This is a genomic window from Janthinobacterium silvisoli, from assembly GCF_014200725.1.
GTDB lineage: Bacteria > Pseudomonadota > Gammaproteobacteria > Burkholderiales > Burkholderiaceae_D > Janthinobacterium.
In genome coordinates, this window is sequence record NZ_JACHCL010000002.1 from 284,728 (window position 1) to 400,070 (window position 115,343).

Here is a 115,343-nt window from a genome sequence, read left to right on the forward strand (position 1 = left end):
GGGCCTTCCGTTTCGCAGCGCTCACGCGCCGTGGAGATCGCTTGCATCAAGCCAGGCACGCCGGCGGCATACTTGTCATTCAATGCCCGCAAGCGGGCGCGGAAATCCGGGTCGATCAAGGTAGCCATGGCAATCCTCGCAAGCGATGTCGATATAGGTATGATTACTTGGTGCCGAAGATACGGTCGCCCGCATCGCCCAGACCAGGCACGATGTACGCGTGGTCGTCCAGGTGCGAATCGAGTGCAGCCGTAAACATCTTGACGTTCGGATGCGCCTTCTGGAACACGGTCACGCCTTCCGGTGCGGCGACCAGCGACAGGAAAACGATTTGTTCGTCGCTCACACCGCGTTTTTTCAGTACGTCGACCGCATACACGGCCGAGTTGCCGGTCGCCACCATCGGGTCGCACAGGATAAAGGTACGCTCATTGAGATCCGGCAGGCGCACCAGGTATTCCACTGGCAAATGGGTGGCAGGGTCGCGGTAGACGCCAATATGGCCCACGCGGGCCGATGGCAGCAAGTTCAGCAAGCCATCGCTCATGCCGATACCGGCGCGCAGGATGGGCACGACGACCAATTTCTTGCCAGCAATAACGGGGGCATCGATAGTCATCAGGGGGGTCTTGATTTCACGGGTGGTCAGCGGCAGGTCGCGTGTGATCTCATAGCCCATCAGCAGGGTGATTTCTTTCAACAGCTCGCGGAAGGTGCGCGTCGACGTGTCGTGCTCGCGCATATGGCTCAGCTTGTGCTGGATCAGCGGATGGTCGGTGATGAAAAGATTGGGGAAGCGCGGATCTTGTTTCATATTGTTTTTTCTCTTTGTTACGGGCGCGGCGGGATATCTGCACCGCAAGTGCGCCAGACGTCGATAAAATAATGGATTGCAGCATTATCCCAGTCCACCGCATGCCTGTGGCCGGAATTTTCAAAATAATTGCATGCCAGATTGGCGTTAACATCAATATTCGCGCAAGGCCCGCGCCAGTATGGCGGCGCAATCTATGCCTTCAGGCAAGCGTCCATACGCCCCGCCCGGCGCCTGCACCAGCCTTGATAACACGAACGCCTGGGCGACATAGGGCGGCGCATGGCGCAGCAGCAAAGCGGCCTGCACGGCCAGCACGATGCGTTCGGCCAGCCGCCGCGCGCCGAATTCATCGGATTGCGGGCCCTCCAGGTCGGCCAGCAGATGATTCCGATATGCAACAAAAGCGGCATCACCCTCGCCTGCCAGCGCCAGTTCGGCCTGCAATGCGTCGCGCGCGGCGGGCGACTTGCCAAACGCGCGCAATACGTCCAGGCACATCACATTGCCCGAACCTTCCCAGATCGAATTGACGGGCAGTTCACGGTACAAGCGGGCCAGCGGCGCGTCTTCCACGTAGCCGGTGCCGCCCAGCACTTCCATCGCTTCCGCCCCAAAGCCGGGACCGCGCTTGCAGATCCAGTATTTGCCGGCCGGCGTCAGCACCCGCGCCAGCACGGCTTGCTGTTCATCATCCTTTTCATCGAAGCAGCGCGCCAGGCGCAAGGCGAACGCGGTGGCCGCTTCCGATTCCAGCGCCAGGTCGGCCAGCACGTTCTGCATCAGCGACTGCTCCACCAGCGGCTTGCCGAACACGGCCCGCTGGCGCGCGTGGTGCAGCGCCTGCGTCAAGGCGGCGCGCATGATGCCCGTGCTGCCCAGCACGCAATCGAGGCGCGTGTGGCTGGCCATTTCCAGGATGGTCGGGATGCCCCTGCCCTGCGCACCCACCAGCCAGCCATACGCCCCCGTAAATTCCACTTCCGACGAGGCGTTCGACCGGTTGCCCAGTTTATCTTTCAGGCGCTGCACACGGATCTGGTTGCGGCTGCCATCGGGCAGGAAGCGGGGCACGAAAAAGCACGACAGGCCGGCACTGCTGCCGCTGTCCGTTTGCGCCAGGATCAAATGGGCGTCGCTTTGCGGCACCGAAAAAAACCATTTATGGCCGACGATGCGCCAGACGTGTTCGGCCTGCTCGCCAAACAGCGCCTGCGCCTCAGGCAAGGGCACGGGCTCGGCGTGTGTCGTATTGCTGCGCACATCGGAGCCGCCCTGTTTTTCCGTCATGCCCATGCCGATCAGTGCGCCCCGTTTCTGCTCCACCGGCAGGGAACGGGGATCGTACTCGCGCGAGAGGATCTTTGGCAGCCAGCGCGCGGCGATCTGCGGCAAATGCGTGGCCAGGCGCAGCGCCGGCACCGACGCATACGTCATCGTCACCGGACATTGCGTGCCGTTTTCCACCTGCCCCACTAATAGATAGGTCGCCGCGCGCGCCACCTGGGCGCCCGGCCCCGGCACGGCCCACGGCGCGCTATGGGCGCCGGCGCCGATCAGGATCGCCATCAACTCATGCCAGGCAGGGTGGAACAGCACTTCATCGATGCGCCGTCCCGCGCGGTCGAACTGCTGCAATTGCGGCGTGTGGATATTGGCCAGCCGCGCCAGCGCCAGGGTGTCGGCGCACCCCAGCTTTTCGCCCAGGGCCGTCAATTCCGGCAGCGCCGCACCACCGCCCTCGCGCAAGACCGCCTCGATCAGGGCCGGGTCGCAGGCAAACAGATTCACGTTCTCGAAGGGCGTGGCCTGGTTGAAAACTTCATGCGTGTCGTAAGCATTCATGGCGGGTCTCCGGTGCGGTTTGCTATCATGGCGCCCTTGCCAGGGTGGGCAGAGGGCAAAAAACCGTCTGCCAGCCAGACTAGCGCAAAGACCAGGCCAGGGCAAGCGGCTTGCCGTGCCGCCCGTCGCATCCGGTTTTTCAGGAAAAGAAAGTCATATTTATGAAATCGACCCGTGCAACCTGAAGGAATGTTGCTTTATTTCATGTAATCAGGGTCTTTTCAATGATACATTTCGTCTGGATCACCCAACATTTGATAGGGCAAGCAGACGGCAAGCTGCAATAAAGATGGTGTGAATTTCCTGGCCAGCCCGCCCAATGCAGGGTGGCCAATACTGAACGATAAGGTAAAAGCCAGCACGATGTTTTCCAGTACCCCATCCGCCGCCCACCGCGAGGCTCGCCCTGAGTTGGATAACCTCATGGAAGAGGCAGGCGACATCGTGTTCCGGCTCGATGCGGACGGCGTGATCCTGTTTGCCAGCCGCCGCGCAGCCACGTTGTTCGGAGCGCCGGCCGGCCTGGCCGGCCAGGCATTACTGCCGTTGGCCACGGAAGCGTCGCGCGCAGCACTGCAAGCCGCCCTGGAAGACGCCCTGGAAGAACCAGGCCGCCTGGAAGTGCGCCTGCAGACGCCAGACCAGGAAATCTGGTTCGAATTGCGCCTGTCTTCGTATGTCAGCCAGGCCGGCATCGCCGAACTGCTGGTGGTCGGGCGCGATACGTCGGCCCAGCACAACACGGAAGAACGCCTGCGCCACATGGCCACGCACGACGCGCTGACGGGCTTGCCGAACCGCTTGCTGCTGTCGGACCGCATCCGCATGGTGATCGCCCAGGCTGCGCGCTCGGGCCAGGGCTTCTCGGTGGCCACCATCGGCCTCGATGGTTTTAAAAAGGTCAACGATGGCCTGGGCCACCCGGTCGGCGACGCCGTGCTGCGCCTGGCCGCCGCGCGCCTGCGCAAGACCCTGCGCGACAGCGATACCCTGGCTCGCGTGGGCGGCGACGAATTTGTTGCGGTCCTGCCTGGAAGCGCTACCGACGCGCAGATCAAGCTGGTCACGGGGCGTCTGCTGGCCACCTTGCAGGCGCCGTTCGAAGTCGATGGCCACACCATCTATGTCGGCGCCTCGGTCGGCGTATCGATTTACCCGCTGCATGCGGAAGACGAAGTGCGCCTGGTTGCCCTTGCCGACGCGGCCATGTCGCGCGCCAAGGAAACCGGCAAGGCCCGCTGCCTGGTCTACAGCCCACGCTTGAATAGCCCGTCCGAACACGACATTTCGCTGGAAGCGGCCATGTTCCAGGCCGTGCGCGAAGGCGAATTCCTACTGTACTACCAGCCCATCGTCGATGCGCATACGCGCCAGATCCAGGGTTTCGAGACCTTGATGCGCTGGAAGCACCCTACCCTGGGCCTGGTGCCACCCGTGCGCTTCATTCCGATCGCCGAAGCAAACGGCTTGATCAACCTGCTGGGCGCCTGGGCGCTGAAGGCAGCCTGCGTGCAGCTCAAGCAATTCCAGGAAGTGGCGCAGCGGGCGCTGTATATTTCAGTCAATATCAGTCCGCGCCAGTTCCGCAACGACAAATTCCTCGACGTGCTCGATGACGCCATCACGTTTTCAGGTTTGTCCGGAGACCACCTGGTGCTGGAGATCACGGAAGGCACCTTGATGATCGATCCCGTGCATGCTGAAACCATCCTCGGTAAAATGACGGAACGCCGTGCCCGCATCGCCATCGACGATTTCGGCACCGGCTATTCATCGCTGGCCTATCTCAAGCGCTTCCCTATTTCCGTGCTGAAGATAGACCGCACCTTTATCAAGGATTTACCGGAGTCCAGCAAGGACGCGGCGATCTGCAATACCATCCTCGACCTGGCCAAGCACTTGAATCTATCGGTGGTGGCAGAGGGCGTGGAAACCGAGGAACAGATGCATTTCATGGAATCACGCGGCTGCCACTATATACAAGGCTACCTGACAGGCAAACCGATGCCGGCCCATGCCGCACTGGCGGCACTGAGCGAAAAAACCTATGCGGCGCTGGTCTCCGTGCCGTCAGACTATGAACTGCGCGGAGGCGTGTCATGAATCCAGGCCACTACACGGCGCCGACGCAACTCGGCAAGAACACCCTGGAACTGCTATGGGCGCGCACGCGCCAGCAAGGCGACATGCCCGGCTTCGCCAAGGCCATCAGCGCCATCCTGGGCGCCATGCGCGGCGAGGATGACCACGAATTCGACATGACGCAAACGGTGCTGTCGGACCCTGTCCTGACGCACAAGGTGCTACGCCTGGCCAACAGCGGCATGTATTCGGCCTTCGGCCAGCGCGTCAACACGGTCTCGAAAGCCGTACTGGTGCTGGGCATCGACGCCATCGGCCACCTGGCGCTGGGCCTGAAACTGATCGAAGAACTGTCGCAAGCCACGCCAGACTCGGTCAGCGCCCACGTCGAAATGGAAAAGGCCGTGCTGGCCGGCATGGTGGCGCAGCAGGTGGCCACCAGCGCCGGCAGCCTGCAAGCCGAACAGGCCGTAGTCTGCTCCATGCTGCACACCCTGGGCCGCATGATGGTGACGTTTTACATGACCGATTTCTGGGCCCGCATGCAGGCGCATGCAGGCCCCGGCAATGAAGCGGCGGCCGCACGTGAAATCCTCGGCCTGTCGCTGCCCGAAGTGGGTTACGCCACGGCCGCCCACTGGGGCTTGCCGCAGCATTTGATCAGCGGCATGCGTCCGCTGGAGGCGGTCGCGTCAGACACGCCAGCCACCGGCGCCGACTGGATGGCGGGCCTGTCCACCATGGCCGCACGCTGCGCCGATTCGCTGTGGCATGACGATGCCGCCGGTGCAGAACAGGTGCATGCGCTGATCGAGAATTATTCGGGCATGCTGGGCATCGAAGTGGGCGACCTGGGTGAGGCGGTGGAAAAAGCCAAGGCGATGGCCGCCGCCGACCTGTCGATCGCCCCGCTGTCGAAACCGGCCGAGCGACGCGCACAGCAGCTGGCGTCGACGCGTTTGCGGGCCGAAGGCAACCGCATCCTGATCAGCGGTCTGGCCGACCTGCGCGGCGCCATCGGCAGCGCCACGCCGGGACAGATGGTGTCGATGGCGCTCGAAACGCTGCACCAGGGCTTTGACTTTTCGCGCTCGGTGGCCTTCGTGCGCAACCACAAGGATCATTTGTATTCAGCCCGCATCAGCATGGGCGAAGGCATGGCCGGCCTGCAGGATTTGATGGTGTTTGGCGACGCGTATGAACCGAACGTGTTTCATGCGGCCCTCAATAGCGACCGCGTGATCTTCATCGACAATGCGCGCGACCCCAAATTTGCCGCCAAGCTGCCGCAATGGTGGAAGTCCACCCTGTCGGAAGCGCGCAGCTTCGTGGTGCTTCCCCTCTCGGCCAACGGCCATCCGACAGGATTTTTATATGGCGACTGGGACGACAGCTTCCCGGCTATCCAGCTGAACCAGACGGAATTCAACCTGATCAACGATATCCGGGCCTTGCTGGTGCAGTCGGTGGAGATGCGCCATCAACTGGAGCTAGTCGCCAATAAAGTGGCGTAGGTCGGATTAGCGCGGCTTGACCGCGCGTAATCCGACGAACTTACATTACTTCAGCTTCGGCGTATTCACCGTTACATCACCGCACTGCGCGCGGTGCATCAGTGCGTGGTCGATCAGCACCAGGGCCAGCATGGCTTCGGCGATCGGCGTGGCGCGGATGCCGACACACGGGTCGTGGCGGCCGAAGGTTTCCACCATCACGGGATTACCCTCTTTATCGATCGAACGGCGCGGCGTGCGGATCGACGAGGTGGGCTTGATGGCGATCGACACGCTGATATCTTGCCCGGTAGAAATACCTCCCAGCACGCCACCGGCGTTGTTGCCGATAAAACCGTCCGGCGTCAGTTCATCGCCATGTTCCGAGCCCTTTTGCGCCACGGAATCAAAACCGGCGCCGATTTCCACACCCTTGACGGCGTTGATGCCCATCATGGCGTAGGCGATATCAGCGTCCAGCTTGTCATAGATGGGCTGGCCCAGGCCGACCGGCACGTTTTGCGCAATTACGTCAATGCGGGCGCCGATGGAATCGCCGTCGCGGCGCAGCTGGTCCATCGCCGCTTCCATGCGCGCGATCAGGCCGGCGTCGCTACTGGCTGCAAAGAAAGGATTGGCGTGTACATGCTCCCAGGATTCAAACGGCACGGGAATATCGCCCAGCTGGCTCATGCAGCCCTTGAAAGTCGTGCCGTACTGCTGCAGCAGCCATTTCTTGGCGATCGCCGCCGCGCCCACCACGGGCGCCGTCAGGCGCGCCGACGAGCGGCCGCCGCCGCGCGGATCGCGTACGCCATATTTATGCCAATAGGTATAGTCTGCATGACCGGGGCGGAAGCTTTCCGCGATATTGCCGTAATCCTTGCTGCGCTGGTCTTCATTACGGATCAGCAGCGCGATCGGCGTACCGGTCGTCACGCCCTGGTATACACCCGACAGTATCTCGACCGTATCGGATTCCTGGCGCTGCGTCACATGGCGTGAAGTACCCGGTTTGCGGCGGTCCAGTTCAGGCTGGATATCGGCTTCCGACAAGACCAGGCCCGGTGGGCAGCCGTCGATCACGCAGCCGATGGCCGGGCCATGCGATTCGCCGAAAGTGGTAACAGTAAACAGCTTGCCAAATGAATTGCCGGACATAATAGGAAAAAAGAAGACTGGAAAACCCAATTCTACCAGCCCGCAAGGTGCGCCAGACCGCTATCCCCATATTCTCTACAGCATGTTGCAGGCAAATTGAAGAATCATTGCCTTAAAAATATCGAAATTCCGCTATCACAGTTGTATTTATGCCAGCGCAAAAATATTGCCCCACGGCATAGATTTAAAAAAGCATAGTGCTTATTAAATCGCTATATACTTGAATGAGAGCGTATAACAACATCCCCGACATGCGGCTTTTATCGGGGCATGCAGCAAAGGTGCATCAAAAATGGCCAGAGAAGGTTCTGAATTTTTTTTGATTTTTGATATGCGCCGAGAGCACATCAGAAATGTCCAGGCCAAGGCGGTGCAACAACGCCATGGACATTTCTGACGCACTCGCAAAAAATATCAAGTCATCCTGGAGAGCTACTACATGCCTGAACCGATCATGCCCCTTGATGCCAACAAGGACGATCACGACGACCTGGTATTCCTCGATGAGCAAGCAGCGCCGCCACCGGCACCCGCACTGCGCAGCGTCTGGCGAGTGATGATCATCGACGACGATGAAGACGTCCACTCCACCACCACTTTTGCCCTCGGCAACCTGGAAATGCAGCACCGCCCGCTGGAGTTCGTGCACGCCTATTCGGCGGCGCAGGCGCGCGAACAGCTCAAGCACGAAACCGATATCGCCGTCATTCTGCTCGACGTGGTGATGGAACAGGATGACGCGGGCCTGCACCTGGTGCGCTACATCCGCGAAACCCTGAAAATGACCGATGTGCGCATCATCCTGCGCACCGGCCAGCCCGGTTATGCGCCGGAAATCGACGCCATCCGCGATTTTGACATCAACGACTACAAGACCAAGTCCGAACTGACGCGCATCAAGCTGTTTACCACCGTCACGGCGGCCATCCGCTCGTATGAGCAGATACGGGCGATCAGCAGCAGCCGGCGCGGCCTGGACCAGATCGTCCACGCCAGCACGCAGTTGATGGCGCTGCACGGCGTGCAGAATTTCTCGGCTGGCGCGCTGGCGCAGATCGCCGACTTGCTGGGCATCCGCGCCGACGGCGTGCTGTGCGTGCAGGATATGCTCGACGATGGCAGCAAGCAGCTGGTCGTCTGCGCCTGCGCCGGCATCTTTTCCAGTCTGCCGCACAGCGCCTTGTGCAAGATCGACAATGCCCGCGTGGCGCACGCCATCGAGCAAACGCTGGTCCAGCGGCGCAATGTGTACGCCCACGATTACGTCACCTTGTACTTTGCCGGAAAATCGAGCCGCGATGCAGCCGCCTTCTTGCTGCTGCCGCGGCCCCTCACCGCCATCGATGAAAGCCTGCTCGAAGTATTTTGCAGCAACGTGGCAGTGGGACTCGACAACGTCGAACTGGTCACGCACCTGCATAACGCGGCCTTCTACGACCAACTATCGAAGCTGCCGAACCGCACGCGCCTGGTGGAAATCCTCGACGCGGCGCTGGCCGGCCCAGCGCGCGACGAAGCCACCCTGTCGCTGGTCGACCTCGACCACTTTGCCGAAACAAACGACGCGCTGGGCCATCAATTTGGCGACTTGCTGCTGCTCGCCGTGGCAGGCCGGCTGCAAACCCAGCTGGGCGGACAACTGACGGTGGCGCGCCTGGGCGGCGATATCTTCAGCGTGCTGGGCGACTCGTCGCAGGTAAACCCGGCCAATATCCTGGCGTTGTTCCAGACGCCGTTCAGCATCGATGGCCAGGACGTGCAGGTATCGGCCACCCTGGGCCTGGTACGCCTGGGCGAGCATGCGGGCACGGGCGCCGATGCCTTGAAAGATGCCGATATCGCGCTGAAGCGTGCCAAGAGCCAGCAGCGCGCCGGCCATTTTTATTTTTCGCGCAGCATGGGCATCGAAATCCGCGAGCGCGTGCGCATGATGCATGCACTGCGCACCGCCTTCAGCCAGAGCCAGCTGTTTGTGGTCTACCAGCCGCAGATCGACCTGTCCACCCGTCGCGCCGTGGGCGCCGAAGCGCTGCTGCGCTGGCAAACGCCGGATGGCAAGTTCATCTCGCCCGACCGCTTCATTCCGATTGCCGAATATTCGGGCATGATCATCGAAATGGGCGAATGGGTGCTGCGCACGGCATGCCGTGAACTGGTGCGGCTGCGCGCCGAGGGCCACCGCAATTTCGTCATGTCGGTCAATGTGTCGCAAGTGCAGTTCCGCCACCCGCTGTTCCTGGAAATGCTGCGCCTGGCGCTGGAGGAAACCCAGGCGCCGCCCGAATTCATCGAGCTGGAAATCACCGAATCGATGGCCATGGAAGAACCCGACCTGCTGATCAAGATGCTGTGGCAAATCAAGCAGACGGGCGTGAGCATCGCCATCGACGATTTCGGCACCGGCTTTTCATCTCTGTCCTATCTGCAGCGCCTGCAGGTGGACCGCCTGAAGATCGACCGCGCCTTCGTCACTGAAATCACCGGTTCGGCGCGCGGCAGCAGCATCGCTGAAATGGTCATCCAGCTGGGCCGCAACCTGGGCCTGGCCGTGATCGCCGAAGGGGTGGAAGATGAGCGGCAGGCGCAAATCCTGCAGGCGCTGGGCTGCCCCATGGCCCAGGGTTTCCTGTTCGCCCGCCCGATGACGGCCAGCGCGCTGGGCAAATGGCTGACGGAAGAAGCGCTGCAGGGCGCGGCCTGAATCGCTGCAACACGCGCCGATACGGGCAGAGGATGGCTTATGAAAATGCAAGTCATTAGTGTCTATAAACACTACCATAAACAGCATCACAGACGATGCAATCCATATACAATAATGGTGAAATCCAAAATATCCATTATTTAAATTCATGTGAACTGAAACAGCAATACCAGTTTGCCAGTTTGGGCGCCCGGCTCCCTTGCACACCCAAAAGCAAGCATCGAAACCAACGATATCCTGCCTATGACGGCAAATCGTGGCAAATGGCCACGACATGGAATACTTGCAATCTTTTATCGACGTGGCGCGCCAGACCGGTCAAGCGTCCGCCCTCTCTTGACGGAATAGCATCATGGAACAAGAATACACACGCGAAAAACTGGCCTGGCCTGGTGGCAATAACAAGGTGCTGCTGCACTCGTGCTGCGCACCGTGCTCGGGCGAAGTAATGGAAGCCATGGTGGCGTCGGGCATCGACTTCACGATCTTCTTTTATAACCCGAATATTCATCCGTTCAAGGAATATGAGCTGCGCAAGGAAGAAAATATCCGCTTTGCCGAAAAGTTCAATATCCCGTTCATCGATGCCGATTACGACCGCGACAACTGGTTTGCGCGCGCCAAGGGCATGGAAAACGATCCGGAACGGGGCCGCCGCTGCACCATGTGCTTCGACATGCGCTTCGAACGCACGGCCCTGTATGCCCATGAACACGGTTTTCCCGTAATTACCAGTTCATTGGGTATTTCCCGTTGGAAAGATATGAAGCAGATCAATGGCAGCGGCGTGCGCGCGGCCAGCCACTACCCCGGCATGCTGTACTGGGAATATAACTGGCGCAAAGGCGGCGGCTCGGCCCGCATGATCGAAATCAGCAAGCGTGAGAATTTTTACCAGCAAGAGTATTGCGGCTGCGTCTATTCGCTGCGCGACACGAATGAACACCGCGTGGCCATGGGCCGCGAGCGCATCCACCTGGGCGTCAAGTTTTATGGCACGGTCGAGGTGACAGAACAAGTAACAGAAACAGTCACGGAAACGCCGGAAGAAAAATAAAAGTGACCAGCGTGCAAAAAAGCCAGCATCAATGCTGGCTTTTTGTCATCTGGGGCAATCGTAAAGTTCAGTCCGCTGTTTCAGCCGGCCAGTCGCGGATATACGCCTTGAGCATCTGGTTTTCAAAGCTTTGCGCTTCCAGCACGGCGCGTGCCACGTCGTAAAACGAGATCACGCCCAGCAGGGTCTTGGCGTTCATGACGGGCAGGTAGCGCGCATGCTTTTCCAGCATGATGCGGCGCACTTCGTTCACTTCCGTGTCTGGCGTGACGGTAATCGGGTGGTCATCCATGTGCTTGCGCACGGTGCCGCTACCGAGCTGGCCCGCGTTTTCGTGCAGCGCCACCAGCACTTCGCGGAAGGTCAGCATGCCGACCAGGTCGCCAAATTCCATGACCACCAGCGAACCGATGTCTTTTTCAGCCATGGTATTGGCCGCGTCAAGCAAGGGATGGTCAGGCGTGACCGTGTAAAGAATGTTGCCCTTGACTTGGAGAATTTCAGATACTTTCATGATGGCCTTCCTGTCCGCGTGAGTGGTATTTTAGTTATTTTAAGCCCTTACACCGACTGTAGCCTATGCCCATCAAAAAATCCAGCCTTGCGCGCAATCAAATCAAGGGATTCCTTACCTAAGCGCGGCGGCGGAACCAGCCAGCAATCGATAATCTTTCGCGCGCCGTGGGCAACACTTCATGCAACATCTCGCCCGACAAAAACAGCGCCATCCTGCCCGCTTCAGGCAAGATATCGATGCAAGACTCGCCTTCCGGATGCAAGCGCAGCGCCCCGCCATGTTCGGGCAGCCAGTCGGCATTGAGGTAGATCACGACGGACACAGTGCGCTTGTCGTCGTCGCGGAAACGATCCAGATGCGCCCGGTAAAAAGCGCCCGGCGCATACAGGGCGAAATGGCTTTCGTATTCATCCAGCCCCAGGAACAGTTCGCGGTTCAGTTGCTGGCGCAGCGCTTCCATGCTGGCCAGATAGCGGTCGACGGCCCCGGACCTGCCCGCTTCCAGCCATTGGATATGGTCGCCACGTATGTCGGGTTGCAGCAGCGGCGCATGGCCGCTGCCCACGCCGGCGCCCTTCATCTGGCCGCTGCGCATGGCTGACAGAGATTCCGCCGCCAGTTGCGCAGTCAAACCGGCAGGCAGAAAATGGTCTTGCATGCACCAGCCGGCATGGCGCAAGCCCTCGGCAGGCGACAGTGCGGGCACGGCAAATGCGCCGTCGAACGATATTGCGGGCATAAGATCTTTCCTGGTGGAAGTGCATGAGTGCGTCTACAGCCCAGGATTTCATGGAATGCCGCTGGCCACCTCGCGGCGCACGCGCGCGGACGATGACTCAGCCTGAATATCGCTGACATGCCATCGTATCACCGCCACAGCATCCCGCCGTAAACATTTTTCAGCGTTTGAAAAAACGCGCCCATGCGCCCTGCACGCCAGCCCTGTTACTCCGCCGCAAATCCGGGTACGATCTGGCCACTATAATAATTGGCGGAGACACCATGAGCGGTCCGAAATACCCCGGTTTTGACACCTTGTCGCTGCATGCAGGCGCCGCGCCCGATCCGGCTACCGGTGCGCGCGCCACACCCATCCATTTCACGTCCTCGTTTGCCTTCAAAAGCTCGGACCATGCCGCCTCGCTATTTAATATGGAGCGGGCCGGCCATGTGTACAGCCGCATTTCCAACCCCACCAACGCGGTGCTGGAAGAACGCATCGCCGCGCTGGAAGGCGGCGTGGCTGGCATCGCCACGGCCAGCGGCCAGGCGGCCATGCATCTGGGACTCTCCACCATCGCCGGCGCCGGTTCCCATATCGTTGCCTCACGGGCCCTGTATGGCGGTTCGCACAATCTACTGGCTTACACATTAAAACGCTTCGGCATCGAGACGACCTTTGTCGACCCGCGCGATGCGGACGCCTGGTCCAGCGCCATCCGCCCCAATACCAAGGTGCTGTTCGCCGAAACGCTGGGCAATCCTGGCCTCGATGTGCTCAATATCCCGCAAATCGCCGCCATCGCCCACGAACACTTTTTGCCGCTGATGGTGGACGCCACTTTCACCACGCCCTATCTGCTGCGCCCCTTCGAACATGGCGCCGACCTGGTATTCCACTCGGCGACGAAATTCTTGTGCGGCCACGGCACGGCCATCGGCGGCTTGCTGGTCGATGGCGGCACCTTTGACTGGCAAGCGGCCTACGACAGGACGGGGCGCTACGCCGAACTGTGCGAACCATACGACGGTTTTCACGGCATGGTGTTTGCCGAGGAATCCACGGTGGCGCCGTTTGCCCTGCGTGCGCGGCGTGAAGGCTTGCGCGATTTCGGCGCCGTCATGAGCCCGCACAATGCCTTCGCTGTCTTGCAGGGCATCGAAACCCTGGGCTTGCGCATGGACCGCCACGTGGCCAATACGCGCAAGATCGTGCAATGGCTGCTGTCGCATCCGGCCGTGGAATCGGTGTCGTATCCCGAGCTGGACTCGCATCCCGACCATGCCCTGGCCAAGACCCTGCTGCCCAAGGGCGCAGGCGCCGTCTTCACCTTCAACCTGCGCGGCGACCGCGCGGCGGGCCAGCGCTTTGTCGACAGCCTGAAGATTTTCTCGCACCTGGCCAATGTGGGCGACGCCAAGTCGCTGGTGATCCACCCTGCCTCCACCACGCATTTCAGGGTGCCCAACGATCAACTGGCACTGGCCGGCATCAGACAAGGCACCATGCGCTTGTCGGTGGGACTGGAAGACGCGGACGACCTGATCGAGGACCTGGCCCATGGCTTGAAACAATCGCAGAAAGGCGCCTGAGATGTTATTCACCGTAGACAACAACAGCGCCTATTGCTACACCGGCGGCAAAACCTTCCATCCAGCCCAGCCGACGGCCGTGTTTATCCACGGCGCGCAAAACGACCATTCCGTCTGGGCCTTGCAAACCCGCTATTTCGCCCATCACGGCTGGAATGTGCTGGCAGTGGACTTGCCGGGCCATGGACGCAGCCAGGGCGAAGCGAAAACCAGCGTAGAAGCACTGGCGCACTGGCTGCTGGCCGTGCTGGACGCGGCCGGCGTGGAGCAAGCCATGCTGGCCGGCCACAGCATGGGTTCCTTGATCGCGCTGGAAGCGGCTTTCCAGGCGCCGCAGCGCGTCAGCCATCTGGCGCTGCTGGGCTCCACCTACCCGATGAAAGTGTCGCCAGCGCTGCTGGAAACGGCACGTAATGATGAGCAGGCCGCCATCGACATGGTCAATATCTGGTCGCACTCGTCGATCGCACAAAAGCCGTCATTTCCCGGCCCCGGCTTTTACGCCATGGGCGGCGCGCGGCGCCTCAAGCAGCGTATCTCTGCCATCAATCCGCAGCAAGTCTTTTACACGGATTTTTACGCCTGCAACGCTTACGCGAATGGCGAACTGGCCGCCGCTGCCGTACGCTGTCCCACCCTGTTTATCTTTGGCGCACGCGACATGATGACGCCGCCGAAATCGACCAAGCTGCTGACATCGACCATCGCACACGGCAAGCTGGTGATGGTCGACAGCGGCCATGAATTGATGGCTGAACAACCCGACGCCGTACTTGATGCATTATTTTCTTTTGCCACATCCTGACTTTGATTCGTACCGATGATACCAACCGCAGCCTTGTTCAGCACCGACACCCTTCCCGGCCACCCCGCTTTTGACACGCAAGCCATCACCGGCCTGGCCGAATGGCGCCACCATATACCGATGCTGTTCAAGCTGCTGGCCGGCAGCAGCACACAAGCCATCGCCTGGCCCATCTATGGCGATGGTGTAGAGACAGAGTGCGTACTGGCCGCGCCCATGGCCCAGGCGCAAGCGAGCTGGCAAGCACTATGCGCCTTGATGGAGTTGCCCAAATCACCCGCCATCAGCGACTTGCTGGCGGGCGGCCAGTCCTGGCTGGTGCTCGATGGCGTACAACTGATCAACCACGATATCGGCACCGCTGAATATGCTGGCGCGCTGCAAGCGCTGCGCGAGGAAGCACAGCAGCTGCACGCAGCCCTGCTGCGCGGCGACCGCCAGGTGCTGGCGCCCCTACTACGGATGCCAGAACTTGGCTACTGGTCGGCCAGCGCCAGCGCGCAGCTGATGGAAATCGAGGAAAGTGACGTAGACGAACTGCCCTTCCTGCAAGACCAAGGGCTGGAAGGGCTGGAATGGGTGGAAGATGCGCTGTGCTATGCGGTCAAGGGCCCCGATGGACAGCATGGCCTGGTCACGCCCTACGGCCGCTGGATCGCCCCGCTGTCGCTGGGCGCCACCGGACTCGATACCTATCACGCCGGCGATGGCTGGATCACCTTTGCCTTCGGCGAAGCACATGGCGTGATGGATTTGAACGGCGTCATCGTCTTTCCGCCTGCTCCTGGCGCCCTGTATGTGATCAGCCCCCACTTGCTGCAGCGGGTGCTGCCCGATGGCGCCAGCTCCCTGCTGCGCCTGCCCGATGGCGCGCTGCTGCTCGATGGCGTGGACAATTTCTGCCAGCGCGACGATGGACTTCTCGACTTCGAACGCCAAAGCAACGATGAAGATGAGCGCAATGTCTGCGGCGTGATGGACGTCAACGGCGCTGTGCTGCTGCCGCCGCAATTTTTCTCCGTGCAGAATTTCGGCACCAAGAAAAAGCTCGCCATCGTCAGCCAGCGCATCGATGGCCGTTTCCTGTTTGGCCTGGCCAATCTCAAAGGCGAACTGGTGGCGCCCTGCCAGTACAGCGAAATCGATTGCGCCACGACCTCGTCGCCACCGAAAGTGCGCAAGAATCTGATTTACGCCACCGATGCGCAAGGGCTGGCCTGCATGCTGAGCCTCGATGGCAAACAGGTGTTCACACCCCAGTACCCGCCCGCGCACCACCTGCGCGGGGTGGTAGTGCAAGACGATTTTTTATATGTGATCAAAGATGGTTGGGCCTGGAGCATGGATTTCACGGGCGCCTTGCTGCAGCAGCACGGTACCGTGGAAGCGTTCAAGGCGGACATCACGGCCCAGCTCAGCGCAGCCATGGGCTTAAGTCGGCAAAAGGCCGCGCCGAAAAACAGCTACACGCCGACCCAGATCCTGCAGCAGGCCGGCCGCGAACAATTGTTTGCCATGGCCGCCCTGCTGCTGCAAGGCGACAGGGAATTGGCGCAGCGCTGCGTTGATATCACGCTGGAAGAGCTGGCGGAAGACGACCCGCACGAAGAATATGAAGGTGCGACGATTGAGGCCGCCTGCTTCTTCCTGCTCTGGTCCACGGCCGCCCATGTACTGGGCCACGGCACTACCCTGGACTGGAAAGCGATCGATGAAGTAGCCCGCATCGGCCAGCATATCGATTTACCAGCCCTGCACGATTTCCAATGGGTAGACCGGGAAGATGGCGACAACATGGACGCCGGTCTGGCTGCCATCGCCCGCCACCTGGCGCCCCACGGCTTGAGGCTGGTGAATATGCACGGCGGCGAAGATACGTATTATCTGGGTGTCGTGCGTGGGCAGGACGCGGCGGCGTTCAGCAAGGTAGCGCTACAGGCTGCCTTGCGGCCCGTGCTGCTATGAGTTTGACCACCCGGCAGTGGCCGCATTTCATGACAAGGTAACCATGCAAGCGAAAAAATTTATCGATGATGTCGTCGCCTCCAATGCGTCGTTGCTGGCCTTGTATGCACAGGGACGGCAGGGGCAAACCCGGCTGGGCGCCATGCTCGATGGACTGGAACTGGCCGATGGCCAGCGTGCGCAAGTGCTGGCAATGATCAAGCTGGCAATCGATGAATGCACTTATCAGCTGGTATGCGGTATCGAAGGCAGCGCCTCGCTCGGTGACAGCCAGCAGGATTACACGCTGCTAGACGAAGATGGCAACACGCTGACGGGCAGCCTCGATAGCCTGCTTTACGACCGGCTCAACCCCTGATTCGCCATCACGAACAGCGCACTTCCCCAAAATGCTGGGCCAGGGTCATGCCCAGGCCTTCTTCCACCGCGCCCTCCACTTGCGCCGCCAGCGCTGCCGCGTCTTCGGCCGCCTTCAGGTCGCGCTCATTGGTGGAACCGGCCGGGTAACCGGAGTTGACGCGCATGCCGCCAAACACGAACAGGCGGTAGACGTCGGCCAGGGTAATCCGGTTGACGTTGCCCAGCAAGACCCAGTGATCAGCATTGCTGGCCACGCGCTTGCCCCACTGTACCCGCACGGGGCCTTCCACATTGACCCGGCCCACCCAGCCTTGCACCACCATCTTGTCGAGCAGGTTTTCCATTTCCTCGAAGCCCAAACGCGTGCTGCGGCGGATTTCGGACGCGCCCACCAGCGCCGTATCGGCGCAGTGGCAAGCCACGTGCAGCACTTTCAGCACGGCCACGGCATCGACAAATTCGCTGCCGGGCGCCGCCTCATACCACCAGCGCTCGTATTTCACGACCGGCAAGGCGGCTACCAGCAAGGCGCCCACCAGCGTGATCATCCAGCTCAGGTAAATCCACACCAGAAACAGGGGTAACGCGGCAAGCGCGCCATAGATGCGCGAATAGCTTGGAAACTCCTGGATGAATTCACCGAAACCGCGCTTGGCCACCTCGAAGGCCAGTGCGGCCAGCAAACCGCCCCAGGCCGCGTCGCGCCAATCGACGTCGCGGTTAGGGACAGAGATATACAGCAAGGTGAAGGCCAGCATGGTCAGGCCGATCGATACCAAGGTATAAAACACGGCCCCCAGGAAAGGCACGGCGCCCACCAGGCCGCTGGTGGCGATGAAGACACGCGAGGTGACCGTCAGCGACACGCCCACCAGCAGCGGGCCCACCGTCACGATGGCCCAGTAGACCAGCAAACGCTTGCTCCAGCGGCGCTCCTGCTTGACCCGCCAGATACGGTTGAAGACGCGCTCGATCAGGCCCATCATCGTCACCGACGTAAAAATCAGCGCACCCGCACCGATGGCCGACAGCCGCGTGGCCTTCGAGGCAAAGGTGGTCAGGTAATCGAGAATGGTGTTCGAAATCCCCTTTGGCATCACGCTTTGCACGAAATAATCTTCCAGCGCATGGCGGAAGGTATTAAACAGGGGGAACGTGGTGAAGATCGCCAGCGCCAGGGTCAGCAGCGGCACCAGCGCAAACACGGTGGCAAAGGTGAGGCTGCCCGCCACTTGCGGCAGGCTTTCCTCGCGCACGCGGCGGCGCGCAAACTGCACCAGTTCGCGTGTTTCGGACCAGCTCATGCCGCGCACGACGTCGATCCCGACGCTGGCGGTACGGAACAGGTAAACGAAGAAGGGCTGTATATATTTGGAAAACATGTATCAAATCAGAATAGCGCCATGACAGCAGTCGTATCAGGCTGTAAAGCGCCCTATAATACCAATGATGAAGCCAACCAATCTGATTATTCTCGTATTGTTTTATTCACGCCATGGCGCCACGCGCCAGCTGGCCGAACTGATCGCCCAGGGGGTGGAAAGCGTGCCCGGTTGCGATGCGCGCCTGCGCACCGTGTCCGCTGTCTCCAGCGTGGCTGAAGCGACCGCCCCGCAAGTGCCGCCCGATGGTGCGCCCTACGTGGAACTGGACGACCTGCAGGAATGCGCGGGCCTGGCCCTGGGTTCGCCCACGCGCTTCGGCAATATGGCGGCCTCCATGAAGTACTTCTGGGATGGCACGGCCAGCGACTGGCTGGCCGGCAGCCTGGCCGGCAAGCCAGCCTGCGTGTTCACCTCCACCGGCAGCCTGCACGGCGGCCAGGAATCGACCCTGCTGTCGATGATGATCCCGCTCTTCCACCATGGCATGCTGGTCATGGGCCTGCCCTACACGAACCCGGAACTGATGACCACGTCCACCGGCGGCTCGCCTTACGGCGCCACCCACTGGTCGGGAATCGATGGCGACAAGGCCATCAGCGACGATGAAAAACGCCTGGCCCTGGCCCTGGGACGCCGCCTGGCCGAAAACGCCGTCAAGCTGGCAGGCGCCTGATGCACGGCGCCCTGCACAAGTATTTTCACTGGGGCGCCATCGCCAGCCTGGCCGCGCTGATCGTCTGGTGCCTGTTGTGGGAAATGCTGGTGGCGCCCTTGCATCCGGGCGGCTCCTGGGTCGCGCTGAAAGCCGTGCCACTATTGATCCCCCTGTATGGCGTGATCAAGCGCGACGTCTATACCCTGCAATGGTCGTCGATGGTGATCCTGCTGTATTTCACGGAAGGCGTAGTGCGCGGCTATAGTGACACGCAAGCCCATTCGGCGCTCATGGCCTGGGGCGAAGCGGCCATCGTCTGCGTGTATTTTTTCTGCGCCGTTCTGTATCTGCGTCCGTATAAACAGGCCGCCAAGCGCATGGCCAAGGAACTGCTAGCGAAAGTGAATCCCACGAAATGAGCGATCAAACCCCTTTTTTGGACACCTGCCGCGAGCTGCTGGGCGACAGCTATGTGCTGACGGACGCCGCCGGCATGGCGCCGTTCCTGACCGACTGGCGCGACCGTTTTACGGGCAAGGCGCTGGCCGTGCTGCGCCCCGCTTCCACCGAACAGGTGGCCGCCGTGCTGCGGACCTGCACGCAGTGGTCCATCCCCGTGGTGCCGCAAGGCGGCAATACGGGCCTGGTGCTGGGCAGTATTCCGGACGCCGCCGGCACGGCCGTGGTGCTGTCACTGGCGCGCCTGAATCGCATCCGCGCACTCGACCCCGTCAACCGCACCATCACCGTCGACGCGGGCTGCATCCTGCAAACCATCCAGGAAGCGGCCAGCGCCGCCAACTGCCTGTTCCCGCTGTCGCTGGCGGCCGAAGGCAGTTGCACCATCGGTGGCAACCTGGCCACCAATGCGGGCGGCACGGCCGTGCTGCGTTACGGGAATACGCGCGAACTGTGCCTGGGCCTGGAAGTGGTCACGCCGCAGGGCGAAATCTGGAGCGGCTTGCGCGGACTGCGCAAGGATAATACGGGCTACGATTTGCGCGACCTGTATATCGGCGCCGAGGGCACTTTGGGCGTGATCACGGGCGCCGTGATGAAGCTGTATCCGCAGCCGAAAGCCTGCATCACGGCGCTGGCCGCAATGCAGACGCCTGCGCATGCGCTGCGCCTGTTAAGCCTGATGCAAGACCATTGCGGCGCCAGCCTGACCGGCTTTGAGCTGATGTCGCGCTACTGCCTGCAACTGGTGGCCGAGCAGTTCCCCCAGTTACCGCGCCCGTTTTCTACTCCTTACGGCCAGTATGTCTTGCTCGAATTGTCGAGCAGCCAGTCCGAGGCGCACGCCGTGGAACTGCTGGAAGCGAGCATAGGCGCAGCCTTGGAAGAGGAATTGATCGAAGACGCCGTCGTCGCCAGTTCAGTGGCCCAATCGGAAGGCTTGTGGCAGTTGCGCGAACATATACCGCTGGCGCAGGCGCAGGCGGGCAAGAACATCAAGCACGATATCTCGCTGCCGATTTCCTGCATCGCCGACTTCATCGCCGTCACCGACGTGGCGCTGGAAACAGCGTTCCACGGCTGCCAGCTGGTGTGCTTCGGCCACCTGGGCGATGGCAACCTGCATTACAACGTGGCGCCGCCAGCGGGCATGACAGACACGGATTTCCTGGCCAACCAGGACGCCATCAACCGCATCGTGCATGACCAGGTCGATGGCTTTGGCGGTTCGATTTCGGCCGAACACGGCATCGGCGCGCTGAAAAAGGATGACTTGGCGCGCTATAAATCGCCGCTGGAATTGCAGCTGATGCGCGCCATCAAGCAGGCGCTGGACCCGCAAGGCATCATGAATCCGGGGAAGATATTATGAAACCATCCATCTTGCTGAGCGTCGTCGCTTTGCTGGCCGCAGGTTCTGCCAGCGCGCAAACCGTTTACAAATGCGTGAAGGATGGCCAGACCAGCTATAGCGAAACACCGTGCGCAGCCGGCCAGCTGCAAATCCTCGCCGTGCCCGAGCCACCGCCCGCCGTCGACAAGGGCGCCGCCACACGCCAGGACCGTGTCGCCAGCCAGCTGGAATTCGTGCGCAAGCAGCAGGAACAGCGCGAAGACGCGGCGCGCGCGCGGGGCAGCAATCAGCTGGAAGCGCGCGAAAAACACTGCGCCCAGCTGCGCCTGGACCAGAAATGGGCAGCCGAAGACGCGGCCGCCGCCAATGATAAAACCCGCGATGCGGCGCAAGTGCGGGCGCACCGTGCCGCTGAAAAACTGGCTGCGGCATGCCCGAATTGAAGCAGTCCCAGATCAACATCCCTGCATCGCAGCGGCTGCTGGCGCGCTGGCTGCTGCTCGGCGAATGGCGCTCCCACCCCGTGCGCGCGCTGGTCGCCATTTTGGCGATCGCCATCGGCGTGGCGCTGGGTTTTGCCATCCATCTGATCAACGCGGCCGCCTTCAATGAATTTTCCACGGCCGTCAAAAGCCTGTCCGGCCAGGCGGACGTACAGGTAGCCGGCCGTGAAGCGCTGTTTGACGAAGCCATCTACCCGTGGCTGGCACAGCGCGACGGCGTGGCCGTGGCTTCGCCCATACTGGAATTGCAGGCAGGCGTGGTGGGCGCAAGCAATCCCGGCGCCCTGCATATCCTGGCGCTCGACGTGTTCCGCGCCGGTTTCATTTCGCCCGACCTGATCGGTGCGCCGGCCGATGGCCAGGTGTTCGACACCCTGGCCGACGACGCCATCTTCCCGTCACCAGCCGCCCTGCAATGGCTGGACGTAGCCCAGGGCGGCACCCTGGCCCTGCAATCGGGCACCGGCAAAGTCACGCTGCGCGTGGCCGGCTCGCTGCAGCGCGCGCGGGCTGGCCAGCGCATCGCCGTGATGGACCTCGGCGCGGCCCAATGGCGTTTTAACAAACTGGGCAAGCTGTCGCGCGTGGATTTAAAGTTGCGTAATGGCGTCAACCGCGACGCCTTTGAAGCAGCGCTGGCGCGCGATTTGGAACACGATTATCCGGGGCGCTTCCGCGTGGGCCAGCCCAATGATGAAAACCAGAATAGCCGCAACAATAACCTGAGCCGTGCCTACCGGGTCAACCTGACGGTGCTGGCCCTGGTCGCCCTGTTTACGGGCGCTTTTCTGGTCTTTTCCACGCAGGCGCTGTCCGTGATCCGCCGCCGCAGCCAGTTCGCACTGCTGCGCGTGCTGGGCATGGAACGGGGCCAGCTGCTGCGCCAGGTACTGCTCGAAGGGACCAGCCTGGGCGTGGTGGGCGCAGCAGCCGGTATCGCCGGTGGTTATGCGCTGGCGGCCCTGGCCCTGCGTTTTTTTGGCGGCGACCTGGGCGCCGGCTACTTCGCCGGCGTACAGCCGCAAGTGCAATTTACGCCCGTCGCCGCCGGCGTGTATTTCGCGCTGGGCCTGGGGGTGGCCTTGCTGGGCTGCGCCGCGCCCGCATTGGAAGCAGCGCGCGCCGCTCCCGCCATCGCCCTGAAGTCGGGCAGCGAAGAAGCGGTGACGACGCGTTTGGCCAAGACCTGGCCAGCGCTGGCTTGTTTGCTACTTGCCGGTGTGCTCACGCGGCTGCCGCCTGTGCTGGAACTGCCGCTGTTCGGCTACCTGTCAATCGCCCTGCTCTTGATCGGCGCCATCGCCTTGATGCCGCAACTGGCGGCCATCGTCTTTCGCACCGTGCACCGGGTCTGGCTGCGCACGGCCATCAGCGCACGCTCGCCCGTACTGAGCCTGACTTTTGCACGCCTGGCCAACGCCTCGGGCCAGGCTGGCATCGCGCTCGGCGGCGTATTGTCCAGCTTTAGCCTGATGGTGGCGATGGCCATCATGGTGTCAAGTTTCCGCATTTCGGTCGATGACTGGCTGCTGCAAATCCTTCCGGCCGACCTGTATGCGCGCACCTCGGCCAGCGGCAGCACTGCGGGCCTGAACCCGCGCGAGCAGGCATCCATCACTTCCCTGCCTGGCGTGGCCAAGGCGGAATTCCTGCGTACCCGCTCGCTCTCCCTCGCCGCTGACCGGCCCAACGTGGTACTGCTGGCGCGCCCGATCAACCTGCAGGAACCGGGCAAGAGCATGGTGCTGGTCGGCGACTCGCTGGCGGTGCCAATGGGCAGCCGGCCCGTATGGCTGTCCGAAGCGGCGGCCGACCTGTATCGCCGCAAGCCCGGCGAAACCATCTCGCTGCCGCTGGCAGGCGGCTTGCACGACTTCTTCATTGCCGGCATCTGGCGCGACTATGCCCGTTCCAGCGGCTCTATCCAGATGCCTTTGCCCGATTACCGCGCACTGACGGGCGACCTCGATGTCAGCGACGCCGCCCTGTGGCTGGACAAGGGCGTGTCGACCGCCGACTTGCAGGAACGCCTCAAGCATCTGCCTTTCGGCGCCACCTTGGAAGTGTCGGCGCCGTCGGAAATCCGCGCCCTCAGCTTGCAGATTTTTGACCGCAGCTTCGCCGTTACCTATCTGCTCGAAGCCATCGCCATCGTGATCGGCCTGTTCGGCGTAGCTGCTACCTTTTCGGCGCAGACCCTGGCGCGGGCGCGCGAATTCGGCATGCTGCGCCACGTGGGCGTGACGCGCAGCCAGATACTGGGCATTTTAGCGCTGGAAGGCGGCGCCTTGACTGGCCTGGGCATCGCCACCGGCTTCGTGCTGGGGCTGTTGATCAGCTTTGTGCTGGTCTTCATCGTCAACCCGCAATCGTTCCACTGGACCATGCAGCTGCATTTGCCATGGCCCTTGATCGCCACCGTGGCCGGCACCTTGCTGCTCGCTGCCGCCGCCACGGCCCTCGTTTCAGGCCGCCAGGCCTTATCGGGCGGTCCTATCCGCGCCGTCAGGGAGGATTGGTAATGCGCCGCATGACCCTGCTTTTATTATGCTGCTGCGCTTCTGCATTCGCGGCGCCGCCCGCCTTTGCGCCCGTCACAGCGCTGCCGGCAGGCCAAACTTTAAAGATGCCACACGATTTCGGCGCCCACCCGGCCTACAAGACCGAATGGTGGTATGCCACAGGCTGGGTCACGACAGCGGCTGGCAAACAGCTCGGTTATCAAGTTACCTTCTTTCGCAGCGCCACCGCGACCGATACCGACAACCCCAGCGCGTTTGCGCCCAAACAGCTGATCATCGGCCACGCGGCGCTATCCGATACATCGGTTGGCAAGCTGCTGCACGATGAAAGAAGCGCGCGCGAAGGTTTTGGCCTGGCTTACGCCAAGGTCGGCAATACCGATGTGAAGCTGGACGACTGGCGCATGCTGCGCCAGGCCGACGGTACATATCAGGTCACCGTGGCGGCGCGCGATTTTCAGCTGCAGCTGCAGCTGGCGCCGACCCAGCCCGTGCTGCTGCAAGGTGAAGGCGGTTATTCGCGCAAGGGCGCCTTGCCTGCGCAGGCCAGCTATTACTACAGCGAACCGCAATTGCGCACCACAGGCGCCATCACGCGCGTGGGCGGCAAGCCGGAAGCGGTGACGGGGAAAACCTGGCTCGATCATGAATGGTCCAGCCAGGTGCTCGACGCGAACGCCAGCGGCTGGAACTGGATAGGCGCTAACCTCGACGACGGCGGCGCCCTGATGGCCTTCCAGATACGCAGCAAGGCAGGTGCTAAACTATGGGCGCACGCGGCATGGCGCGATCCATCGGGCAAGGTCACGCAGTTTGGCCCCGACGATGTCGTTTTCACACCGACGCAGCTGTGGCGTTCGCCGCGCACGCAAGCCGAATACCCGGTCGCCACAGAGATACGCACGGGAGCTACGCGCTGGCAGATCACGCCACTGCAGGCCGACCAGGAACTCGATTCGCGCCGTTCGACGGGCGCCGTCTACTGGGAAGGCGCCGTGACGGTGCAGCGCGACGGCCAGCCGGCGGGCCGCGCCTACCTGGAAATGACGGGCTATGTGCAGCCGATGAAGTTATAAGCAATACTGAACAAGAACGACGCAACAAGACCATCAAAGCGGAAACCAATGACAACCAGTACAGATACTAGCAACACCAATAACGCTCCTGCAGCAACGTCGCCTTCCGATGCAAGCACCAGCCGCGAACTGAAAAAAGGCAGCCTGGCAGCCCTCAAGGGCTTGCTGCCCTTCCTGACACCTTACCGCAAGCAGTTCTTCCTGGCCGGTATCGCGCTGGTGGTGGCCGCCGCGTCCACCCTGGCCATTCCCGCCGCGTTCAAGCAGATGATCGACCTGGGTTTCGGCGGCGCGGCCGGCTCGAAAAGCATACAGCATGTAGACCTGGTGTTCCTGGCCCTGTTCGGCGTGGCGTCCATCCTGGCGCTGGCCACGGCGGCGCGTTTCTACATGGTGTCGTGGCTGGGCGAACGGGTCACGGCCGATATCCGCAGCGCCGTGTACCGCCATGTGGTCACGCAAAGTCCCGAATTTTTCGAAACGACGCAAACGGGCGAAGTCCTGTCGCGCATCACTACCGACACCACCCTGATCCAGGCGGTGGTGGGCACCAGCATCTCGATGGCGCTGCGTAATGTGCTGCTGTTCGTGGGTGGCCTGGTAATGCTGTTCGTCACCAGCCCTAAACTGTCGGGCATCATCATTGGCTTACTGGTGCTGGTCATCGTGCCCATCGTGGTGTTTGGCCGCAAGGTGCGCAAGCTGTCGCGCGATTCGCAAGACCGCATCGCCGACGCTTCGGCCATGGCTGGTGAAATCCTCAACGCCATGCCAACCGTGCAAGCGTTTACGCACGAGAAAATTGAATCGTCGCGCTTTGGCGACTCCGTGGAAAGCGCGTTTACTACCGCCATGCGCCGCATCCGCGCGCGCGCCGTGCTGACCATGATCGCCATCTTGCTGGTGTTCGGCAGCATCGTGTTCGTGTTGTGGCTGGGCGCACGCGCCGTGCTGGAAGGCTCGATGACGGGCGGCGAACTTGGCCAGTTCATCCTGTATGCATCCATCCTGGCCGGCGCCATCGGCGCCCTGTCGGAAGTAATGGGCGAAGCGCAGCGTGCCGCCGGCGCCACCGAACGCTTGCTGGAACTGATGGCCGTCAAGTCCGAGATTCAATCGCCTGCCTCGCCTTTGGCCCTGCCGCCGCGCGCCGCCAATGGTGCTGCCCTGAGCCTGAACGATATCTCGTTCAACTATCCGTCACGTCCCGATACGCCATCCCTGAGCCATGTCAGCCTCGACATCAAGCCCGGCGAAACGGTGGCCGTGGTGGGCCCTTCCGGCGCCGGCAAGACTACCCTGTTCCAGCTGTTCCTGCGCTTTTACGATCCCCAGAGCGGCAATATCCGCCTCGATGGCGTCGATATCAAGCAGCTCGATTTGCATACCCTGCGCGACGCCATCGGCATCGTGCCGCAAGATACAGTGATTTTCTCGGCCGACGCGATGGAAAATATCCGCTATGGCCGCGCCGGCGCCAGCGATGCGGAAGTCATCGCTGCCGCGAAAATGGCGGCCGCCCACGAATTTATCGAACGCCTGCCGAACGGCTATAAATCGTTCCTCGGTGAGCGTGGCGTGCGCCTGTCTGGCGGCCAGCGCCAGCGCATCGCCATCGCCCGCGCCCTGCTGAAAAATCCACCGCTGCTGCTGCTCGATGAAGCTACCAGCGCACTGGACGCGGAATCGGAACGCCTGGTGCAATCGGCGCTGGAAGCGGCCATGGTAGGCCGTACCACCGTCATCATCGCGCACCGCCTGGCGACCGTGCAGCGCGCCGACCGCATCGTCGTGATGGAAGATGGCCAGATCGTCGAGACGGGCACCCATGCTACGCTGGTGGCGCTGGGTGGCATCTACGCCAACCTGGCGGCGCTGCAATTCCACTCTGGATTCGCAGCGCACTAAGGTTTTACTTCACGAAATCGACACGGCCGTACTGGCCGTGCGTCGTGCCTTGCGGGCCAGCCGTGTAAAACAAGGTGTTGGTCGGCTGGCTCAACACACCGTTACCGAACTGCAGCGCCCACAAGCCATCGATCACCAGCGGCGCGCCGGTGCTGTCGCTGACGGTGCCCAGCAGCTTGCCGGTAGTGACGTCAAAGGCGTTGATCTTGCCATCGCCGAAATTGCCCACCAAGAGATTATTGCTGAAGGTGCCGAAGTTGGCCGGCGCCACCGCCAGGCCCCATGGTGCGTTCAGCACGCCGCCTGGCATTACCAGGTCCTTGATCAAGGTGCCGCTGGTATCGAACTGGCTGACCATGCCCAGGCCTGCACCCTTCACCTGGATCTTGCCCGTCGCGTCCTGCTGGGCATAGCTGACAAAAATGCTGCTGCCGACCGCCTGGATACCATACGGCGCGTAACCGGCAGGTACGGCAGGGTCCTTGAAGCCTGCCGCCAGGGTAACAGGCTTGAAGTTTGCGTCGAACACGTCGATATGGTTGTTCTTGAAATCGGTCGCGTAAATCAGGTTGGCGCCATTCGCGTTGGCAATCGCCAGGCCCTTGTAGACGGCGCCGCTGGCGCCATTGTCGACGACGGTCAAGGCATGCGTGCCATCGACGGTGGGCGCCCAGGCGGCGATGGTGCCAGCCTGGCCAGAAAAGATGAAACGGCTGGGGCCAGTCGCGCCGCCGGAGCTGATCTTGAAGTCGGTCGCGCTACCGGTAAAAACGATACCGGTCGGCTTGGCCGCGCCCAGCGCGCCTGGGTTGACACTGACCACCAGGCTTTGCTTGACGCCGTTGCCGTCATACAGGGTCGAGGTCGAGGTGCCGGCGTTGGCGATCCACGAAGCGCCTGTCGGATTGAAAACCAGGCCCCAGGCATTGATCAGGTTAGCGTCGGTGGTCGGCGCCACGCCGGCGATATCCGATACCAGCGCCTTGGCGGCGAAGATGGCGCCCACGGCAGGCGCTGCCGGCACGACAGGCGCCGGCGGGTTCGAAGAGTTGTAGCCGCCACCGCCGCAGGCAACCAGGGTCGATGCCAGGCCAGCCGCCGTCAACAAGCCAGCGATACGTTTTGTGTTCAGTTGTGCGTTCATGTTTTTCTCTCTTTGCTCGGTAGGTAGGGGAACTTGCCACCGTCTATGCCGATCTGGAGAAAAAAGGTTTAAGCCAAACGCAAAATTTTCAAATTATTTTAGAATTCATACCCGATACTACTTACCCAGGTCTGCGGACTGCCTCCATCGCGGTACACATAGGCCGGATGCTTCTTTTGCGCCGCCAGCCAGGCCAGCTGCAGCTTCCAGGAGTCGATATCGACATTCAGACCCAGGCGCAGGTCGGCCCGGTAGGTTGGCGTGGGCAAGGCGATCCCCTGCGGCGACGGGGAATGCAGCAAGCCGAGATGGGCGACCAGGCGCACGCTGTCGTTCAACGGTACATTGCCATTCAATTCACCATACAGCGAGCCATCCTTCTTGCCAAAATAATGGGGTGCGTACGACAGGCGGCCGCTGAGGTTTTCCGTGGCCAGGCCGATAAAGCTTTCGGCATATTCATATTTTGCACCGCGCTGGAAGAAAGACTTGCTGGCGCCCGCCTCCCAGCTCAGGCCGGGGCTGAGCAAGTGCGCATAACCGGCATAGGTAACCAGCTGGGTGCTGTCTTCCACGCCGCGCAAGTTGACCCTGCTGGCGAAGCCGCCCAGGTACCAGCCCTGCGGATGATCGTAATTGATGGTCAGTTGCGGCGCGGGCTGTCCATCGCTGAGCGAGACGCCGCGCGCGCGGTAATCGGAGACGATGGATGCAGTGGTGCTCAGCTGCGCCAAGGCGCCGCCGCAGTGTAACAACATCAGGAGCGCCAGGCTGCGGCGTGCTACGGCAGGGGTCATTTATTCAGTGGTTTTGTTCGCCTTGGACGATAGTACGGGAGCGCAGGCGCAAGCGCAATCTCCAGCCGCGTGCGGCATGGCGTGCAAGACCGTGGCGCAGGCATCGATACCGCCCGCCAGAGCGCTGCCCCCAAAAAAATCACTGCGTTTCACGGGCACGTTCGGATGCAGGCCGGCCAGCAAGGCAGCCATGCCCGAGACATGGGCGGCAGAAAACGAGGTGCCGTTGACCAGTCCCCAGCGCCCGCCCGGCACGGTGGTGGGAATATCCTGGCCTGGCGCCACCACCAGTGCGGGAATCGACGACTGCGCATGGTCACTGGCGGCCGCGATCACGCCAGGATAGGCGGCCGGGAAGCCGCCGCCCGGCAGTTGCGGATCGACGGCCGCCACCACCGTCACGCCACGTGCCAGGGCCACATCGACCAGGCGCTTCATTAAAATATCGGATGGTCCGCCCAGGCTCATGTTGATGACCTGCGCCTTGTGCAGCAGCGCGAAATTCAAGGCTTTGCCCAGGGTAAAACTGTTACAGCGCGTGCCATGATCAGCTTCTTCCCAGCAGGCGCGCAAGGCCATCAAGTGCGCACCGGGCGCTACGCCTTCGATGCCGATACCGTTGCCCGCCTTGGCGGCGATAATCCCCGCCACCGCCGTGCCATGCTTTTCCGCCGCATAGCCAGAACCATCGACAAAATTCTCTTGCAGCGCCACCTGTCCCGCCAGGTCGGGATGGTCGCTCTCGACGCCGCTATCGATCACCGCCACCTGCACCCGGCTGCCCGTGGCGTGCGCATGCAGTTCGGCGATATGCCAGAACTTCGCCGCTGGCTGGGTGGCATACAGAGGGTCACGAACGCTGCCACTTTCAAGTGCACTGAAACTGGCCATGGGCTGCGCCCATTCCACGCGCGGATCGGCCGCCAGTTGCGCCACCACGCTCTGCCGCGCCACGCCGGGCGGTGCTTGCATCACATAACAATCGATGCCCAGCACGGGCATGGGCCAGTCCGACAGCAGGGTCAAACCGTGGTGCTGCGCCAGTTCAGCCGCGATGCGGCGCCGCGCACCATGGCCGACATTGTCCGTATAGGCGCCGGAATAGCCGGAATCAGGCCGGAAATGCGGCGCCGGCAAATGCAGCATCACCAGCACCTGGCGTTCATCCGACACTTGCGCGCCGGGTGCAGACGCAGGCGGTGACTGCGCCGATGTTGTCGCCGCGGTACAGGCCAGCAGCGCCGCCAGTAGCAAGCCACCAAAGCGCCTCACCGCCCTGCTCCACCATCGAGCGGTTCGGCCAGCGCCACGGCTGCTTCGCGCCGCAAGGCAGCCAGCGCCGCATCGAGCCCCGCCGGCGGCAGGTACAACACATAGGCATCGGTAACGGTCGGGCCATCGACGATATGGGCGCCATGCGCCTGCAGGATGCGGCGCAGTTCACGTTCAGGCGTTTCCGGCTTGAACAGCACCATCACATTACCGGCAGCCGCCGCGCTTTCCGCTGCCGACGGTGCGGCCGACAGCGCATGAAATTGCGCCGGCGCGTCCGGGGGTGACTTGAGCACAAGCAGTCCCAGGCCGACGATGAGCGCGCATTGCGTCGCCATCGCCCAGCTCTGCCATTGCGACTGCCGCAGGTTGTGCCAGGCACCGAGTAGCCAGGCAGCGACGCCCTGCCTGGGACGCGCGGCGCGCTTGCGCGGCTCCAGGCGTGGACTGAGCGCTGCGAAAGCGCGCTCCACATCGGGTTCCGCCTGCATCGCTGGCTGCGCGGATTGCAACTGGCGCTGCCAATCGAGGTCGGCGCGGCATTCGGCACACTGCAACAGATGTTCACGCACCATGAAGCGTTCGGCGCCACTCAGGGTGTCGTCCAGCATCCAGGGCAAGAGTTTTTGTACTTTCTGGTGGGTCGAGGCGTCGATTTCCACTATTTTTCCTGTCTTCATGATTTACTCCGCCGTATCGGCCAGCAAGGTTTTCAAGCGGCGCCGGGCATGGAACATGCGCGTCTTGACGGTGTTCACAGGGCATTCCATGATGCCTGCTATTTCTTCATATGCCATGCCATGGTAATACGTCAGGTTGAGCACCATGCGCTGTTCCAGTGGCAGCAGATCCAGCGCCTGCGCCACGCGCTGCTGCAATTGCTGCTGGCTGAAAGTCGCTTCCGGCTCGTGCATTGCGTCGCCATGCAGCAAATCCGGGTCGGCATCGACAGGTTCATCGCGATGCCGTATCGCTTTCAAGGCCGTGCGGTAGGCGATGGCAAAGATCCAGGTCGACAGCTTGCAGCTGCGGTCAAACGTGTCGGCGCGGCGCCACACCACCAGCATGACATCGTTGATGATTTCTTCGATCAGCGCCGTATTGTGCGTCATGCGGTCAAGAAACCGCGCCAGCCGCGAAAAATACGCCCGGTACAGGGTTTCAAAGGCGCGCCGGTCGCCATCGACGATCTGGCTGATCAGCCGCAAGTCGCCCGATTCATCGCGGCCAGGGCCAGACCTGGCCGGCGGCGACTCGGTATTTTTTTTCAGTAATCCGAACATCGACAATTCTCCATTTTCAACCGTTTATACCGTGCTGGCATAAAAAGGTTCAATCCGTCGCGTTCAAATTTCCAGGGGACGATGCCAGCTGCTATTTTACCGGCGGCACAGGGTCCGGAGCACGGCCTAAACCAAGTAAAATAGGCACTTGCGGCGCTCCCCCCCTCGCGCGCAACCCTCTTTATTGCTTGGAAATACATGAACGCCCTGATGCACGCCAACTTTGGCATTACCGATTTCTGGACTTTTTTACTCGGCACGGTCTTTATCGTCATCCTGCCCGGCCCCAATTCCATGTATGTCTTGTCAGTAGCGGCCCAGCGCGGCGTGCGCACGGCTTACCAGGGTGCGTGCGGCATTTTTGCCGGCGACCTGATCCTGATGGTGCTGTCGGCCTGCGGTGTGGCGTCCCTGCTGAAAGCCAGCCCGGCCCTGTTCCACGTGATCAAATTCATCGGCGCCGCCTACCTGGGCTGGATCGGTCTGCAAATGCTGCTCGGCTGCTGGCGCAAGCTGCGCGCTGGCGCCGCCGGCGACAGTGCCGCTGATGCTGCGCCCGCACCAGTCAAGGAAAGCAATCCCTTCCGCAAGGCCCTGATCATCAGCCTGATGAATCCGAAAGCCATCCTGTTCTTTATTTCCTTCTTCATCCAGTTCGTCGATCCACAATTCCACTCGCCTGCCATCTCCTTCATCGGCCTGGGCATGATTTGCCAGATTTGCAGCTTTACTTATCTGACAGCGATTATTTTCGCTGGCGCCCGCCTGGCGGACGCCTTCCGCCGCCGTCGCCGCCTGTCGGCCGGCATGGGCGGCGGCGTGGGTGTCATGTTCATCGGCTTTGGCGCCAAACTGGCCACTGCCACCCTGTAATCGCTATTTAATCTAATCGCTATTCCTGGAGAAGACCTTGACCGAGACCGAACTGCGCCTGCAATGCCACACAGTTTTACCGGGCCACCGCCAGCCCACGCCAGCCGGCACCTTCACCGCCATGGCCGCCTGGTGCGCCGATAACAACATCGCCCACGACATCTACGGCGAAGGCGCGCTGATCGGACAGTTCGAACAAAAGATCGCCAGCCTGCTCGGCTATGAAGCGGCGGTGTTCTGCGTCACGGGTACCATCGCGCAATCGGTCGCCATGCGCCTGGCCTGCCAGGACCGCGGCTCATCACTGGTGGCGCTGCACCCGACGGCCCACGTGCTGCGCCACGAACGCAGCAACCATGAACTGTTCGGCACCTTCCAGGGCTTGAGCATCGGCGACCCGCACCGTCCGTGGACGGTGGACGACCTGCGCGCCGTGCCCGATGTGCTGGGCGCGGTGCAGCTGGAACTGCCGATGCGTGAAATCGGCGGCCAGACGCCGTCGTGGGAAGAACTGGAAGCCATCAAGCGCCACTGCAAGGCCAACAACATCCACCTGCATATGGACGGCGCCCGCCTGTGGGAAACCCAGGCCGCCTTCGGCCAGAGCCTGTCCGCCATCTGCAGCGGCTTCGATTCCACCTACGTATCGCTGTACAAGGGACTCGGTGGCATGGGTGGCGCCGTGCTGGCAGGCAGTCGCAGTTTTATCGAGCGCGCGCGCGCCTGGTTGCACCGCCAGGGCGGCAATACGTATCACCGCACACCATACGTAGTGGCTGCCGCCATGCAGTTCGATGCGCGCCTGGCCGCCATGCCGCAGTATTTTGAGCGCACCCTGTGGCTGTACCAGACGCTGCGCGACTACCCTGCCATCGCCGTCAATCCGGCCAAACCGCAGGCGAACATGCTGCATCTGCATCTGCCCGTCTCGCGCGACAAAGCCATCGCCATCCGCAATCAGGTGGCGCGCGAACACGGCATCTGGCTATTCGGCCGCGCCAGCCACGCCGCCCTGCCCGGCCACAGCTATGTGGAATGGTATGTGGGAGATAACCTGCTGGGGATGGAAGACCAGCAAGTACGCAAGGCGCTCGCTTTGCTGGTGCAGGGATTCTAGAAAACCCGTGAATGGCCGGGGTCGTACCCGGAGGGACCACCCCAATAAAAAAGCGCCCGCAGGCGCTCTTTTCACATCAGGGCATCACTTAAAACTTGTAGTTGTAAGCCACGCCCAGCAATTGCATGCGGGTCTTGAACAAGCCCTTGGTGGTTTCACCGTTGCCGGTGCAACCAGGCGTCACCGGCGAGCAGTTGTTCGTGTAATTCACGCCGGCGTCCTTGAAGTCCAGGAAGCTGTAGGCCAGGTCCAGCGAGGACTTGTCGTTGATCTTCCAGTTGGCGCCTATCGAGTACTGCATGCGGTCGCTGTCTGGCAAGGCCGGGTGGCGCAATTCATCGTTCTGTACGGGCGCCTGGTCGTGGGCGATACCGGCGCGCAGCATCAGGCTGTCGCTGTACTTGTAATTGGTCCCCAGCGAAATGCGGTAGGTATCCTTCCAGTTCTGGCGGATGCGCTCGGCGCCTTCACCGGTCGGCGGGAACTGGATGTCCAGGTTTTGCAGGCGCGACGTGCGGCTCCAGGTGACGTCGCCCATCAGCGCCCATTTGGCGTCTAACTGATGGAAGGCGTTGACCGACAGGGTTTCCGGCGTACGCACTTCGACCAGCGCCTGCGAATTGACCTTGCCCGAAGCGCTGGAGATAAAGCCATTCACGGCGGCGTTATTCGACACTTGCGAGAAGTCCCAGATGGTGCTGCCCTTGAGCTTGTGCGAGATCGACGAGCGGTAGGAAATACCGAAGCGCGTGCCTTCATTCAACTGGTACAGATAACCGAGGTTGAAGCCGAATCCCCAGTCGTGGCCATCCATCTCGGCATGGCCATCGCCGGCATTTTTCAGCGCCAGGCCCGCGGCTTGCGCGGCGGCCAAGCCCTGGGTCTGGGCGATATTGCCGAGGAAGGCTTGCGCTGCGGCCGGTGCGTGGCTGTTCAGGAAAGCCACCGTACCTGGCACGTCGACCGCCTGGCCCAGTTCTGCCTTCATGTATTCGGCCGTGATACCGAAACCAAACGAGTGGTGTTCATCGAGCTTGAAGGCCACCGATGGATTGAGCGCGATCGCTTCGAGCTTGATGTTGGTAATCGCGTAGCGGCCGCTCCATTGGTTGCCATAATCGAGCTTGGCGCCGTAAGGCACGAACAGGCCGGCGCCGATGGTCCATTGATCGTTGATTTTCTTGCTGGCGTAGACGGCCGGCGCGAATACTGCGTCGGGCGCGTAATCCTTGGCGGCACCCGTCGTCGGGCGCCCCGTGAAGGTGGTCGAACCCGTGTCCTGGAACGAGGAATGCGGCAGCACCAGGGTGCCGCCGCCGACGATTTGCGTGCCATCCAGGCGCGACAGGCCAGCCGGGTTGTAGAAGATGGTGGAAGCGTCGGAGGCTTCGGCGCCGTTGGCGTCGGCCGTACCCTGGCCGGACACGCTTTGCGAGCCGAAACGGTAACCGGAAGCCTGGGCGGTGGTCGACATGCCGGCCAATGCGGCGGCAACAATCAGAGGAAGGTATTTAATTTTCAATTGAGTCTCTCTTTATTATATGGCTTGCTTATTTAGCATCGGGCATCGACCGCACCCGCCTGGCTTTGCATGCAGTCGTGAACTCCAATCCAGGACCGCATGCATGCAGCATATAATATTTTTGAAAAAAAAGCGAACGGTCGCTCTTTTTATTTTAAGGGACTTTCAAGGCTGATAATAGCCGCAGTATCCAGCCCGGCAACGGTACTATACGGCGGCAGGACACGGGCTTTTTTGGGGATCAAAAAACGCTTGAGCATCAATTCCAGCATCTGCTCGGCAGGCACCGGGCGCGATACATAATAGCCCTGCACCTCGTTGCATTGCAGGGCCCGCAAGATCTCCAGCTGCTCGGCCGTTTCCACGCCTTCGGCCACCACGCTCATGCCCAGCGCATGGGCCATCGACAAAATCGCGCGCACGAACACTTCGCCCTGCTCCGAACGCCCCAGCTCCATGGTGAAGGCGCGGTCGATCTTCAAACCGTCCATGGCAAACTTCTGCAATTGCGACAGCGAGGAATAGCCGGTACCGAAATCGTCGACCAGCAGGCGCACGCCCAGCGCGCGTATCGCCGCCAGCTGTTCCACGGCGCGGTTCTGTTCATCCATCATGGCCGATTCCGTGATCTCGACTTCGATCAGGTGCGCCTCGATGCGGTGCCGGGCCAGCGCCGACGCCAGCACTTCGTGTACATCGCCGCGGCCGAACTGGCGCGCCGAAACGTTGATCGAGACCGGCACCAGCTCCATGCCATAGCCCTTCCAGCGCGCCATCTGCTGGCAGACTTTTTCAATCACCACCTCGCCCAGCTGCGATATCAGGCCGCTGCTTTCGGCCACGGCGATGAATTCCAGCGGCGGCACCATGCCGTGCAGCGGATGCATCCAGCGCACCAGCGCCTCCATGCTGCACAACTGGCCGCTCATGGCGTCCACGCGCGGCTGGTAGACCACCAGGAACTGGTCCTGCTCCAGCGCCGACACCAGGCTTTGCTCCAGTTCGCGCCGGTTGCGGATGGTTTCAAACAGTTCGGGCTGGAAGAAACGGTGATGGCCCTTGCCTGCCGCCTTCACGGCGTACATGGCGATGTCGGCATTCTTCAACAGCACATCGGTTTCGCCGCCATCGCGCGGATACAGGCTGATGCCGATCGAGGCGCCCATCTTGTGGCGCTCGAGACCCAGGTAAAACGGTTCATCGAAAGCGAGGGCAATGCGCTGCGCCACCTGCTCGGCGCGCTCCTCATCTTCCATCGGGTCGAGGATGACGATAAACTCGTCGCCGCCCAGGCGCGCCACATGGTCGCCAGGGCGCAGCACGGCTTTCAGGCGCAAGGAGGCGGCGCGCAGCACCTTGTCGCCCTGCGCATGGCCTTGCGTGTCATTGATATCCTTGAAGCCATCGAGATCGATGAACAGCAGCGCCATCATATGGCCATCGATGGCCGCGCGCGCCAGCGCATTGGGCAGGAACTGCTGCAGCCAGTGGCGGTTAGGCAGCCCCGTCAAGCCATCTTCGCTGGCCAAGCGGCGCAAGTCCTGCTCATGTTCTTTTGCTGCGCTGATATCCTGCAAGGTCACGGCCAGGCGCTCGCCGCTGCGCACCAGGCGCCGGCGTATCCAGCGCAGCTTGAATGGGTTCCCCTCCTGCAGTTCGATCTCTTCTTCCGAAAAACCGGACTCCATGGCGGCCCGGTAGCTTTGCATCAAGTCGCGGAAATACTGTTCGTGGGCGCGCTCCTGCATGCGCATGCCCAGCAACTGATCGCGCCGCACGCCAAAGAAACGGGCGCCCGGCTCATTGCAGTCGACGATTTCAAAATCGATGATCGCGCCCGCTTCATCGCGCAGTGCGGCGATGATGTAAAAGCCGTCGCTGGTGCCTTCGGTTGCCATGCGATAGGCATTACGCACGCCTGTCGACAAATGATGGCGCCAGGCCAGGCGCAGCGACAGCATGGTGGCGATCACGGTAAAACCCATCAGCAGCAGGCTGACGGCCGTCGCGATCCACATATAGATGGTGCGCGTTTCCTCGTAAGGATGCAGCACTTCCACATCAGACAGGCCCACCACCGCCGTGAAGGGATAGGCTTTCAAGGCTTGCCAGCCCACGTAGCGGTTTTGCTTGTCCGAAAACGCCACCCTGCCGCCCGACTGCATGGCGCCATTGTCCGTTTCCAGGAAATTTGTGTCGAAGAAAGGCGTGCCCTGCACCGGCAAGACGCGTGTACCGAGGCGCGTGCTGAACAGTTCGCCCTCTTCACCGACCACGGCCGACATGCCCAGCTTGCCGAAATTGACGCTGTCGTAGAATTCTGCAAAATAGGCCGAGTGTATGGAAATGAGCAGCACGCCGTCGAAATTGCCGTCAGCATCTTCCAGCCGGCGCGTGAAATGCACGAGGGTATTGTCATCGCCTTTGGCCACGCCTTCGTTGGCACGGCCCAGGGCGATGCGCAAGGCGCTGGAATTGCTGCGCCAGTGACGCAGCAGGAAATCGCTGCGCTCGCTGGTACGCAAACGCTGCAAGGGCGCAGTGGCGGTGACGGCGTGTCCCTTGCGGTCAAGGATGGCGACGATGGCAAATTGCGGCAAGGCATACATACCCTGCGTCTTCAATTCATCGAGCCGCAGCTTCCCTTGCGATTTTTCCCACTCGTATTTCAGTTGCAGTGTCAGTTGATCCATCTGTTCCAGGGTGCGCAGCAAATACTGGCTGTACGCTTTCGACAGCGAGGCGACGCTGTCGAGCGCCTGCTGCTGGGCCACCTTCTTTTCCGCTTCCAGCTGCAGCAAGGTAGCCGTCCACAGCACGGCGCACAAGGCCAGGCAGAGCAAGGGCCATGCAAGAATCAGGCGCAGATTGGCCTTGAGGAAATCAGTGCGGCTCATTTCCACCACGGCGGCGTTATTATTATTCACGAATTGTCGCAAGAACATGGTGCAGAATCTGCCGTTTCTATATTGTTACCCTGGGGATACACAAGTTACCACAGAGTCAAATAATTTGGGGTGACGCTTGCAACATTATGCAAACGTTCACCTATCCTTACAGCCTCGGCCGGCCCGCCGTGCTGCCTTGGGCTGCGTTACAATCACCATCCTTACCGTAGTAAAGCCGGAGCACAATATGCAGCAATACCAAGATTTGATCAAAACCGTCCTCGAAACAGGCAGCTGGCAAGATAACCGCACCGGCATCCGCACCCTGAGCGTGCCGGGCGCCATGATGCGTTTCGACCTGGCCAATGGCTTTCCAGCCGTCACTACCAAGAAGCTGGCGTTCAAATCGGTGATCGGCGAATTGTGCGCCTTCCTGCGCGCCTCGCGCAATGCGGCCGAGTTCCGCGCCTTGGGCTGCAAGGTATGGGACCAGAACGCCAATGAAAACGCCCAATGGCTGGCCAACCCCTATCGCGAAGGCGAAGATGATCTGGGCCCAGTGTATGGCGTGCAATGGCGCCAGTGGCCAGCCTACAAGCTGCTGGGTGCTGATCAGCCGGCACAAATTGCCGATGCGCAGAAAAACGGCTTTACCGTGGTTGCTCCCATCGTCGAGGATGGCGTGCAAAAAGTGCTGCTGTACAAGGCTGTCGACCAGTTGCGCGAGTGTCTGGACACCATCATCAACAATCCTGGCAGCCGCCGCATCTTGTTCCACGGCTGGAATCCTGCCGTGCTCGACGCCGTCGCCCTGCCCGCCTGCCATTTGCTGTACCAGTTCATCCCGAACGCCAATACGCGCGAAATTTCGCTGTGTTTATATGTACGCAGCAACGACATCGGCCTGGGCACACCGTTCAATATCGCCGAAGGCGCGGCCTTGCTGCATCTGGTAGCCCGTTTGACCGGCTACACACCACGCTGGTTCACGTATTTTATCGGCGACGCCCATATCTATGAAAACCATCTGGACATGGTCAAGGAACAATTGAACCGCGCGCCCTTCCCGGCGCCCCAGTTCCTTATTTCCGACCGCGTACCGGAGTTTGCCAAGACAGGCAAATACGAACCGGAATGGCTGGAAAAGATAGCACCGTCCGATTTCTCGTTGGAGGGCTATCAGCACCACGCCCCGATCACGGCGCCGATGGCAGTCTGATGGCGGCGGCACCGCTGGACACGCTGCGCAGCAAGCTGTTTGAGGAAAGCGACGGCAACAAATTCTCGCGCCTGCTAGGCCGGCTGCTGAAAAAGCATGGGCAAACAGAGCGCCTGGCCGTGCTGGCCATCCTGGCTGACTATGCGCGTGACGGCCAGTTGCTGCACTGGCGCACTTTGCTGCTGACCGATATGGTCAAGCTGACGCAGCCTGGCGAATACGCTGACTTTTACCTCTGGAGCCTGGGCCAGCCCAGGCTGGCCTACTGGGGCGTGGATGGTTTGCTGAAAAGCACAGGCAAGGCGGCCTACGGCGCACTGCTGGAACTTGCCGGCAATCAAGACATGACGCTGGAGACCCGCGCCAAGGCCGTCAAAAGGCTGGCCGTCTTCAGCCGCCAGCCCTTCGATGCCGGCCGCCCGGAAGACCCTGGCCAATGGAAGGCGCCCGACATCGACCTGCCCGCCTTGCTGGCATGGAAAACGATGGGCTACCCAAACGGTGCGGGCCACGCCGAACCGCTGCGCCATCGTTTGCTGGACACGCCGGAGACCCCGCTGGAACACGCGCTGGCGGCCCTCGACCACAAGCTGGCCGCCTTACGCGCGCGCGAACAAGACCTGGCCCAGCCATCGAACTGGCTGACCATCGCCAGTCCCGAGCATGTGCTGGCCATCGACCAGCGCTGGACCTTGCCCGAACACTACCGGCGCTTCCTGGCCTGCGCCTCGCCGCTCAGGGTGCAAATCACAACAGAAGACTTCCCACAAGGTTTGCATTTGGTTGGCGCCAGCGAACTGATCAAGGCGCAGCACGGCTATGCCTGGAATCCAGTCACGCAGCTAAGCATCGCTGACTGGCCTGCCCAGTATCTGGTGATAGCCAACGCAGGCGGCGATCCGCTATGCCTGGATCTGGGCCAAATGCACAGCCACGATGCGCCCGTGCTGTGTGCCATGCATGGCACAGGGCGCTGGGACTTTGAACCGTATTGCGCCAGCTTCGTCGCGTTTATTGCTGGGCTGTCGGAAAAAACAGACTAAAGCAAGTCACGCCATCCCGGCTTTCGGCGCTCCACTTGCCCTGATGCAGGGTCATGATGCTGCGCACGATGGCCAGGCCCAGGCCGCTGGAAGATGACGATGCGTGGCGCGACGGGTCGGCGCGGTAAAAGCGGTCGAACAGCCGGGCCAGGTGGTGTTCGGCGATAGTGGGGCCCGTGTTTTCTACCGTGATGGTTGTGCCTTCCGCCTCCTGGCTTGCCGCCAGAATTATCTCGCTGCCCGGTTCGGCATAGCGCACGGCGTTGGCCAGCAGATTGGCCAGGGCGCGGCGCAGCAACACGGCGTCGGCCCACACGCCTCCTTCGCCACGCAGCACCAGGCGCACGTCGCGCTCTTCGGCCGGGCCTTCGAAATAATCGGCCAGGCGCTGGAATTCGGCGCTCACATCGACCGCCTTGCGCTCGATCACATGATCGGCGTGCTCGGCGCGCGCCAGGAACAGCATGCTGTCGGTCATTTTCGACAGGCGCTGCAATTCTTCGAAGTTCGATCCCAGTAGTCGTTGGTAATACTCCACGTCGCGGCGCTGGCCCAGGGCCACTTCGGTCTGGCCCAGCATATTGCCGATCGGCGTGCGCAAGTCGTGGGCCATGTCGGCCGAGACCTGGCTCAGCTGCGTAAAACTGCTTTCCAGCCGGTCCAGCATGCCGTTGAATCCTGTAATCAGCGGCAACAATTCTTGCGGCGCGTCCGCACTATCAATGCGCACGGACAAGTTGCGGATGCCGATGGCGCCCGTCTGCTCGGCCAGCTTGCGCAGTGGCGACAAACCACGCCGCGCGATCCAGTAGGCCAGCAGTGCGCTCAGCACCGACATGATGGCCGCCAGCAAGACGATCTGGTCACGGTAATTGCCCAGCATGCGCGTGCGTTCAGTCAGCAAACGCCCCGAGGTAATCAACAACGGTTCTTGCGCGTGGCTGGTGATGGCGGCGGCGGAGACGGCGATAAAGGGTGTGCCATCAGGCTCGATCCGATGATGCACGGCGTCCAGCGACAGCGGTGCATCGGCCACCACCGGCTTGACGTCGGGCACGCGGCTGTTGCCGGGATTGACTTCGATCAGCGGCGCCTGGCCAGGATACTGCAAAACCAGCAAGGCTTCGCGGTTGCCCAGCATATTGGCGAACAGATGCGGTTTCTGGCGTATCAAGTCCACTACGTCCACGTCGCGCAGCAAGGTGCGCAACTGGTCGACCCGGTTGACCAGCGCCGCGTCGTCGCGCACGGTCAATTGCTGTTCCAGCGCCCGGTACAAGGCATAACCAAGCGTGGCCGTGGCGGCAAAGGTCAGCAAGGCAAACAACAGCGCCAGCCGGTTGATCAGCGAATGCGATTGCCCGGCCAGCTTCATGCTTCCTCTTCAAAACGATAACCCACGCCATGCACGGTGTGGATCAGTTTGATGGCGAACGGTTCATCGATCTTTTGGCGCAAGCGCCGCACGGAGACATCGACCACATTCGTGTCGCTGTCGAAATTCATGTCCCATACGCGCGAAGCGATCAGCGAGCGGGACAATACTTGCCCCTGGTTCGAGGCAAAAAAATGCAGCAGATTGAATTCCTTGTTGGTCAAGCTGAGCCGCGTGCCAGCCCGCACGACCTTGCGCTTGGGCACGTCGATCTGCAGGTCAGCGATGGCCATCACGTCTTCCTGGCGTACTTGCTGGCCGCGCCGCAAGGCTACCCTGATGCGTGCCAGCAATTCCGCAAACGAGAATGGCTTGACCAGGTAATCGTCGGCGCCCAGCTCCAAGCCCTTCAAGCGGTCATCGAGGGTGCCGCGCGCCGTCAGGAACAGCACGGGCGTGCCCGTACCCAGCTTGCGCATGACTTCCCAGCCATCCATTTCCGGCATCATGACGTCCAGCAAGATCAAGTCATAACGCAATTCTTGCGCCATGAACAGGCCATCGCGCCCGTTTTGCGCCACATCGACCACATAACCGGCTTCCGTCAAGCCATTGCGCATGTACTCGCCTGCCTTGGGTTCGTCTTCGATGACCAGGATTCTCATGCCGCCGGTCCCTTTCTATTGTTCATGATCCATGATGCTCGCAGTATGGCGCAAGCACGGCAACAGCGGCATGACACAAAAATGACAAAAAAATGACAGTGCGCTACTGCAGCACCTACTCCACCATATTACGCCAGCAAACCGTGCTGCCGCGCCAGCTTCAGCCAGTCCGGATACTCCGTCATCAGCAAGTCGTACAGTTCCGCATCGCTATGCTCGTCGGGCGAGCCGACGGAAAAGTAATTGGCATTGTCGATCAATCGTCCGCCCAGCTCATCGAGCTTTTCCAGGAAAGGGAAATCGGAGTCGGCAAACGCAGCCAAAAACTTGCTTTTCGACTTGCGCCCCTTGCCGATGCCCATGAATTGCCAAAAGATCGCTTCATTGCTGGCCCAGCGCAATTGCTTTTCAGTCGTGGCCTGGTCGCTGGTGCCGCCATCGGTGACAAACATGACATACACGGGCATGTCCGCCTTCAATGGCCGAGTGCGCTCTTGGCCCTTGGCGTCGGGAAAATAAAACGCGCGGATGGCTTGCATGGCCTTGCCATACCGGGTATCGCCTTCCAGCGGATGCAGCTGGATCACGCGCTTGACGTAGGTGGTGCAATTGCTCAAGTCCATCGGGTCTGGCTGGTGCACATCCTTACCGAACAGAAACACGTCGATCTCGCCATCGTCATCAAACTTGCAGCCCAGCGCCAGGATGCGCTCGGCAAACTGCTGCACCAGGCCTTCTTTATACAAGCGCCCCATGGAACCGGAAATATCGAGGCACAAACACACCTTGGCGCGGTGCTGCGACAAGCCTACTTTTTCCAACGATACAGCGGCCTGCTTGACCAGGCTGACCAGTTGCGGCGCTTCGCGTGCCACCCGCTTTTCCAGATCGATCTTCGCTGGCGCGCTAACGTGGGCCATAGCGGGAGCCACTTCGCCACCGAAATGGCGCACCAGCGCATCGAGGCCGCCATTGAAACCCTGGCCGACAGCCATGAAACGCCAGGCGCCATCCTTGCGGTACAGTTCGCCCAGCATGACGGCTTTTTCTTGCGCAAAATCGGCGGCGGCAAAGGCAAAGCGCGCTACTTCATGCCCGCCGGCAAGCAAGCGCAGGTAACCGGACGCCATCTGTGACATGACAGCAGCTCCATCGATACTGGCCGCCACCACGATGCGTTCTATACCGGCCGGCAAGCGCGGCAACTGGAAAGCGAAGGCTGCATGGTCGCCACCGCTGGCGGTGCGCACTTCCACGCTGCCGCATGGCGTGCGCGGCTGGTTGAAGAAGGTCATATAGCGTTCGTCCGACAGCTTGCCGGCGCCATCGAGGCCAAAACAGGCAAAGTCGAGCGCCAGCCCCTGTACGGCCACGCCGATGTCCAATACGCCAGCTGGCACGAGATTGGCTAGCGGCAATCGCTGGCCTTTTGACAGTACATCCATATTCTTCCTTAGCGAAAATAAGAGCGCGGCCAGCCTAACATAATGCCATGTGGAACGCCTGCACCGGACTGTGCACTCCACCGTGATCGTCAAAATGACCGATAATGCCGCGACAACAAACAAGACATGCTTAAGCTATGACGAACAACTTGCCGCAAGACCAGATGCGGCTGGACCTGATACCCGGCACCTTGTGCGACGAACGGCTATGGTCGCCCCTGGCGTCAAAGCTGGGCGATGCCTACGATTGCAACTGCATCCCCTTGCAGCAGGCCGGCACGCGCCAGCAAATGCAGGAATTGATCGCCAGCCACAGCGCACCGCAATCGCACCTGGTGGGGTTTTCGCTGGGCGCCTATCTGGCCATCGAACATGCGGTGGCCCATCCGGAGCGGATAAAATCGCTGACCCTGATCGCCAATTCCGCCAAGGGGTTATTGCCGGCAGAGATAGAAGCGCGCGAACGCATCGTCAACATGCTCAAGCGCAACGCCTATGCGGGCATCACACGCCAGCGCTTGCGCGAATTGCTGCATCCATCGCATTTGCAAGATAAGTCCATCACGGGCCTGATCGAGCAAATGGGCCTGGACCTGGGCAAGGACGTGTTGCTGACGCAATTTGCCACCACCATCAAGCGGCCCGACCTGATGGACCGCTTGCCGGAACTGCACTTTCCCGTGCTGATCGTCGGTGCGGAAGAGGATCAACTGGTGCCGGCCGCCGACTTGCGGGCCATGGCGGAATGCTTGCCAAACGCCACCTTGCATATGGTGCGCGGCGCCAGCGGCCACATGATTCCGCTGGAACAGCCCGATGAACTGGCCGCCGCCATGCGCGCACATTTGCAGACATTTGGAGCGCATCCGCAATTTCAACGATAATGACGGGCATAGCGCTTTGCGCCCACCACATTACTGAATAAATGAGCTTACTGACCATCATCGTCGCCACCGACCAGCAAGGCGGCATTGGCATCAACAACACCTTGCCGTGGAAGTTGCCGGAAGACCTGGCCCACTTCAAGCGCCTGACCACCGGCCACCCGATTATCATGGGCCGCAAGACGTTTGATTCGATCGGCCGGCCATTGCCGAACCGCCGCAACATCGTCATCACGCGCAATGCCGAATGGCGCCATGAGGGCGTGGAAGCGGTCGCTTCGGTGGCAGACGCCATCGCCCTGCTGGACGGCGTGGAAGGCTATGTGATCGGCGGCGCCGAAATCTACAAACAGTCGCTGGTCTTGACGCAGCGCTTGATCGTGACGGAAATCGGCCAGACTTATGATTGCGACGCGTTTTTTCCGGCCATCGATCATGCCGAATGGCAAGAAACGGCGCGTGAAGAACACGTGGCCGCCAATTCCGGCTTGCCGTATGCCTTTGTTACCCTGCAAAGAAAAGCCTGAAACTGTGCGTTCGAAGCAAGAATCTTGCTATCGAAGTAGCGTCTTGGCGCTGTCATTGCGCTGTCATGGCGTTGTCACACCGTTGAGGCAAGCTAAGACATGGTTTTTGTAGTTTCTATATGATATTTTTTTCCCGCAGACGCTGCATTTCTGCGAGAATCCCGTTCTTAATTTTTTTATGCGACTGCCAGGCACTACTCACCGCTTAGCCGTCGCGCCCTAGTCCGCCCCTCCATATAAGTCAGGGGCGGCTTGCTTTTTTGGAGACATGCATGAAATTCCGTTTCCCCATCGTCATCATTGACGAGGATTTCCGTTCTGAAAATACGTCCGGCCTGGGCATTCGCGCCCTTGCCGCCGCAATGGAAAAAGAAGGCATGGAAGTGCTGGGCGTGACCAGCTACGGTGATTTGTCGCAATTTGCCCAGCAACAATCGCGCGCGTCGGCCTTCGTGCTGTCGATCGACGATGAAGAATTCGGCTCCGGTTCCGTCGAAGACACCGATATCGCGCTGAAGTCCCTGCGCGCCTTCGTCGAAGAAATCCGCTACAAGAACGCCGACATTCCTATCTATATGTACGGCGAAACGCGCACTTCGCGCCATATCCCGAACGATATCCTGCGCGAACTGCACGGTTTCATCCACATGTTCGAAGATACGCCGGAATTCGTTGCGCGCCACATCATCCGCGAAGCGAAATCGTATCTGGATGGCCTGTCGCCACCATTCTTCCGCGCACTGGTGCACTACGCCAACGACGGCTCCTATTCCTGGCACTGCCCTGGCCACTCGGGCGGCGTAGCCTTCCTGAAGTCGCCGATCGGCCAGATGTTCCACCAGTTCTTCGGTGAAAACATGCTGCGCGCCGACGTCTGCAACGCCGTGGAAGAACTGGGCCAGTTGCTCGACCATACCGGCCCGGTGGCCGCGTCCGAACGCAATGCGGCGCGCATCTTCAATGCCGACCATTGCTATTTCGTTACCAACGGTACTTCGACCTCGAACAAGATGGTGTGGCACTCGACGGTGGCGCCAGGCGACATCGTGGTTGTCGACCGCAATTGCCATAAGTCGATCTTGCACTCGATCATCATGTGCGGCGCGATTCCCGTGTTCCTGATGCCGACCCGCAACCACCTGGGCATCATCGGCCCGATTCCACTGGCAGAATTCACGCCGGAAAGCATTGCTCGCAAGATCGAAGCGAACCCGTTCGCCCGTGAAGCCAAGAACAAGAAACCACGCATCCTGACCATCACGCAATCGACGTACGACGGCGTGATCTACAACGTGGAAACCCTGCGCGAAATGCTGGACGGCAAGATCGATACCCTGCACTTCGATGAAGCATGGCTGCCGCACGCCACCTTCCACGATTTCTATAAAAACATGCACGCCATCGGCAAGGACCGTCCGCGCGCCAAGGAATCGATGATCTTCTCGACCCAGTCCACGCACAAATTGCTGGCCGGCCTGTCGCAAGCCTCGCAAATCCTGGTGCGTGAATCGGACCAGGTCAAGCTTGACCAGGACGCTTTCAACGAAGCCTACCTGATGCATACCTCGACTTCGCCGCAATACTCGATCATCGCTTCCTGCGACGTGGCTGCGGCCATGATGGAAGCGCCGGGCGGCACGGCCCTGGTGGAAGAGTCGATCATGGAAGCGCTCGATTTCCGCCGCGCCATGAAAAAGATCGACCAGGAATGGGGCAAGGACTGGTGGTTCCAGGTCTGGGGTCCGGACAACTTCAACGACGAAGGCATGGGCCAGCAATCGGACTGGATGATACGCGCCGAGGACGACTGGCACGGTTTCGGCGACCTGGCTCCCGGATTCAATATGCTCGACCCGATCAAGGCCACCATCGTCAACCCGGGCTTGTCGCTCGATGGCCAGTTTGGCGAGACGGGCATCCCTGCGTCCATCGTCACCAAATACCTGGCGGAACACGGCGTCATCATTGAAAAATGCGGCCTGTACTCGTTCTTCATCATGTTTACCATCGGCATTACCAAAGGCCGCTGGAATACCTTGCTGACGGCGCTGCAACAGTTCAAGGACGATTACGACAAGAATCAGCCGATGTGGCGCATCCTGCCAGAATTCGCGGCAGCCAACCCGCGCTACGAAAAAATGGGCTTGCGCGACCTGTGCCAGCAAATCCACGATTTCTACAAGGCTTACGATGTGGCGCGTTTGACCACGGAAATGTATCTGTCGGACATGATTCCAGCCATGAAACCGTCGGAAGCGTTTGCCAAGATGGCCCACCGCGAAATCGAGCGCGTGGCCATCGACGACCTGGAAGGCCGTATCACGTCCATCCTGCTGACGCCGTATCCACCAGGCATTCCGCTGCTGATCCCTGGCGAACGTTTCAACAAGACCATCGTCGACTACCTGCGCTTCGCACGCGACTTCAACGAGCGCTTCCCCGGCTTCGAGACGGATGTGCACGGCCTGGTCAAACGTGAAGTCGATGGCAAGCGTGGCTACTTCGTGGACTGCGTCAAACTGGATGAGAATACCTAAGATCGCCCTTCGTTAAGAAGCACATATTAAACGCCGCCTGGTGCACATCAGGCGGCGTTTTTTCTTGCGCACTGCTCGTTGCGCCACGATAAGACCTGCCGCCAGCAGATAGCTATAGTCGGCCCATGTCCAGCCGGCTATCCACCTGCTTTGAACTTGACCGCGCCGGTGCGGCGGCCCAGCTGCGTCCGATGGAAGGCTTGCGCGGTTTTGCCGTGCTGCTGGTGTTTCTGGTGCACTATGTCAGCCTGAGCGCACCCTGGCGTGGCAATGCGCCCATGCTGGCGACGCTGGCGGCCGCACTGCATACGGTAGGCAATGCGGGCGTGGACCTGTTTTTTGTCTTGAGCGGCTACCTGATCTATGGTTCGCTGATCCGCCGCCCGCAAGCGCTGGCGTCCTATCTACAGCGCCGGGTGCGCCGCATCTACCCAGTCTATGCTTGCGTATTTGCCCTGTATCTGCTGCTATCCTGGCTATTGCCATCTGAAAGCAGGATTCCAGCGACATGGCCCGATGCCTTGACCTACCTGGCCAGCAACTTCCTGTTGCTAGCCGGTTTCAGTGCGGCGCCGCCATTCATCAGCGTGGCCTGGTCGCTCAGCTATGAAATGCTGTATTACCTGCTGATACCGCTGATGATTGCCGGATTCAGCCTGCGCCGCCGCAGCCTCATCTGGCGCTGCCTGTTCTTCGGCATCCTGGCGGTAATGGCCAGCTGCGGCTTTGCTGTGTTTGGCGGCCCTGCCCGTTTACTGCTGTTTATCGCCGGTATCTTTCTCCACGAAGCGCTGACGCTGCCCGACTGGTGTATACCACCTGCCTTGGCCGCCGGCGCGCTGTTGGCCGCCATGGCGAGCCTGTTACTACCTTTGCCGCTACTGCTCAAGCTGGCGGCACTGGCGGCAGGCTTTTTCCTGCTGTGCCTATGCTGCTTCCAGGCACGCGGCAACTGGCTATCGCGCGCATTCTGCTGGACACCGCTGCGCTGGCTGGGCAATATCAGCTATTCCTATTACCTGATCCATGGCCTGGCCTTGAAAGGCGCTTTCCTGTTCCTGGCCCTGATCCATCCGCCGCAGGCACAGGGCTGGCCATTTTTCCTGTTGCTGATGCCGCCCATGCTAGCCTGGACACTGATGCCTGCCGCCATGCTGTTCCTGCTGGTCGAGCGGCCATTCTCGCTAGCCTCCAGACCAGCTGCCACCCGAACAACGGCGCTATCGGGTGCGGATCAACCGCTGCCGTAAACAGGGTCCAGGCCGTACTCACGTCCAGTCACCCATCACCACGATGCGGTTGCCACGGCGGCGCCAGCGGGCACTTTCCTCATCTTTTGGCGGCGGTCCCGAACGGAAGTGCGGCAAGTGCTGGTACAAGGCGCGCATTACGGCGCTCTCTACTGCACGGGGACCGGGATCGCCCTCGGCCACCAGCCGCGCCGCCTGCCCTGCGATACGCACGAAACGCCGCGCCATGTCCAATTCTTCCTTTTCCTCATGCTGCGAGGTTCTTCCCGCAAACTCGATTGCCAGTGCGCCGCTGGCCGCCTTGCCCAAGGCTGCTCCCAGCGCCGTGCCCGCGCCGGGAACGGAAATCATGCAGCCCAATGCCCTGCCAATGAAGGGCAAGGCTGTCCTGGCGACTGCTTTCAAGACGCCAGCCAGTGGCGCCGCCACCTTGCCGGTCACCGTCTCCGCCTTCCTGAGCTCCTTCCAGGCATGCTTCAAAACATTGCCGAGGAATTGCTCCAGCTCCACTTCGCTGCCCACCGCCAGCAACACCATGGCCAGTTGCCACTCCTCTTCCTCGCTGAACACAGCGGCAGCGCCTTCCTTGCCCGGCCAGCTAGCGCCAAATTCCAGCAGTGCAAAGGCCACGCCAGCGCGGCGGCGGCATTGTACGCACGTGCATTCCCATCCATGCATGATGGCTCCCATCGCTCAGCGTCAAGCCCTGCAGAAGGCTTGCAGTAAACCTTCGACACTAACGCCATGCACGCGATCCACCGTAACACTCGATCCATGATCTGGCTCATCACAATATGCTCGCGCCCATAAAAAACGGCAGCCATTAATGGCTGCCGCGAATGATTATCCGTGACGTATTTAACTTCAGTAACATCAAGGAATACTGCACGTCTTGTTAGGATTGACCAGGCTGCATTTCCAGCGCCAGTCCACTTCCGTTTCATCGCGCAACTGGATTGAAAACGACAGGGCTGGCGAAGTAACGGAAATCGTTACCAGATTGCTGACATAATTGTTTTTGTTTGGCTCCGCAGTCCCATACACGCCCTTGATGGTCGCCGCCTTGCCAAACTGGATATCCATCTGGCTATTGGCGATCAGATAAGACAGGTTGTCGTTGATATATTGGCCAATCGGGAAGACACTGCCGTTGGGTAAGGTCACTGTTTTACCTGGTGGTACCAAGCGGTTCAAGCCAACGAGCCAGTTTTGATCCCTATTAAAAAATAATTTATCCTTGACACCATTCATCGCCCCTTTGATACCGTCGCCGATGCGTGTATCAGCGATATTTTCCCCTTTGTTGATAAGCCATGAACCAACCACCGGTAAAATCCACGAAAGATTCGAGTCGCAATCGGTAGAGGAGTTGACGTTCGCACTCATGCCGACCTGATTCGATGCCAGGACACCATCGGCGGCGCCATATTGGCCGGTAATGGAAATATTGTTCAGCGTAGCAGTATTGGTACACGAGAAATGAATGACGCCCAACTTCTTTCCAGAGTAATTATTGCGGGCCTGGTAGTTAATGCCATTGAGCGTCATGAGTACTACACCAGATGCGCTCGGTTGTAGCGTCGCGTGTAAATCGCCACTCAGTGTGCCATCCAGAAACTGTACGCCATTCTTGGACGCTTCCTGAGACATGACGTTATTCAGACTTTGTTCCAAATTCGGCTGCACAAGGCGTAACTCACCCGCAATCGCATACAACTGGCCACTCTGGTCTTTTTGAGATTCCCGGTAAGTCGCTGAAGCGCCGCCAACACTGACGGTCACTACATTTTCCTGCTTGATGAATTGTGGCGACCAATCCGCGTACACGTTGCCACCGGCCAGTGCCGTCACCAGAAAAATTAATTTACGCATGAGGTTTCCTGAAGAATGTGTAAGAAATGATGAACAATTACTTTGCAGTAATAGTCGAACACAATATTGCCACAATGGAATTACTACATCAATAATATTCTTACTGTTGTTTTTCATCATCATCCGGCGCTGGATCTTGTCCGCCAGGCGCTGGTTCAGGATAGGGATATACGGCTTGACGCGAGCATTACGCACACATCGAGGTGATGAAACAAGGCGCAAGCCAGGGAGAAATGCGGGAGTCGCGCAGTGGCGCAGCGAAACGGGTTTCGCCGCCAGGAGCTAGCCATCTGCAGGCTGCTGCCTTGCCCGGTACCAGCGCTGGCGCCCGTTTGCGCCAGGTTCGCCAGGCTGGTCTCATAGCCGCTGGCCGGGTAGGCCTTGCCCGTGGCCACCATGGAGAAGGTCAATAGCGAGGTCTTGATGCGGTTGCTGCTACTGGCAGCCTGGACCAAGCGCCTAGTGCCTGTGTATCACAGGCAGGCGAGGTTACAATAGTCCGAAACTGACCAGCAGGCATATGCCAGGGACTTCATCATAATAAATAAACATGGTCACATTGCTAGTCTTTGCAGCAATCATGGTGGCATAGAAACGGTTCTTATCTGCTGAACTCATGTTGTCAGGAAAGCCAATAGCACCGTAGCTACACGATGATGACGTGTTCCATATTGCAACATTATTTCCCATATAGTTTTCCAGCTTCCAGCTAGGCTGACCAGACGCCGTCGAATAAAATATCTGCCGGCGTTCGGCATGCACCGGCCCACTGAAAAATATCAGGAAAATAACTGCTATTTTTATCAATTTCATAAAACCTTGCATATTGCATCCTTATTTAATATGCCAGCAAACTGGAATATATTGATTTATGGAAATTATCATATTATAAGTATCTCAAATAATTGTCAATATATCCATACTTTAGCAAGCTATTTTTTGAATACTCCATGCAATGTAAACACTGTTTTCCTTCCTGCATAAACGCCAGCATGCGATTGGCCGATATTGAAGAAAGCAGGGACAATATACCTTAGCCATTCACGGCAACAGCCAGCCTGGCCACATAACCATCGATGGCATTGCCCGTCAGGCTAGCCATCTGCAGGCTGCTGCCTTGCCCGGTACCAGCGCTCGCGCCCGTTTGCGCCAGGTTCGCCAGGCTGGTCTCATAGCCGCTGGCCGAGTAGGCCTTGCGCGCGGCCGCCATGGGGAAGGTCAATAGCGAGGTCTTGATGCGGTTGCTGCTACTGGCAGCCTGCACCAGGCTGGGGTAAATTTCCAAGTGCACATGCGGCAGGGTTCCTGGCTGGCAGCCAGGAAAGATGGTGGTGAAAGCCAGCATGCCGTTGCCGTCCGTTTCCTGCAGCCCCCGCAAATAATTCTGTCCTGCCAGGCCGCTGGAATATAGCGAATAGCGGCCATAGCGGTCGCAGTGCCATAGATAAATAGCGTAGCCGGCCAGGCTGGCACAGCCAGCCCCGGCATTGAGCAGCTGCAGCCGTATGCTCAACGGTACGCCCGCTGCAACCGCCGTGCCGCCATTGAAGCTGCTGCGGATATCGCTGCGCACGATGCCGGGCTGGTTCAGTACGTTGATGATGCTGCTGCCATAGGTATTGGTGCCATCGGCAGGATACGGCCCGGCCATTTCTTCCGGAATCACGGCGCAGGCGCCCGCCACGGGTTCGCTAGCGCCCATGGCTTCCAGCTCAGTAGCCGGCGCGGTGGCGTCACTCGCTCCGCCGCAACTGATCAGGGGCAAGGTCGCCGTGCCTACCAGCAGCCAGCGCAGCAGCCGGCGCCGTTCGGCCTGCCCCTGGTCCATCATTTCGAACTTGGATGCCAGGTCGACAGCAGGTGTATCCATACATATTCCATCAAATGGGGCAAGCCTGCCAGCGCCGGACTGAGGCTGGCGCACAGGAACAGCAAGCGCCTGGTGGCCTCGCTGAAAGTGACGCTGACGGGCTTGCGCTCCATGGTTCAAGCCGTGGTGTTGACCAGGTTGCCGGCCGCTGGCAGGCTGGTGGCGCCGCTGGCGCCGCCCAGGCTACCCGACAAGGATTGCAGGAAACTGCCCAGCTTGGCATTACTGCCGTCGCTGCCGCCCCCCAGCGAAGTGAGCAGATTGGCGAAACTCGATTGCAAGTCGCTGACGCTGCTGTCGCTACCGTCGTTGCTGCTGGTGCTATCTGTGCTGGACGACAATTTCTGCATCAGGCTTTGCAAGTCCGACTCGATATGGCCGGGTCCGCCCCTGCCGCCGCCGTGGTGGCCGCCTTCGCCGGCGACTTTGCCCTGGCCTTCAGCCTGGCCGCCGCCACCCTGCGCGTGCAGGCTGCCCATCAGCTGGTGCAAAAAGGCGCCCAGCGCCTGGCCCGCGTCGCTGCCGCTGGCGGTACTGGTAGCGCTGGTGCCGCCGTCGGTGCTGCTGGCCGTATCGCTACTGGTATCGGGCACGCTCACGCCGATCGATGACAGGGCACTGGAAATGGCGTCCAGGAAGCCGTTGTCATCGGGCCTTTGCGGCGGCGTGCCGGCCGTGGCGCTGGTCGAAGCGGTGGCCGCGCTGCCGTCGAGGCGGCTGAAGGCGTTCAATTGGAGATTGCTGCTGGACGATAAAGCGTTGATGCTCATGTTTTACTCCCCTTTTTATAGTGTGTGATGGTTTATTGCACCTGCGATTTATTACACCTACGATTTGCTACACTGGCGCTGGCGGACGCTGCCCTGAACGGCCGGGGCCGCCTTCGTGGCGCGTGTGCCGGGCGGCCAGTTGCGCGCGCTGTTCCGGCGTCAGCAAGGCCAGCAGTTGCTGTTCCAGCCTTGCATGCTCCAGGCTGATCCTCGCGGTCGCTTGCGCTGCGGTATTGGCCAGGGCGCTGGCCTGGGCGTCGTCGTATTGGGCGGAAGCGGCCAAGGCGCGCAACTGCGCATGCGCCTTGAAGGCGATTTTCTCTTGTTCGTGCAGCAGCGGTTCCTGGGCGTAGGTCGCGGCAAACACCTTGTCTTGCTGCGCTTCCGTCAATTCGATGCCGCGCAGGAAAGGCGGCACGGCCTCGCCAGCACCACGGCCGGGGCCGTGATGGCCCATCCCGGGACCGGGACCAAAGCCTGGACCGGGAGCCTGCTGTGCCCTGACCGTCAGCGGCGCTGCCAAGCCAGCCGACAACAGCAGGAACAGCATCGTTTGTCTGTGTTTCATGGGACTCTCCTCTTGTAGTTGATGAGCGTTGATTGTCCGGTGCTGGCGTGTAAAGCAACGTTAGTACTAAGTAAAAGCATGTAAAGGAATGTGAGCGCTTGTGTGTAAAACCGCGTAAAACGCTGTAGAACGGCGCCGTTTGACTGCTATCATCGAGGCAAGATAATCTGTGACCATGGGAAAGACACGCAAAGGATGAGCAAGGTACTGCTGATAGATGACGATGTGGAGCTGGTAGGCATGTTCCAGGAATACCTGGAGCAGGAAGGCTTTGAAGCACGGGCCGTGCATGATGGCGAAACCGGCTCGGCCGAAGCACTAACGGGCTTGTACGCCATCGCCGTCCTCGACGTGATGATGCCGCGCATGAACGGACTGGAAACCTTGCGCCGCATCCGCGCCAGCAGCACCATGCCTATCCTGATGCTGACGGCGCGCGGCGACGATACAGACCGCATCGTCGGGCTGGAGCTGGGCGCCGACGATTACGTCACCAAACCTTGCACGCCACGCGAGTTGACGGCCCGCATCCGCGCCATCCTGCGCCGCTCGCAAGCGACGCAGCAAGACAATTCCGCTGCTGCCCCCCTGAGCGTGGGCCAGTTGACAATGTGGCCGCAGCAGCGCCGCGCGGCATGGGCTGGTACCCATCTGGAACTGACCAGCACGGAATTCAATTTGCTGGAAGTACTGGTGCGTAACGCAGGCAAACCCGTCAGCAAAAACCAGTTATCCGAGCTGGGACTGGGGCGACCCATGGCGCGCTTCGACCGCAATATCGACGTGCACCTGAGCAGCCTGCGGCGCAAGCTGGGCAGCCTTTCCGATGGCCGTTCCTGCCTGCAAACCGTGTACCGGCTGGGCTATCAACTGATCAAGGAATAAGCGTGGGGCGCCTGTTCTGGAAGTTTTTCCTGTGCATCTTGCTGGCCCAATTTGCCGCGACTATCGGCATCGGTGGCACCTTCTGGCTAAAAAATCGTGCGGCACAGCAAGAACGCCTGCTCGACATCGACACCAGTCCGCCCGCGCAGATGGCCATCGATGCAGCCGCTGCTACCCTGGAGTTTGGCGGTAGCAACGCCCTGCGCCAATTGCTGGTGCAAACAGAACGCTTGCGCGTGTACGCGGTCGATGGACAAGGCCGCGAATTGCTGGGCCGCCATGTGCAGCCAGCCACCCTGGCCAAGGCCCGCGCCATGCGGGCGCAAACCGTGGGCCGGCACGTCGTGCGCGAACTGGAAGGCGCAGATGGCGTGCGCTTGCTGCTGTTCCTGCCGTATTCCGAACATTTCCGCGGTTTCGAGACTGGCGCCACGCGCGATACGCTGCAAGCCATCGTGATGGGCGATACGCACGCCATGCCATCCGGGCGTCCACCTGCAGACGCCAGCGCGCCGCCATTCACCGCCAAGCCAGGCCCCTACCCTGACATGGGTGGCATGCCGCCCAGCCCCCGCATGATGACGCCTTACCGCAGCTTCATCCCCGTCGTTGCAGCCACCGTGGCCAGCCTGTTATTCGCATTTTTACTGGCCTGGTATTTCGCCCGTCCCATCCGCGACCTGCGCCAGGCATTCGAAGGCGCGTCCAGCGGCGACCTGGCGCCGCGCTTCCGCAACAAGCCCGGTGGCGACGAATTGAAGGACCTGGGCCACGATTTCGACCGCATGACGGGCCGCTTGCAAAGCCTGATGGATAGCCAGACACGGCTGTTGCATGACGTGTCGCATGAATTGCGCTCGCCGCTGGCGCGCCTGCAGGCCGCCATCGGACTGGCGCACCAGCAACCGGAAAAAATGGCCGCATCGATGGAGCGCATCGAACGCGAAAGCGTGCGCATGGATAAGCTGATCGGGGAATTGCTGACCCTGTCGCGGCTGGAAGCGGCCGCCGTCCACCCGCTCAGCGAAGACTTCAGCATCGCCGACCTGCTGCACGACATCGTGGAAGACGCCTGCTATGAAGCGGGTGGCCGCCAGATCAGCATCAGCATCAAAGGCGACGCCGATATCAGCGAGGCCATCGTGACGGGCCAGGCCGACCTGCTGGGGCGCGCGGTAGAAAACGTGGTGCGCAACGCCATCAAGCACAGTCCAGATGGCGGCACCGTCGAGATCGCCGCATCCCTGCTCGATAGCGGCCAGCAAGTGCGCATTGCCGTGCTGGACCAGGGACCAGGCGTGGAGGCGGCCGACCTGGGCGCCATTTTTGAACCGTTCTTCCGCGCCAGCAACACACAAAAATCCACCGATGGGCACGGCTTAGGCCTGGCTATCGCCCAGCACGTGATCGGCGCCCACGGCGGCACCATCACGGCCAGCAACCGTGGCAGCGGCGGCTTGTGCGTGGAAATGATCTTGCCCGCCAGAATGCCCGCCTGAAGCAGGCATGCTGGCCACGCCATCAGGCGTAGGTATCGATCACGCTGCCCAGGGTCGACGATACCGAACGGACCTGACTTGTGCTGGTATCCGCACTGTCCGGCGACTGCACAGGCTGTTGCGCCGCCTGTTGTGCGGCCGCAGCCTGCAACTGGGCGATCTGCGCCTGCAATGCCGCGATCTGATCGGCCAGCTGCTGTTGCAGCTTTTGCGTGGCGTCCGTCTGCTCGCCCTTTTGCGCATCGGTCAATTGCTTTTGTGCCGAGGTGATCTGTCTTTGTAGCGTTGCAATTTGTGAACTATTACTGCTGCTGCCAGTACCGCTGTTGACGGCGCTGCTGGCGCCACCTGATGAGATTGCTGAAACCATATACCCTCCTGATACTACTCACTGACACCTCTTGTTTATCGGCCAGGACGGCGGCAAATGAATAGACAGACATGTAAAGCCAGGTAAAGACAGCATCAACTGGTGGCAGAGCAGGAAAACTGGCACACTGGGGGCTTGTTCCTGCCAACGATACGACCATGCGCTCCCTGCCAGACTTCCATCCCCGCCACCGTTCAGGCGTCATTGAGTTTCCCGTACACCATATGCGCGGCGGCACATCCACTGGATTGGTGCTGTGGGAACCGTATCTGCCGCCGCAACAGGACTTGCGCGAAGAATTGCTGCGTCATCTGATGGGCGTGCCGCAAACGGGGGCGCAGCCCGGCAACCGGCAAATTACGGGCCTGGGGCGGGGTCCTGCCACCAGCAACAAGGTTTTTATTGCCGACGTGGAACTGCATGCGGGGCAGCTGCGCCTGGTCAGTACCCTGGCGCAACTGGCCAGCGAACATGGCAATATCGATTGGAGCGTGAATTGCGGCAATATGTCGTCGGCGCTGCAATTGTGGGGTATCGATATGGGTTTGCTGGCGACTGAGGGCTGCGGCCAGCAGGAAGTGTCCATCCGCAACACGAATACGGGCGTCATCACCACTTCGCGCATGACTTTATCCGACGATGGACGCTATGCCACCACAGCCATTCCCGGCGTGCGCGGTGAGTTTCCCGCCGTCGACCTGTTCCTGCATGATCCCGTGGGTGCGAAGACGGGCAAGCTGCTGCCGACCGGTTCCGTGCAGGATGTGGTGGCAGGCTATACGGTCTCTTGCGTGGATGTGGCCGTACCGATGGTGATCGCGGATGCAGCCCAGTTCGGCAAGACGGCGCAGGAGCCGATACGAGAACTGGAAGCGGACACGGCTTTCATGCAGGCGATACGCACCGTGTGGGTGGCGGCGGGCCTGCGCATGGGCTTGCTGCGCCGCGATGGTGGCTTGATGACGCAAGACGAACTGGCCCGCAGCGAAACGATTCCCAAGTTCTGCATCATCGGTGCGCCGCAAGCGGGCGGCAACCTGGCCGCGCGCTACTTTACGCCACAAACGGGCCACGCCTCGCTGGCCGTTTCGGGCGGCTGCTGCCTGGCGGCGGCGACCTTGATACCGGGCACGGTGGCGCAGACCATCGCCCGGCATGTGGCGCCAGTGGCTGAAAAATATGGGGATGTGCAGGTAGGGATAGAAAATCCGGCCGGCATCCTGGACACGACGATTGTCGCGCGCAAGGTGGACGGTCAGATCGGGATAGCGAGCGCGGCTTACCGGCGCAGCACGCAAATCTTACTGCGCGGCCATGTGCCGCTATACCAGGCCTCGCAGCAATTGCAGGCCTGGTTCAGGGAATCAACTTAAGTCTTGGGCAGGGTTACGCCAACCTGGCCCTGATACTTGCCGCCACGGTCCTTGTACGAGGTTTCGCACACTTCGTCCGACTCGAAGAACAGCACTTGCGCCACGCCTTCATTGGCGTAGATCTTGGCTGGCAAGGGAGTCGTGTTGGAGAATTCCAGTGTCACATAACCTTCCCATTCCGGTTCAAACGGCGTCACGTTGACGATGATGCCGCAGCGCGCATAGGTGCTCTTGCCCAGGCAAATGGTCAGCACATTGCGGGGAATGCGGAAATACTCGACCGTGCGGGCCAGCGCGAACGAGTTCGGCGGGATGATGCAATAACCCTTGCCCGACACGTCGACGAAGTTATTGGCGTCAAAATCCTTGGGATCGACGATGGTGGTATTGATGTTGGTGAACAGCTTGAACTCGTCGGCGCAGCGGATGTCATAACCATAGCTGGACGTACCGTAAGAAACGATGCGGTTACCGTCGCGTTCCTTCACCTGGCCCGGTTCGAACGGCTCGATCATGCCCGTTTGTTCCGCCATGCGGCGTATCCATTTATCGCTTTTAATCGTCATCGCAGGGGTTTCTTTCTAGAATATCGGTGGCTGGGCGGCGCAGCCTGTACAGGCGCGGCCCGAATGGCAGGATTTTACGCGAAAATTCGGCGCTTTTGGCCCCCTGCCCCTGAAATTCCTTGGCTGCAGCGCAAGTCGCTAGCGCACGGCCAGCATTGACGCTATCATCTCATGCACCGCCTGCGCCGTCAGCTCGGGCGACTCCATGGGAAACAGATGGCCGCCAGGCAGCTGGCGGAAAAATGGCCCGACCAGCTTGCGCGTGGCGTCCAGGCCCGCCTGCCGGCATTCCACCGATTCCGTGCCGCCGATAAAACCGATCGGCACGGGAAAACCATCCTTGACCAGTGCACCGATATGGTGGGGCAAGCCGCGATAGACCTGGGTTTCCACCTCGCGCGTAAAACGCAGCTGCACGCCGTCCGGATGCGGCGCCAGGCCGCTGGCGATATAGTCGTCCAGCACCTGCGGCGCCCAGGCGGCAAACATGTCTTTGGCGGCAAAGTGGGCATAAGCAGCTTGTGCATCGGGCCACAGATACCGCCGCTTGGCGGAAAAACGCGCCGGCGAATAGCGTTCGCCCAGCGCCGTATGGCGCACCAGGCGCAGCAGCAAGGCGCGCCAGCCCGCCACCACCGGGGAATCGAGCAAGACCACACAACGGGCCAGATCGGGGCGCGCCTTGGCTACCATCAGGCTCAGCATACCGCCCAGCGAATGGCCGACCAGGATCACGGGGCCGCTGTAGCGACGTTCAAGGTCGGCGATCATTTCCCGTACCAGCTCGGGCCAGCCTGTCGTGACCGGATAACGGGGATCGTGGCCGTGCATATCGAGCGCCTGCACAGCGTAATGCTCGCCAAGCAAGCCGAACAGCTTGCGGTAAGTGCCTGCAGGATAACTATTGGCATGGGCAAAATGCAGTTTGGGCAAGGTCATCTTTGGGGCTGGCCAGTCAATGGGATAAACCATTGTAATGGCATGCTGGCAAGACAAGTCTGAGGGAGCACTCTAATCAGGCAGCGGGTCGCCTATAAAGGAAGCCAGCACTTCGCCCAGCTCGTCCATCGACTCGACCACACAAAACGCCTCGTCGAACGCGTAGTCACGGTTCATCACATTGCGCAGCACGATGCATTCCAGGCCGGCGGCGTTGGCGGCACGCAAGCCGCGCGGCGAGTCTTCCACCGCCACGCAATGGGCGGCGTCCAGCCCCAGCTTTTGCAAACCCAGCAGATAGCCATCGGGCGCCGGCTTGCTGTCCGCATAACTTTCACGCGTCAAGACGAAATCAAAATAGGGCAGCAAGCCGGTGGCAGCATGGGTGATCTGGAAATGCTGCTCATGGGCGCTGGTCACCACCCCCATGGCAACTTGCGGGCGCAAGGTCTGCAGCAGGCGTTCGACACCCGGTATGGCCAGCCCGCGTGCCTGGCGCAGCCGTTCGCCGAACAGGCGCTTGCGCTCGATCCGCAGGTGATTGACCAAGGCAATATCGTGGCCCTGCCCCAGCAACACATGCCAGGCGCCATAGTTATTGTCCAGGAACCAGTCAAAGAATTGCTTGGGCGTCAAGTCCACGCCGTAGGGCAAGAGCAGTTCGCGGTTGCTTTCATAAAACAGCTGTTCGGTGTTGACCAGCACGCCATCGTTGTCCCACAGCACACCCTGGATGGTTTTCATGGCGAGATTCCAGCACTTACCTGAAGAATATGTCGTAAGACAATTTAACGATCAGCATCACCAGCAGCACCAGGAACAGGATGCGCACGAAGGCGGCGCCGCGGCGCACGGCGATCCAGGTGCCTGTCAGCGCCCCCAGGATATTGCACACGGCCATGGGGGCAGCCACCGCATAAACCACGTGGCCGGCAGGAATGAAGAAGGCCAGCGCCGCCACATTGGTGGCGATATTGACCAGTTTCGAGCAGGCCGAAGCGAGGATGAAATCAAAGCCAAACACGCGGATGAACAGGAAAATCAAAAAACTGCCCGTGCCCGGACCGAACAGGCCATCATAAAAACCGATGGCGCCGCCGATCACCATGGCCAGGATGCGTTCGCGCGGGCCTATCGGGCGCGGCTCGCGGGTGGCGCCGAAATCCTTCTTGATGAAGGTGTAGATCGCCATGATGATGATCAGCGCCAGCACCATTGGCCGCACGACTTGCTGCGGCACGTAGGACACGGCCGCCGCGCCGATGAAGGACATGACGAAGGCGCAGGCCACGGCGGGCAGCACCAGCAGCCACGGAATATGCACTTTGCCGATGAAGGAGCGGGCGGCAAACGCCGTGCCGCAAGCGGAAGCGAGCTTGTTGGTTCCCAGCAAGGAGGTCGAGGCCATGTTCGGCATCAGGTTGAACAGGGCCGGCAGTTGTATCAGCCCGCCACCACCGACGGCGGCATCGATCAGGCCGGCAAAGAAGGCAAACAGGCACAGCAGGGAAATGGTCAACATGCGGCAATCCAAAAACAGTGGCAAGGACGCAAGTATAGGCGCACGATTATGTGATGGCTGCAGCTATGCTTGCAACTCCGTATTGCGGAAAGCGCAATCAGGCGTGGCGCTTGACGAAACAGGCATGGTGCGCTCTACTGGCGACTTTCCTTCTGAGGCGCCCTGCCATGTCCATGAAACTGATGTGGGAAATCCGCGCCTTTTGCAGCGTTGTCGAAAAGCGCAGCTTCGTCCATGCGGCCCGCATGCTGGGGCGCTCGCCGTCGGCCGTCACGCGTGCCATCCAGTTTTTGGAAGACGCCATCGGCGCCGAGTTGATCCTGCGCACGCAAAAACAATTCACCCTGACCACGGCCGGTGAAACGTATTACGCGTCGGCCAAGCATTTGCTGGAAACCCAGGCCGAAGCGGAAGACCAGCTGGCGGAACTGAGCAATTCCCCCCAGGGCTGGGTGCGCATTTCGGCGCCGGAAATCCTGTCGCTGGGCTTTTTGCCGAAAGTGCTGGCGCAGTTTTCACGCGATTATCCGAATGTCTCGGTCGATATCCACTTTTCGGACAAGTCGATCGACCCGATCCAGGAAAAGCTCGATTTTGCCATCCGCGGCGCCTTTCCCCGCTCCAGCGAGCTGATCGGATATCCGCTGTGGAACTACCGCCGCTATATGTATGCCTCGCCCGACTACATCGCCCGCATGGGCGCGCCGCAAGAGCCGGAAGAGCTGGCCAGTCACGACGTCATCGTGCACTCGGCGCCCCGCATCCTGCGCGACTGGCATTTCGTTTCCGGCGAGCGCAATGTGCGCTTCCAGGTCCAGCCGCGCTTCCGCTTTACCTCTGGCATCGCCACTTTCCAGGCAGCACAGGAAGGCGCCGGCATCGCGCGCCTGGCTAGCTGGCTGGCGGAACCGGCCGTGGCCAGCGGCGCCCTGCAAAGGGTTTGCCCCGCGTATCGCTTGACGTCTTCGAAGGAACTGGACCCCAGCATCCACGCCGTCTACGGCAGCGCCCGCCTACCCAAGGGCGCCAGGCTGTTCCTGGAGTATGTGCGCAAGAAAGGCATGGAGATACCGGATGAACGTCCAGGCTGACGCTTAACTTTCGGCTGCGTCGCTGTACACGGCGTACTGCTCGCCATCCAGAACATAGCCTGCCACCTCAGCCATGCCCAGGCGCTGATGCGCGCGCAGCGATCCGATATTGTCGCGGCGTATGAATAGCACCGCCTCGCCGCCAGGATGCCGGGCCCGCATGGCTTCGTGTAACAGCGCCAGCAGCCCTTGCCCCCGCTCGCTGTCCGCAATGCAGACGGGGCCATACACATACGCCCCCGGCCCACCGGCATAGGCCTCCAGCATGGCCAGCACGGCCGGCGCCTGGGCTGTATCTTTGGCCGCACTGAACAGCACGCCGACTACCGGGCCGCCCGCCACCCGCCGCGCCACGATAACCGGCGCCCCTCCCTCGGCCATCTGGACCACCTTTTCATGCGGGAATTCCCCCGTCAGGCTACCGCCTTGAAAAGGGGAATTGGCTTGTAGCAAGGTTGTGATGGGATCGATATCGGCTGCCTGGGCCAGGGTGATCAGGTCAGCGGTACTGGAATTGCTCATCTAGTTTCCTTTGATGATGAGTTCTTGAGACTAGCATGAAAGGGCAGGATCATACTCAGTCGTGCCAGCCACCGGGAAGGCATGCAAGGCGGCGACTATCGCCCATACCAGTAGCGCGGATGGCTGGCGCGGTAGCCGGTGACCGTGACCGTCTCGCCAAATTCGAGGGTCAACGCCCCCGCCTCGTCCGTCCGCAGCCGCGTAATCCCCAGCTCGCCATAACGCGCATAGATTTGCGCCTTCGGATGCTTGTAGCGGTTGCGGTGACCCACCTGGAATATCGCCAGGCTCGGGTGAACGGCATTCAAAAAGGCCGGCGTGGACGAGGTGCCGCTACCGTGATGGGGCGCCAGCAACACATCGGCCGCCAAGTCGCTCCCCAGGCGCGCGCGCAATTGCGCTTCCTGCGCCGCTTCGATATCGCCGGCCAGCAAGATCGCATGCTTGCCTGCCGTGATTTTCACCGTGCAGCTGCGGGCATTCGGTTTCAACGACATATCGTCGTGGCTGGCCGCCAGCGGGTGCAGCATCTCGAAGCGCACGCCTTCCCACTGCCAGCTTTGACCGGCCGCGCAATGCAGATAGGGCTTGCCCAGCTTGTGCTGCGCCACGACGGCCGGATGGCCGCCAGCCAGGGACGAAGCCAGCCAGCCCACGGGAATATTTTCCAGCAGCGAGACGGCGCCACCCGCATGGTCGGCATCGCTATGCGAAATGATCAAGCCATCGAGCTTGGCTATGCCCCGCGCCCGCAGATACGGCACGATGACCCGGCTGGCGCCATCGGAATCCACGCCATACGCGGGCCCCGTGTCATACAGCAGGCGGTGGCCATGGGTTTCGACCAGCAAGGCCATGCCCTGCCCCACATCGAAGGCCGTGACCCATAACTGGCCCGGCGCCGGGCTGGCCGGCAAGGCCGTCATCAGGGGCAGCCAACTGAGCATCCCCAGCCAGCGATGCGGCCAGCCGCGCGGCGCCAGCAGCCACAAGGTGCCGAACAAGGCCCAGGCAAAACTCCACCACGGCGGCGCAGGGGCAGTCCAGACGGCAAACGGACCGATACTCAGCCACTCCAGCAGCTGCACCAGCAATTGCACGATAAAGTGCGCCAACAACAGCAGCCAGTCGGATAACGGCGCCGGCAGCAGGCTGGCAGACAGCGACAGGGGCGCCACCACCAGGCTGACGACGGGAATTGCCAGCGCATTGGCGATCGGCGACACTAGCGACACTTGCGAGAACAGCAGCATGGTCAAGGGCACCAGCCCCACCGTCACCACATATTGCGTATGCGCGCCTAGCGCCAGCTCCGCCCGCAGCCGTTGCCAACGGCTGGCGTCCGGGGCCACCGGCGCCGATATGCGCCCCACGCTGGCATACAGTATCGTAGCGACCGCCCCGAACGACAGCCAGAAGCCAGGCCACAGCACGGCCCAGGGATCCAGCAGCACCACCACGCCCAGCGCCAGGCACAGCACATGAAACACGCTGGTGATACGCCCCGTCCACAAGGCGATGGCGACCACCATCAGCATATATAAAGTGCGCTGCGCCGGCACGCCAAAGCCGGCCAGCAGCACATACAGCAAGGCAGCGACGGCGCCCGCCAGCGCCGCCACTTTTTGCGCCGGCAACAGCAAGGGCAATTGCCATCCCGTAAAAAACGAGCGCCGCCACAAGGCGCCCGCCGCCAGCGCAACCAGCCCCGCAATCATGGTGATATGCAGCCCCGAAATGGAAATCAGATGGCTCACGCCCGTGCGGTTAAACACTTGCCAGTCCGACTGCGGTATCGCCCGCTGATCGCCCACTACCAGCGCCACGATCACACCTGCATAGGGCTTGCTCACCAGACTACGCTCTATGCGTGCGCGCAAGGCCGCACGGCAAGCCTCAACCACATTGCCGAAGCTGACCACAAAACCGTCCAGACGCACATTCGGCGTATCCGCCCTGGGCTGCGGCCGCACATAGCCAGTAGCTCGCACGCCCTGCTCCAGCAACCACACCTCATAATCAAAGCCCATCGGGTTCGCATTGCCATGCGGCCGCTGCAGCCGCACCGTCAATTGCCAGCGCTCCCCCGGCTGCACATCGCCCACCTCATTCGTCACCTCATCGCGAAACCCCTTGTACCAGGACAAGGCAATCAACGGCGACACCTGCGCCCCCACCGCCTTCTCCACCGCAAAATTAAACCGCACACCCTGCTCGAAGTGATATGGCAGGCTGGCAATCGTGCCGGTGACCGTGATATCGCGGCCCTCGTCGGCCAAGGCCAACTGGGGAGCTAGCGCGAGTTGGGCTAGCCAGGCGGCCCAGAAAAAGCCAAGGATAACGCCGCCAGCGCATCCTGAAAGCAGACGCAGCAATGCATGCTGATGGCGCAGTACGTATCCGGCTAACAGGCAGACCAGGCAGGCGACTGCCAGCGTGGTTCCAGCATGGGCCGGCAGCGCCGCCTGCGTCTGCAGCCAGTAAGCACCAGCGGCGAAGCCGAGGATAAAGGTGGGCATGGCGGGTGAGATTCACGCGCTGAAATGCACCAGTATGGGTGGTGCATTTCAGGTATGCGCAGCTTGACAGGCAGCGTGTTTGATCGGGCGCAGCACGATGGCGGATATCGCACTTGAGCGATCAACGACGTGCCTGTCGCCTGCAAATTAACTTGCAGTCACGTTGAAGTGAAAAATCAAGAATTACGGCAGAGGTCGTGTCTGAATTGCAGAACTGACCCTGCCTTCGCGCTAGACGGGACCTTAACCGCGCCTCATTGTGCCCGGAAGCGTCCGTGCCGATCCGTTGGCTTCCGATTGCGCTCGCGGTGAATGTTGATGGAATAGCCCTGATTTGTAGCCCACGCTATCGCCTGGGCCTGAGTATCGCACTCGTGCAATAACCGCTCTGTCCCCTCTTGCTCAACCGCGTGATGAATGCCTGGTTCCCAGTTGCTGGGATTTTTAACCTTAACAATATCAACCTTTGCCATAGAGCCTCGCTGTTTTGGAATATGAAGTTAGAGCGCGTTAGGTACATCACCTGCAATGCATCCTGTCGCGCATTATTTTACCGGTGGCGTAAAATTTCGTACCCCCGGCTGACGCCCAGCTTATCAGGTTGTGTTAGCGAAAAAATCACGAATTCTCACCCGCGAGGACCACGAACATTCTTCGGGTACCCAGACTTTGGTACAGCCGTTGTGCGCTCGTGCTGTGGGACGCCTGCAAAGCTTACGGTGCCGAAGCGCGGGTCGTAGGCCTAGCTGCGCAATAATGAGCGCCAGGGAAAAACTAATTGTCGTAGATCGAAAGATCGCCGGCTGAGCCAGGGAAGAACTTAATTGTCTTTCACCAGAGCAATCGCCCGCTGGTCCCCCACCACCAGCGCCACGATCACGCCCGCATAGGGCTGGCCCTGCAAACTGCGCTCGATGCGCGTGCGCACAGCAGCCCGGCACGCTTCCACAATGTTAGCGAAACCCGGCACGAAACCGGTCAAGCGTACATTTGGCGTATCGGCCCGAGGCTGCGGCCGCACATAGCCCGTCGCGCGCACGCCCTGCTCCAGCAACCACACCTCATAATCAAAGCCCATGGGATTCGCATTGCCGTGAGAACGCTGCAGCCGCACCGTCAACTGCCAACGCTCCCCCGGCTGCACATCGCCCACCTCATTCGTCACCTCATCGCGAAACCCCTTGTACCAGGACAGCGCAATCAGAGGCGGCACCTGCGCCCCCACCGCCTTTTCCACCGCAAAATTAAAGCGCACGCCCTGCTCGAAGTGATATGGCAGGCTGGCAATGGTGCCGGTGACAGTGATATCACGACCTTCGTCGACCAAGGCCAGCTGGGGAGCTAGCGCGAGTTGGGCTAGCCAGGCGGCCCAGAAGAAGCCAAGGATGACGCCACCGATGCATCCTGAAAGCAGGCGCAGCAATGCACGCTGGTGGCGCAGTGCGTATCCGGCTAACAGGCAGGCCAGGCAGGCGACCGCCAGCGTGGTTCCAGCATGGGCAGGCAGCGCCGCCTGCGTCTGCAGCCAGAAAGCGCCAACGGCAAAGCCGAGGATAAAGGTGGGCATGGCGGGTGGGAGTCACGCGCTGAAATACACCAGTATGGGCGACGGAGGCCAGGCATGCGCATCTTTATAAATAGCGCTTTTGATCGGGCGCAGTACGGTGGCGGATATCGTACTTGCGCGGTCCGAGGAAGGTAGAACAGTTTTGCCACTCAGACACGATCTGCCATGCATATCAATTCTTGGCTTCACTGTGTTCTGGAAGCCGTTTACTGGCTTGCTACTCTTACGCACTAGCAGTGTCCCTGCATGCAGGTCACCAGCAAAATAGGGTGTCGGCCTGTTTGAAGTGAAAAATCAGGAATTACGGCGGATGTCGTGTCTGAATGGCAGAACTGGCCCTGCCTTCGCAAGAACAACTTCAGCTGCGTGATTATTGGATAGATTATGATCAAGTGTATCTGCCATGATAGCAATGATGTCACATTGATTTCCGAACATCAAGAAATCCGTTACCATTCGTGTGAATTGGCTCCTTAACTGGTAGTTTACTTACAGAAGACTACTTATGGGTTTGATCGTTTCAGCGTAGAGAATAATATGGCCGTAAAAGATATCCGACACGAATCTAGTGATGATTCGAGCGTTTCACTTTGTATTATTGATGATTTGTCCGATGAGCTTAAGGGAATAATAAAATTAGAGCTTTCTAAAGTTTGTCATGGGCCCGCCAAGGCAGAAGAAGGTAGGAAGTCGTATGCTTACGAACCTACAATACGTGAATTTGTTAAGCGATACAAAGATAAGTCACCAACAACTAAGTTGGGAATGATCGGCGAACTTCTTTGCCATATTCTTTTATTTAGTTTCAACAATGAATTAAAGGCAGCAAGTCCATTTTTTAATATGGAAGAAGGAAGTATTAAAAAAGGCTTCGACTTGATGATTATAAACTCTACCGATAATTCATTCTGGATAACAGAAGTTAAATCTGGTGAGCTTGGAGAAAAAGATAAACAACAAAAAATACGCGGCCTTATCGATCTAGCAAAGTCTGATTTAATCGAGAGATTAACATCAAAGAACGCAACAATTTGGTACTCCGCCATAAATAATATTGATATATCTTTATCTGGAAACATGCCAGAAAAGAAAATACTCAAAGATCTTTTAGAAGAATTTATTGAGGGAAAAGACGAAATTGTCACGAAAGATTCAAAATCTATGAATGTTTTCCTTGTGCCGATTCTTTTTGAAAATACTCTCAACTCCATCGACTTACAAACAATAAAAGACAAGCATTCAAAATTGATTTCCGCTGGAGATTTTTCACGATGCCTTATTTTTGCAATTCAAAAGTCGACAATAATTAAAGTAGAAAAATTCTTAATTGAAGAAGCGGAAGGAGCTAGCAAATGAGTGAAACATTAACATTGAGAATTATTCGCTCATCAAAAATATCTGAACTTTTAAAAAAGCTATACTTCTCAGAAAATTCGGACAAACAGTCATCCTCTGTCCTCAAAATTGCTCTTTTATTTTTAAATAGCGAAAAAGATGTTGTAAAAGAATTCGGTTATAGACTTCTATTGAAATATGCGAACAAGACAGGAAATTTTGTTCCACTTTATGATGTGGCCGCATTGTTAGGTTTCACACCGATTATGTCACTTTTGAAACAACAGTCATTATTGCCTGAAAATAATGGCTTTCTTGACACTCTCATGTCAGCTTATAGAGAAAATTTTAAAGTAGGCGATATCTATCAAACAGAAAACCAGAGTGCTTTATTTAAGCAGTTTTCAGATTCTGTGGGTGAAAGCATAGCCGTTGTGGCACCTACTTCCTATGGAAAGTCGCAGCTAATCGAGCAATCTATCGCGACCAATCAGAAATTAAATATTGCAATCCTAGTTCCTTCGAAAGCACTAATTTCGCAAACGAGGCGTAGAGTTTTAGCGCAGATTGACTCTCAGCAAGTACGTCAAGTTATCGTGCATCACGATATGGCATTTGACATACAGCAGCCCTTGATTGCTGTGGTAACGCAAGAGCGACTGCTTCGACTGCTTCAGAAAAATCCCACCCTTAGCTTTGACCTTCTCTTTGTGGATGAGGCTCATAACTTACTAAGCGATGACAAACGTGCCAGATTACTAGCAAGCGTGATAATTATTGCAAGAATAAGAAACAATAATTTAGCGGTAAAATACCTTACTCCATTTCTTATTTCTTCCGACAGCTTAAAATTATCTGCGAAAACGCATGATATCCGCGAAATTAAAATTTTAGAAAAATTAAAAACAGAAGATTACTATACCTGCGATATTCATTCTGAAAAAAAGCTCAAATTATATGACCAATTTATGAATGATTTTTATGACACTGGAGACAGACAATATCTGAGTGAAATAGAACTTCTTCTAGAGAAGAAAAAAAATAAAAATATTGTTTACCTGAACAAACCCAAAAGTATAGAAATTTTTGCTGAACAGATTTCGAACTCATTTGAAAAAAACATTACCTCAGAACTTAATCGTGTCTGCGATGAAATATCGGAATATGTTCATCCCGATTATCGTATTTTGGGCTGCCTACGGCGTGGGGTTGCATACCATCATGGTGCAGTCCCTGACGTTGTTCGAGCATATATTGAAACTTCGTTTAGGAAAGATCCTTCGGTTAAATGGATTATCACAAACTCTACACTTTTAGAAGGAGTAAACATTCCTGCAGAGACATTATTTGTCTTGGATGCACGTAAAGGCAGAGGTAGCCTAACCACTCCACAGTTTAGAAATCTAGTCGGCAGGGTAAATCGTTTCAGTGAGATATTTGATTTGGAAAATGGAGATCCTAAACTTCTTCTTCCATCAATATATTTAATTAATTGCAATTATTCCCGCGCTAATTCCAATTATGAAAAATATTTGACCAAAGTGGCAAAAATTGATGGAAAAATAGATGACGTGATTTCCAATCCGCTGTTGAGTGGAGCAGCCGACAGCGCTGAAAATGCCAAGAAAAAGGCAGAAGACTTTGCCTTTATTGAAAATATTGAACCAAATGGCAATCTACGGCCAGATCCAACATTCGCAACTACAGAGGTTGGTAGGCTTTGCCATATTCATAGCGTTTTTGAATTCGATATTTTTAAGCACGAAAAAGAGATGGAAGCTCAAGTCAAGATTTTCACAGATAAAAAAATTCAGATTGGCGACGCGACAATTTTAATGCAATTAATTTCCGAGTTATTTGTCTCAAAGATTGACGATGAAGACGCACAAAAAAATAAAGCCGTTAATTTACTTAGGTTGCGAAATACAGCGGCACAAGCTTTTTATGCTATGTTCTTTGACTGGAGAATTAATCAAGTCAATTATAGCCGAATGATTGGCAATTTCATTAAGTATTGGAAAAAAATAGTCGAGAATGAGAAAGATACTATCGTATTTGTTGGCCGCTGGGGAACAATTCCTAGGGAAGGGTTCATCGAAAACTATGTAGACTTAAAAACTTTATCTGATTATGAAATGATTAATCTAGCTATAGTGAGAATCAAAGAAGAACAAGATTTCTTGGATAATACACTTGTGAAATTCTTAGAAATTTTGAATGATCTACAGTTAATTGAAGAACAATTGTATAACAAAGTTAAATATGGCACTAACGATGCCGATCAAATAGCGCTAATTAAAAATGGTTTCTCTCATATTGCTGCAAACGTGCTTTTAGCAAAATATCGTCAGTTTTTTCAAATTGACGAGGAAGGGAAAGTCAGCATACTTGCTGGAATTAGAAATTCTTTTCAAGCCAGACAGGAGAAAGAATTAATTACATTTGAAGTCGAGTGGTCGGGGCTGATAGGAAAGTAAATTTTCAAGCAAACCATATTTCCACAATGTTCACAAAATGCAATTAGAAAACATTGTGACGTCTAAACAAGATGGATCAAGAGACTAAACGGGGACTAGACAACTAGCATGTGAAATACGCCTCCCACGCTCACCCCCACAATTTTTTACTTTCAACCGCAACTTTTCTCCCCCCTCCGTCGAACCGAACGAAATGACGATCAACAGATAGTCAAACAACCTCACACACGGAGTTCACAATGGCACGTCTAGCGACAAATCTGGCAAAAGCGGCAACCTCTTTCATTCTGGCGCTGGCAGCATCATCTGTCTTCGCGGCCTTGCCTGAAGGCGCAAAAGCGCCGGATTTTCAACTCGATGCGGCGCTGGCTGGCAAGCCGATGAACTTCTCGCTGGCAAAAGCACTGAAAAAAGGCCCGGTCGTGCTGTATTTCTTCCCGGCTGCCTTCACGCAAGGTTGCACGGTGGAGGCGCATGAATTTGCGGAAGCGACCGATGATTTCAGCAAGATGAATGCGACCGTGATTGGCGTGACGGCGGGCAATGCCGACCGCGTAGCCGAGTTTTCCAAGCTAGAATGCCGTGACAAGTTTGCCGTGGCGGCCGATCCGGGCGCCAAGGTTGCTGCCACGTATCAGACCCAGTTCCGCACCAAGGATGGCAAGGCTCTCTCCGAGCGCACCTCGTTCGTGATTGCACCCGATGGCAAGATTTTGCTCAGCTACACGGATCCTAATCCGGAATTGCATATCCAGAAAGCAATGAGCGCGGTTACGGCCTGGTACAAGGCAGCCAAATGAACATCAGCACGATGAGCGAGGGTGGGAGCACACGATGCTGACGATACTCGCCGCCGCATTCCTGGGGGGATTGATCCTCAACTTCATGCCTTGCGTCTTCCCGGTGATTTCACTGAAGGCGTTTGGCCTGATCCGCCATGTGCACGACCGGCGCACGGTGCGCATCGAGGGCCTGGCCTTTATGACTGGCGTGGTCGTCACCATGCTGCTGCTGGGCGCTGCGCTGCTGACGGCGCGCGCCGGTGGTTCGGCGGTCGGCTGGGGCTTTCAGCTGCAGTCGCCTGTGCTGATTGCCGCGCTGTCCTTGATCATGCTCGGCTCTGCCCTCAATCTGATGGGCGTGTTCGAGTTCGGCCTGGCGGCGCAACGCATCGGTGGCGTGGCGGGCCCGAAATCAGGGCCGCTCGGGGCTGCGCTGACCGGTGCGCTGGCCATCGTCGTGGCCACGCCTTGCACGGCGCCTTTCATGGCAGGGGCCATCGGCGCCGCGCTGGTGCGCCCGCCGCTGGAAGCCATGTCTATCTTCCTGGCGCTGGCATTGGGTTTTGCCGCGCCATTTACCGCTGTTTCGCTGGTACCAGCCTGTGCACGGCTATTGCCCAAGCCAGGCGCATGGATGGCTACCCTCAAGCAGGTGCTGGCTTTCCCTATGCTGGCTGCGGCAGCGTGGCTGGCCTGGGTATTGGCGCAACAGGCTGGTTCGGCTGCACTGGGCGTGTTGCTGGCGTCGTCTGTCGTACTGGGTTTTGCTGCCTGGTTGTATGGCGTGGCGCAACGGCGGCAGTTTTCCGGCTTGCGTCATCGGCCGCAGCTGTTTGTGTCGATCGTGCTGCTGATTGGCCTGGCCCTTCCGCTGGCTGGCTTGCCCACGACCAGTGATGGCGACAGCACGGCCACTACGGTCGCCGCTGCACCGGCCACATCGGCCCCGCAGGACAAGCCCGCCAAATGGACACCGCAAGAGATTATTGCGCAGCGCGGCCATGGCAAGCCCATCTTCGTCAACTTCACGGCTTCCTGGTGCATAACCTGCCAGGTGAATGACAAGGCGGCTTTGTCGACCAAGGCGGTGAAAGATGCGATGATGCAAACCGGAACGGTTTACATGATTGCGGACTCCACCAAATATAATGCCGATATCGACCAGGCTATCAGCCAGTTCGGCCGTGGCGGCTTGCCCGTGTATGTGGTGTATCCGGCCGATGGTGGCGAGCCTGTACTGCTGCCTCAGCTGCTTAGCCCCGATATCGTGACGTCGGCCCTGGAAAAAGCCGCAAAGAGCCACTCGTAAACACCACCCGGTACAAATCTCTGTCACCGGGTTTCAATCTTCACCGGGACAGAGATTTGACCGAGATATCGCTGACTGAACCATCGCCGACTGAACCATCGCCGACTGAAAACGATGCTTCAAAAGCAGCGTGGCCGAAGCTGATGGCACGCGCGCAGGATGGCGATCAGCTGGCTTATTCGCGTTTGCTCAAGGCCATCGTGCCCGTGATTCGCGCGCTGGTCAGGCGCAAGATTTATCAGGATGACGCCTTCGTGGAAGATGTGGTGCAAGAAGTCTTGCTGGCCGTGCACCGGGTGCGGCACACCTATGACCCGCAGCGGCCATTCTTGCCCTGGCTATCGGCGATCATCTCCGCGCGCGCCATCGATGCCTTGCGCGCGCGCGGCCGCCGGGAATGCTGGGAGGTGGCCGATGAAGAGGCCATGCTCGAGCATCCAGATGCCTCTATCGCGGATGGACATGACAGGCTCGCGCCAGCGCAGGAAGTGAATAACTTGCTGAGCCGCCTGCCCGACCGCCAGCGGCAGATGGTGGAGCTGGTCCATTTATCCGAAATGAGTCTTGCTGAAGCAGCGGCGAATAGCAGCATGACCTTATCGGCGGTGAAGTCCGTGCTACACCGCGCTTTCATCACGCTACGCCGCCATAAAGATACGCACCATGAGTAATCACGACACCTTGATAGCCCAGCTTTGCGCCGAAGTGCAACCTGTGAAAAGAACTGCCCCACCTTGGCTCAGAGCCATGCTGTGGATGCTGGCCGCCCTGCCCTGCGGTTTTAGCGCGTCGCTGGCCATCCATCGACATGGGTCGGACTGGTCCAATCCCGGTGCGCTGTGGGCGGGACTGGCGATTTTTATTTCGCTCTGCCTGGGGCTACTCGCCATCACCACCGCGTTTACCCTCAGCATTGCCGGCCGCCGCATCACGCAATGGCACTGGTGGTCCCTCACTGCATTGTCTGTTGCCTGGCTGGTGGTGAATCTGATCGATGTCACAGCCTCAAACGAGCCATGGGGCGAGTTCGGCGATGGCATCTACTGCTACAGCTTCATGATGCTGGCGGGACTGCCGATGATGGTGGTCATCGTGAGCGCGCTGCGGCGCACCCGCGCGCTCCACCCTGCAAGCTGCCTTGCCATCGCTGGCCTGGGCGTTGCAGCACTGACGCAAATCCTGTTGGGCTTCTGCCACCCTGTGGCTGGTGACTTGATGGACCTGCTCATGCATCTGGCGGCCGCCGCTACGCTGGTGGCGATCGGCGTGCTCGCAGGGCGGCGCTGGATTGCCATCTGAGAGGGTGCCGGCCAGCCGCCATGGCACGGTATAATCGGCCTCGCTTACTTCAACACCCAGGCACGACATGACCACCTCCGCAACACCTCCGAACGCCCCCACCGACATCACCGACATCACTGAAGATAATCACGACGCCACCCTGGTCGCGGAACTGGGGGAGCTGGCCGAGCATGTGCGGCTGGTGAAGATGGAGGGGCGCGTCTTCGTGCGCTTTTCGGGCGTCATCAAAGCCGGTGGCTTGCGCGTGCCGTATGCGCTGGTGCCGAGCCAGGGCGTGCTGGCGCGGCCGGCCAAGTGGCGCAAGATGGACCGCGAAACCAAGGTAGCCCTGATACGCGAACGGGCCAGCGCAGCGGTGTTCGATGAACTGCGCCAGCATGTGATGGACTTCGTGGCCGATATTGCGGGCCAGTGCGAGGATGTCGATACCGACCCGATGGTGTTCTTGCATACCTTGGGCGACATGCAGACGTCCGAGCCGGCCGGCATGGTGTTCAACCGTATCCGCCAGCGTTTTACGCACGCCATCGAGCGCCAGCAGGAAGAACAGCATGCGGCGCGCACGCGCCAGAGCATCAACCTGGCCGAATACCCGGCGTCGTTCGAGATGGCGCGCCGCCTGCCGCGCCGCTTTATCGCCTTGCTCGGGCCAACCAATTCCGGCAAGACGCACCGCGCGATGGAAGCGCTGGTGAAAGCCAAGAGCGGCGTGTATCTGGCGCCGCTGCGCCTGCTGGCCCTGGAAAACTATGAGCGCATGCAGGAAGCGGCACCGCATGGCAAGCCGCTGGCCGTCAACCTGATCACGGGCGAAGAACGGCGTTTGGAAGACGGCGCCATGCACGTCGCCAGCACGGTGGAAATGCTCGACACGAAAACCGTGGTCGAGGTGGCCGTCATCGATGAAATCCAGATGCTGGCCGACCCGGACCGGGGCGCCGCATGGACGGCCGCCGTCTGCGGCGCGCCTGCCCATACCGTCTACCTGGTCGGCGCACCGGAAGCGCGGCGCGCCATCGAGGCGCTGGCCGAGCGCCTGGACTGCCCGCTGGAAGTACATGTATTAAAGCGCATGGCGCCCCTGTCGATGGAGCCGGCCGCCGTGCGCAAGGTGCGCAACCTGCGCCGCGGCGACGCCGTCATCGCCTTCTCGCGCCGCGAAGTGCTGATGTGGCGCGACATGATCACCGAAACAGGGCTGTCGGTGGCCACCGTGTATGGCAACCTGTCGCCGGAAGTGCGGCGCGCCCAGGCCCAGCGCTTCCGCGACGGCACGGCCGATATCGTGGTCGGCACCGATGCGCTGGCTATGGGCCTGAATATGCCGATTGCGCGCATCGTGATGACCACCAGCGTCAAATACAATGGCCGCGAAGAGGAAGAAATTTCAGCCGCGCTGGCGCGCCAGATCGCCGGGCGCGCTGGCCGCTATGGCGTGCATGAAGAGGGCCTGGTGGCGGGCTACGACAATGAAACGCATGAAGTGATGCGCGCGCTGCTGAAGGAAAAGCTGCACCCGCTGAACACCAGCGGCTTTGCGGTGGCGCCTTCGCTCGAACATCTGCATCGCATTTCCTCGGTGACGGGCGAACTGTCGCTGGCCAAACTGCTGCGCCGCTTCATCCACAATATCGACGTGCCGGACGGCTTCTTCTTCCCGCGCATCACGGAAGACCAGAAAGAGCGCGCCATCTGGCTAGACACCCTGCCCCTGTCCGTGGCCGACAAGTTCACCCTGTCGCTGGTGCCGATATCGAGCAAGGTGCCCTCATTGCAAACGGCCTGGGAACACTGGGCCAGGAATCTGTCGCTCGGTAAAACCTCTACCCTGCGCCAGCACGCGTATGGTGGCGGCACGCAAAACCTGCAGCAGGTGGAAGACACTTGCCGCTACTACTCGGCGTATGCGTGGCTCAGTTATCGCCTGCCTGAATTCTTCCCCGATATCGAGGTGGCGCAAAACCTGTCGCGCGACGCCTCCGAAAGAGTCGATTCCATCCTGCGCGCGCACAATGCGGCTTCGCGCGGAAAATCGGCGAAGAAATTCCGCTAAACGCAGATAGCATCCATTAAGCCGGATGGGGGAAGCAGCCACGTACGGCGCCCAGGCACTGGGCGAGGTCACGCGAAAGGCTGCCTGAGTGCCCATCCTGCATCCCATGCATATCGATACTGCATAAGCACCGCTTCCCATTTCGGTCGCCAGCGGCGAGTATGGCGGCTGACGTTTATTTCACGAGAAACCAGATGCCCGCAAGTACAGCAATACCGCACCGCCCGTCTTTTTTGAACCCTCATCTGCCACTGCGCGACAACCAGCAAATCTGGCCCCAACTTGCCCCCATCACCCGGGCGCTGCTCAGCACCGATGGCAGTTTTACCCTGATGCTGCAATCGCTGTCGAGCGAAGATATCAAGCCATCCGTGCTGCGCCACCAGCAGCTGCGAGCTGCTGGTAACGGGCTCGATGGCTGTTTCGAGGAAGGGGAATTGCTGCTGCAGCGCGCCGTGCTGCTCAAGACGGCGCAATCGGGACGCAATCTGGTGTACGCCGATTCCAGCATTGCCGTGGAACGCCTGCCAGCCGGCATGCAGCAAGCCTTGCTGGATGGCTCGCAGCCGATCGGCCTGCTGCTGCGCACCAGCCGGCTGGAAACCTATCGGGAATTGATCGATTGGGGCGTGTGCGCAGACGGCCAAGCCGATGACGTAAAGCGCCACCTGGCGCCGCAGGAATTGCTGTACCGGCGCTACCGCATCGATGCCGGCGGCCAGGCGCTGATGCATGTCTGCGAATATTTTTGCGCCAGCCTGTTTGCGCCAGACGAATCTTAAGCTGCTTGCCGCATCTGCTGCACCGCTTCAAACCATTGCGCCCGCAACCAGCAGTGGGCCGGGTCCAGGTCATTTTCACCGTGCCACAGGATTTCCATCTGGCGCGGCGCCACCGGGTAAGGCAGTTCCTTGATCAGCAAGGCGTGGGTGCGGGCAAAAAGCTGTGCCAGCGGACGCGGCACGATGGCCAGCATATCGCCATGCTCGATCAGGGCGGGAATCGCCAGGAAATGCGGCAGCAGTATCTGCAGGCGCACCGGCAAACCTGCTTTGCCTAGCGCCAGCTCCAGCGCGCCACGGTCATACATATCGGATTGCCGCGACAGGCCACGCTCGCGGATGAAGCCGCCGACTGCGCCATCCTCCTCGCCGCCGGCCGATACCGCCGCCAGCGGATAGGTAGCCAGGTCATCGAGCGTGATATCGCGCCCCGCCGCCGGATGGCCGCGCCAAGCCACCAGCACTTCATCCTGTTCCATCAGCGCCTGCGAGCGCAAACGTTCAGGCAAACCGCCAAACATGCCGATGGCCAGGTCGATACGGCGCAAGTCGATCTGTTCGGCCAGGTTGGCGCGGGTCGACGGCTTAATCACCAGGTCTACCAGCGGCGCCTCTTGCCTTAACTGGCGCTGGAAATACGGCAGCAGGATGGCACACACATAATCGCTGGCGGCGATGACGAAAGTGCGCCGCGCACTAGCTGGCTGGAATGGCGAACTGGCGCTGGCCAGCGCACCGCGCATGCCTTGCAGCGCGGCGCGCAAGGGTCCGCTGATGGCCATCGCATAGTCGGTCGGCGCCAGCCCCTTGCCGGTACGCACAAACAGCTCTTCGCCGATACTGTCGCGCAGCCGCGCCAGTGCATGACTGAGCGCGGACTGGCTCAAGTGCAGACGCTGGCTGGCCCGCACCACACTGCGTTCTTCCATGACGGCGTCAAACACCCGCAAGAGATTGAGGTCCAGCCGGTCGAAAGAAATCATCTGTAAAACACCCTGCATCAACAACGATGGCGCGGATTCTACCCCAGAGTCACGGCTTGGCCGCCTCATAATGCAGCTTGAGCACCAGGCCATTATGGTCATCGGCCATATAAATATCGCCATCCTGGCCCTGCTTCACGTCCACCGGGGCGCCGCGTCCTTGCTTGCCCTTGCGTTCCCAATTGCTGATCAATTCAACGGATTTGCCCAGCGGCGCACCGGCCTTGTCAGGCAACAGCGCTACCAGGCGGTGGCCATGGGCGCGGTAGCCGTGGTAGCCGATGATCAGGCTATTTTTATACTGATCCGGGAAGCGTGTAGCCGTGTAAAAAAGCATGCCCAGCGGCGCAGCGTGAGCGGGCAGCAGGCGCAATGGCGCCGTATATTTGGCAGCGCAATTGGTCTTGGGGTATTCGGGGCTGGCCTGGTTATCGTCGTAACAGTACGGCCAGCCGTAATGCTGGCCGGCCTTGACGATATTGAGTTCCTCGTGCGGCAGGTTTTCATCGTTTTTCAGCTGCGGCATGGCGGCCTGGATGGCGTCGCGGCCATTTTCGGCCTGCCACAATTGGCCGGTGGCGGGATGAAAGGCCAGCGCCATGGAATTGCGCAAGCCACGCGCATAGGTGCGCCAGCCCGTCACCGTGCCGGCCGGCCAGGCCATCTTGTATTCGCGGATGGCGCCCAGCGCTTCCGGCCCTTCGGCCGCCGCGCAAGGTTTGGACGCATCGGGCGCCTTGCCGTCCTCGCCTTCGCAATGGTCGGTGCTGGCGCCCACGTTCACATACAAATCGCCCTGCGGACTGAAACGCATGGTCGTCAAAGGATGCAAACCCAGGCCAGGCAAGCCGGGCACCTTGGCGCTGCCGCCGATTACGTCGGTCACGGTGACTTGCGGGTCGCGCGGATCGAAACGGAAAATCCGCTTGACCACGCCCACATAGATCATGCCATCCGGGCCTTGCACGATGCCGTTCGGCCTATCGAGTTTATCGAGCAGCAGCTTGCGTTCATAAGCGGGGCCACCCTGCTTGCGCTTGAGCAGCCAGAGCTTGCCCTGGCCTTCAGACCAGCCGACCATGTCGGTGACCAGCAAGTCGCCATTCGTCAGCGGCAGCACACCACGTGGGAACTTCAAGCCATCGGCCAGCACGGCCACGCAAAACCCAGGCTGGGTGGTGACGTCCAGGCGCGGCAAGCCATCGCACAATGGCGCCGGGGCGGCCATGGCAGGTATCGCGGTAAAAACCAGTGCGGAGGTGAGTAGAGATTTCAGCATATTGCTACTATATCAAAGGAAGGCGCGGCATGACCGCACGGGCGTTGGCCGTAGTTTGCTCCGCTACCTGGGCGAGCTCCAAACCGCGCAACTCGGCCAGCACGGCGCCGATGCGGGGCAGTTCTTCCGGGCTGTTGCGGCCAGGATGCAGCCAGCTGGGCGAAATATCGGGCGCATCGGTTTCCAGCACAATGGCTTCCAAAGGCAGCTCGGTGGCCAGACGGCGTATCTGCAGGGCGCGGGTAAACGTCATGGCGCCGCCGAAACCCAGCTTGAAGCCCAGGTCAATATAGCCCTGCGCCTGCTGGAAACTGCCATTGAAGGCATGCGCGATGCCGCCGTTCGGGCGGATCTGGCGCGCGTGTTTCAGCACGATGTCTTGCGAACGGCGCACATGGGTCAGCAGGGGCAGGTTGAAGTCGCGGGCGATTTTCAGCTGTTCGCGCAGGAAGTGCTCTTGCTTGATGCGCATGGCCGGTTCACACAGCATGGGAATAAAGAAGTCCAGGCCGATCTCGCCGATGGCGACGAAGCGCGGGTCCTGCATCGCCGCCTCGACCGCCGTGCGCAGTGCCAGCAAATCATCATCGGTGGCGTGCGGCACGTAGATCGGGTGAATGCCCAGCGCATAACAGCCGTTGGGCGCAGCGTGAGCCAGGTCGCGCACGATGGAAAAATTCGCCCGTTCGACGGCAGGGATCACGATCATGCCCACGCCCTGCACGCCCGCGCGCTGCGCTACCGGCAGCGATTGCTCGCCGAATTCGTGGGCGTCCAGGTGGCAGTGCGTATCGATCCACAGCATGATCAAACCTCAATATTGCTCAGTATTGGTAAGGCTGCAGCCCTTCATCGGTCAGGCGCAGCACGCGGTCGCAGCGCCTGGCCAGCTCGATATCGTGCGTGACAATCACAAAGGCCGTGCCCAGGTTGCGCGACAGTTCCAGCATCAAATCGAAAATCTGTTCAGCTGTGGCGTGATCGAGGTTGCCGGTCGGTTCATCGGCCAGCACGCAGGCTGGCTGCGTCACCAGGGCGCGGGCCAAGGCCACGCGCTGGCGTTCGCCGCCCGACAATTCGCCAGGCGTATGGGTTACGCGCTTGGCCAGGTTAACACGGGCCAGAATCTGCTGCGCCAGTTCGGTGGCCGGCGCGCGCTTCATGCGCCGTATCATCAAAGGCATGGCGACGTTGTCCAGCGCCGAGAACTCGGGCAGCAGATGGTGGAACTGGTAGACGAACCCCAGGGAGGCGTTGCGCAAGTCGCCGCGCGCCTTTTCACTGAGGCTGGCGAAGTCTTTACCCAGCAAGCTTACCTTGCCGGTGGTGGGCGTATCGAGCCCGCCCAGCAAATGCAGCAGAGTCGATTTACCGGAGCCGGAGGCGCCGACGATAGCCACGCGCTCGCCGCGGTGTACATCGATGTCGATACCGGCCAGCACTTGCACCTTGTAGCTGCCTTGCGTAAAAGTCTTGCCCAGGCCACGGCAGGACAGGACGGGAGCGCCGTTATCGGCAGGTTTATTCAGATCGGTCATGGTAGAAGTCAATGGATTATTCATAGCGCAGGGCTTCCGCAGGTTTGACGCGCGCCGCCCACCAGCTTGGATACAGGGTCGCCAAGAAGGCGAGGATCACGGCCAGCACGCCGATCTTGCTCACATCGGGCCAGCGCAGGTCGGATGGCACGGTGCTGATGAAATAAATATCCTTGGACAGGAACTGTATGCCCAGTACATGTTCGATAAACGGCACGATCACGTCGATATTGAGCGCGATCAGCACGCCGCCGGCCACGCCAAGAATGGTGCCCAGGATGCCCACCAGCGCGCCCTGGATCACGAAGATCTTCATGATGGAACCGGGCGATGCGCCCAGGGTGCGCAAGATGGCGATATCGGCCTGCTTGTCGGTCACCGTCATGACCAGGGTCGACACCAGGTTGAACGCGGCCACTGCGATGATCAGGGTCAGGATGATGAACATCATGCGCTTTTCCGTCTGCACGGCGGCAAACCAGTTGGCGTTCAGCTTGGACCAGTCGCGCAGCCACAGGTCGCCCGGCATGCTCTTTTTCAGCTCGGCCGCCACTTGCGGCGCGCGGTTCATGTCCGCCAGGCGCAGACGCAGGCCCGATGGCGCATCGATGCGCAGCAGCCGTTCGCCATCCTTGATATTGATGAAAGCCAGGCCCGCATCGAATTCATTGTGGCCGGCCTGGAAAATGCCGCTGACGGTAAAGGTGCGCATGCGCGGCAGTACGCCGGCCGGCGTGACCTGGCCCTGGGCCAGCATCAAGGTGACTTTTTCACCGAGGTTCACGCGCAGCGCGCGCGCCAGCTCGATGCCCAGCACGATATTGTAGGTGCCCGGCTGCAGCGCCTTGAAACTGCCGATGCGCGTCTGGCCTGCCACGTCCGATACATTCGGCTCTTCTTCCGGCAAGATGCCGCGCACGATGGCCGGGCGCAGCGCATCGTCGCGCAGTAGCATGCCCTGTGTTTCCACGAATGGCGCCGCGCCCTTCACTTCCGGGTTCTTGAACGCCTGCGCCGCTTCGGCGCGCCAGTCCGGCATGCTGCCGCTGTTATCGAACACTTCCACGTGAGCCAGCACGGACAGCATGCGGTCCGTGACTTCCTTCTGGAAGCCGTTCATGACAGACAAGACGACGATCAGCGCCGCCACACCCAGGCCGATGCCGGCCATGGAAATGAGCGAGATGAAGGAGATAAAACTGTTGCGGCCACTGCGCTTGCCCGCCCGCGTGTAGCGCAGGCCAACCAGCCATTCAAAAGGCAGATTCTTTAAAATACTCATTGTTCCGGCGATTATTGTTAGTTCTCAAATGGGGTCAGACCCGCCGGGTCTGACCCCGGCAGTAAATAAGCAAACGAAGCAAACCAAGCCAACTATTCGTAACGCAGCGCTTCAGCCGGTTTCACCCTGGCCGCACGCCAGCTCGGGTAGATCGTCGCCACCAGTGCCAGGGCAAAGGCGATCAGGCCGATCTGCGTCACATCCATCCAGTGCAGGTCCGAGGGCACGGTGCTGATCTGGTAGATCTCTTTCGAGATGAAGTGCAGGCCAAACAGGCTTTCGATAAAGGGCACGATCACGCCCACGTTCAGCGCCAGCAGCACGCCGCCGAACACGCCCAGCGCACTGCCCAGCAAGCCCACCAGGGCTCCCTGTATCATGAAGATCTTCATGATGGAAAATGGCGAAGCGCCCAGGGTACGCAGGATGGCGATATCGGCCTGCTTGTCGGTAACCGACATCACCAAGGTGGACACCAGGTTGAACGCGGCCACGGCAATGATCATGCTGAGGATAATGAACATCATGTTCTTCTGGCTTTGCACCAGCGCATACCAGCTGGCAGCGGCGCGCGACCAGTCGCGCATCCACAGTTCACCGGGCATCGACGCCTTCAATTCACGCGCTACCCTTGGCGCCTGGTTCATATCGTGCAGACGCAGACGCAGGCCAGACGGGCCATTCAACTGCAGCAGCTGCTCGGCGTCCTGCATGTTCACAAAGGCCAGGCTGCCATCGAGTTCATTGTGGCCCGCCTCGAAGATGCCCGAGACTTTCAAGGGACGCATGCGCGGCATCACCAGGCTATTCGGTGCATCGCCCGCCTTCGGCTCGCGTTCCAGCATCAGGGTGACGTTCTGGCCCACTTGCACGCCCAGCGCCTTGGCCAGGTCGATGCCCAGCACCACATTGTAGGAACCCGGTGTCAAGTCCTTGAAATCGCCCTGCTTCATCTGGCTGGCCACGCTCGATACGGTCGCTTCCTGCTGCGGCAGCACGCCGCGCACCACGGACGGGCGCATGGTTTCGTCATTGAGCAGCATGCCCTGCGTTTCCACGAACGGCGCGGCAGCCTTGACTTGCGGGTTGGCGTAGGCGGCACGTTCCTGCGCCTGCCAGTTCGGCATGGACCCGCTGGTGTCGAACACTTCGACGTGGGCCAGTACCGACATCAAACGGTCGGTGACTTCCTTCTGGAAGCCGTTCATGACGGACAACACGACGATCAGGGCGGCCACACCCAGGCCGATACCGGCCACGGAGATGAGGGAGATGAAGGAAATGAAGCTATTGCGGCCGCTGCGTTTCCCGGCGCGCGTATAGCGCACGCCGATCTGCCACTCGTAAGGAAATTTTCTGATGATGCTCATGCGCTCCCGCGACAACGATGATATGCGAGCGCGCAGTTTGCCACACAATGGCCGACTCATGCGGCCGATTTACACGGCTGGGCACGCAAAAAATAGTCAAACACACAATAATCCGCCTACAAGCCACCTGAAAATGCGCCGCCGCTACGCCATGCCCGCCACAATCGCCTACAATCTCGGGATGAATCAATTGACACTCGTTTTACCCTACGGCCTGCCCCACCCTGAGCTGGCCAGCGACCTGATCAAGGCGCTGCAAGCGCCTGCGCTGGCGGCCCTGCTCTCGCGCACGTCCATCAGCACCTTCCATGAAGTCGATTATGCAGCGAGGGTGCTGCCGCATGAAGCCTGGCTGGCGCAAGCCCTGCAACTCGGGCTAGAGCCGGCCTACGCAGCCGACGCCATGCGCGGCTACGGCCTGCAGCCAGAATCGGGGGCCCGTTACTTTATCGTGCACCCCGTGCATATCCAGGTTGACCGCAACCACGTCAGCCTGGGCGATATGCGCCAGCTTGCTCTCAGCGAGGCCGACAGCCGCGCCCTGTTCGAGGCGGCCCGCCCGTATTGCGAGGAAATCGGCCAACCTTTGTATTATGGCGACGGACAAACCTGGTTCATGCGCGCCGATGACTGGAGCGATTTGCAAGCGGCCTCGCCCGATGCAGCCGCCACGCAAGATCTATCCACCTGGATGCCCGAAGGCGAGCACGCGCGCGCCTTGCGCCGATTGCAAAACGAAATACAAATGCTATGGCATGAAAACAGCGTCAACACAGCGCGTGAAGAGCGTGGCTTGAAAGCCATCAATTCCTTCTGGGTCTGGGGCGCCAGCCAGGCAGACAGCCAGCCAACCGATTGCATTGCCAGGCTGCATACGGCCGAGGCTCCGGGCTGGCTGGCGGCGCTGGCGGAACCTGCACAGCGCAATGCCAGTCTACACAGTGTATTGACCGGCAAACAAGATGCATTGCTGGTGCATGGCGGGCTGATCGGCCCTAGCCTGGCGCAGGACTGGGGCAGCTGGCTGCAACAGATGCAGGCGCTGGAACAGCACTGGTTCGCGCCGCTGCTGGCCGCCCTGCAAGATGGCCGCCTGGGCAAGCTGCGCCTGGTGATGAGCCACCGCGACGGCTGGCTGGACTGTACCACCAGCAAGAATGCCCAGCGTAAATTCTGGCGCAAGCACACCCTGAACAAGTTGAAAGCATCATGACCCGCACCCGCATCGCCACCCGTCCCTGCCCTTACCGCGAATCCGAAATGCTGCGCCAGGGTGGTATCCACCCCGTGCTGGCCCGCTTGTACGCCGCGCGCGGCTTGTCTGACACGGCAGAGTTATCGAGTGAACTGACGGCTTTGATACCGCCGTCCGGCTTGCTTCATATCAATGCGGCTGGCGTCTTCCTGGCCGACGCCATTGCGGCAAAAAAACGCATGGTGATCGTGGCCGACTACGATTGCGACGGCGCCACCGCCTGCGCCGTGGCCCTGCGCGGCTTGCGCGCCATGGGCGCCGATGTCGATTTCATCGTGCCCAACCGTTTTGAATATGGCTATGGCTTGACGCCGGAAATCGTTGAACTGACCGCGCGCGAAAAATCGCCCGACATCATCATCACCGTCGACAATGGCATCGCCAGCATCGATGGCGTGGCCGAAGCGAACCGGCGCGGCATCCAGGTAGTCGTCACCGACCACCATTTGCCAGCCGACACCTTGCCCGACGCGGCCGTCATCGTCAACCCTAACCAGCCCGCCTGCGGTTTCCCATCGAAACATCTGGCTGGTGTAGGCGTGGTGTTTTACGTCTTGCTGGCCCTGCGCGCGGAAATGCGCCAGCGCGGCATTTTTGACCAGAAAACCCAGCCGCCCCTGCAAAACCTGCTCGACCTGGTGGCGCTGGGCACGGTGGCCGACGTGGTGCGCCTCGATACGAATAACCGCATCCTGGTCGCGCAAGGCTTGAAACGCATGCGCAAGGGCAATATGCATGCGGGGGTGGCCGCCCTCTTCCGCGTGGCGGGCCGCGAAGCACGCAGCGCCACGCCATTCGACCTGGGCTTTGCCCTGGGTCCGCGCCTGAATGCGGCGGGACGCCTGCAAGACATGTCGCTCGGCATCGAATGCCTGATCACGGACGACGAAGGCCGCGCCTGGGCACTGGCCCAGCAATTGAACGATATCAACCTGAAACGCCGCGAAATCGAAGCGGAAATGCAGGATACGGCCTTGCTGCATCTGGATAGTTTCGAACCGGCCAACAGCAGCACCATCAGCGTTTTTGATGAATCCTGGCACCAGGGCGTGATCGGCATCGTTGCTTCGCGCCTGAAAGAAAAGTTTTACCGTCCAACGATTACCTTTGCGCCGGGCGCCGATGGCTGGATCAAGGGCTCGGGCCGCTCGATTCCCGGTTTTCATATGCGCGACGCGCTCGACCTCGTCTCCAAGCGGGCGCCCAGCCTGATCGACAAGTTTGGCGGCCACGCCATGGCGGCCGGCCTGACCATCCGTGCCGAAGCCTTCGACGCGTTTTCGCAAGCCTTCGAAGCGGTCGGCCAGGCCTGGCTCAGCCAGCAACAGCTTGAAAGAGTGGTGGAAACGGATGGCCCCCTGGAAGACGCTTACTACACGACGGCATTCATCGAGCTGATGGATGGCCAGGTGTGGGGCCAAGGCTTCGCCCCACCCGTGTTTTGCGATGAATTTCGCGTGGTCAGCCAGCGCATATTAAAAGAGCGCCATCTGAAGCTGCTGCTGGAAAAGAACGGCGTGCGCTTCGACGCCATCTGGTTCGGCCACACCGACGCCCTGGGCGAACGCACGCGCGTGGCGTTCCGGCTTGATGCGAATGAATACAATGGCACGACCAAGGTTCAGTTGATGGTGGAGCACGCCGAGCCTGTGTAGTGAAAGACTAAATCTGCGGCAATAACGTTGCATTGATGCTATTTCCACCCTAAAAGCCAGTACTGGGGTCAGTCTGATCGAAATGTTCCCCACCGGGGAACATTTCCCCACCGGGTCTGACCCGGCCTTACTGTAACGTTCCAGGTCATGCAAATTCATAAAATTTAATGTCCATGCTCACTGGCTTGAACCACCTCACCCTGGCTGTGCGCGACCTGGACCGTAGCCTCACCTTTTACCGCCAGACACTAGGCCTGCGCCTGCATGCGCGCTGGGACCGCGGTGCGTATCTGTCGGCTGGCGATTTATGGCTGTGCCTGACGCTCGATAAACAGGCAGACGGCGCGCCACTCGCCAGCACTGGCTATAGCCACACGGCGTTTTCCATCGCCGCCGCTGATTTCGCTGCATTTGCTGCCAAACTACGCAAGGCTGGCGTACCCGAATGGAACCTTAACCGCAGCGAAGGCGATTCCCTGTATTTTCTTGATCCGGACGGCCACCAGCTGGAAGCACATGTGGGTGGCCTGGCAACGCGGCTGGCGGCTTGCCGGGTGACACCCTACGATGGCATGGTGTTTTTTGACGAGTGACAATATCGTAACCGCAGATGAATTCTCATCAAAAACTCCAGAAGGAGTATTGCAATCAATTATGGTATTTTTGAAAATCTCTGCGCCATGATCTTGCCATCATTCCCGATCATGATGTTTAGATAATAAACAATATCCATTTCTACTTTCCCATAACGTACGAATCTTACATTAAACTCGTGACGACTTAAGATCGAGGCAATATTTGCCAATGATAGCTCTCCCCTGATGAAATATGCGTTGAATTCCTTGAAGTTCTCAGCGCTAAATTCATAATCCCTCTTATTGCCAACCAAATCAATAAATTTCTTCTTTCTTTCATATTCCTTAAAGAATTCAAGAATATTTTTAAATTCATCGTAAGAAATACCCCTCACCGGCACATAGCTGCTGTAATTTTTTCACAATAGTCACTTTTTGACAGCGAGAACAACTGATGAATTTCATCCTCATTGTTTTTAGAATCATCTTTAAAAAATGACTGATAAGAATCTCCCTTGATGACACCAGCATCAATATTTCTGACAAAACAAATGTCTTTTGATGTCATGTATGGTGCGGAATAAACATAATACCTCGACTCTTCGTCATTGCGGCACAACTGCACACTGCTGGATTTATATTTTTCAAGCAGAGTATTGACTGATTCATTATTGGAATTTTCATCAAAAAATATAGTGCAACGTCCACCAACAAGCTGGCTTGCCTCGATAGAACAGAAAAAACAATAAAACATAAAAAATAATGCAATCTTTAACTTGATAATCATTAATCCGCCTTTTATTAATTTTATTTTAAAATTATCAATTGAATATATCAGATCAGCATCACCATCACCTATGGGGGGCCTATCTTTTAGCTGTAGGCCCATGACGCGGCTCACCGCTTGCCGGACCGCGCCCTAAGCTGACATGGGTTTCTTTGATGAGTGACAAGGTTTAGCGCACATGCTTGCACAGCCCCTGCAGAAATTCCATAAAAGGAGTAATATAAATCCATAAAAGGAGTCATCATGCAACTAGCCTACGCCTACCCCAAGAGCCGTTTTGAACCAGCTGTCCTCATCGACCTGAACGCCAAGGCCGAGCGCGAGCGCTTGTCGCTGGCGGCGCTGAAGGGCTTTTTCAAGCTGGTAGCTGCCTGGAAGCTGCGCGACGACGATGCGCGCGAATTGCTGGGCGGCTTGTCGAGCAGCGCTTATTACGAGTGGAAAAAGAATCCGGACCGCTTGCTGGAAGTGGACCGCATCACGCGCATTTCCTATCTGCTGGGCATTTATAAAGCGCTGCACATCTTGTATGGCGACAAGCTGGCCGATGAATGGGTCAGCTTGCCCAATAAAAACCCCATCTTTGGCGGGCGCACGCCCCTGTCGCAGATGCTGGCGGGCGGCTTGCTGGCAATGCAAACCGTGCGCAAGCTGCTCGATGCGCGGCGCGGAGGGCTGTAATCTTGCCGCCCTCTTTCAAGGAACACCTGCCGCCCTTGGCCGCCCTGCGCCAGATCGATACCTGCCGTTTGATCCCGTCCCGCTTTGCCGATATGGAAGATTCCGTGCTGGCGCCGCTGGCGGAAGACGACGACCATCTGCGCGAACTGTTTGAACTGGACAACGCCACCAATGCGCGGCTGGTGGCGGAATACGGTGGCGCGCCAGGAATTGGCGTGGACGAGCTGGTTTTTGGCGTGCCCCACTTCCGCATCATCAACGCCGCCTACACCTACGCCCGGCCGGAAGGCGCGCGTTTCAACGATGGCGAGCGTGGCGCCTGGTATTGCGCGTTCGAGATGGAAACGGCGCTGGCCGAGATCATTTTCCACAAAACCGTGGAATACCAGGAAATCGACTATTTTGACGACAGCGTCACTTACCAGTCGCTGCTGGCCGATTTTTCCGCCAGTTTCCACGATTTACGGGGCCAGGAGCGCTACAAGGCTTGCCTGGACCCGGCCAGCTATATCGCCTCGCAAGACCTGGCGGCCATGCTGCTCGACGCCGGTTCCTTGGGCGTGATCTTCCCCAGCACCCGGCGCGCAGGTGGGACCAACCTGGCCTGCTTCCGCCCTGCCCTGGTCGGCAATGTTCGCAAAGGCGCCGCCTATCGGTTAACATGGCAGGGTACGCCGAGACCGCGCGTTGAAATGATGTAAATAAGCGGCACGGCATCCGACTCATAGAATCTGAATACTCGCATGCAAACCAACCCTGAAAAAGATACCGAACTCCGCCTCAAAGTCAACAGCGAAACGGCCCGCCTGCCGTGGCGCGAACTGGAAAAACACTATGCCCAGGGCAATGTAGTCTGGGTCGCCAATGAACTGGACCTGGTCGAAGTAGCCGTGCGCATCTCGCACGACGACAAGGCCAGTATCGCGCAATGGATGGGCGATGGCAAAGTCGCCAAAGTGTCAGACCAGCAGGCGCTGGAATGGCATACAAACGATGCATCGCTATGGGCGGTAGTGGTCAGCCCATTTATCCTGGTTCAACAGGACAAACCCACCAAGCATTAAGAACATCATAGACTGCGCTCCATCATCAAACGTATCGTCGCCTGACCGGGGGTGGTCGTCACGCTGCTGCTGGAACCATCCACGTCAGCGTAAGACTGGCCCTGCACCTGCTGTTGATGCAGCAAGTTGGCCAGCGACAGGCGCACCCGCGTCTTAGCTTCCGGCTGCCACAAGGCATAGGCGTCAACGCTGCGCTTGACACCCGTGTAGCTGCTCGAATGCGCATCTAGCCGCGCCAGGCCACCCGTTTGCAGATTCAGATTGGCGCCCATGCTGACAACAGGCGACAGCCGGTAATCGAGGCCCAGATTGAGCGTGGACGGTACCTGGCTGGCCAGGCGGTTGCCCTGCCCTGGCACGGCGCCCACCCGCGACCAGTTGCGCGCCGCATTAGCGCGCAGGTCGATATCGGGTGCGCCAGCCATCCAGGTTCGCAGCGGGAATTTCAAGTCCGCCTCGATGCCATGCACGTTCGCGATGCCATTGTTGAACGGGCTGGTGATCCAGATGCCATCCTGCTCGTAAAGCCGCGGCACGGTCACATCGCTGATGCGGCGTGCAAACGCCGACACGCTGGCCACGCCGCTCTTGCCGAAGTAGCTTTCGTACGCCAGATCGAGGCCCCAGGCCAGTTCCGGGCGCAGATCGGGATTGCCCTGGAAATCGGGATTATTGGCGCTGTTGCCGTTATTGATGGTGTAGCGGCGCGGCACCAGGCTGCGCGTGCTGGGCGCTTTATAAGTACGGGCTAGCGCCAGGCGCAGCTGGTCGCGCTCCTGGTCAGGCAGCTTCCACAGCATTTGCAGCACCGGACTCCATACACTGGAGCGCGTCTGCACCTTGGTCAGGGTGGCGCCTTCGGTAGCCGTACGCAGCCCTTCCCAGCGCACGCCCGCATACATTTGCAGCCGCGGCGTCATGTCCCATTCATCCTGTGCGAACAGGGCGAGGCGCTGTACATTGGCCGTGTAGTCTTCATCGAGCGCATACGGCGCGGCGCCGGCTGGAAAAATGTCGCGCTGGCCACGCGCTTCGCTGCGGCGTATCAGGCTGCCATCCCAGCCCGTGCTCAAGGCATGGCCGCCACCCAGACGGGCCAGGTATTTGCCGCTGCTGTAATAGCTGTCGTCAACGGCCCATGACACGACACGGCGCAGCAGCAGGGACGTGCCATCGATGGCATTGCCATCAAAGCCGTAATCGGTATCGCGCCGGTTGTGGTTGACGCCCAGCCTGGCCGTCAGCTTGCCTGCCGCGGCAAACGAGTGCACCCAGTTCACGTCGCTACGTGCCGAGAATATGGTCGCCTGCGAACTGGCATCGTTAGCCGGATAACCGGTGGCGGGGCCCAGCAAGCTTGTTTCGCGCGCCGTGCCGTCAAAAGCTGTGCGATACCAGTCCAGCAGGCTTTGCCAGGCCAAGGTATCGCCATTGTCCAGCACCCAGTTCAGGCGCGGCGTCAGGCTGGCCTTGTTGATGGAAGAATGGCTATCGTTGCGCGTACGGCGCAGCAGCAGCGCCTCGCCAGCAGTACCAACGGCGCTGTCTTGCGTACTGCCGTGGAGTACATCGTCGGTGCTGCGCTCCAGCGCCCCTGTCAAAGAATAGGAAAACCCCTGCAGCTTGTCTTCCACGCGCAGCGAGGCCGATGGATTCCAGCGGCCGGCTACCTGGCCCGTCCCCAGCTTGGCTACACGCTGCTTGCGGCTTGCCCCCTTGCGCAAGATCAGGTTGATGCTGCCGGCGACCGCCTGCATGCTGTATTCAGCCGTCGCGCTGCGCAGGATCTCGATGCGCTCTATCATCTCTGGCACCATAGCCTCGATGGAAAAGCCCGGGGGAGCCGGGTCGCCATTGATCAGGATTTGCGTATAGCCCGCACCCAGGCCGCGCATGCGCACCTCATTGCCGACCACGGACACGCCGGGCTGGCGCTTCAAGGTCGCCGCCAGATTGTTTTCGCCATACTGCGCAATGTCTTCGCGGCTGATAATGATCTTGGCGGCCGTATCGTCACGCCGCTGCTGCACGCCGCTGGCGCCGGACACTTCCACGCGCGCCATCGGTGCGCTATCCTGGCTGACGGTAATTTCCTGCGCATGGCTGGAGGTGGCGGACAGGAACAGGAAAATAAATGGAGAGATGCTGCTGCTTTTCGATGGCATGGGATGGTAATTCAAGTAGTCGTGGGAACTGCAGTATTGCCAAACCCGTGCTGACCGTCATCTGGCGTGTGACGAATCACCGCATCGCCGTGACGGCTATTCCATGGCGCGGCGCACAGTATCCAGGTAACGCTCGCTGACCGGCACCTGCGCGCCGCAGCGCAAGGTGGCGACATAGGTGCCGTCGCCCGTTACGGCCAGGCTATGCAACTGGACCAGGCGTACGACGGCACACCGGTGCACCCTTGAAAAGTGCGCAGGGTCGAGATGCGTTTCCATTTTATTCAGTGTCACGCGATGCAGGATAGTACGCCCTGCCGTATGCAGCTGTACATAGTTACCGGCCGATTCCAGCCATAATATTTCATCAACAGCGATACGCTCGATGCGTCCGACGGAACGCACGCTGATCTGTGATAGCCATGGCGAGACCGCCGGCGCCAGGTAGCCGCGCAAGGCATCCGCATACGCACCGCGCCGTGCCAGCGCCAGCACGGCTGTCGAGATCATGGCGCAGCGCGTTTTCGATCAAGGGTTGCAGCAGCAGCGGCGGACAATCGCCATGCCGGACCGCTACACTGTCGCCCTCGATGGCAAAACGCGGCAGGAAGGAAATCAGCAAGCCAGTATAAATGACGGCGCTGCGCCGGGACCTGTCGAACAGGGCCGGCCGGCGGGACAATGCCAGCGACAAGCCGCTGCCGAGCATAATCATCGGCACATGGTAGGCCAGCCAGCGCAGCAGGAAATGGCCATAACCATGCACGGCCTGGCCCACATAATCGCGGTAGGAACCGAGGGCGCCGACGGCGCAGATCGCGGTCCAGACGGCGGTGTGACAGAGAATGGTCGTTACAATTGTGCGGAGAAGCGCTGTACAGGACAAGGTCAATGGCGCATCGGGTGTCTTAATGCGCTAAATATCAGCGGCTTGAACGCCATAACCGTGGTCAAGAAACTCTCATCTCAATACAGCGGTGCTCCATCACTAAAAGCGGTAGCTATTGAACAACGTAAAGGGAGCGTAGCGTCGTACCCCATCCAGCACAAACATCAACTTCCAATCGAACCTTCTTTCCTGACAACATCGCAGCCAATGCAGCAGCATAGGCCTGTTTAGATCCCGCACGAGAATTATCAATTGAGAATGTGCTTGTATTACAAAAGCCGCTGCTGTCAACATCAATGTAAATACGGTCATTGCCATCTATCATATATGGCCGAACCACCGTAATGTTTACCTGTCCACTTTCGACACCTGCAATGGCAAAGGACGACGTTATGCACATAACGGCCAAAGTCAAAAAATATTTTATATTCATTTTTAAAATATTAAGTCAAAAAATAGCATTTTATAGCATTTGAAAAAAATAACTTGTATCATTAACACTCAGCAGTGAATTATTTTTAACAAAACATCAGCTCCACCGAGATATCGAATCTGGAAGTAATCTTCTGGACGGCTCGATGATTTTTTGCTTCACATCCTGGTCGGAAAAATCTAATTAAAGGAACAATCTATGCTAAGAAAAATTTTAAAGGCCGCCATTTTTTTATGCGCTTCCTTATCGCTGACGGTGGCAACCGCCGGACCAACGTGGCAACCGGGGGAAATATGGGACCACTCCGCAGTAGGAGGAGGCTTGCTGATTCGCTTCAATCCAGCCGTTACCGCAATGCCCGACAATTGTGCCGGCGCGATCTGGATGTTTATTCCTGAAACGAACAAGACGATCATCGCCGTTACCTTGATGGCAATTGCAAGCGGCAATCGCAACGTGATGGTTTATACCAGTGGCCTTGTATCGGGATTCTGCATGGTCACCCAAGTTGACCCAAACAACTAAGCGCAAGCCCTCAACAATAGGATGGCCGGGATGGCACATCCTGATGCAGTGCACCTGTAGCGCAGATGACAGCAATGCTCAAGCATGGCCTTGCCCACCCAGATAAGCCGCAATCACCTTTGGATCGGTCTTCAAACTCTCGGCCGGGCCATGCACGGAGATGTTGCCGTTTTCCAGCACGTAGCCATAATCGGCCACATTCAGGGCGGCGGCGGCGAATTGTTCCACCAGCAGCATGGTCACGCCCTCGGCTTTCAGGCGCGTGATGATGCGGAAAACTTCTTCGACCAGTATAGGCGCCAGGCCCATCGACGGTTCGTCCAATAAAATCACTTCCGGGTTCAGCATCACGGCGCGGGCCATGGCCAGCATTTGCTGTTCACCGCCCGAGAGCGTGCCGGCCAGCTGGTCGCGCCGCTCCTTCAACCGGGGGAACAGCTCCATGGCCTTGTCCAGGTCGCCCCGGATATCGCCTTTCGGGCGCGCCCGCGTAAAACGGGGGAATGCGCCCAGCAGCAGATTATCCGTCACCGACATGGAAGCGAATACGCGCCGCCCTTCCGGCGAATGGGCCAGGCCAGCGCGCGCGATGCGGTGCGAATCGAGGCCAGTGACATCTTCGCCGCCCAAGGTGACGCTACCCGATTTGGGTTTCAGCATGCCGGAAATGGCGCGCATGGTGGTGGTCTTGCCGGCGCCGTTGGAGCCGATCAGGGTCACCAGCTTGCCCTTGGGGACATCGAGCGAAATGCCATGCAGGACTTCGACTTTGCCGTAGCCGGCATGCAGATTATTGATGGTCAGCATAATCTTCCTCTCAATGCTTGGCCAGGGCCAGCGTTTCTGCGCTGCCGCCCAGGTAGGCTTCGATGACTTTCGGATCGCTTTGTACCGCAGCGGGCACGCCCTCGGCGATCTTTTGGCCAAAGTCCAGCACCGTCACCACGTCCGACAAGGCCATCACCACATCCATATGATGCTCGATCAGGATAATGGTGATGCCATGTTCGCGTATCTTGCGGATGATGGCCATCAACTCCTTGATATCGGGCGCCGTCAGACCGGCAGCCGGTTCGTCGAGCAGCAGCAAGCGCGGGTTCAGGCCCAGCGCGCGGCCGATTTCCAGCAGCCGCTGCTTGCCATATGGGAGATTGCGCGCCTCCTCATTGGCCAGGCCGGCCAGGCCCACGAATTCCAGGATGCTGGCCGCCCGGGCGCGCGCCGCCGCTTCTTCGCGCCGGTAGCGCGGCGTGTGCAGCATCACGTCCAGCACATTCGACTTGAAGGTATTGTGCAAGCCGACCAGCACATTTTCGGTGGCCGTCATTTCACCGAACAGCTGCACATTCTGAAACGTGCGCGCCACGCCGCCCAGCGCGATCTCGGATGGCGTGCGGCCAGAGATCACCACACCGGCAAACTCCACCTTGCCCGCCGTCGGTTTGTAGATCCCCGTCAGCACGTTCATCATGGTGCTTTTGCCCGAGCCATTTGGCCCGATCAAGCCATGCACCGAGCCTTGCGTGACATTCAGGTCCACCTGATTAAGGGCTTTCAAGCCGCCGAACTGCATCAGCGCCTGCTCGACCTTGAGCAGTATCGCGCCCTGTTGACCGCCCTGCGCATGCTGGAACGGCGCTACGCCGCTGGCTGCCACGGCCGCCACATGGCCACGGCCCTTGCCGACAAAACTCATCAAAAATCCCACGATGCCATCCTGCAGGTAATAGACGACAAATAAAGTCATCAGACCGAAGATGGTCAGCCGCCAGTCGACCATATTATCGAGCTTGTAAGAAAAAGCGGCCAGACCGATGGTCGCCAGCAGCGGCACGATCACGCCGCGCACAGTGCTGCGTTTTTTCGCCAGCATGTAGGCCGAGCCGATCACGCCCAGCACGGCGGCGGCCACGGCAATCTGGCGGAACAACTCGATATCGGCCAGCAGGCTGGGGAGCATGACCACGATCAGCGCGCCGATCAAGGCGCCCGAACGCGTCTTGCGCCCGCCCATGATGACGGCCAGCAGGAACAAGATCGTCAGCTCGAAGTTGTAGGTATTGGGCGAAATATACTCTTCCGAATACGCATACAAGCTGCCCGCCAGGCCCGCGAAACCGGCGCTGATGACAAAGGCGTACACCTTGTAGCGGTACACGGACACGCCCATGCAGTCCGAGGCAATCGGGCTGTCGCGCAAAGCCTCAAAGGCGCGCCCCAGGTTGGATTTCAATATGCGGTGCACGATGATCAAGGAAATCACCATCAGCGCAGCCACCATATAGTAGTACTCGACTTCAGACAGCTTGTGGCCCCACACCTCGGGCTTGTGGATCTTGATGCCCATCGGTCCCTCTGTCAGAAAGGTCATCTCATTGATCAGGATCTGCACGATGGTCCCAAAAGCCAGCGTCACCATCGCCAGGTACGGCCCCGTGACGCGCAGCGCTGGCAAGGCCAGGATGGCGCCGAACAGCGCCGCGCCCGCGATACTGGCCGGTATCGCCAGCCAGAACGGCAAGCCCAGTTTGAATACCAGCACGCCGGTGGCGTAGGAACCGATGCCGAACAGGCCCGCGTGGCCCAGCGAGACCTGTCCCGTGTAGCCGACCACGATATCGAGGCCAAACAACAAAATCGCGTAGATCAAAATGGTTTCGGCCAGGTGGATGTAATACGGATTCGGGATGAGGATGGGGTATAGCACCAGCGCGGCCAGTCCCGCCGCGCTCAGGACCAGCATGGTGATTTTCTTGTTCATCGACGCCTCAGACTTTCTTGATCGCGGCTTTGCCGAACAGGCCGGATGGCTTGATGGCCAGCACCAGCAGCAATAGCAGCAGTCCCGGTACTTCCTTGTAGCCGGTGGAAATGTAATAGCCGGTGGTGGTTTCCGCGATGCCCAAAATCAGGCCGCCGACGATGGCGCCCACGCCCGACGTCAGGCCGCCGATAATGGCCACCGCAAAGGCTTTCAAGCCCAGGGAGGCGCCCATGGTGGCGCCCGTCAGGGTCAAAGGCGCCACCAGCACGCCGGCGAAAGCAGCCGTGGCCGACGACAAGGCATACGAAAACGTGATCACCCGGCCCGTATTGATGCCCATCAGGCCAGCCGCGTCTCGGTCATTCGCCGTGGCGACCACCGCCTTGCCATAAATCGATTTGCGGTTGAATATCTCCACCGCCAGCATGATGGCCAGTGCGCCGACGACGACCGCCACCTGCATAGGCTGCACATTGGCGCCGAAAATGGTAAACGGTGCGGCGGACAGCGGCGAAGGAAAGGTCAGGTCATCCTTGCCCCAGATGTTTTCCGCCACATTTTTAAAGATGATGGCCAGCGCGATAGTCGACATGATCCAGCCGAATTCAGACTTGATCTTGATGGCGGGCCGCACGCCTATCCATTCGACGAACATGCCCTGCAAGGCGCCGAAGGCGATTACCAGGGGAATCATCAGCAGATAACCCATGTACGGGCCGCCGTGGATGGTGCCGACCAGGGAAAGACCGACCAGGGCGCCCAGCATCAGCGATTCGCCCTGGCCAAAGTTGAGGGTGCCCGAGGTGGCGAAGGTCAGCTGGTAACCGAAGGCGATGACGGCATAGATCATGCCCAGCGCGATACCGCTGAAGACAAGCTGCAGGAAGATTTCCATGGTATTCCCCGATAGACGAAGATAAGACAATGGCCAGTCCTGATTCCTCAGGCTGGCCATTTCACCGCTAATGAATATGCATTAGCCGGACTTACTTGGCGAGGATGACCTTGCCATCCTTGACTTCACCGAATACCGTCAAATCGGCCGTGATGGCTTCATGGTTGGTCTTGCTGAAGGGCTTGTTGTAGGTAGTGACGGCGCCATCAACCTTTTCGTTGAGGTTTTCCAGCGCGGCGCGCACTTTCGGGCCATCCGTGCCGCCAGCCTGCTTGATGGCCGCGGCCAGCAGGTAGACCGAATCATAGCCCTGCGCTGCCGACACGGCTGACGGCATGCGTCCGCCCGACGGTTTGTAGGCCGCGACGTAGGCGTCGATAAAGGCTTTGCGTTTCGGGGTACTGGCGTCCTGGATAAAGGTTTGCGGCATGCGCGTGCCGTCGCCATTCTTGCCCGCATTATCGATGAAGTTACCCATGGCAAGGGTCCAGCTGCCGATCAGCGGCACTTTCCAGCCCAGTTTTTCCATGCCGTTGGCGATCTGCGCCAGTTCCGGTCCGATGCCGTAGGTCAGTACCACTTCGGCGCCCGCCTGCTTGGCTTTCAGCAGCTGGGCCGTCATGTCGACGTCCTTGATATTGTATTTTTCAACGGCGACCGGCTTGATGCCTTTGGCGTCGAGCGCTTTTTCCAGGTCGGCGCGGCCCAGCTGGCCATAATTGGTAGAGTCGGCCAGGATCGCCACTTTCTTGAAGTTACGGCGCGTGATGGCTTCTTCGACGATCATGTGCGACTGGATCTGGTCACTGGCGGCGTTGCGGAAGATGTAATTATCGGGCTGGTCGGCAAATTGTTTGGTAATGATCGAGCCGGTCGCCACGTTGTTGATCACAGGAATCTTGGCTTCCTGGTAAAAACGCTGCGAAGCCAGGGCCACGCCCGTATTGATGTAGCCGACAGTGGCGGCGACTTTTTCCTTGTTGATCAGCTCTTGTGCGATTTGCACGCCACGCTCGTTCTTGGCCTCGTCGTCGCGTTCGATCAGCAACAGCGAACGGCCCATGACGCCGCCCTTGGCATTGATTTCCGCCACCGCCAGCTTGACGCCGTCGCGCATCGACACGCCCATCGGCGCGGAACCGCCCGTGAAGGGACCGGACACGCCGATCTTGATGGGGTCGGCTGCATGAGCAAGCGACGAGAGCTGCGAGAAACCCAAAACCAAACTTGCCACGAGCAACTTCTGTTTGAAATTCATTGTCATCTCCTGTGATACAACGTTTTTAGTCGTACTTATTTTTATAGTCGTACGCTGGATAACCGCCCCATCGATAAATCATTGTAGGTTAGTAAACATGCACCAGCAACAACTACATATGACGCGGCGCAGCATGCATAAAAAGCCCAATAGCTTATGCAAATGTCAGTTTTCTGTAAGGAAAATATGGGTGGAATTGCTGCGGTATGCGCTGGCATTGTGGTGAAAAGTAGTGCCGGGCGTAAGCAAACTGGGCAATCGATCGGGAAATGATCTGGCACAAATCCGCCGCTGGCCAGCATGCTAAGTTCGGCAAAAGCCGGCGCCCATACGCAGGCCATTCCAGCCACCCCACCGCATGGAGGCCTTATGCAGCGCCCGTCGAGATTTACCATTCCTACCTTGCTGCTGGCCGGCCTGCTGCTGGATGGCTGCACGAATCTGGCGCCCGTGCGCACCTTCGCCGAGCAGACGCAAAAACTGTCGGCCAGTTTTGATCCCATGCTGGCCGGCACGCTCAACAACTGCACCGACAACGCCATGCGCAAGCGGCTGATCATGAGCAATCGCTTCGATGCGCAAGCGAGCGAACAGGCGGCGCAGGCAGATTGCCTGCCGATCGCCCAGGCCAGCATCCCGATAGCCAGGCTGAACGATGTCTTGCTGCGCTATGCGCAAACCCTGGCGAAAGTGGCGGACGACAAGCTGCCCGTCCACAAGCAGGAATTCACGGCGCTCGGCGATGCGCTGGGAGGGCTGACGCAGTCGAACGGCGATGCGCCGCTGCTCGATGCAAACAAATTATACAAAGTGGTGAAATTGAGCGAACACCTGAGCCGCCTGGCCACGCAGCGCCTGCAGAAATCGGCCTTACGGGAATTGCTCGATGAGCAGGAAGCCGTGACCATCGTCAGCAATGCGCTCAAGGAATATGCGCAGCGCAGCTACCGCGCCGGCTTGCAGGACGAGCTGCGCGATCTGCAACTGCTGCGCAGCGCCGTCGATGGCGCCGCGCCGCGCGAACCGCTGGCCGCCAACTACATACGCACGCGGCTTTACCTGGAAAGCAAGCAGCTGCAGGAGCGGCAGAAAATCGTCGCCAGCTATGTGCGCGCCGTCGATTCGCTGCAAGCGAGCATCACCAGTTTGCGGGCCAATCTGGACAGCCTGCAGGCGCCGGAACTGCAACAGCAGCTGGCGCAGTTTTCCGAACACGTCGATGCGCTGCAACAGCAAGCCGTGTTTTATGCACCAGCCCGCTGGTAAGTCGCGCTATAAAAGGAGAACAGCATGGCCCAACTGACTGAATTGACGAAAGAACAGGCATACGCGATTGCCGACAGCCTGGCGCAGGCATCGAGCCTGGTGCTGGAATTGCGCATCCGCGAACGCACTTCGCTGGCGCCCCCAGACCAGGACTTGCTGGAGCAATATGAAAACCACCTGGACCAGATGGTGGCCCTGTTTCGCGCCTATGGCATCAGCCTGATCGCCGAGGGGGCGGAGCAGGCGCGCAGCGATATCGAGGGCGCCATCGCCAAGGGCAAGGCCCAGCTCAAGCGCATCGCCGACGTCAAGGCTGCCATCAGCGCGGCGGCCAAGCTGGTCGACCTGGGCGCGGCCATTTTGTCACGCGACCCGTTCGCCATCGGCGAGGCGGCCGCCAGCTTGCGGGCCAAGCCGGAGAAGCAAGGCTAGCTTAGGGTTCCGGCTGGTGGTGCGTCATCGCATGTTCCGCCATTTTCAGGAACAGGGCCGCCTGTTCTTCATTGCGGCCATAACCCATGCGCCCTTCACCGACGGCGATGGCTTTTTGTTGCAAGGCCTCCGGATATTCAGCCTCGCAAGCGGCATCGAGCCAGTAGCGCGCTTGCGCTTGATCGCTGTCAAGCAGCATATTGGCCACGATGAACATGGCCGGCACCACTTGCCGCTGCGCCGCCAGCGTCATCCAGTGCAGCGCGGCCGCCTGGTCTTGCGGGCCACCCATGCCATTCTTCAACATCAAGCCCAGGTAGTACGCGGCCGCACCGCTGCCCTGCCCCGCCGCTTCAGTGAACAGCAAGCGCGCCTGCGGCTGCTGCGCCGGCGAACCACGCATCAAGGCCTTGGCTTCCATCAGCTGCGCCGAAGGATCGCCGGCTGCCAGCGCCGCCGCCAGCAGCCACGCCGCTACCGTCATTTCGACAGGTCGACCTGGTACAGCGCAAAGCCCTTGCCTGCGCCATCGTCGGCTTTGAGCTGCGTGACATTATCGATACCGGCCGCTTTGGCCAGGTCGATCACGTTGGGCGCCGAGTGGAATACCACCGGGCCTTTGGTCGCCACTTTGGCGAAGCGCCAGCTGCGCGCCGATCCGTTTTTCACCCGCGTCAGGTTTTTCTCTTTGCTAACATAGGCGATCAGGATTTCGCGGTTGTTGTCCGGCGAGGCGACCACCGTCTTGCTGCCATCGAGGCCAGGGAAGTTGCCGCCACCGCTGGCGCGGTAGTTATTCGTCGCGATCAAAAATTCCTGCTTTGCATCCACCGGCTTGCCCTGGTAGGTCAAGCCCTTGATGCGCTGGCCGGGCGGCTGCGTCACATCGATTTGGTAGCGCACGTCGGCGCTGCTGATGGCGTCGAAGTTGTAGCTTGGGTGGGCAGCGTTAATCAATTCCTGCGCTTCAGGCTTGTTAGGGTCGATAGTATTGAAGCGGCGCGCCGACTGTTCCAGCCAGGCCGTCAATTCCGCGCCAGTCATCTTCACGCCATACAGGGCGTTCGGGTACAGGTACAGGTCGGCCGCGTTATTGAGCGCCACGCTGCCCGCCTTGACATCCGTGTAATCGGAAACACCAGCCGAACCGCTCTTGAATGGCGACGACATCGACAGCACTGGCAAGCTGGCGTATTGCGGCAAGTTCGCCTTGACGTAGGCCGCCAGGTAAGCGCCCTGCGCCTGGTTCACCACTTCGATGGCGCTGACGTCGCCCACGTCGGCAAAGTAGGTGTTCATGCGGAAATCCGTCACGCCCACCGGCGTTTGCACATACTTGATGGTGGCTGCGTGCTCCTCGGCCACCAGCGCAGCAAGCTCCGCGTCAGGCGCCACATAGCTTTTATCCGCATTCTGGATGCCGCGCGCTTCCACCGTGGTGCGGCTCTTGTCGACTACCCACTGCTTGCCGTCATATTGCAGATGCAGGCCGATCACGCCCAGGTGCTTGCCCCACAAATTGGCCATCACGGTCGGCACGCCATAGACCAAGCCTTTTACCTTGTCGACGCCGGGCAGATTAAATTGCGGCACCGTGCTGGTAGCGTTCGGGAACAGCTGGTGCGAGTGGCCGATCAGCATGGCGTCCACGCCCGGCACCTGCGCCAGGTAGTAGTTACCGTTTTCCATGGTCGGCGAATACGGGCTGTCATCGAGGCCGCCGTGCGAAATCGCCACCACCAGGTCGGCGCCCTTGGCGCGCATCTCGGGAATGTATTTTTCCGCCGTTTCGCGCACGCCCTGCGTGTAGACCCGCCCTTCCAGCCAGCGCTTGTCCCAGGACAGGATGGTCGGCGGCGTAAAGCCGATGATGCCGACCTTGATGGTGGCCGCTACCTGCTTGCCATCGGGGCCGGTGGCCGTAATTTCTTTATCGATGATGTGATATGGCGCGAACAGCGGCTTGCCGCTCTTGACGCTATATACATTGGCCAGCACCTGCGGAAAATGGGGGCCGGCGCAGCGCGGCTTGGCTGGATCCACGCTGTCGACATCAAACTGGCTGCCCGTTACCTGGCTCAAATACGCCAGGCCGTAGTTGAATTCGTGGTTGCCGATGCCGCCGCCATCAACCTTCAGCAGATTCAATGCCTTGTAGACGGCCAGGGTCTGGTCGCAGGCCACCGGCTTGACCAGCGCCTGGTAATCGGCCAGCGCCGTGCCCTGGATGGTGTCGCCGTTATCGAGCAAGAGGTTATTCGGAAACTCGCTGCGCGCCTGCGCGATCACGGTCGCCGTGCGTTCCAGGCCGATGGAAGGTTCCGCCTGCAGCTTGTAATAGTCATAACTCAATACATTGGCGTGCAAGTCCGTCGTCTCCAGCAAAGCCAGCGTAGCGCTGCTGCCGGGCTGCGGTTGGGCTAAGCCTGTAGCGGTGGGCGGCAAGGTCCCGCAGCCGGCCAGCAGCAGCGGTAACAGGGCGAGACGAGGAAGTTGGCGCATGATGGTTCCCTATGGAAAGACAATATCGCCAGCATCATACGCAGCACGGCGGCCACCATCAAGCCATAAAATATTGTCGCAAATACAGCAAAACAGTGATTTTATTCTCCCCTGTGGCTGTGATTCATTGCTGCCGTCATCAGAAACGGCCCATGCTCGCGTATAATTCAGGGTTTGATTTCACCATAGAAGACCAGAATATTATGGAAGCCGAACGCATCAACGCCATCTCCGCCCTGCTCTCCGACCTGACGGTCCGCGAAGCCGAACTTCGGAGGTATCTTTGACTTCACTGTCAAGTCGGAGAAACTAGAGCAAGTCAACGAAGAACTGGAAGACCCTACCGTCTGGAACGATCCCAAGCGCGCCCAGGACCTCGGTAAAGAGAAGAAGGCGCTGGAAGCCATCGTCTTTACCCTGACCAAAGCCGACGCCGACCTGCGCGACACCCGCGACCTGTTCGACATGGCCCGCGAAGAAGGCGACGAGGACACGCTCGAAGCGGTCGGCGCCGACGTGGAGGAAATCCGCAAGGTCATCGAAAGCATGGAATTTCGCCGGATGTTCAACAATCCGATGGACCCGAACAACTGCTTTATCGACATCCAGGCTGGCGCCGGCGGTACGGAAGCCCAGGACTGGGCCTCGATGCTGTTGCGCCAGTACCTGCGCTATTGCGAACGCAAGGGCTTCAAGGTTGAAATCCTGGAGCAGTCCGAGGGCGAGGTTGCCGGCATCAAGACCGCCACCCTGAAAGTCGAAGGCGATCACGCCTATGGCTTCCTGCGTACGGAAACGGGCGTGCACCGCCTGGTGCGCAAGTCGCCATTCGACTCGGCCAACGGCCGCCACACCTCGTTTACGTCGCTGTTCGTGTACCCGGAAGTGGACGACTCGATCGAGATCGATGTCAATCCGGCCGATATCCGCGTCGATACCTACCGTGCGTCGGGCGCCGGTGGTCAGCACATCAATAAAACCGACTCCGCAGTCCGCATGACCCACGCGCCAACCGGCATCGTGGTGCAGTGCCAGAACGACCGTTCGCAGCACCGCAACCGCGCCGAAGCGATGGAAATGCTGAAGGCCAAACTGTACGAACATGAGCTGCGCAAGCGCATGAGCGAGCAGCAAAAGCTGGAAGACTCGAAAACCGACGTGGGCTGGGGTCACCAGATCCGCTCCTACGTGCTGGACCAGTCCCGCATCAAGGATTTGCGCACCGGTTTCGAGACGGGCAACACCAAGGGCGTGCTCGATGGCGACATCGACGAGTTCATTTCCGCTTCGCTCAAACAAGGCGTGTAAGGGATATTTCCTGCGCCGTGTGCTGTTCGCCGCAGCACACGGCCATGCCGACACTGCGCTGTAAAACGGCGCATTAAAACTGAATTAATCACCAAAGACAGACCCCATCATGACTACGGAACTCCAAGAACAAGCCGCCGCCCCCGATGAAAACAAGATCATCGCCGAGCGCCGCGCCAAGCTGGCCGCACTGCGCGAACAAGGCATCGCCTTCCCTAACGATTTCCGCCCTGAGCACAAGGCGGCCGATCTGCACGCACAATACGACAGCAAGACGCGCGAAGAGCTGGAAGAGCATCCCGTAGCCGTGGTGCTGGCTGGCCGCATGATGTTGAAACGCGAAGCCGGCAAAAAAGCCGCTTTCGCCACCCTGCAAGACGCTTCCGGCGCCAAGGCCGATGGCCGCATCCAGATCTATGCGACGCTGGACCTGACGGGCGAAGCCGCCATGGCAGCGCTGCACCACTATGACCTGGGCGATATCCTGGGCGTCAAGGGCACGCTGTTCAAGACCAAGACCGACGAACTGACCATCAAGGTCACGGAACTGCGTTTGATCACCAAGTCGCTGCGCCCGCTGCCAGACAAATTCCACGGCCTGGCCGATCAGGAAACCAAGTACCGCCAGCGCTACGTCGATCTGATCATGAACGAAGAGACGCGCCGCACCTTCAAGGCCCGTACCGCAGCCATCTCGTCGATCCGCCGCTTCATGGAAAAGAACGAGTTCATGGAAGTCGAAACGCCGATGCTGCACACGATCCCGGGCGGCGCCGCGGCAAAACCATTCATCACCCACCACAATGCGCTGGACATGCAGATGTTCCTGCGTATCGCGCCCGAGCTGTACCTCAAGCGCCTAGTGGTGGGCGGCTTTGACCGCGTGTTCGAGATCAACCGCAACTTCCGCAACGAAGGCGTGTCGATCCGTCACAATCCTGAATTCACGATGATGGAATTCTACGCGGCCTACACCGACTACAAATGGCTGATGGACTTCACCGAAGCCGTCATCCGCCAGGCCGCCATCGATGCGCACGGCACCGCCACCCTGACCTATGGCGGCCGCGAGCTGGACCTGGCAAAACCGTTCCATCGCCTGACCATCGTCGGCGCCATCAACAAGTACGCTCCGCACTACACCAACGAGCAATTGCACGATGTTGAATTCATCAAGGCCGAACTGAAGAAATTCGGCGTCAAGCCATTCGCCACCGCCGGCCTGGGCGCGCTGCAACTGGCGCTGTTCGAAGAAACCGCTGAAGCGCAGCTGTGGGAACCAACCTACATCATCGACTACCCGGTCGAAGTGTCGCCACTGGCGCGCGCCTCCGACACGGTTTCCGGCATCACCGAACGCTTCGAGCTGTTCATGGTAGGCCGCGAAATCGCCAACGGCTTCTCCGAGCTGAACGACGCAGAAGACCAGTCGGCCCGCTTCCTGGCGCAAGTCGCCGCCAAGGACGCCGGCGATGAAGAAGCCATGTTCTACGACGCAGACTACATCCGCGCCCTGGAATACGGCATGCCCCCAGCCGGCGGCTGCGGTATCGGCATCGACCGCTTGATGATGATCATTACGGATTCGCCGAATATCCGTGACGTACTCCTGTTCCCTCATCTGCGCCGCGAAGAATAATTACCGTAGCCAGTGACTGAAAAGCCGCCAGATCTTGCGATCTGGCGGCTTTTTTATACCCCAACGACAAAATCTGGGGTCAGACCCGGCGGGTCTGACCCCGGCAGTTACTTTACTGAATCACTGTATAGCACGGCGTATAAGCGGTACCAGCCAGCTTCATCCGGTGCTGCGCCACGAATGACGCCAGCAGCTTGTCCATCGGGCCCATGATGGCCTTGTCGCCATGGATTTCAAAGTTGCCGTGTTCTTCGATCGAGCGGATGCCGTCGTCTTTCACGTTGCCAGCGACCACGCCCGAGAAAGCGCGGCGCAGCTGGGCCGCCAGCAGGTGCGTGGCCTGGTCCTTGTGCAGGCTCAGGTTGCGCATGTTTTCATGCGTGGGCTTGAACGGCTTCTGGAATTCATGGTCGATCTTCAGCAGCCAATTGAAATAATAGGCGTCGCTGTGGGCCTTGCGGAATTCGCGCACCTGCTTGATCCCTTCCAGCATTTCGCGCGCCACCAGTTCCGGATCATCGATGATGATCTTGTAACGCTGCTGCGCTTCCGGGCCCAGGGTGTCGCTGATGAACTGGTTGATCTGCACGAAATAGTCGCGCGAGGTTTCCGGTCCCGTGAAGATAAGCGGGAATGGAATCTCGGCATTATCCGGGTGCAGCAAGATGCCCAGGATGTACAGGATCTCTTCGGCCGTGCCGGCGCCGCCAGGGAACACCACGATGCCGTGGCCGGCGCGCACGAACGCTTCCAGGCGCTTTTCAATGTCCGGCATGATGACCAGGTCATTGACGATGGGGTTCGGCGATTCGGCGGCGATGATGCCCGGCTCGGTAATGCCCAGGTAGCGGCCATTGTGCAGGCGCTGCTTGGCGTGGCCGATGGTGGCGCCCTTCATCGGGCCTTTCATGGCGCCCGGGCCGCAACCGGTGCAGATGTCGAGGCCGCGCAAGCCCAGCTGGTAGCCCACTTCTTTCGAATAATTGTATTCGGCGCGGTTGATCGAGTGGCCACCCCAGCACACCACCAGGTTCGGGTTCAGCTGGGTTTGCAGCACATTCGCATTGCGCAAGATGTGGAACACGGCGTCGGTCACGCCTTCCGTGCTTTGCAAGTCGAATTTCGGGTTGCCCGTCACTTCATCGCTGACGAAGATAATGTCGCGCAGCACCGCAAACAGGTGTTCATGGATGCCCTTGATCATTTTGCCATCAACGAAGGCGATGGCGGGCGCGCCCTTGATGTCGAGCTTGATGCCGCGTTCGCGCTGGATGATGGACACGTCGAACGATTGATAGCGTTCCAGCAAGGCCCGCCCGTCATCGACGGTGCTGCCGCAATTGAGTACCGCCAGTGCGCAGCGGCGGAAGGTGTTGTACAGGCCGCCCTGGCTGGTGTCGAGTAATTTGTTGACTTCGGTCTTGGAGAGCACGTCCAGGCGGCCCTCGGGAGAAACCAGAGTATCGATAACGTCGTGTTCCATAATGCGAAAAATCCCTTAAAAAATCGATCCTCGGATGTGTTGCAGCACCAATATACGACAAGTCGGCATGCTTGTGCTTGGCGGCATGGAAATCGCTGTTTCCGCTCACATCATGCAAACCGGTTTGACTGATGCCTGGCTGATGCTTAACCAATATGAAACAGTCATTCTTGCTAATGCGAATGGAAATCTTCGCTTAGCGCAATTTGTAGATTAGAATGCGTCCCTATTGGAATTCCTGTACCTGCAGCGCTTCACGAGAGAGCCCACTGTACAGGCTCGATTCCATATGTTTGTTTTATCGATTCACTATAATAATTTTCAGGAGGAACCGCATGAGCGGTGCGACTACGCCCAACAAGGAAGCCGTTATTCCCGAGTTCAAGCAGATTATGGGCCATCCAGGCCCATTGTGGATGTTGTTCATGACTGAATTCTGGGAACGCTTCGCGTTCTACGGAGTTCGCTGGGCGCTGGTACTGTACATCGTGGCCCAGTTCCACGGCGGCAATGCTTCAGGAGAGGCAGCGGCCACCCTGACCTACGGTTCCTTCCTCGCATTGGTGTATGCAGGCGCCCTGTTCGGCGGCTATATCGCCGACCGTATCATCGGCTACCAGCGCTCGATTTTGCTGGGCGCCACCTTTATGGCTGCCGGCCTGTTCTGCATCGCCGTACCGAACCAGGATGTGTTCAACCTGGGCCTGGCGACGATGATCGTCGGCAACGGCATGTTCAAGCCTAACATCTCGACCATGGTCGGCAAGCTGTATGCAGCCGCCGACCAGCGCCGCGACAGTGGCTTCACGATCTTTTACATGGGTATCAACATGGGCGCCCTGGTCGCACCAGTGATCACCCAGTGGCTGGCCGAATCGATCTTCGGCACCACCGCCATGCCTTCCTACAAGATGGTGTTCATCGCTTCCGGCATCGGCATGCTGATCAGCCTGGTATGGTTCTTCATCGGCCGCCGCGCCCTGAAGGGCATAGGCGCACCCGAAGCAGGTGCAGAAGGTTCCAAACGCGTGATCTGGGTTGCCCTGGGCTGCCTGTGCGTGATCCCGCTGATGTACTTCCTGCTGACCGTCGGCGCTGAAACCTTGCAAGTCATCCTGACCGCCCTGTTCCTGATCCTGGCAGTCATGCTGGTGATCGAAGGTGTACGCGATGGTAAAGTGGCACGTGACAAAGTCATCGCCATGCTGCTGATCTTTGCCTTCAACATTCTGTTCTGGATGTTCTTTGAACAGGCAGGCAGCTCGTTCACCTTCCTGGCTGAAAACATCGTCAACCGCGACCTGGGTTTCTGGATCTTCCCGACCGCCTACTTCCAGACCGTCAACTCGGTGGCCATTATCTTCCTGGCACCGGTGATCGCCGCCATCTGGGTGTTCCTGGCGCGCCATAACGTCAATCCTTCGATCCCGCGCAAATTCGGCCTGGGCTTGCTGGGGAATGCATTGGCCTTCGGCTTGCTGATCTTTGCACTGTCGAGCCTGGTTGGCGCCGACAACAAGATCCCGTTCTGGACCCTGGCAACCGTCTACGTGCTGCAATCGGTAGGCGAGCTGTGCCTGTCGCCTATCGGCCTGTCGATGGTGACCAAACTGGCGCCAGTGCGCCTGGTTGGCCTGGGTATGGGCGGCTGGTTCCTGTCCACCGGTATCGGCAACAACCTGTCCGGCATCTTCGCCAGCTACGTCAGCGGCAAGAGCGGCATGTCGGTGCAATCGGCATTGTCCGGCTACACCTTCGGCTTCTGGTCCCTGCTGGGCGCCGGCGTGGTACTGTTCCTGATCGCACCGCTGATCAACAAACTGATGCACGGCGTGAAGTAAGCTCCTTGCTGAGATAAAACGGCGGCCCGCGGGCCGCCGTTTTTCATTGCGCGTACAGTTTTTCGCCGGGCGGGCGTTACAATACCGCCATGGCCGATGGCCGCTCCACCAACAACAGTAAAGATTCCCATGTCCAGCATTTCCACCACCACGCCTCTCTCCGACGACGAATACGCCGAACTCGACACCCTGCTGGCCGCGCCTGCCCTGGCTGGCCGCGCCATGGATGTATCAATGCTGGAAGGTTTTCTGACCGCCGTGGCCCTGAGTCCGAACCAGATCACACCCGCACAATGGTTGCCTTGGGCCTGGGACAAGGCAGCCGGCAAGGCAGCGCCGGAAGCCGGCGAGGATACCGAACGCGCAAGCGCGCTGGCGCAGCGCCACCATGCCTATATGGTCGAATGGCTGGCCAAGGACCCGGACAGTTTCGAGCCCATCTACGAATGCGGCCCCGAATGGAGCGTACCTGCCTGGTGCGCAGGTTTTTTAGTGGGCACGACCCTGGACAAGCCGCAATGGGCAGCTCTGAGCGTGAGCCAACCGCAGTACCTGGCGCCGTTCCAGCACCTGGCCACGGCCAGCGAACTCGATGACGAAGCGGCGGAAAAAGCCATGGATAGCGTCACGCCGTCCGTGATCGCCATCAACGCAGCCTGGGCCCGCCAGCGCCACCTGAAGCAAAGCCATTCAGGCGCCACCGTACTGCGCGAAGTACCTAAAACGGGCCGCAACGATCCTTGCCATTGCGGCAGCGGCAAAAAGTACAAGAAATGCTGCGCCGACGCCGATAGCGCGGTAGCTTAAGGTAACACCTCCTTGCGCCAGCTGCTGACGACCATACTGCGCTTCCTGCTGCGCCATGCGCTGCAGTTTGCGCTGTTCATCGTGATCCTGCTGGCCGGCCGCTTGCTGCTGGCCGAATGGCATGCTTACAGCGCCACCAGCAAGACCGTGGCTACCTTGCGCCAGGCCTCCGCCACGGCCGATGAGCAAGGTTTAACCCTTGGCCAGGCAGCCACAATCCGCATCAAGGCCCTGCAACAAAGCTCGCAAGCGGCGATTGCCGCCCGCCTGGCCGAAGTACAGGTGCAATTACGCGCGCTACGCGATCAACAGCAGCCATCGCTGTTTACTATCCCTTTGCCCGACGCCGCCATGCTGGCCCGGCATGCCCAGGAAGAAGCCACGCGCCGCATCGAGATCGCAGTACTGGTCCAGGAAGCGCACTACCTGGGCGCCTTGCAGGCTGCGTTCGAAGATGAAGATGGACGCCTGACCCTGGCCCGCCTGCACGGCGAACACGTGCTGGTCTATGCTGCCCTGCAAGCCAATCTGCAGCAGCAACAACAGCTGGAAGCGGCCCACCCCGTGGCTGCCCGCCTGCCAGGCAGTGTCGCTAATACACGTATGGCGCAGCTGGAAGCAGAAGAAGTCCGCCTGCGCCAAACCAACCTGGAAGCCTGGCGTGCTTACCAGGCGCAACAGGCACGTACCAGCCATGCGCCCCACCCCGGTGCGTTTGCCATCGATCACAAAGCCCTGAGCGCCGCATTGGCGCCCTTGCAGGCAGCGATTGCCGACGGCGAGGTACAGCAGGCGAAAAACTGGATAGGCCGCTGGTCCGGCCCCGTCAAGGATGTGGCGCCCACGGCCGCCCTGCTGGTGCTGTCCGCCATCCTACTGCCGGTCGCCATCAAGGCCTGTTTTTACTTCATGCTGGCGCCCCTGGCTACACGTTTCAAGCCGCTGTCCATCGCCCGCGAATTACAGGTAGAGGGCGCCAGCCTGCCCTTGCGCCCGGACGGCCAGTCGCGCATTTCCGGCGTCTCGCAAGCGTGGCTACTGACGCCCGGCGACGAAATGCTGATCCATCCCGACTACCTGCAATCGTCACCCGTGAGTACGCAAAAAAACACGCAGTGGCTGCTGGACTGGCGCTTTCCCTTCACCAGCCTGGCCTCTGGCATGGTGGCGCTGACGCGCATCCGCAGCAAGAGCGAAGCCTCCATCACCATCTCGGCCAGCGACGATCCGCTCAGCGAGATCGCCATACTGGAACTGCCGCCAGGCGCCACCCTCGTGTTTCAGCCGCGCGGCCTGGTCGGCATCATCCAGCGGCAAGATCAGCCAGTGGCCATTTCCAGCCACTGGCGCCTGGGCAGCCTGCATGCCTGGCTGACCCTGCAACTGCGCTTCATCGTCTTTCGCGGCCCCGCCACCCTGATCGTGCGCGGCTGCCGTGGCGTGCGTTTGGAGCGGGCCGGCCAGGGACGGACCATCAGCCAGTCTGCCACCCTGGGCTTTTCCACAGACGTGCTGTACTCCACCGTGCGCAGCGAAACCTTCATCCCCTACCTGCGCAACCAGCAGGCACTGCTCAACGACCGCTTCGACGGCGACGGCGTCTACCTGTACGAAGAAACCCCGCGCCACGGCAAGCAGCCGGGCAAGGTGGGCAGCTGGTTTGAAGGCGCCACCGACGCCATTCTCAAGGTATTTGGAATTTAAATCACACCCATAACAGGAAACAGGCATGACAGACACGGATACTTCACACATCGACCACATCGATGAGCGCTTCGGGACCTTGGTAATGGTCCCCGCCATGAACAGCTATGCAGGAACGGCCAGCTGGCAAGACACGGTGGTCGACCTGCATTGCTCGCTCGACGATGCGTCATCGCTGCAGCATGTGCTGCCCGTGGCGCATGCGCTGTGGCAGGACCAAACGGCATGGCAAGACAAGCTGCACACGGGCGTCATTGGAAAGCTGCTGGAGCTGAAGAACAGCACTTGGCTGGAAGAAGACGAGCAGCCGCTGTCCGCCGCCGATTTTTCCGCGCGCATGACACTGTTGTCGGTCACCGTCTACGCCGGTGGCGGCTTTGATTTCCTGTACCACGACGGCGACCTGTTCTGGGGCCATGTGATTGAAGTGAGCGGCAGCCTGGAAAACGGCGTCACGCATGCCGACATCCTGGGCTAGGAATCAGGTACACCGCGTGCTGATTTATCTTCATGTGAATTCGGCGTGCAGCAAACCGTAGACATGCAGGTCGACAAAAACGCCATTCAACAGCTCTCCCTGCCGCAACACGCCTTCGTGCCTGAATCCCAGCCGTTCGGCCAGCGCAATGCTGGCCTGGTTGCCGGCCGCGCACTGCAATTCGATGCGGTTCAATTTCAGCTCGCCAAAAGCATGGTCTAATATGGCAGCTACCGCCGCGCTGGCGATGCCCCTGCCCTGGAACTGCTGCGCCAAGTAATAACCTATTTTCGCCTTGCGGTCATCGTCGTCAATCTCTTTCAGGCGGATACTGCCGCATAAGACCGTGCCGGCGAAGATATGCCACTCCCGTGTTTCGCCACTGGCGGCGCGCTCGGAGGCGCGCTGCAGATAGGCCCGTGCATCATCGAGGGATGCCAGTTGCAGTACGGCGGGTAGATAATTTTGCAAGTGTTCGCGGTTATTCTGCACCAGCAGTGCCAATGCGGACGCATGCTCAACTATCGTTGGAACAATAGAGATATCGGGAAATTTTGAAGAAATCAGATGCATATATCCTTGGTGGCTTGCTCGAGTCAGGCCACATGAAACAAACAAATTAAGCGCTAGGCCACAACCGAGTGCGACACCGTCAGCCACTCGCCTGGCTGCAGCTTTGCCGCCGCCTCGCGCGTGGCCAGCACGCTGCCTGGATCCAGGTCGGGCCGGTTCAATTTGTAGGCATCGGCAAAGTCATCGGCATTGAATGCCTGCCCCGCCTTGACGTAATATTTGAAGCCGACGAAGGCGTCGGGATCGGTAACGACGGCATATTCTAGCGTGATGCTATTCATGGCTGGCCTCGTCGGCAATGGTGAGTCATCATTATGCGTCAATTCCAGCGGCAACGATGCACAAGGTGGCTAGGCGTCTTGCCGGCGATGTCAGTGGCAGACATCGCTTGCGGCAAGTCAACAGTCCACCGGCCTGCCAGCGCTACATTAGCCTGATATGCCACCTTCAGACACCATCGCCGTCATCGAAGCCTGCACCGCCTGCGTAGCGCACGGGCGACGAGGCGCTGCATGCGCGCGCACCGCATGCTCGACTGGTGCCTGGCTATCCAGTTCGACAATGGCGGTTTCCAGGGCGGGAAGATCGATTCCACGCCGCGCGTGGCTGTCATCTTCAATACGGGCCATATCCTGCTTGGCCTGGCGGCAGGCGGGGCTGCATACCGAGCCACGTACGAGAGTGCGCTGCACCGCGCGGCCAGCTGGCTGCGCGACAGCCAGGATGCCGATGGATGCTGGCGCCGGCATCGGACGCCATTCGCCCTGGCAGCGCTTCATCGGCTGCGAGCAGGCAAAAGTGCTGGGCCTGGGCATTGCCATGGGCCCGGTGACGTTTTACCACGCGCTGGAAGACGCCATGGGCGATGCTTTTCCCATACCTGTATGGGAACACAACACGGCGCTGCTAGCCTGCCTGGACCATCACGGCAAGCGCTGGGAAGTGACCGTGCGCCCCCTCGATCCGCTGCTTGCACAGCGCCGCATCGACCAGCCAGGCCGCGGCCACTTGCGCGACTATTTTCAAGACGAGTTTGACGCCGCCTGCCTGCATCCATGGACAAGAAAGCGATGCGGCATCGTGGTGCATCCCGGCGCAGAGATTTTTGGATCATTTGCGCCGGCTGGCGGGCGAGCATGTGACGATTTACGCCAGCCCGGTGCAACTGGCGGCGCGGCCCATTTCGCATGGCGCTGGCACCCCGGACATAAGCGCATAAAAAAACCGCCCGGTGTGATCCGGGCGGTTTTCATGAGGCCAGGCCTGACATCAAGCCTGCGGGCTATCCGCCTTCTTCTCGCGCGACACAACATACAGCAGCACGATAATGGCTGCATACGGCAGCAAGGACAGTGCGTCCGAATGCAGGCCCGCGTAGAACGGGTTGCCGTGTTCGGCCCAGTCATTCATCATCTGGTCGAAGTGCGTCAGCACGCCGGCCGTAATCGCGATGATGATGCCGGCCAGCGCACCACCGGCGATATAGCCGGAAGCGAGCAGCACGCCCGAGCTGCGGTCGCCTGCCAGTTGACGCTCTTCTTCATTGAGCCTGGCATTGTGTTCCAGCTTGTTGTTGCGACGATCCGCCACCCAGCGCACCAGGCCACCGACAAAGATCGGCAAGGTCGATGACAGTGGCAGGTACACGCCCACCGAAAACGCCAGCGAAGGAATGCCGGCCATTTCCAGTACCACGGCGATCATCACGCCAAACAGCACCAGGGTCCACGGCAGTTGCTGGTCGAGGATGCCCTTGATGATGTAGGACATCAGCACCGCCTTCGGCGCATCGTACTTTTTCACTTCCGAACCGTCAGGACGCTTGTTGTAATGGCCGTTGATGCCCGGATCGACCAGGTAAGCCAGCTGGCCATCGTCCTTGACGAAGTACTTGCCGGCAGGGCCGCCCACGGTATCGGTTTTTTGCCAGACCTTATAGGTATTGTGGTCCGTGTCCGCCTGCGGGCCTTGCAACTGGCCCGTCACTGTCAGTTTCGATGCATCCACGCTCAAGCCAGGCGCCACTTGCGCGGCCGGCACGTAGACGGTGCTCGCCTCGTTCAGCTTCAGCAAAATCGGCCCCAGGATCAGTGCCGACGACAAGGCGCCCGCCAAAATCGCGTACTGCTGCAGGCGCGGCGTGGAACCCACCAGGTAGCCGGTTTTCAAGTCTTGCGAGGTGGTGCCGGCATTGCTGGCGGCGATACACACGATGGCGCCCACCGACAGAGCGGTGACGTAGTAGCGGCCACCGGTCCAGCCCATGATCAGGAAGATCAAACAGGTAAACAGCAAGGTGGCCACGGCCATGCCGGAAATCGGATTCGACGAGGAACCGATTTCGCCGGTCAGGCGCGAAGAGACGGTGGCAAACAGGAAGCCGAACACCAGGATCAGCAGCGCGCCCAGCAGGTTCATGTGCAGCGGCGCGGCGAAGGTGATCACGGCGATGATGGCCAGGCAGCCGATGACGACCCACTTCATCGGAATGTCCTGCTCCGTGCGCAAGGTCGAATTGGCCTTGCTGCCCTTGCCCATGCCGGCCAGGCCGGCCGACAGGCTGCGCCAGATCATGGGCATGGCGCGCACCAGCGAAATCAAGCCGCCGGCAGCCACGGCGCCCGCGCCGATATACAGCACATAGGCGCTGCGCACGTCGTCGGCGCCCATTTCGCTGATCAACTTGGTGCCTGGCGAAAGCACGGTGGTCAGGCTGTCGCCGAAGAACTTGATCATCGGGATCAGCAGCAGATACGACAGCACGCCGCCGGCCGCCATGGTGGCGGCGATGCGTGGACCAATGATGTAACCCACGCCCAAGAGCTCTGGCGAAATCTCGGCGCCGATCGAGCCACCCTTCAGCGGCGCGGCAAATTCCACGCCCGGCGTATCCTTCCAGCCCTTGAACGAGATATTGAATACCTTATACAGCAGGCCCACGGCAAAACCGCCGAAGATGATCTTGGCGCGTTTCTTGGCATCCTTGGCGGCAGCAGATTCCTGGTCGATGCTTTCGCCAGCGGCGATGCGCGAATCTGCCGTGGCGGCAGCCTTCAGCACTTCGGCGCACGCAGTACCTTCCGGGAATTTGAGTTCCTTGTGCTGGTCCACGATCATGGTGCG

106 protein-coding genes (2 of these 106 only partly in view) are annotated in these 115,343 nt (G+C 59.7%); 52 read left to right on the forward strand and 54 right to left on the reverse strand.

Annotated features, from left to right (window positions below; translation table 11 throughout):
• From HDE75_RS11460 to HDE75_RS11470, 3 genes are all read right to left on the reverse strand, one after another.
• Nucleotides 1-128, reverse strand: partial view of an Hpt domain-containing protein gene (locus HDE75_RS11460; protein WP_183677588.1) — the beginning only. The gene continues 235 nt to the left of window position 1, outside the view; only the first 128 of its 363 coding nucleotides appear in the window; its start codon is at nt 126-128; its stop codon lies beyond the left edge, outside the window.
• 35 nt (nt 129-163) lie between these two features.
• Nucleotides 164-814 carry a uracil phosphoribosyltransferase gene (gene upp / locus HDE75_RS11465; protein ID WP_183677586.1) on the reverse strand — a complete coding sequence of 217 codons (651 nt, stop codon included), beginning with the start codon at nt 812-814 and terminating at the stop codon, nt 164-166.
• Nucleotides 815-967: 153 nt separating this feature from the next.
• Nucleotides 968-2,659, reverse strand: coding sequence for an isovaleryl-CoA dehydrogenase (locus tag HDE75_RS11470; RefSeq protein ID WP_183677584.1), 1,692 nt, complete (start codon nt 2,657-2,659; stop codon nt 968-970).
• 423 nt (nt 2,660-3,082) lie between these two features.
• On the opposite strand from HDE75_RS11470, the gene HDE75_RS11475 reads away from it, so the two are divergent.
• Both HDE75_RS11475 and HDE75_RS11480 read left to right on the forward strand, forming a co-directional pair.
• Nucleotides 3,083-4,762 (forward strand): putative bifunctional diguanylate cyclase/phosphodiesterase, encoded by a 1,680-nt coding sequence (locus HDE75_RS11475; protein ID WP_260173971.1) that lies wholly within the window; start codon nt 3,083-3,085, stop codon nt 4,760-4,762.
• On the forward strand, nt 4,759-6,255 hold the full coding sequence (locus HDE75_RS11480) for an HDOD domain-containing protein (RefSeq protein WP_183677580.1): 1,497 nt from the start codon (nt 4,759-4,761) through the stop codon (nt 6,253-6,255). The genes HDE75_RS11475 and HDE75_RS11480 overlap by 4 nt, the downstream gene beginning before the upstream one ends.
• 45 nt (nt 6,256-6,300) lie before the next feature.
• Here the strand turns inward: HDE75_RS11480 and aroC are convergent, their stop codons facing one another.
• On the reverse strand, nt 6,301-7,395 hold the full coding sequence (gene aroC, locus HDE75_RS11485; protein WP_183677578.1) for a chorismate synthase: 1,095 nt from the start codon (nt 7,393-7,395) through the stop codon (nt 6,301-6,303).
• Between the two features lie 439 nt (nt 7,396-7,834).
• Here aroC and HDE75_RS11490 point away from each other — a divergent pair, with 439 nt between their 5' ends.
• Both HDE75_RS11490 and HDE75_RS11495 read left to right on the forward strand, forming a co-directional pair.
• Nucleotides 7,835-10,096 (forward strand): putative bifunctional diguanylate cyclase/phosphodiesterase, encoded by a 2,262-nt coding sequence (locus tag HDE75_RS11490; protein WP_183677576.1) that lies wholly within the window; start codon nt 7,835-7,837, stop codon nt 10,094-10,096.
• A 352-nt stretch (nt 10,097-10,448) separates the two neighbouring features.
• Nucleotides 10,449-11,153 carry an epoxyqueuosine reductase QueH gene (locus HDE75_RS11495; RefSeq protein WP_183677574.1) on the forward strand — a complete coding sequence of 235 codons (705 nt, stop codon included), beginning with the start codon at nt 10,449-10,451 and terminating at the stop codon, nt 11,151-11,153.
• Between the two features lie 67 nt (nt 11,154-11,220).
• Here HDE75_RS11495 and HDE75_RS11500 read toward each other — a convergent pair whose 3' ends face one another.
• Entirely contained in the window at nt 11,221-11,667 is a 447-nt protein-coding gene (locus HDE75_RS11500) for a CBS domain-containing protein (protein ID WP_183677572.1), read from the reverse strand.
• Nucleotides 11,668-11,785: 118 nt separating this feature from the next.
• Complete coding sequence (locus HDE75_RS11505) at nt 11,786-12,409, reverse strand: 2OG-Fe(II) oxygenase (protein WP_183677570.1); 624 nt, start codon at nt 12,407-12,409, stop codon at nt 11,786-11,788.
• 263 nt (nt 12,410-12,672) lie between these two features.
• Here HDE75_RS11505 and HDE75_RS11510 point away from each other — a divergent pair, with 263 nt between their 5' ends.
• Genes HDE75_RS11510 through HDE75_RS11525 form a run of 4 tightly spaced genes read left to right on the forward strand, consistent with a single transcriptional unit; the run spans nt 12,673 to nt 17,111 of the window.
• Nucleotides 12,673-13,983 (forward strand): O-acetylhomoserine aminocarboxypropyltransferase, encoded by a 1,311-nt coding sequence (locus HDE75_RS11510; RefSeq protein WP_183677568.1) that lies wholly within the window; start codon nt 12,673-12,675, stop codon nt 13,981-13,983.
• A 1-nt stretch (nt 13,984) separates the two neighbouring features.
• Nucleotides 13,985-14,788 carry an alpha/beta fold hydrolase gene (locus HDE75_RS11515; protein WP_183677566.1) on the forward strand — a complete coding sequence of 268 codons (804 nt, stop codon included), beginning with the start codon at nt 13,985-13,987 and terminating at the stop codon, nt 14,786-14,788.
• A gap of 15 nt (nt 14,789-14,803) precedes the next feature.
• Complete coding sequence (locus tag HDE75_RS11520) at nt 14,804-16,753, forward strand: DUF6630 family protein (RefSeq protein WP_183677564.1); 1,950 nt, start codon at nt 14,804-14,806, stop codon at nt 16,751-16,753.
• Between the two features lie 43 nt (nt 16,754-16,796).
• Nucleotides 16,797-17,111, forward strand: a complete 315-nt coding sequence (locus HDE75_RS11525; RefSeq protein ID WP_183677561.1) for a hypothetical protein — start codon at nt 16,797-16,799, stop codon at nt 17,109-17,111.
• A gap of 7 nt (nt 17,112-17,118) precedes the next feature.
• Here the strand turns inward: HDE75_RS11525 and HDE75_RS11530 are convergent, their stop codons facing one another.
• A complete protein-coding gene (locus HDE75_RS11530) occupies nt 17,119-18,495 on the reverse strand; it encodes a YihY family inner membrane protein (protein ID WP_183677560.1) in 1,377 nt (458 codons plus the stop codon).
• Between the two features lie 67 nt (nt 18,496-18,562).
• Between HDE75_RS11530 and wrbA the strand changes: the two genes are divergently transcribed.
• From wrbA to HDE75_RS11565, 7 genes are read left to right on the forward strand one after another with little or no spacing between them, the layout of a single operon-like run.
• Nucleotides 18,563-19,171: an NAD(P)H:quinone oxidoreductase gene (wrbA, locus tag HDE75_RS11535; protein WP_183677558.1), complete on the forward strand. Its 609-nt coding sequence runs from the start codon at nt 18,563-18,565 to the stop codon at nt 19,169-19,171.
• The gene (locus HDE75_RS11540) at nt 19,171-19,572 is read left to right on the forward strand and encodes a DUF2069 domain-containing protein (RefSeq protein WP_183677556.1); all 402 of its coding nucleotides are present in this window, start codon (nt 19,171-19,173) and stop codon (nt 19,570-19,572) included. Before wrbA ends, HDE75_RS11540 begins: the two co-directional genes overlap by 1 nt.
• Nucleotides 19,569-20,984 carry an FAD-binding oxidoreductase gene (locus HDE75_RS11545; RefSeq protein WP_183677554.1) on the forward strand — a complete coding sequence of 472 codons (1,416 nt, stop codon included), beginning with the start codon at nt 19,569-19,571 and terminating at the stop codon, nt 20,982-20,984. The genes HDE75_RS11540 and HDE75_RS11545 overlap by 4 nt, the downstream gene beginning before the upstream one ends.
• A complete protein-coding gene (locus HDE75_RS11550; protein WP_183677552.1) occupies nt 20,981-21,409 on the forward strand; it encodes a DUF4124 domain-containing protein in 429 nt (142 codons plus the stop codon). The genes HDE75_RS11545 and HDE75_RS11550 overlap by 4 nt, the downstream gene beginning before the upstream one ends.
• The gene (locus HDE75_RS11555; RefSeq protein WP_183677550.1) at nt 21,397-23,991 is read left to right on the forward strand and encodes an ABC transporter permease; all 2,595 of its coding nucleotides are present in this window, start codon (nt 21,397-21,399) and stop codon (nt 23,989-23,991) included. The genes HDE75_RS11550 and HDE75_RS11555 overlap by 13 nt, the downstream gene beginning before the upstream one ends.
• The gene (locus tag HDE75_RS11560) at nt 23,991-25,067 is read left to right on the forward strand and encodes a lipocalin-like domain-containing protein (RefSeq protein WP_183677549.1); all 1,077 of its coding nucleotides are present in this window, start codon (nt 23,991-23,993) and stop codon (nt 25,065-25,067) included. Before HDE75_RS11555 ends, HDE75_RS11560 begins: the two co-directional genes overlap by 1 nt.
• Before the next feature lie 48 nt (nt 25,068-25,115).
• The gene (locus HDE75_RS11565; RefSeq protein ID WP_183677547.1) at nt 25,116-26,975 is read left to right on the forward strand and encodes an ABC transporter transmembrane domain-containing protein; all 1,860 of its coding nucleotides are present in this window, start codon (nt 25,116-25,118) and stop codon (nt 26,973-26,975) included.
• 4 nt (nt 26,976-26,979) lie between these two features.
• On the opposite strand, the gene HDE75_RS11570 is transcribed toward HDE75_RS11565, so the two are convergent.
• The 5 genes from HDE75_RS11570 to HDE75_RS11590 all read right to left on the reverse strand — a co-directional run bounded on the left by HDE75_RS11570 (nt 26,980) and on the right by HDE75_RS11590 (nt 31,471).
• The gene (locus tag HDE75_RS11570; protein ID WP_183677545.1) at nt 26,980-28,119 is read right to left on the reverse strand and encodes a TIGR03118 family protein; all 1,140 of its coding nucleotides are present in this window, start codon (nt 28,117-28,119) and stop codon (nt 26,980-26,982) included.
• Nucleotides 28,120-28,217: 98 nt separating this feature from the next.
• On the reverse strand, nt 28,218-28,877 hold the full coding sequence (locus HDE75_RS11575; protein ID WP_183677543.1) for a TorF family putative porin: 660 nt from the start codon (nt 28,875-28,877) through the stop codon (nt 28,218-28,220).
• A gap of 39 nt (nt 28,878-28,916) precedes the next feature.
• A complete protein-coding gene (locus tag HDE75_RS11580; RefSeq protein WP_311735103.1) occupies nt 28,917-30,188 on the reverse strand; it encodes a S8 family peptidase in 1,272 nt (423 codons plus the stop codon).
• Nucleotides 30,185-30,868 (reverse strand): zf-HC2 domain-containing protein, encoded by a 684-nt coding sequence (locus HDE75_RS11585; protein ID WP_183677542.1) that lies wholly within the window; start codon nt 30,866-30,868, stop codon nt 30,185-30,187. Before HDE75_RS11585 ends, HDE75_RS11580 begins: the two co-directional genes overlap by 4 nt.
• Nucleotides 30,869-30,871: 3 nt before the next feature.
• Nucleotides 30,872-31,471, reverse strand: coding sequence for an RNA polymerase sigma factor (locus tag HDE75_RS11590; protein ID WP_183677540.1), 600 nt, complete (start codon nt 31,469-31,471; stop codon nt 30,872-30,874).
• Nucleotides 31,472-31,669: 198 nt separating this feature from the next.
• Between HDE75_RS11590 and leuE the strand changes: the two genes are divergently transcribed.
• Both leuE and HDE75_RS11600 read left to right on the forward strand, forming a co-directional pair.
• On the forward strand, nt 31,670-32,344 hold the full coding sequence (leuE, locus tag HDE75_RS11595) for a leucine efflux protein LeuE (protein WP_183677538.1): 675 nt from the start codon (nt 31,670-31,672) through the stop codon (nt 32,342-32,344).
• A gap of 37 nt (nt 32,345-32,381) precedes the next feature.
• Nucleotides 32,382-33,461, forward strand: a complete 1,080-nt coding sequence (locus HDE75_RS11600) for a threonine aldolase family protein (RefSeq protein WP_183677536.1) — start codon at nt 32,382-32,384, stop codon at nt 33,459-33,461.
• 88 nt (nt 33,462-33,549) lie between these two features.
• Here HDE75_RS11600 and HDE75_RS11605 read toward each other — a convergent pair whose 3' ends face one another.
• Entirely contained in the window at nt 33,550-34,983 is a 1,434-nt protein-coding gene (locus HDE75_RS11605; protein WP_183677534.1) for an OmpP1/FadL family transporter, read from the reverse strand.
• Nucleotides 34,984-35,132: 149 nt separating this feature from the next.
• Nucleotides 35,133-37,910, reverse strand: a complete 2,778-nt coding sequence (locus HDE75_RS11610) for a bifunctional diguanylate cyclase/phosphodiesterase (protein ID WP_311735104.1) — start codon at nt 37,908-37,910, stop codon at nt 35,133-35,135.
• A 208-nt stretch (nt 37,911-38,118) separates the two neighbouring features.
• Between HDE75_RS11610 and HDE75_RS11615 the strand changes: the two genes are divergently transcribed.
• Nucleotides 38,119-39,090 (forward strand): thymidylate synthase, encoded by a 972-nt coding sequence (locus tag HDE75_RS11615; protein WP_183677530.1) that lies wholly within the window; start codon nt 38,119-38,121, stop codon nt 39,088-39,090.
• The gene (locus tag HDE75_RS11620) at nt 39,090-40,133 is read left to right on the forward strand and encodes an SMI1/KNR4 family protein (RefSeq protein WP_183677528.1); all 1,044 of its coding nucleotides are present in this window, start codon (nt 39,090-39,092) and stop codon (nt 40,131-40,133) included. The genes HDE75_RS11615 and HDE75_RS11620 overlap by 1 nt, the downstream gene beginning before the upstream one ends.
• Here the strand turns inward: HDE75_RS11620 and HDE75_RS11625 are convergent.
• The 3 genes from HDE75_RS11625 to HDE75_RS11635 form a co-directional block, all read right to left on the reverse strand.
• Entirely contained in the window at nt 40,102-41,508 is a 1,407-nt protein-coding gene (locus HDE75_RS11625; RefSeq protein WP_183677526.1) for a heavy metal sensor histidine kinase, read from the reverse strand. The genes HDE75_RS11620 and HDE75_RS11625 overlap by 32 nt on opposite strands.
• The gene (locus HDE75_RS11630) at nt 41,505-42,173 is read right to left on the reverse strand and encodes a heavy metal response regulator transcription factor (protein WP_183677524.1); all 669 of its coding nucleotides are present in this window, start codon (nt 42,171-42,173) and stop codon (nt 41,505-41,507) included. The genes HDE75_RS11625 and HDE75_RS11630 overlap by 4 nt, the downstream gene beginning before the upstream one ends.
• A gap of 128 nt (nt 42,174-42,301) precedes the next feature.
• Nucleotides 42,302-43,618, reverse strand: coding sequence for a VWA domain-containing protein (locus tag HDE75_RS11635; protein WP_183677522.1), 1,317 nt, complete (start codon nt 43,616-43,618; stop codon nt 42,302-42,304).
• A 137-nt stretch (nt 43,619-43,755) separates the two neighbouring features.
• Between HDE75_RS11635 and HDE75_RS11640 the strand changes: the two genes are divergently transcribed.
• The 4 genes from HDE75_RS11640 (at nt 43,756) to HDE75_RS11655 (ending at nt 48,816) form a co-directional block, all read left to right on the forward strand.
• Nucleotides 43,756-44,502 (forward strand): alpha/beta fold hydrolase, encoded by a 747-nt coding sequence (locus tag HDE75_RS11640; RefSeq protein ID WP_183677520.1) that lies wholly within the window; start codon nt 43,756-43,758, stop codon nt 44,500-44,502.
• Between the two features lie 41 nt (nt 44,503-44,543).
• The gene (locus HDE75_RS11645; protein WP_183677518.1) at nt 44,544-45,029 is read left to right on the forward strand and encodes a dihydrofolate reductase; all 486 of its coding nucleotides are present in this window, start codon (nt 44,544-44,546) and stop codon (nt 45,027-45,029) included.
• Between the two features lie 272 nt (nt 45,030-45,301).
• The gene (locus tag HDE75_RS11650; RefSeq protein ID WP_183677516.1) at nt 45,302-47,566 is read left to right on the forward strand and encodes an arginine/lysine/ornithine decarboxylase; all 2,265 of its coding nucleotides are present in this window, start codon (nt 45,302-45,304) and stop codon (nt 47,564-47,566) included.
• A 125-nt stretch (nt 47,567-47,691) separates the two neighbouring features.
• Nucleotides 47,692-48,816, forward strand: a complete 1,125-nt coding sequence (locus HDE75_RS11655) for an acyltransferase family protein (protein WP_183677514.1) — start codon at nt 47,692-47,694, stop codon at nt 48,814-48,816.
• A gap of 18 nt (nt 48,817-48,834) precedes the next feature.
• On the opposite strand, the gene HDE75_RS11660 is transcribed toward HDE75_RS11655, so the two are convergent.
• From HDE75_RS11660 to HDE75_RS11695, 8 genes are all read right to left on the reverse strand, one after another.
• Nucleotides 48,835-49,494 (reverse strand): hypothetical protein, encoded by a 660-nt coding sequence (locus HDE75_RS11660; protein WP_183677512.1) that lies wholly within the window; start codon nt 49,492-49,494, stop codon nt 48,835-48,837.
• Between the two features lie 195 nt (nt 49,495-49,689).
• Complete coding sequence (locus tag HDE75_RS11665) at nt 49,690-50,688, reverse strand: hypothetical protein (protein WP_183677510.1); 999 nt, start codon at nt 50,686-50,688, stop codon at nt 49,690-49,692.
• Between the two features lie 155 nt (nt 50,689-50,843).
• A complete protein-coding gene (locus tag HDE75_RS11670) occupies nt 50,844-51,143 on the reverse strand; it encodes a hypothetical protein (RefSeq protein WP_183677508.1) in 300 nt (99 codons plus the stop codon).
• 34 nt (nt 51,144-51,177) lie between these two features.
• Nucleotides 51,178-51,513 carry a hypothetical protein gene (locus HDE75_RS11675; RefSeq protein ID WP_183677506.1) on the reverse strand — a complete coding sequence of 112 codons (336 nt, stop codon included), beginning with the start codon at nt 51,511-51,513 and terminating at the stop codon, nt 51,178-51,180.
• 208 nt (nt 51,514-51,721) lie between these two features.
• Nucleotides 51,722-52,558, reverse strand: a complete 837-nt coding sequence (locus HDE75_RS11680) for a peptidase associated/transthyretin-like domain-containing protein (RefSeq protein WP_183677505.1) — start codon at nt 52,556-52,558, stop codon at nt 51,722-51,724.
• Nucleotides 52,516-52,671, reverse strand: a complete 156-nt coding sequence (locus tag HDE75_RS11685) for a hypothetical protein (RefSeq protein ID WP_183677503.1) — start codon at nt 52,669-52,671, stop codon at nt 52,516-52,518. Before HDE75_RS11685 ends, HDE75_RS11680 begins: the two co-directional genes overlap by 43 nt.
• Nucleotides 52,672-52,674: 3 nt before the next feature.
• A complete protein-coding gene (locus tag HDE75_RS11690) occupies nt 52,675-53,328 on the reverse strand; it encodes a hypothetical protein (RefSeq protein WP_183677502.1) in 654 nt (217 codons plus the stop codon).
• Between the two features lie 67 nt (nt 53,329-53,395).
• Entirely contained in the window at nt 53,396-53,896 is a 501-nt protein-coding gene (locus HDE75_RS11695) for a Spy/CpxP family protein refolding chaperone (RefSeq protein ID WP_183677500.1), read from the reverse strand.
• 195 nt (nt 53,897-54,091) lie between these two features.
• Here HDE75_RS11695 and HDE75_RS11700 point away from each other — a divergent pair, with 195 nt between their 5' ends.
• Both HDE75_RS11700 and HDE75_RS11705 read left to right on the forward strand, forming a co-directional pair.
• A complete protein-coding gene (locus HDE75_RS11700; RefSeq protein WP_183677498.1) occupies nt 54,092-54,781 on the forward strand; it encodes a response regulator transcription factor in 690 nt (229 codons plus the stop codon).
• Between the two features lie 2 nt (nt 54,782-54,783).
• Nucleotides 54,784-56,280 carry a sensor histidine kinase gene (locus HDE75_RS11705; RefSeq protein ID WP_183677496.1) on the forward strand — a complete coding sequence of 499 codons (1,497 nt, stop codon included), beginning with the start codon at nt 54,784-54,786 and terminating at the stop codon, nt 56,278-56,280.
• A gap of 22 nt (nt 56,281-56,302) precedes the next feature.
• Here HDE75_RS11705 and HDE75_RS11710 read toward each other — a convergent pair whose 3' ends face one another.
• Nucleotides 56,303-56,650: a FlxA-like family protein gene (locus HDE75_RS11710; protein ID WP_183677494.1), complete on the reverse strand. Its 348-nt coding sequence runs from the start codon at nt 56,648-56,650 to the stop codon at nt 56,303-56,305.
• Nucleotides 56,651-56,808: 158 nt separating this feature from the next.
• On the opposite strand from HDE75_RS11710, the gene HDE75_RS11715 reads away from it, so the two are divergent.
• The gene (locus HDE75_RS11715; RefSeq protein WP_183677492.1) at nt 56,809-58,023 is read left to right on the forward strand and encodes a PrpF domain-containing protein; all 1,215 of its coding nucleotides are present in this window, start codon (nt 56,809-56,811) and stop codon (nt 58,021-58,023) included.
• On the opposite strand, the gene dcd is transcribed toward HDE75_RS11715, so the two are convergent.
• The 4 genes from dcd to HDE75_RS11735 form a co-directional block, all read right to left on the reverse strand.
• Entirely contained in the window at nt 58,020-58,589 is a 570-nt protein-coding gene (gene dcd, locus HDE75_RS11720) for a dCTP deaminase (RefSeq protein ID WP_183677490.1), read from the reverse strand. The genes HDE75_RS11715 and dcd overlap by 4 nt on opposite strands.
• A gap of 138 nt (nt 58,590-58,727) precedes the next feature.
• Nucleotides 58,728-59,528, reverse strand: coding sequence for an alpha/beta fold hydrolase (locus HDE75_RS11725; RefSeq protein WP_183677488.1), 801 nt, complete (start codon nt 59,526-59,528; stop codon nt 58,728-58,730).
• A gap of 72 nt (nt 59,529-59,600) precedes the next feature.
• The gene (locus HDE75_RS11730; protein WP_183677487.1) at nt 59,601-60,272 is read right to left on the reverse strand and encodes an HAD family hydrolase; all 672 of its coding nucleotides are present in this window, start codon (nt 60,270-60,272) and stop codon (nt 59,601-59,603) included.
• Between the two features lie 16 nt (nt 60,273-60,288).
• Nucleotides 60,289-61,050: a sulfite exporter TauE/SafE family protein gene (locus HDE75_RS11735; protein WP_183677485.1), complete on the reverse strand. Its 762-nt coding sequence runs from the start codon at nt 61,048-61,050 to the stop codon at nt 60,289-60,291.
• Nucleotides 61,051-61,217: 167 nt separating this feature from the next.
• On the opposite strand from HDE75_RS11735, the gene HDE75_RS11740 reads away from it, so the two are divergent.
• Nucleotides 61,218-62,141 (forward strand): LysR family transcriptional regulator, encoded by a 924-nt coding sequence (locus tag HDE75_RS11740; RefSeq protein WP_183677484.1) that lies wholly within the window; start codon nt 61,218-61,220, stop codon nt 62,139-62,141.
• Nucleotides 62,142-62,144: 3 nt separating this feature from the next.
• Here HDE75_RS11740 and HDE75_RS11745 read toward each other — a convergent pair whose 3' ends face one another.
• The 3 genes from HDE75_RS11745 to HDE75_RS11755 form a co-directional block, all read right to left on the reverse strand.
• The gene (locus HDE75_RS11745) at nt 62,145-62,663 is read right to left on the reverse strand and encodes a GNAT family N-acetyltransferase (RefSeq protein ID WP_183677483.1); all 519 of its coding nucleotides are present in this window, start codon (nt 62,661-62,663) and stop codon (nt 62,145-62,147) included.
• 95 nt (nt 62,664-62,758) lie between these two features.
• Nucleotides 62,759-65,182, reverse strand: a complete 2,424-nt coding sequence (locus HDE75_RS11750) for a DNA internalization-related competence protein ComEC/Rec2 (RefSeq protein ID WP_183677482.1) — start codon at nt 65,180-65,182, stop codon at nt 62,759-62,761.
• Nucleotides 65,183-66,002: 820 nt separating this feature from the next.
• Nucleotides 66,003-66,749 (reverse strand): ComEC/Rec2 family competence protein, encoded by a 747-nt coding sequence (locus HDE75_RS11755; RefSeq protein WP_183677481.1) that lies wholly within the window; start codon nt 66,747-66,749, stop codon nt 66,003-66,005.
• 537 nt (nt 66,750-67,286) lie between these two features.
• On the opposite strand from HDE75_RS11755, the gene HDE75_RS11760 reads away from it, so the two are divergent.
• The 8 genes from HDE75_RS11760 (at nt 67,287) to HDE75_RS11795 (ending at nt 76,789) form a co-directional block, all read left to right on the forward strand.
• A complete protein-coding gene (locus tag HDE75_RS11760; RefSeq protein ID WP_183677480.1) occupies nt 67,287-68,105 on the forward strand; it encodes a Hachiman antiphage defense system protein HamA in 819 nt (272 codons plus the stop codon).
• Nucleotides 68,102-70,561, forward strand: coding sequence for a DEAD/DEAH box helicase (locus HDE75_RS11765; protein WP_183677479.1), 2,460 nt, complete (start codon nt 68,102-68,104; stop codon nt 70,559-70,561). Before HDE75_RS11760 ends, HDE75_RS11765 begins: the two co-directional genes overlap by 4 nt.
• A 239-nt stretch (nt 70,562-70,800) precedes the next feature.
• Nucleotides 70,801-71,361, forward strand: a complete 561-nt coding sequence (locus HDE75_RS11770) for a peroxiredoxin (protein WP_183677478.1) — start codon at nt 70,801-70,803, stop codon at nt 71,359-71,361.
• Between the two features lie 34 nt (nt 71,362-71,395).
• Nucleotides 71,396-72,652 carry a protein-disulfide reductase DsbD family protein gene (locus HDE75_RS11775; protein WP_183677477.1) on the forward strand — a complete coding sequence of 419 codons (1,257 nt, stop codon included), beginning with the start codon at nt 71,396-71,398 and terminating at the stop codon, nt 72,650-72,652.
• A 56-nt stretch (nt 72,653-72,708) separates the two neighbouring features.
• Complete coding sequence (locus HDE75_RS11780; protein ID WP_221291849.1) at nt 72,709-73,323, forward strand: sigma-70 family RNA polymerase sigma factor; 615 nt, start codon at nt 72,709-72,711, stop codon at nt 73,321-73,323.
• Nucleotides 73,316-73,951 carry an NrsF family protein gene (locus HDE75_RS11785; protein WP_183677476.1) on the forward strand — a complete coding sequence of 212 codons (636 nt, stop codon included), beginning with the start codon at nt 73,316-73,318 and terminating at the stop codon, nt 73,949-73,951. The genes HDE75_RS11780 and HDE75_RS11785 overlap by 8 nt, the downstream gene beginning before the upstream one ends.
• 67 nt (nt 73,952-74,018) lie before the next feature.
• A complete protein-coding gene (locus HDE75_RS11790; RefSeq protein ID WP_183677475.1) occupies nt 74,019-76,007 on the forward strand; it encodes a helicase-related protein in 1,989 nt (662 codons plus the stop codon).
• A 194-nt stretch (nt 76,008-76,201) separates the two neighbouring features.
• Nucleotides 76,202-76,789 carry a chorismate--pyruvate lyase family protein gene (locus HDE75_RS11795; RefSeq protein WP_183677474.1) on the forward strand — a complete coding sequence of 196 codons (588 nt, stop codon included), beginning with the start codon at nt 76,202-76,204 and terminating at the stop codon, nt 76,787-76,789.
• Here HDE75_RS11795 and HDE75_RS11800 read toward each other — a convergent pair.
• The 6 genes from HDE75_RS11800 to HDE75_RS11825 form a co-directional block, all read right to left on the reverse strand.
• Nucleotides 76,786-77,772, reverse strand: coding sequence for a LysR family transcriptional regulator (locus tag HDE75_RS11800; RefSeq protein ID WP_183677473.1), 987 nt, complete (start codon nt 77,770-77,772; stop codon nt 76,786-76,788). The genes HDE75_RS11795 and HDE75_RS11800 overlap by 4 nt on opposite strands.
• Nucleotides 77,773-77,821: 49 nt before the next feature.
• Nucleotides 77,822-79,051, reverse strand: coding sequence for a PQQ-dependent sugar dehydrogenase (locus HDE75_RS11805; protein WP_183677472.1), 1,230 nt, complete (start codon nt 79,049-79,051; stop codon nt 77,822-77,824).
• 7 nt (nt 79,052-79,058) lie between these two features.
• A complete protein-coding gene (locus HDE75_RS11810) occupies nt 79,059-79,853 on the reverse strand; it encodes a TatD family hydrolase (protein ID WP_183678112.1) in 795 nt (264 codons plus the stop codon).
• A gap of 22 nt (nt 79,854-79,875) precedes the next feature.
• Complete coding sequence (gene lolD, locus HDE75_RS11815; RefSeq protein WP_183677471.1) at nt 79,876-80,589, reverse strand: lipoprotein-releasing ABC transporter ATP-binding protein LolD; 714 nt, start codon at nt 80,587-80,589, stop codon at nt 79,876-79,878.
• A gap of 16 nt (nt 80,590-80,605) precedes the next feature.
• Entirely contained in the window at nt 80,606-81,871 is a 1,266-nt protein-coding gene (locus HDE75_RS11820) for a lipoprotein-releasing ABC transporter permease subunit (protein ID WP_183677470.1), read from the reverse strand.
• Between the two features lie 92 nt (nt 81,872-81,963).
• On the reverse strand, nt 81,964-83,241 hold the full coding sequence (locus tag HDE75_RS11825) for a lipoprotein-releasing ABC transporter permease subunit (protein WP_183677469.1): 1,278 nt from the start codon (nt 83,239-83,241) through the stop codon (nt 81,964-81,966).
• Between the two features lie 181 nt (nt 83,242-83,422).
• Here HDE75_RS11825 and HDE75_RS11830 point away from each other — a divergent pair, with 181 nt between their 5' ends.
• The 3 genes from HDE75_RS11830 to fos all read left to right on the forward strand — a co-directional run bounded on the left by HDE75_RS11830 (nt 83,423) and on the right by fos (nt 86,744).
• Nucleotides 83,423-84,454 (forward strand): hypothetical protein, encoded by a 1,032-nt coding sequence (locus HDE75_RS11830; protein WP_183677468.1) that lies wholly within the window; start codon nt 83,423-83,425, stop codon nt 84,452-84,454.
• The gene (gene recJ, locus HDE75_RS11835) at nt 84,451-86,151 is read left to right on the forward strand and encodes a single-stranded-DNA-specific exonuclease RecJ (RefSeq protein WP_183677467.1); all 1,701 of its coding nucleotides are present in this window, start codon (nt 84,451-84,453) and stop codon (nt 86,149-86,151) included. The genes HDE75_RS11830 and recJ overlap by 4 nt, the downstream gene beginning before the upstream one ends.
• Nucleotides 86,152-86,324: 173 nt before the next feature.
• The gene (gene fos, locus HDE75_RS11840; RefSeq protein ID WP_183678110.1) at nt 86,325-86,744 is read left to right on the forward strand and encodes a fosfomycin resistance glutathione transferase; all 420 of its coding nucleotides are present in this window, start codon (nt 86,325-86,327) and stop codon (nt 86,742-86,744) included.
• A gap of 59 nt (nt 86,745-86,803) precedes the next feature.
• On the opposite strand, the gene HDE75_RS26585 is transcribed toward fos, so the two are convergent.
• Nucleotides 86,804-87,121, reverse strand: a complete 318-nt coding sequence (locus HDE75_RS26585) for a hypothetical protein (protein ID WP_221291851.1) — start codon at nt 87,119-87,121, stop codon at nt 86,804-86,806.
• Nucleotides 87,118-87,615, reverse strand: coding sequence for a hypothetical protein (locus tag HDE75_RS11845; RefSeq protein ID WP_183677466.1), 498 nt, complete (start codon nt 87,613-87,615; stop codon nt 87,118-87,120). Before HDE75_RS11845 ends, HDE75_RS26585 begins: the two co-directional genes overlap by 4 nt.
• A gap of 141 nt (nt 87,616-87,756) precedes the next feature.
• On the opposite strand from HDE75_RS11845, the gene HDE75_RS11850 reads away from it, so the two are divergent.
• Genes HDE75_RS11850 through HDE75_RS11860 form a run of 3 tightly spaced genes read left to right on the forward strand, consistent with a single transcriptional unit; the run spans nt 87,757 to nt 89,258 of the window.
• The gene (locus HDE75_RS11850; protein ID WP_183677465.1) at nt 87,757-88,194 is read left to right on the forward strand and encodes an MbcA/ParS/Xre antitoxin family protein; all 438 of its coding nucleotides are present in this window, start codon (nt 87,757-87,759) and stop codon (nt 88,192-88,194) included.
• A 2-nt stretch (nt 88,195-88,196) separates the two neighbouring features.
• Nucleotides 88,197-88,895 carry an RES family NAD+ phosphorylase gene (locus tag HDE75_RS11855; protein WP_260173973.1) on the forward strand — a complete coding sequence of 233 codons (699 nt, stop codon included), beginning with the start codon at nt 88,197-88,199 and terminating at the stop codon, nt 88,893-88,895.
• Nucleotides 88,896-88,937: 42 nt separating this feature from the next.
• Nucleotides 88,938-89,258 carry a DUF2288 domain-containing protein gene (locus HDE75_RS11860; RefSeq protein ID WP_183677464.1) on the forward strand — a complete coding sequence of 107 codons (321 nt, stop codon included), beginning with the start codon at nt 88,938-88,940 and terminating at the stop codon, nt 89,256-89,258.
• Between the two features lie 5 nt (nt 89,259-89,263).
• Here HDE75_RS11860 and HDE75_RS11865 read toward each other — a convergent pair whose 3' ends face one another.
• Nucleotides 89,264-91,423: a TonB-dependent receptor plug domain-containing protein gene (locus tag HDE75_RS11865; protein ID WP_260173974.1), complete on the reverse strand. Its 2,160-nt coding sequence runs from the start codon at nt 91,421-91,423 to the stop codon at nt 89,264-89,266.
• 96 nt (nt 91,424-91,519) lie between these two features.
• A complete protein-coding gene (locus HDE75_RS11870) occupies nt 91,520-91,933 on the reverse strand; it encodes a LytTR family DNA-binding domain-containing protein (RefSeq protein ID WP_183677463.1) in 414 nt (137 codons plus the stop codon).
• On the opposite strand from HDE75_RS11870, the gene HDE75_RS11875 reads away from it, so the two are divergent.
• A complete protein-coding gene (locus HDE75_RS11875; protein ID WP_183677462.1) occupies nt 91,932-92,543 on the forward strand; it encodes a hypothetical protein in 612 nt (203 codons plus the stop codon). The genes HDE75_RS11870 and HDE75_RS11875 overlap by 2 nt on opposite strands.
• A gap of 400 nt (nt 92,544-92,943) precedes the next feature.
• A complete protein-coding gene (locus HDE75_RS11880) occupies nt 92,944-93,270 on the forward strand; it encodes a hypothetical protein (RefSeq protein WP_183677461.1) in 327 nt (108 codons plus the stop codon).
• Nucleotides 93,271-93,348: 78 nt separating this feature from the next.
• On the opposite strand, the gene HDE75_RS11885 is transcribed toward HDE75_RS11880, so the two are convergent.
• From HDE75_RS11885 to HDE75_RS11900, 4 genes are all read right to left on the reverse strand, one after another.
• Nucleotides 93,349-94,077: an ABC transporter ATP-binding protein gene (locus tag HDE75_RS11885; protein ID WP_183677460.1), complete on the reverse strand. Its 729-nt coding sequence runs from the start codon at nt 94,075-94,077 to the stop codon at nt 93,349-93,351.
• A gap of 10 nt (nt 94,078-94,087) precedes the next feature.
• A complete protein-coding gene (locus HDE75_RS11890; RefSeq protein WP_183677459.1) occupies nt 94,088-96,031 on the reverse strand; it encodes a branched-chain amino acid ABC transporter ATP-binding protein/permease in 1,944 nt (647 codons plus the stop codon).
• A gap of 7 nt (nt 96,032-96,038) precedes the next feature.
• Nucleotides 96,039-96,929 carry a branched-chain amino acid ABC transporter permease gene (locus HDE75_RS11895; RefSeq protein ID WP_183677458.1) on the reverse strand — a complete coding sequence of 297 codons (891 nt, stop codon included), beginning with the start codon at nt 96,927-96,929 and terminating at the stop codon, nt 96,039-96,041.
• A gap of 91 nt (nt 96,930-97,020) precedes the next feature.
• Nucleotides 97,021-98,187, reverse strand: a complete 1,167-nt coding sequence (locus HDE75_RS11900) for an ABC transporter substrate-binding protein (protein ID WP_183677457.1) — start codon at nt 98,185-98,187, stop codon at nt 97,021-97,023.
• Nucleotides 98,188-98,556: 369 nt separating this feature from the next.
• Between HDE75_RS11900 and HDE75_RS11905 the strand changes: the two genes are divergently transcribed.
• Together HDE75_RS11905 and HDE75_RS11910 are read left to right on the forward strand one after the other, a co-directional pair.
• Nucleotides 98,557-99,453, forward strand: coding sequence for a hypothetical protein (locus HDE75_RS11905; protein ID WP_183677456.1), 897 nt, complete (start codon nt 98,557-98,559; stop codon nt 99,451-99,453).
• Between the two features lie 24 nt (nt 99,454-99,477).
• A complete protein-coding gene (locus HDE75_RS11910; protein ID WP_183677455.1) occupies nt 99,478-99,885 on the forward strand; it encodes a hypothetical protein in 408 nt (135 codons plus the stop codon).
• Nucleotide 99,886: 1 nt separating this feature from the next.
• Here HDE75_RS11910 and HDE75_RS11915 read toward each other — a convergent pair whose 3' ends face one another.
• The gene (locus HDE75_RS11915; protein WP_183677454.1) at nt 99,887-100,369 is read right to left on the reverse strand and encodes a tetratricopeptide repeat protein; all 483 of its coding nucleotides are present in this window, start codon (nt 100,367-100,369) and stop codon (nt 99,887-99,889) included.
• The gene (locus HDE75_RS11920; protein WP_183677453.1) at nt 100,366-102,387 is read right to left on the reverse strand and encodes a bifunctional 2',3'-cyclic-nucleotide 2'-phosphodiesterase/3'-nucleotidase; all 2,022 of its coding nucleotides are present in this window, start codon (nt 102,385-102,387) and stop codon (nt 100,366-100,368) included. The genes HDE75_RS11915 and HDE75_RS11920 overlap by 4 nt, the downstream gene beginning before the upstream one ends.
• Before the next feature lie 11 nt (nt 102,388-102,398).
• Between HDE75_RS11920 and HDE75_RS11925 the strand changes: the two genes are divergently transcribed.
• The 3 genes from HDE75_RS11925 (at nt 102,399) to lysS (ending at nt 105,334) form a co-directional block, all read left to right on the forward strand.
• Entirely contained in the window at nt 102,399-102,674 is a 276-nt protein-coding gene (locus HDE75_RS11925) for a hypothetical protein (RefSeq protein WP_183678174.1), read from the forward strand.
• Nucleotides 102,591-103,695 (forward strand): peptide chain release factor 2 gene (prfB, locus tag HDE75_RS11930; RefSeq protein ID WP_183678104.1). Its coding sequence is split into 2 segments (ribosomal slippage): nt 102,591-102,671 and nt 102,673-103,695, totalling 1,104 coding nucleotides; the frame shifts between segments, so codons are not numbered across the junction. Before HDE75_RS11925 ends, prfB begins: the two co-directional genes overlap by 84 nt.
• 109 nt (nt 103,696-103,804) lie before the next feature.
• On the forward strand, nt 103,805-105,334 hold the full coding sequence (lysS, locus tag HDE75_RS11935) for a lysine--tRNA ligase (protein WP_183677452.1): 1,530 nt from the start codon (nt 103,805-103,807) through the stop codon (nt 105,332-105,334).
• Between the two features lie 112 nt (nt 105,335-105,446).
• Here the strand turns inward: lysS and ppnN are convergent, their stop codons facing one another.
• A complete protein-coding gene (gene ppnN, locus HDE75_RS11940) occupies nt 105,447-106,817 on the reverse strand; it encodes a nucleotide 5'-monophosphate nucleosidase PpnN (RefSeq protein WP_183677451.1) in 1,371 nt (456 codons plus the stop codon).
• A 335-nt stretch (nt 106,818-107,152) separates the two neighbouring features.
• On the opposite strand from ppnN, the gene HDE75_RS11945 reads away from it, so the two are divergent.
• The 4 genes from HDE75_RS11945 (at nt 107,153) to HDE75_RS11960 (ending at nt 111,647) form a co-directional block, all read left to right on the forward strand.
• Entirely contained in the window at nt 107,153-108,658 is a 1,506-nt protein-coding gene (locus HDE75_RS11945; RefSeq protein WP_183677450.1) for a peptide MFS transporter, read from the forward strand.
• A gap of 129 nt (nt 108,659-108,787) precedes the next feature.
• The gene (locus HDE75_RS11950; RefSeq protein WP_183677449.1) at nt 108,788-109,465 is read left to right on the forward strand and encodes a UPF0149 family protein; all 678 of its coding nucleotides are present in this window, start codon (nt 108,788-108,790) and stop codon (nt 109,463-109,465) included.
• Nucleotides 109,466-109,477: 12 nt separating this feature from the next.
• Nucleotides 109,478-111,169 carry a hypothetical protein gene (locus tag HDE75_RS11955; protein ID WP_183677448.1) on the forward strand — a complete coding sequence of 564 codons (1,692 nt, stop codon included), beginning with the start codon at nt 109,478-109,480 and terminating at the stop codon, nt 111,167-111,169.
• A gap of 25 nt (nt 111,170-111,194) precedes the next feature.
• Nucleotides 111,195-111,647 (forward strand): DUF2262 domain-containing protein, encoded by a 453-nt coding sequence (locus HDE75_RS11960; protein ID WP_183677447.1) that lies wholly within the window; start codon nt 111,195-111,197, stop codon nt 111,645-111,647.
• Nucleotides 111,648-111,677: 30 nt separating this feature from the next.
• Here the strand turns inward: HDE75_RS11960 and HDE75_RS11965 are convergent, their stop codons facing one another.
• The 4 genes from HDE75_RS11965 to HDE75_RS11980 all read right to left on the reverse strand — a co-directional run.
• Entirely contained in the window at nt 111,678-112,220 is a 543-nt protein-coding gene (locus HDE75_RS11965) for a GNAT family N-acetyltransferase (protein WP_260174131.1), read from the reverse strand.
• Between the two features lie 53 nt (nt 112,221-112,273).
• Nucleotides 112,274-112,501, reverse strand: a complete 228-nt coding sequence (locus tag HDE75_RS11970) for a hypothetical protein (RefSeq protein WP_183677445.1) — start codon at nt 112,499-112,501, stop codon at nt 112,274-112,276.
• A gap of 147 nt (nt 112,502-112,648) precedes the next feature.
• Complete coding sequence (locus tag HDE75_RS11975) at nt 112,649-113,035, reverse strand: hypothetical protein (RefSeq protein ID WP_183677444.1); 387 nt, start codon at nt 113,033-113,035, stop codon at nt 112,649-112,651.
• Nucleotides 113,036-113,489: 454 nt separating this feature from the next.
• Nucleotides 113,490-115,343, reverse strand: partial view of an OPT family oligopeptide transporter gene (locus tag HDE75_RS11980; protein WP_183677443.1) — the 3' portion only. Its footprint extends 414 nt past the window's final position; 1,854 of the gene's 2,268 nt are visible here — the last part of the coding sequence; its start codon lies beyond the right edge, outside the window; the stop codon is at nt 113,490-113,492.

Bases quoted from the DNA above. Each gene is read 5' to 3' on its own strand.
- HDE75_RS11625 (WP_183677526.1), bottom strand. From the start codon at position 41,508: ATGAAGCTGGCCGGGCAATCGCATTCGCTGATCAACCGGCTGGCGCTG.
- upp (WP_183677586.1), bottom strand. From the start codon at position 814: ATGAAACAAGATCCGCGCTTCCCCAATCTTTTCATCACCGACCATCCG.
- HDE75_RS11905 (WP_183677456.1), top strand. From the start codon at position 98,557: ATGCAGCGCCCGTCGAGATTTACCATTCCTACCTTGCTGCTGGCCGGC.
- leuE (WP_183677538.1), top strand. From the start codon at position 31,670: ATGAACGCCCTGATGCACGCCAACTTTGGCATTACCGATTTCTGGACT.
- HDE75_RS11850 (WP_183677465.1), top strand. From the start codon at position 87,757: ATGCAACTAGCCTACGCCTACCCCAAGAGCCGTTTTGAACCAGCTGTC.
- HDE75_RS11895 (WP_183677458.1), bottom strand. From the start codon at position 96,929: ATGGAAATCTTCCTGCAGCTTGTCTTCAGCGGTATCGCGCTGGGCATG.
- HDE75_RS11770 (WP_183677478.1), top strand. From the start codon at position 70,801: ATGGCACGTCTAGCGACAAATCTGGCAAAAGCGGCAACCTCTTTCATT.
- HDE75_RS11745 (WP_183677483.1), bottom strand. From the start codon at position 62,663: ATGAGCAATTCCAGTACCGCTGACCTGATCACCCTGGCCCAGGCAGCC.
- HDE75_RS11925 (WP_183678174.1), top strand. From the start codon at position 102,399: ATGGAAAGACAATATCGCCAGCATCATACGCAGCACGGCGGCCACCAT.
- HDE75_RS11570 (WP_183677545.1), bottom strand. From the start codon at position 28,119: ATGAACGCACAACTGAACACAAAACGTATCGCTGGCTTGTTGACGGCG.
- HDE75_RS11650 (WP_183677516.1), top strand. From the start codon at position 45,302: ATGAAATTCCGTTTCCCCATCGTCATCATTGACGAGGATTTCCGTTCT.
- HDE75_RS11545 (WP_183677554.1), top strand. From the start codon at position 19,569: ATGAGCGATCAAACCCCTTTTTTGGACACCTGCCGCGAGCTGCTGGGC.
- HDE75_RS11715 (WP_183677492.1), top strand. From the start codon at position 56,809: ATGCGCTCCCTGCCAGACTTCCATCCCCGCCACCGTTCAGGCGTCATT.
- recJ (WP_183677467.1), top strand. From the start codon at position 84,451: ATGACCCGCACCCGCATCGCCACCCGTCCCTGCCCTTACCGCGAATCC.
- HDE75_RS11700 (WP_183677498.1), top strand. From the start codon at position 54,092: ATGAGCAAGGTACTGCTGATAGATGACGATGTGGAGCTGGTAGGCATG.
- HDE75_RS11885 (WP_183677460.1), bottom strand. From the start codon at position 94,077: ATGCTGACCATCAATAATCTGCATGCCGGCTACGGCAAAGTCGAAGTC.
- HDE75_RS11525 (WP_183677561.1), top strand. From the start codon at position 16,797: ATGCAAGCGAAAAAATTTATCGATGATGTCGTCGCCTCCAATGCGTCG.
- HDE75_RS11635 (WP_183677522.1), bottom strand. From the start codon at position 43,618: ATGGATGTACTGTCAAAAGGCCAGCGATTGCCGCTAGCCAATCTCGTG.
- HDE75_RS11820 (WP_183677470.1), bottom strand. From the start codon at position 81,871: ATGAGTATTTTAAAGAATCTGCCTTTTGAATGGCTGGTTGGCCTGCGC.
- HDE75_RS11470 (WP_183677584.1), bottom strand. From the start codon at position 2,659: ATGAATGCTTACGACACGCATGAAGTTTTCAACCAGGCCACGCCCTTC.
- HDE75_RS11870 (WP_183677463.1), bottom strand. From the start codon at position 91,933: ATGATCTCGACAGCCGTGCTGGCGCTGGCACGGCGCGGTGCGTATGCG.
- HDE75_RS11755 (WP_183677481.1), bottom strand. From the start codon at position 66,749: ATGCCCACCTTTATCCTCGGCTTTGCCGTTGGCGCTTTCTGGCTGCAG.
- HDE75_RS11490 (WP_183677576.1), top strand. From the start codon at position 7,835: ATGCCTGAACCGATCATGCCCCTTGATGCCAACAAGGACGATCACGAC.
- HDE75_RS11495 (WP_183677574.1), top strand. From the start codon at position 10,449: ATGGAACAAGAATACACACGCGAAAAACTGGCCTGGCCTGGTGGCAAT.
- HDE75_RS11530 (WP_183677560.1), bottom strand. From the start codon at position 18,495: ATGTTTTCCAAATATATACAGCCCTTCTTCGTTTACCTGTTCCGTACC.
- HDE75_RS11575 (WP_183677543.1), bottom strand. From the start codon at position 28,877: ATGTTGTTACACTGCGGCGGCGCCTTGGCGCAGCTGAGCACCACTGCA.
- HDE75_RS11585 (WP_183677542.1), bottom strand. From the start codon at position 30,868: ATGAAGACAGGAAAAATAGTGGAAATCGACGCCTCGACCCACCAGAAA.
- HDE75_RS11640 (WP_183677520.1), top strand. From the start codon at position 43,756: ATGACGAACAACTTGCCGCAAGACCAGATGCGGCTGGACCTGATACCC.
- HDE75_RS11500 (WP_183677572.1), bottom strand. From the start codon at position 11,667: ATGAAAGTATCTGAAATTCTCCAAGTCAAGGGCAACATTCTTTACACG.
- HDE75_RS11515 (WP_183677566.1), top strand. From the start codon at position 13,985: ATGTTATTCACCGTAGACAACAACAGCGCCTATTGCTACACCGGCGGC.
- lysS (WP_183677452.1), top strand. From the start codon at position 103,805: ATGACTACGGAACTCCAAGAACAAGCCGCCGCCCCCGATGAAAACAAG.
- HDE75_RS11475 (WP_260173971.1), top strand. From the start codon at position 3,083: ATGGAAGAGGCAGGCGACATCGTGTTCCGGCTCGATGCGGACGGCGTG.
- HDE75_RS11565 (WP_183677547.1), top strand. From the start codon at position 25,116: ATGACAACCAGTACAGATACTAGCAACACCAATAACGCTCCTGCAGCA.
- HDE75_RS11785 (WP_183677476.1), top strand. From the start codon at position 73,316: ATGAGTAATCACGACACCTTGATAGCCCAGCTTTGCGCCGAAGTGCAA.
- HDE75_RS11590 (WP_183677540.1), bottom strand. From the start codon at position 31,471: ATGTTCGGATTACTGAAAAAAAATACCGAGTCGCCGCCGGCCAGGTCT.
- HDE75_RS11645 (WP_183677518.1), top strand. From the start codon at position 44,544: ATGAGCTTACTGACCATCATCGTCGCCACCGACCAGCAAGGCGGCATT.
- HDE75_RS11710 (WP_183677494.1), bottom strand. From the start codon at position 56,650: ATGGTTTCAGCAATCTCATCAGGTGGCGCCAGCAGCGCCGTCAACAGC.
- HDE75_RS11790 (WP_183677475.1), top strand. From the start codon at position 74,019: ATGACCACCTCCGCAACACCTCCGAACGCCCCCACCGACATCACCGAC.
- HDE75_RS11540 (WP_183677556.1), top strand. From the start codon at position 19,171: ATGCACGGCGCCCTGCACAAGTATTTTCACTGGGGCGCCATCGCCAGC.
- HDE75_RS11520 (WP_183677564.1), top strand. From the start codon at position 14,804: ATGATACCAACCGCAGCCTTGTTCAGCACCGACACCCTTCCCGGCCAC.
- HDE75_RS11860 (WP_183677464.1), top strand. From the start codon at position 88,938: ATGCAAACCAACCCTGAAAAAGATACCGAACTCCGCCTCAAAGTCAAC.
- lolD (WP_183677471.1), bottom strand. From the start codon at position 80,589: ATGACCGATCTGAATAAACCTGCCGATAACGGCGCTCCCGTCCTGTCC.
- HDE75_RS11765 (WP_183677479.1), top strand. From the start codon at position 68,102: ATGAGTGAAACATTAACATTGAGAATTATTCGCTCATCAAAAATATCT.
- HDE75_RS11550 (WP_183677552.1), top strand. From the start codon at position 20,981: ATGAAACCATCCATCTTGCTGAGCGTCGTCGCTTTGCTGGCCGCAGGT.
- HDE75_RS11740 (WP_183677484.1), top strand. From the start codon at position 61,218: ATGTCCATGAAACTGATGTGGGAAATCCGCGCCTTTTGCAGCGTTGTC.
- HDE75_RS11735 (WP_183677485.1), bottom strand. From the start codon at position 61,050: ATGTTGACCATTTCCCTGCTGTGCCTGTTTGCCTTCTTTGCCGGCCTG.
- fos (WP_183678110.1), top strand. From the start codon at position 86,325: ATGCTCACTGGCTTGAACCACCTCACCCTGGCTGTGCGCGACCTGGAC.
- HDE75_RS11725 (WP_183677488.1), bottom strand. From the start codon at position 59,528: ATGACCTTGCCCAAACTGCATTTTGCCCATGCCAATAGTTATCCTGCA.
- HDE75_RS11920 (WP_183677453.1), bottom strand. From the start codon at position 102,387: ATGCGCCAACTTCCTCGTCTCGCCCTGTTACCGCTGCTGCTGGCCGGC.
- HDE75_RS11900 (WP_183677457.1), bottom strand. From the start codon at position 98,187: ATGAATTTCAAACAGAAGTTGCTCGTGGCAAGTTTGGTTTTGGGTTTC.
- HDE75_RS11615 (WP_183677530.1), top strand. From the start codon at position 38,119: ATGCAGCAATACCAAGATTTGATCAAAACCGTCCTCGAAACAGGCAGC.
- HDE75_RS11655 (WP_183677514.1), top strand. From the start codon at position 47,692: ATGTCCAGCCGGCTATCCACCTGCTTTGAACTTGACCGCGCCGGTGCG.
- HDE75_RS11680 (WP_183677505.1), bottom strand. From the start codon at position 52,558: ATGGATACACCTGCTGTCGACCTGGCATCCAAGTTCGAAATGATGGAC.
- HDE75_RS11685 (WP_183677503.1), bottom strand. From the start codon at position 52,671: ATGGAGCGCAAGCCCGTCAGCGTCACTTTCAGCGAGGCCACCAGGCGC.
- HDE75_RS11915 (WP_183677454.1), bottom strand. From the start codon at position 100,369: ATGACGGTAGCGGCGTGGCTGCTGGCGGCGGCGCTGGCAGCCGGCGAT.
- HDE75_RS11795 (WP_183677474.1), top strand. From the start codon at position 76,202: ATGCCCGCAAGTACAGCAATACCGCACCGCCCGTCTTTTTTGAACCCT.
- wrbA (WP_183677558.1), top strand. From the start codon at position 18,563: ATGAAGCCAACCAATCTGATTATTCTCGTATTGTTTTATTCACGCCAT.
- HDE75_RS11845 (WP_183677466.1), bottom strand. From the start codon at position 87,615: ATGGGCCTACAGCTAAAAGATAGGCCCCCCATAGGTGATGGTGATGCT.
- HDE75_RS11505 (WP_183677570.1), bottom strand. From the start codon at position 12,409: ATGCCCGCAATATCGTTCGACGGCGCATTTGCCGTGCCCGCACTGTCG.
- HDE75_RS11970 (WP_183677445.1), bottom strand. From the start codon at position 112,501: ATGAATAGCATCACGCTAGAATATGCCGTCGTTACCGATCCCGACGCC.
- aroC (WP_183677578.1), bottom strand. From the start codon at position 7,395: ATGTCCGGCAATTCATTTGGCAAGCTGTTTACTGTTACCACTTTCGGC.
- HDE75_RS11695 (WP_183677500.1), bottom strand. From the start codon at position 53,896: ATGAAACACAGACAAACGATGCTGTTCCTGCTGTTGTCGGCTGGCTTG.
- HDE75_RS11800 (WP_183677473.1), bottom strand. From the start codon at position 77,772: ATGATTTCTTTCGACCGGCTGGACCTCAATCTCTTGCGGGTGTTTGAC.
- HDE75_RS11960 (WP_183677447.1), top strand. From the start codon at position 111,195: ATGACAGACACGGATACTTCACACATCGACCACATCGATGAGCGCTTC.
- HDE75_RS11630 (WP_183677524.1), bottom strand. From the start codon at position 42,173: ATGAGAATCCTGGTCATCGAAGACGAACCCAAGGCAGGCGAGTACATG.
- HDE75_RS11620 (WP_183677528.1), top strand. From the start codon at position 39,090: ATGGCGGCGGCACCGCTGGACACGCTGCGCAGCAAGCTGTTTGAGGAA.
- HDE75_RS11560 (WP_183677549.1), top strand. From the start codon at position 23,991: ATGCGCCGCATGACCCTGCTTTTATTATGCTGCTGCGCTTCTGCATTC.
- HDE75_RS11730 (WP_183677487.1), bottom strand. From the start codon at position 60,272: ATGAAAACCATCCAGGGTGTGCTGTGGGACAACGATGGCGTGCTGGTC.
- ppnN (WP_183677451.1), bottom strand. From the start codon at position 106,817: ATGGAACACGACGTTATCGATACTCTGGTTTCTCCCGAGGGCCGCCTG.
- HDE75_RS11760 (WP_183677480.1), top strand. From the start codon at position 67,287: ATGGCCGTAAAAGATATCCGACACGAATCTAGTGATGATTCGAGCGTT.
- HDE75_RS11945 (WP_183677450.1), top strand. From the start codon at position 107,153: ATGAGCGGTGCGACTACGCCCAACAAGGAAGCCGTTATTCCCGAGTTC.
- HDE75_RS11775 (WP_183677477.1), top strand. From the start codon at position 71,396: ATGCTGACGATACTCGCCGCCGCATTCCTGGGGGGATTGATCCTCAAC.
- HDE75_RS11910 (WP_183677455.1), top strand. From the start codon at position 99,478: ATGGCCCAACTGACTGAATTGACGAAAGAACAGGCATACGCGATTGCC.
- HDE75_RS11865 (WP_260173974.1), bottom strand. From the start codon at position 91,423: ATGCCATCGAAAAGCAGCAGCATCTCTCCATTTATTTTCCTGTTCCTG.
- HDE75_RS11975 (WP_183677444.1), bottom strand. From the start codon at position 113,035: ATGCCCAGGCCCAGCACTTTTGCCTGCTCGCAGCCGATGAAGCGCTGC.
- dcd (WP_183677490.1), bottom strand. From the start codon at position 58,589: ATGACGATTAAAAGCGATAAATGGATACGCCGCATGGCGGAACAAACG.
- HDE75_RS11805 (WP_183677472.1), bottom strand. From the start codon at position 79,051: ATGCTGAAATCTCTACTCACCTCCGCACTGGTTTTTACCGCGATACCT.
- HDE75_RS11480 (WP_183677580.1), top strand. From the start codon at position 4,759: ATGAATCCAGGCCACTACACGGCGCCGACGCAACTCGGCAAGAACACC.
- HDE75_RS11675 (WP_183677506.1), bottom strand. From the start codon at position 51,513: ATGCAAGGTTTTATGAAATTGATAAAAATAGCAGTTATTTTCCTGATA.
- HDE75_RS11825 (WP_183677469.1), bottom strand. From the start codon at position 83,241: ATGAGCATCATCAGAAAATTTCCTTACGAGTGGCAGATCGGCGTGCGC.
- HDE75_RS11830 (WP_183677468.1), top strand. From the start codon at position 83,423: ATGAATCAATTGACACTCGTTTTACCCTACGGCCTGCCCCACCCTGAG.
- HDE75_RS11665 (WP_183677510.1), bottom strand. From the start codon at position 50,688: ATGCGTAAATTAATTTTTCTGGTGACGGCACTGGCCGGTGGCAACGTG.
- HDE75_RS11510 (WP_183677568.1), top strand. From the start codon at position 12,673: ATGAGCGGTCCGAAATACCCCGGTTTTGACACCTTGTCGCTGCATGCA.
- HDE75_RS11660 (WP_183677512.1), bottom strand. From the start codon at position 49,494: ATGCATGGATGGGAATGCACGTGCGTACAATGCCGCCGCCGCGCTGGC.
- HDE75_RS11890 (WP_183677459.1), bottom strand. From the start codon at position 96,031: ATGAACAAGAAAATCACCATGCTGGTCCTGAGCGCGGCGGGACTGGCC.
- HDE75_RS11690 (WP_183677502.1), bottom strand. From the start codon at position 53,328: ATGAGCATCAACGCTTTATCGTCCAGCAGCAATCTCCAATTGAACGCC.
- HDE75_RS11880 (WP_183677461.1), top strand. From the start codon at position 92,944: ATGCTAAGAAAAATTTTAAAGGCCGCCATTTTTTTATGCGCTTCCTTA.
- HDE75_RS11950 (WP_183677449.1), top strand. From the start codon at position 108,788: ATGTCCAGCATTTCCACCACCACGCCTCTCTCCGACGACGAATACGCC.
- HDE75_RS11875 (WP_183677462.1), top strand. From the start codon at position 91,932: ATGGCGCAGCGCGTTTTCGATCAAGGGTTGCAGCAGCAGCGGCGGACA.
- HDE75_RS11555 (WP_183677550.1), top strand. From the start codon at position 21,397: ATGCCCGAATTGAAGCAGTCCCAGATCAACATCCCTGCATCGCAGCGG.
- HDE75_RS11750 (WP_183677482.1), bottom strand. From the start codon at position 65,182: ATGCCCACCTTTATCCTCGGCTTCGCCGCTGGTGCTTACTGGCTGCAG.
- HDE75_RS11965 (WP_260174131.1), bottom strand. From the start codon at position 112,220: ATGCATCTGATTTCTTCAAAATTTCCCGATATCTCTATTGTTCCAACG.